Here is a 115,343-nt window from a genome sequence, read left to right as displayed (position 1 = left end):
TGAAGCTCGTTCGTGAGCGGTTCGCAAAGTTGGGATACACGAAGATGCCGGAGGTGAATGTCGGGCAGGCGATGGTGCCGGAGGGATTCCATGTCCTGTGTAACGATCGCGGCACCGCGCCGGGGCTGCTTTATCACAAAGGGAAGAAGACGTTCGTGATCCTTCCGGGCGTCCCGGTTGAAATGGAGTTTACGATGCAGACCGGCGTCGCGCCATTTTTGCGCCGTACATACCGCAAGCAGCTTTCAACGATCGTTCACCGCACGTTGCACACGAGTGGGATCGGTGAGTCGGTGCTGGCTGCGAAGATCGGCGATCCAAAGACATTTCTTGGAAAGGGCACGACGCTCGCGTTTCTTCCGCGCGCCGGCACAGTGCGGCTCCGCATCAGCACCACCGCGAAAACACGCGGCGCTGCCGAGCGCGAGATCGCCCGGGTTGAAGCCATTCTCCGCAAGCGGGCCGCTCAGCATATCGTCGGAGCGGAGGATGAATCGCTGGAATCCAACGTGGTGGCATTACTTACCGAGAAGCATAAGACCTTGTCGACAGCCGAGAGTTGCACCGGCGGCCTCATTGCGACACGCATCACAGATATCCCGGGCTCGAGCGCAGTCTTTACCGGGTCGGTCGTCGCCTATCACAATGAGGTAAAAGTGTCGATGCTCGGCGTTCGCAAAGCGACACTGGATTCGCACGGCGCCGTCAGCGAAGAGACGGCAATCCAATTAGCTGAAGGCGCGTGTAAAAAGCTCAAAACAGATTTCGCCCTCAGCGCCACCGGCATTGCCGGACCAGATGGCGGCACTCCCCAAAAGCCGGTCGGCACGATCTGGATCGCGCTTGCCGAGCGCGGCAAGAAGACCATTACGAAAAAGCTCTCTCTCGATTTTGGCCGAACGGTCAACCGCGATCGCACCACCAACGCCGCGCTCGAATTGCTCCGACGGCGGCTGCAAGAAGCGTAAGACTCAACTCGTTGCCTGGTACGGTACCCTTTGCTCGATACTCGTTACCCGTTACCCGTTACTTCCCTTATCCACAGGTTTAAAATTCAACCCTTTAAATCCCATTTCTGGTTTAAAAATGGACCCAAAGAGAGGAATAATTTAAATAGACTCTTGACATGGCTTTGAAAATGATGTATATTTGCATGTTACTGAAGTCAAGAATTGTGATACCCCTCACGATCGCTCGGCAAGAAAGACAAAATTGATTCGGCGTGCAGAGGCGAAGTGACTCCTGCCCAGAGTTATCCACTTCGCGCGATGAGCAGATGAGATCGTGACCAGAACCTCAATAAAAAAACGACTTAAGCGGATTCTCCGAAACCCGCGCATGCTGCTTATCACCGGCGTGCTCACCGTGCTCGGCATGACGTTGCTCTTCGCGAACAAGGGACTCTGGCGGCACATCTCGCTCCGCCACGAGATCAACGAGCGCAAAACCTATATGGCGAAACTTCAGACTGACGAAGAGACAGTCAGTCGCCACATTGCGCTACTCAAACTGGAAGATGCCGGCACCATCGAGCGCATTGCCCGCGAACGCTACAACATGAAACGCCCCGGCGAGATGATCTTCCGCGCTGGGAATTAATGCCGGGTGAAAGGTCTTTCATGTAGCGTCCACTCGAGATCCCGAGAAGCTCTCCCGAGACCACCCGTGGTTGTGTGATTCATATGTTGTATTCATCTAATTGCTTTTGTGACATGCAACTCTCAAAAAAAACAAAACCAACTGGTTCAGCACTCAGCACTCAGCACTCAGCACTCAGCACTCAGCACTCAGCATATTATGGGCTCTTGCTCCACTTCTCTTGCTCCTCGTTTCGTTGTCGAGTAGTGCACGGGCGCAATGTCCTGATAACACTGGCCCAGCACCAGATCCGGCAACGTGCCCTTGGCATAGCGCCTCGGCTTACAAGATCATTCCCGGCACATCATGCTATGTCACTGTCTATTATTGCTGGAGAAGTTGCGAGGGATATTCCACGGAGGTCTGGGTTTATGAGGTAGACCCCGATCCAACGAGTGCCTGCAATGCGATTGACCCAATCCAATTAATCTGGGATGCAGGGGATATCGCAATTTATGACGCCCTTATCAATTATGCGCCTCCGGCATACTGCGGGGGCCCGATAACTTCAACGGTGACATCCTACGTCCCTGGATGTTGGAAGTATCAATACAATCCGACAACTGGATCAAAGTACGCTGCCTGCACACCACAGGCTGGCTGTTACTGTCAACTGACTTGGGACGTATGCCACTATGACCATCCGGGGGAATTCTCACATACGAACTGCCGTTCCACTGGGCCAAGCGGCTGTGCATGCGTAAATGATCCAGCTCCACAGTATCCAATAGTCTGGCCCACGGACTATTGCGTCTCCGTGCCTTGCCAGCCTTGCCCATGAGGAATAGATTATTTGTACTCACGATGCTCGGAATCGTGTTCGCAGGCCTGACCATTTCGTCAGGCCTGCGGGCGCAGTATCGCTGGCACATTTCTCATTCAGGCCGCGATGCCCAGTCTATTTTTCACTTTAATATAGTCTCATGTGCCGGGGAGGTCTGCACCGCGACGGGAGTGAAACGCGACACGACCTTGAAGACTATTGACCGAAATCGGGTATTATTCTTTCGAAGCACGGATGCCGGACTCAATTGGATAGAGCAAGATCCTGGTCTGCCTCATTTTCAGAGCGACGACCCGAATCCCGTATATTCATTACAGCAGATAGACTCACTAACCGCAGTGGCTGTTGGCGATTCAGGTCTAATTCTAAGAACATCCGATTGTGGAAAGACATGGCAAACCCAGGACGCCCACTCTAAACACTTTATTGAGGATGTGAGTTTTTCTGACCCAATGAATGGGATCCTCGTAATGTCACACCCAGACACAGGCTTGGTTTCCCGCTCCGATATACTTATTACGCACGATGGTGGGCAAAATTGGCTGCTCGCACCATTTACGCCTTGGCGATCGCCTGGATTTTGTCACGCGGATGGCGGCAATTCATTTCGCATGACACCTTACAGCGGGCGAAATATCCCGATCTACAAGACTTCAGATAACTGGATAACTGTGGACTCGACACCACCCATTATTCCAGACGGAGACCGAATTCACTTACTCACTGGGTTCGGATTTAGAGGCTCGGATACGATCATTGCTTATGGAGTCGTCGATACGTTCTTAAGTCTGAGTATGCCTTCTTATATCCTACAGAGCGTCGATGGCGGCATGAGTTGGACAAAAGTTGACGTGCCTGACACTATTGTGACTAATGCTCACTGCATGTCTTCACCTGACCGGGGTATCGTTTTTGTCGGGGGGGCAAACTTTCACAAAATTATCGTGAGTTCGGATCATGGCATGAGTTGGAGGATCGATACACTGATGATGGATACCGCTTATGACCCGTCCTTCGTTTATAGCATTAGCGTTACGCCCTCGGGCCATGCGGTGGGTGCACTCTCCGACAATCCTTTCTCGTGGGGGCAAGCAGTTCTTGCTCGGGGCGATCCGATTCCTTTGGACATCAAATCAAACGCGCCACCGACTAGAGTCAGCGATTTCTATCCTAATCCCGCCATTTCGGCTATCACAATTATCTCCCCTGAGATGCGATGTGTCGTGCAGCTTCTCAATGTGGTTGGTGTCGAGGTGGTCCGTGACATCATTCCTGCCGATGGTACCCTTACCCTCGACGTCTCCTCGCTTCCACGCGGGATGTATGAGGTCGTGATCGAGCGCGACGGCCAGATGATCCCCGCCGGAAAAGTCGCGCTGATCGGGAAGTAACTGGCTACGAAATATTACTCTCAATCGCCTGCAAAATCTGCTCGGCGACTTCGAGGGCGCGGAGGCCGTCCTCGCCGCTGACGATGGGGCGGGTGTCCTTAGCGAGCACATTGCCCGTGAACGCTACAACATGAAGCGGCCCGGCGAGATGATCTTCCGCGCTGGGAATTAATGCCGGGTGAAAGGTCTTTCATGTAGCGTCCACTCGAGATCCCGAGACCGCCCGTGGTTGTGTAAATTAATCATCGTTCTCATTTAATGCTCTTACACCATGAGAAACTCTTTGAATGAAAAGTCGCTGACTCAGCACCCAGCGCTCAACAAGCTAAGCGCGCTGGCAGCTTTGTTCATGCTTCTCGTTTCATTCGCGACTAGCATGAGGGCACAGTGCCCTGATAGTACCGGACCTGCGCCGAACCCAGACTCTTGTGCGTGGATCCCTGGTGGATGGACCTACTTTCCCATTTCGGGCACAACATGTTTCGGAAGGTCTATTATTGCTCACGAGCGTGCTCAGGCATCTTACAGCTCTGGGTCTACGAGGTAGATGTGCCAAGCAGCAGTGATTGCGATGTTAATCCGGTACTAATGATCTGGGGAGCCGAGATTGTCGCACGCGAGTATCTCTTGGATGGTATGCAGATCAACCCATGCGGGCAGGGAGCAAGTCAGGTGGTAACATCCTGTGTGCCGGGATGCTGGAAGCGTAACCCGAATCCTGCTACAGGTCAGTCACAATATACAGCATGCACTTCCCTTGCCGGGTGCTATTGTCAGTCGACTTGTGACGTATGCCGCGATACTACTGGCGCTGATATAATTTCAAATTGCCGATGCACCGGCCCGACCGGCTGTGCGTGTGTTGATAGCCCTGCACCCACTGTCGCCACCGCTTGGGTAGCTGATTGGTGCTATTCCGTGCCATGCCGCGACGCCTGCAACTGATGAAAGGCCGAAGTCCATATTCGCCATATCTCTTTGCGCTACTCGCGTGTCTGATGATCTCGACAGGCACGCGAGCGCAATACCGCTGGCACATGACACTCCCTGGCGTTACCGCTGGCAAGTATCAATATGACTTCACATCACTCGATTGCGCCGGAGAAGTATGCACCGCCGCTGCTCTGAGGATGGATACTTCGCTTGGGCCGATAAAGCTAGACTCTTCCACTGGGAGCTTTATTGGACCGTATGCTATCATGTTCTATCGTAGCTTAGACGGAGGACTTACTTGGAGTGAGCAAGATCCGGGTCTTCCAACCGACATCCTTCCCAATCGGTTTGTCCAAAAGATTCAGCAAATTGATTCTCTAAATGCGGTCGTCATTGGCGACTCAGGACTAATCGTCAGAACATTCGATGGCGGACTAACTTGGCAGAAGCAAAATCTCCCGCTAACCAGCCAGCCTCCAAATTCTTCATATCGTGTTTTCGATGTCCATTTTTCAGATCCGGCGACAGGTATTGTAACTCAATCGAACGGTAAGATATTTACTACGCATGACGGAGGGAATCACTGGGATTTGGCCCCTTTTTCTCACTTATTTGCTTGGTCCTGCCATTCGGATCGGGGCGATAGATTCCGCGTCGTTTCCTACTGGACAGGTCCCGTATACAGTACGGCTGATAATTGGCAAACAGTGGATTCGACCCCACGCATAATTCCAATCGATGATACGATCCACTCACTATTCTCCGTTAACTTTAGAGGCGAAGATACAATTGTAGGCTTTGGAGCACAAAACAATGGCCCTGGAGAATTGAATGTCTTCGACAAGCCATCTTATATCACCAAAAGTGTGGACGGAGGATATCACTGGATGCCCATCACACTTCCTGATACTCTCGTCGAGGATCTTCACTGTATGTCCTCTCTTGACCGTGACGTTGTGTTCCTTGGTGGCTTAACCGGCAAGCGACGCATCTTAATAAGTGTCGATCATGGGATGGAATGGGAGGTTGATACGCTCCTTCAGGATACGATCAATCCACTGGCGATCCTGAGTCTGGCGGTAACCGGGGACGGACACTGCCTCGGCATATTTGCTGCCAGCCCGCCTGCGATTAGCGCACCATCATTTGTTGCTCGCTTGGAAAAGGTGAATTTAGGAGTCACAGGGTCCGCGCTGCCGACGCCAAAGGCGATCTTCTATCCGAACCCTGCCACCGCTTCTCTTAAGATTACTTTGGTGAGCGAGAGAAGCCAAATGCGACTGCTCGATGTCATGGGCCGAGAGGCTTTGAGCGGATTCATCCCTGCCGATGGCACGCTCACACTCGATGTATCCCAACTTCCGCGCGGAATCTACTCGGTGATGATCGAGCGCGACGGCCAGATGATCCCCGCCGGAAAAGTCGCGCTGATCGGGAAGTAACTGGCTACGAGATATTACTCTCAATCGCCAGCAAAATCTGCTCGGCGACTTCGAGGGCGCGGAGGCCGTCCTCGCCGCTGACGACAGGTCGCGTGTCCCGTGCGATGGCGTCGCGGAACAACTCGAGTTCGTATTTGAGCGGATTGATGTCGCGGACTTCCGGCTTTTCGTAAATGATGGAGCGGGGGACATCGCCTTTCTCGATCTCGCCGAGTTTCATGGTCAGACCCTTCGGCTTGCCATAGCTCTGGGTGTTCTCATCGATCAGCCGAAACACATCGACCGACTTTGCTCCAAAGTCGAGCGAGAGATAGGCATCTTTCTCGAATATCCGCAACTTGCGCATCGGGTTCTGAGAGATGCGGCTGGCCGTTACATTCGCCACTCCGCCATTCTCGAACTTAATGCGCGCGTTCGCAATGTCCAGCTCGGTGGAGACCACTGCAACGCCCGAAGCATCGATCGACTTCACCGGAGACTTCACGAGCGAGAGGATCACGTCGATGTCGTGGATCATCAGATCGAGGACGACGGCTACGTCCGTCCCGCGCGGCTTGAACTGCGCCATGCGGTGCGACTCGAAAAAGCGGGGATCGTTCAGGTATGGTTCGGCCGCCAGCAGCGCCGGATTGAACCGCTCGACATGCCCAACCTGAATCTTGACATTTTGTGTACGAGCTTGCTCGATGAGTGACTTGGCCTGCTCGGTCGTCGTCGTCATTGGCTTCTCGATAAGAACGTGCTTGCCGCGCGCGATCGCCGCCTCGGCGATCGCATAATGCGATTGCGTCGGCGTTACAATCGAAACGGCATCGACGTTGTCGAGCAATGCTTCGAGTGAGTCGAAATCCTGCGTCTTGTACTCGTTCGCGACCGCGCTGGCGATAGCCCGATTCTCATCGTACAGTCCGACGAGTTCAACAGCGTCGACTTCCTTCCAGAGTTTGGTGTGGACACGACCAAGATGTCCAACACCCGCAACACCAATTTTCAAATACTGCATCGATAATTGTTAGAGCGAATCACCTTTATCGCCGGGTCCGACCACATTACCAGGACCTTCCGCGTCTTTTGCCTTCTCGCTGGAAGCTGGCTCGGCCTGTCCATTGCCAGATTGTTTACTTTCGTCGGACGCCTTCTTAAGATTTTCGACGGCCTTGACTAAGTTGAACATCCGGTTCTCTTTATCGAACGGCGGCAGCTCGCCACCAGTCATCAGAACGTCAATCTCGCCAGAGTCCAGTGTCTCTCGCTCGAGCAGGGCAGTGGACATCCGATGCAGCACGTCGATCTTCTCGGAGAGAATCTTCACGGCACGATCGGCACCGGTTTCAACGATGTGTCGAATTTCTTCGTCGATGATGCGTGCGGTCGTATCCGAGAACGTCTTTTGATGTCCGTAATCGCGACCTAAGAAGACCTCTTGCTCGCCCTGGCCATACTTGAGTGGCCCAAGCTTATCCGACATACCCCACTCGCAGACCATCTTGCGGGCGATGTCTGTTGCGCGCTCGATGTCGTTGCCGGCGCCGGTCGTAATCTGGTTGAAGATGATTCTCTCTGCCGAGCGTCCGCCAAGAGCGTATGCGATCACCGCTTCCAGATACTCGCGGGAGTAAGTGTGCTTCTCATCGACCGGTAAATAGCTGGTGACGCCAAGTGCACGGCCACGCGGAATGATCGTGACTTTATGCACCGGATCGGCTTCCGGAATGGACTTCGCGACTATAACGTGTCCGCACTCGTGATATGCGGTCGTCTTTTTTTCTTCTTCACTGATGAGCACGCTCTTGCGCTCGACACCCATCATGACCTTGTCCTTCGCGTTCTCAAAGTCATACATGGCGAGTCGGTCCGCGCCGTGCCGGGCGGCAAGCAGCGCGGCTTCGTTCACCAGATTCGCAAGATCGGCACCGCTGAGGCCCGGAGTGCCACGCGCCAACGCCTGAAGATCGACATCGGGTCCGAGCGGCGTGTTGCGTGTATGCACTTTGAGGATGCCTTCGCGTCCGCGAACATCGGGGCGATCGACGACAACCTGCCGGTCGAATCGGCCCGGACGCAGCAATGCAGGATCGAGCACATCCGGACGGTTTGTCGCGGCGACAATAATAACTCCGAGGTTCTGCTCGAAGCCATCCATCTCGACGAGCAATTGGTTCAGTGTCTGCTCGCGCTCGTCGTGTCCGCCGCCGAGTCCCGCGCCACGGTGCCGGCCCACGGCGTCAATCTCATCAATAAAGACAATGCACGGCGCATGCTTCTTGGCTTGGTCGAAGAGATCCCGGACGCGGGATGCGCCGACGCCGACGAACATCTCGACGAAGTCCGCGCCTGAGATAGAAAGGAATGGCACACCGGCCTCGCCCGCGACTGCGCGTGCGAGCAATGTCTTTCCCGTACCGGGAGGTCCGAGCAGCAGCACGCCGCGCGGGATCTTGCCACCCAACTGTTGGAATTTCGCGGGTTCGCGTAAAAACTCGATGATCTCGACGAGTTCAACTTTCGCTTCGTCCGCGCCGGCCACATCGTTGAACGTGACCTTCGGCGCGCCTTCGGTGACGAGCTTGGCTCGTGAACGCCCGAAACTGAAGATACCCTTGGTGCCGCCTCCGAGACCTTGCCCGCCTTGCATTCGTCGCATGATGAAGATCCATGCGACGATCAGGACGATCCACGGCAGGAAGGAGAGCAGGCTATCGGTCAGGCCGTTACTGCTATCGGTCTTGGTGATGTTGACGCCTTTTTCGCGCCAGGTCTTGTACTGGTCCGAAAGCGTTTCCGGGATAAGGTTCGTGACGATATTCTTCGCCGAGCGCGTGGTACCCTCGACCGTATGCACGGACATATCCTTCGAAAGCTGACCTTTGAATCGGTATTGCGTCAGGCCATACTGCTCGACCTTACCGGAGGTGAAATCGCCTTCATCGAGCAGGCGCTGGTATTCCGAAGTCGAGATTTCAACCTCAGTGGGGTTGTTGCTCCGATTGAAGATAACGACGAGCACGACCACACCAAGCAGCATGGCTGCCCATAACAGGACCGTGCGCATGATGTGACCGAAGTCCATCTCGTCGCGGCGGTTGGGTCCGCCTTGCGGCTTCCGTTGCGGTGGCTTGCGCTGACCTTGAGGAGTCCCACCTTGTGGCGAACCTCCCGGTGTGCCCGGTGTTCCGCTCTGTGGAGCGGAAACAGGCCGGCGTTTGCCATTTTGAGTTGGCGGTGGCGCGCTGGGTGGTGCCCCGGCCGGTGGCTGGGCATCCCGTTCGGCTGAACTTGTTGGCTGATCTGACATTAAGAATTGGCTATGGGCCGAAAGCCCACGATAGATCCTCTACGATGGATCGTTGACGATGGATCGCAGACCATAAACTGCCCACGATGGGAAGGTAATCCATCTACGTGCCCATATCTGGACCGCTACACCGCGACCTCGCAAGAGCGGGGAATGCGGGGATTGGATGCTTTCCGACCCGTTTGTAAGTGAACACGCTGACCTCCGTAGCCGTGCCCTTTCTCGGGTGTCCAAGCTTCGGTGGCGATGCGTATACTCTGACGGCCATCCTCTGCTTTTATTTGTCTGGCAATCACGGCAACCGATCTTGATTTCCTATCATGAAACGGACTGTGCGGAGTGGCAGTTCGTTCGCCGTGCAACCCGCCCGATATTCAATTCGATGGCTGATCGTGTCCCTTTTGGCGATCCTCAGCATCGCGTTCTTTCCCTACCTGTTCGAAGGCAAGATCTTCCTGCCGGCGGACATGTTCGACACGATGACAGCGCCTCTGAATGCGCAGTACGGCCCGCCGCAGGCTCAGAATTTCTATGTTCTGGATGGAATCGTGCAGACCTATCCGTGGAAAATAGCGGCCCAGGACGGATTGCGGAGCGGGCATCTTGCATATTGGAATCCGCACATCCTCGGCGGCTATCCGCAATATGCCGAATCCGATGGTTTCGATGTGTTCAATGTCTTTGGCATTTGGCTCGATGCCTGGCATGCCATTCTTGCGGAGACGCTTGTCGAATTCCTGATCGCGGGCATTGGAATGTGCTTCTTGCTCCGTTTTTTCGGTGTCCGGGTGTGGGCTAATTTGATCTTCTCATCGGCCTATATGCTAAACAGCATGTTCGTTGCGAGTGCAATGTCTCGCTGGGCAGTTGCATCGTTTTGCTGGATGCCGTTCGTCGTGCTCATGCTCATTCGACATCTGAGTGTCGGGCGAAAGGAGGATATGCTCTATGCATCAATCTATCTAGCGCTTTCTTACCTTGCAGGCACGCTGCAATCAGCATTCTTTGTAACGTGTGTGGTTGCGTGTCTGATGTTGCTCTATCCTTCCGGTGAGAAGAGTTTGCGGTGGAGCGGCCGTGTTGTGAGGCTCGCGGTTGTGTTCGGTCTCGCATTCTCGCTTTCTGCTCCGATGTGGTCGCCGACGGTGCAGTTGTTCGCGCAAACGCTCTGGCGAGGCAGCCTGAATTCGACCAGTGTGTTCGCGCACTACGGAGTGCTCCAACGCGTGCTTTCCTTTCCGCTTCTACTGTTGCTTTCTTTTCCCGCTCTACTCGGAAGTCCGGAAGTGTTCAACCTGAAGAAGCTGGCCGGAGCGGACGTAACCGATTTCAACGGCGCAATCGCGTTCGTGCCGATGGTCTTTGCGGTCTGGGGTTGTTTCGCACTGAGGAAGCGGAAAGAGGTGCTACCATTTTGTCTGATGGCCGCCGCCGCGATTATTCTCCCAATCCTGACGCCGCTTTATGCCATCTTGTATCATCGTGTCTTTATCGTTGCCACGCTTTGCTTCTCCGTCGTCGGTGCGGTGATGTTTCAGGCGTTTCTCGATCGTAATGTTGATCGGGAAAGTGTTGTCCGGATATCTAAACGAATCATGGTGGCGAGTGGAATATTTGCCGGCGCAATCGCACTTCTGTGTGGATATACGACGCTTGAACACCCTGCACTCGCGGGCAAACTGACTGGAATGCTTGCCACCTCCAATTCCGCGTTTGGCCGCGAGAATTCAGCCTGGCTACTCGCTCGCGTTGGAAAGACGCTCGACTATTTCTCATTTACATCCATCGAGTTATGGCTGCCCATCGTGTTCGCGCTCATTGCGGCCATTGCCATTTACCGCTACGCGATGGGCAGACTTGAGCGAGCGGGTCTACTGACCATCGTTACCACTTCGACGTTAGTGACACTGCTGCTGTTCGTTCGAATGTGGCTGCCCTCTGTCGATCCGGCGAAGTTTCCCATCTACCCGCCGAGTGCTGTCACGACGTTCCTCCACGAGCATGCCTCGGAAGGCCGCTTTATCGTCTGGCCCGATCCGCAGAAGGATGCATATACGTTGCGGCCCAATAGCTCGGATGTGTATCACACGAATGACTTCGATGGGTATGAGAGCCTCATGCCCGGCACAATGAGCGTGCTGTATCATCACCATATTTTACCAGACTCGATCAATCTTCGCCTGCTAGGACTGGCGAACGTCAAGTATGTGGTGACGCGGAGCCGGGTGATTACAGATTCGGCTGTTCGGCGGGTTCTCGCTGCTGATGGGCTAACGATCTATGAGAATCTCCGAGTAAAGCCGCGGGCATACTTTGCGTCGTCGGTGAAGATATTGGATTCAGATGCCGCTGTTAGTCAAACGATGCTGCAAAGTGATTTCGATGGTTCCACGGCGCTTATCAGGCGCCCGGATGCATGGAATAAGTTTGCGGATCGCTATGATACAAGCGGAACGATGCAAGTTCGCGACGTAAGCAACGAAGAGATTGCGATCGATGCGAATACGAACGCAAAGTCCTTCCTCGTCATGACCGACACCTATTATCCGGGGTGGAAGTGCTATGTGAATGGTCTCCGGCGCCCGATTTATCGAGTCAACTTCGCGATGCGTGGTGTCGAAGTGCCGGCAGGGAAGTCCGTCATTGTGTTTCGATTCGAGCCTGATCTGTTTACCGCGAGCCTGGGGCTGAGTGGCCTCGCGGCTGTATCGACGCTCTTTGGAATTATATTCTTTATCGTCAAGTACAATCCGAAAAATCAATCCGCGCAATCCGCATCATCTGCGTAATCCCGGTTCTATCTGAGATACTGTTCTTCCCACAATACCAAATTCAGCAGGGACCAGAGGAGTTGTCCATTATTGCGCGCACCGGTAGTGTGCTCGGTGAAGAGTCGGCGGACGTATTCCATATTCATGTGCGTCTTCAGTAACTCGCTTTGGAAGAGCCGGTCTTCGGTGAAGGTGCGCAATTCGCTTTTCAGCCACTCATTGACCGGCGCGGCGAATCCCATCTTCTTGCGATAGATATGCTCCTTCGGAAGAATGCCCTCCGCGGCTTTCTTCAGAATATACTTCGGCACATAGTTCGGTCCCAGCTTGATGCGTCGCGGCAAGCGGAATGCAAATTCGACCATCCGGTGATCCAGGAACGGCACGCGAGCCTCGAGGCTGGTTGCCATCGAGACTTTGTCCACACGCATGAGTAATAGCTCTGGCAATCGCTGCTTGAATTCGAGATACATCATGCGGCGCGTATACTCGCTCTTAGGATATGCGGCGCGGACTTCCTTATGCCATGTGTTCGCAAACGCATTCGATGACATGGCGCTCGAATAATTCTGGAGCAACTGCCGCTTGTGTTCTTCGGTGAAAGCCAGCGCGCCTCCCCAGAAGAGTTCTTCACCACGCGAGAAGCGGCGCATGTATTCGCGCACCAGCGGATTCTTCACCAGCGGACTTGTGGCCAGCACCGCGGCGCGGCGCATGATCTTCGGCGAGACCTTGCCGAGTGGTCGCCAGAGGCGATCGTATAGTTTGATGTCCCGCACGAGCCACGGATAGCCGGCAAATTCCTCGTCCGAGCCTTCGCCGACCTGCACGACGATCGTACCGGACTCGCGCGCAAGCTTGCTCACGAAATAAAGCGGAATGCAGACCGGATCGCCGTTCGGTTCGTCCTCATGATAGGCAAGGCTTGCCATGACACCTTCGGCATCGCGCGAATCGATCAGGACTTCGTGGTGATCGGTGCCGTATCGCTCAGCGATGGAGCGCGCGTACTTCATCTCGTTGTACTTCTCCAGTTCTTTGAATCCGACGGAGAAAGTTTGGACGGGCCGATCCATGAGTTCGGCCATGAGCGCGACGTTCAGGCTCGAATCAATGCCGCCCGAAAGAAACACGCCGAACGGGACATCGGACATCATGCGGTCCTTGATGGACTGCCGCAGCAGCCGGCGAATTTCTTCGATAGCCTCTTCTTCGGAAATCTCTTCGAGTGGCGCGCCGGCATCGAGCAGCGACCACCACTCGCGCTTCGTGATCGTGCCATCGGACTTGACCCGCATTGCGTGTCCGGCTTCGAGTTTATGAACGCCCTTGAACATCGTGTCCGGTGCGGGCGGCATCATGAGCGAGAGATAGTGCGGTAGTGCGTTCTCGTTCAGTCGCGCACGCAGCGAGGGATGCTGCAGCATCGCCTTGATCTCACTGGCAAAGATAAAGCGCCCGCTTGGCGTAGCGTAATATAGCGGTTTGATGCCGATACGGTCCCTTGCAAGGAATAACTCTTGCTCGTTCTCGTCCCAGATCGCGATGGCGAACATGCCGTGGAATTTCTCGAGGCATGCCTCGCCCCATTCCTGATAGGCATAGAGAATCGTCTCGGTGTCGCTTCTGGATTTGTACTTGTAGCCCTTCGCCTCAAGCTCCGCGCGAATCGAAAGATGATTGTAGATCTCGCCGTTGAAGACCAGCGTGTAGCGCCCATCGGGTGTTGACATTGGCTGATGCCCGGCGGGGGAGAGATCGACAATCGCGAGGCGCCGAAACGTCAGGCCACAGAGGCCAGTCGGCGCAATGTAGAATCCGGCATCGTCCGGGCCGCGATGCACGATGGCATCCGACATACGCGTGAGCAACTCCGGCGTCACCTGAGGTTGAGCCTTATAGCCGTAATCGAAGACGCCGCCGATTCCACACATGGGGTGACACTACGAATTTGGAGCGATTATGATTCGCAGCCCATGGGGATGCGTAGCCCGCGTTCTTACGTTGCGATTGAACTTTCTTGACAACCTGCGTGCTATTCCGCGCTGTAGTTCGGGACGTATTGCGTCCGTTCTCAGGGGTTATGAAACATGAAACAGGACGTGTGCAGTACGTCCCTATAAGCATAGATGAAACGCAGAGTCTTTAGCGGTATCCAGCCTTCGGAAGTGATCCACATCGGTAATTACATTGGTGCAGTGAAGCGATGGGTTGCGCTCCAAGATGATCCGGCCAAGGATAATATCTATTGCGTCGTCGATCTGCACGCTCTCACCGTCAAGCAGGATCCGGAAGTTCTGCGTGAGCGGACGCTCGAACTTATGGCGCTCTTCCTTGCGGTAGGCCTCAACCCCGAGAAGAGCACACTCTTCGTGCAGAGCCACGTCAGCGTCCATGCCGAAGGTGGCTGGTTGCTCAATTGCATTACGCCTTTGGGATGGTTGAACAAGATGACGCAATTCAAGGATAAGTCTCAGAAGCAGGAGACGATCCTTGCGGGTCTGCTGGATTATCCCGTCCTGATGGCGTCGGACATTTTGTTTTACGACACACACGAGGTGCCGGTCGGGGAAGACCAGAAGCAGCACGTCGAACTGGCACGCAATATCGCCGAGCGGTTCAATTTTCATTATGGTGAGACGTTCATCGTGCCCGAGCCGGTGATCGCAAAGGCCGGTGCACGCATCATGGGATTGGACGATCCGACGATGAAGATGTCGAAGAGCATGGCGCACATTCAAGGACATGCGATCCGTCTACTCGATGAGCCGAAGCAAATCGAGCGGGCGATTATGCGGTCCAAAACCGATTCTGGTTCGGAGATTCGTTTCTCGAATGAACCCGAGAAGGCTGGCGTGAATAATCTGCTGACAATCTATCAGGTGCTTACAGCGAAGACGCGGGACGAAGTAGAGCAAGATTTCGCTTCGGCGCGCGGCTATGGTGATCTCAAAAAGCGCGTCGCGGAAGTTGTGATTGCGGAAGCCGAGCCAGTCCGCAAACGGTTCGCCGAAATTGCCACCGATCGCGGCGAACTTGAACGCATCATGCGCTCAGGCGCCGAAAAAGCCCGCGCCATCAGCGGGCCGCGGCTTGCAGACGTGAAGCGAAAGATGGGGTTGGTTGTATAGCTGTGCCAGCCACTATGGACCAAATCGAGCAGATACATCGAAAGTATCTGGCCGCCACGTTGATTGGCTCGCTGATTCTTCTCTCCTGTCAACTGCTGTTTCCACTCAGCATTGATAATGAGATCTTTCAGTCGATGGCAATGGATCTCTTTCGATTCCACCGGCTGCCGATTCTCGGTTCCTGGGCACATGATTTTCCCGGAACGGTCTACGTCCATTGGCTGGCGATTGTGCTTTTCGGAGATACCGCACTCGGATTTCGGGTGTTTGATCTGTTGGTCCACCTCGGCATGTCCTGGATGTTGTTTGTCGTCCTGCGAAGATGGCTACCGCCGCGTTCGGCATTTCTATCGGTGATCTTTTATAATCTTCACTACATCTCCAACTTCTGGTTTGCAGGTCAGCGAGATGCATTCGCTGTATGCTTCTTACTGTTGGGTACGCTGCTCCTGATGAGAGTTGACAGAGCGGAGGAGGCCCCAATCAGTCCGATTACTTTGGTGGCCGGATTCGGAGCCGGGTTCTGTATCGCCATGATGATGACTCTCCGTCTTACGTATGCCATCTTTATTCCGATTGGGATAGTCTATCTTTGGCGACAACCCGAACTTCGCGCAAAACGAGTCACTTCATATCTTGCCGGAGTCATGGCGCTTGTGATTGCGCTTGTGATGCCATATCTCTTCTATCCGGGAGGGCTGGAGCAAGCTTATCTGACAACCATTCGGTACAATCTCGAACTCTATGGTGTCGTCCGGATACCACGGATGCTACTCCTTCAGTTTCGATTACAGAAATTGTTTTTTGGCTCGGCTTTCATCGGACTCCTGTTTGCGTTTCTGCCGTCTCTTCGAGGACGAGGAAAGGTCAAAGCGTTCTGGGAGCGTTTTGTGGCGCCGGCGTCCCGCGATCGTCTGTTGATTGCAGGATACGCTCTTTGCGGCATCATTTCGATTTGGGTGATGGGAAAATTTTGGCCCTACCACTTCGAGCCGATTCTGATTATTATTGTGCCGTTCGGCGCGATTGCGCTTGAGACCCTCGTTGTTGCGATTCCTTCGCGCATTCTGCAGTGGGCGGCCGTTCTTTTGCTGATCGGCTACTCGGTCCTTCGCATTTTCCCAGACTATATCATACAGCCCTATCTCAGCAATGTGATGCATGGCGTGCCACATCCGCTGGAGTCATTGCAGGATACACTTCAGGCAGATTCGGGTTATCCGCGAAGTGCGGATTTTGGCGTCGCGGCCTATATCGATCGGATGTCGCCGCCTGGCGCCCGCTTTGAGACTGTGACGATCACTCCCGGTGTCAGATGGCATACCGGACGAATGAGTGCATCACGATTTACCACACTCTATCCGCTCATCGTCTCCACGCCGAGTGGAGGCCACCCTCCATTTCAACAAGCATGGCGTCGCGAATATATTGATTCTCTGCGTTCGGCGCGCCCCACTTTTATTGTCATTAGCGCACAGTCGGTCGAGATTTTCAATTGGATTCGGGAGACTCCATTACAGATGGTTCACGAAATCCCCGGATTTGATAGCGAGATCATGCCACATTATGCATATGATACCACAATCGGTGGTTATAGATTATTCAGGCGCCGCGACTGAGCTTTTGTGAACGTCTCACCATGAGTGGGAGTTGATGCAATTCTGATGGTAACACTCGGAAATTTGGAGCTCGGTGAAAACCTCCTCCTCCTTGCGCCCATGGAGGATGTGACGGATGTGGCATTCCGCCTGATTGCGCGCGAGCAGGGGGCGGATGCCGTCTATACCGAGTTTATCTCCAGTGAGGCGCTAATTCGGGCCGCCGCAAAGTCCATGAAGAAGCTTGTCACGCATGAGGCGGAGCGTCCGGTCGCCATTCAGATTTATGGCGGCGATCCCGATGTGATGCGCGAGGCGGCTCGAATTTCTGAAGAGGCCGGACCCGATTTCATTGATATCAATTGTGGCTGTTGGGTGCGCAATGTTGTTGGGCATGGAGCCGGGGCCGGATTGCTCAAAGATCCGCCGCGGATGGAGCGGATGGTCCGCGCTGTTGTCGATACGGTGAAGCTTCCTGTTACTGTCAAAACCCGCCTTGGTTGGGATCATAATGCGATCAACATATTGGAGATCGCGCCGATGCTCGAACAGGCCGGCGCACAAGCATTGACCATCCACTGCCGCACCCGTTCGCAGGGTCACACTGGTGATGCCGATTGGTCCTGGATTCCCAAAATTAAACAAGTCGTTTCGATTCCGGTTTTCCTCAATGGTGATGTGAAGACACCCGAAGATGCCGAGCGAGCATTTCACGAGACTGGCGCCGATGGAGTCATGATCGCGCGCGCGGCAATCAGCAATCCCTTTATCTTCCGACAGATCAAGGAGCTTCGCGAAACTGGCAGTTACGCGCAGCCGAGCCTGGACGAGCGGGTCCGGCTTTGCATCCGGCATCTTATTCATTCCTGCGAGGTTCGCACAGAGCGCCGTGGGATCTTTGCTTTCCGGAAGCACTATGCCGGATATTTCCGCGGCGTACCAGGTATCGGGCGATTGCGTTCGGACCTGATGCAAATTACTTCTGTCGAGGCTGTCGTCGAGCGATTGGAGCGGTTTGCCCAGAACGGAGAGGTCCCGCCTGACCTTGAATTGGAGCAAGAAAATCCGTCGGCGGACGCGCTCGCATTGGCCGCCTAAGCGCCTGCCCCGAGTTTTCTTTGTATTTTGCAGTTTTGGGACGAGGAGTTCCAATACATACGCCCTGTTGATTGCCGACAATGAGCCGACCGCTGTTGTTCTTTATCCATAATCCGCACTCCAATCAAGGGGAGCGGACGGATGATGTTCGTGGCCTGGAGCGGGTGTTGGGGGGACGATACCCGTGGCGGCAGACAACGGTGGCTGGTGAAGCATCGGTCATTGCCCGCGAAGCCGCTCTCGAAGGTGCCGAGGCAATTATCGCAGTGGGCGGTGATGGGACGGTCCACGAGATCGTCAATGCCTTGATGTCTCTTCCGCCATCGGCACGACCCAAGCTTGGGATTCTACCGGTCGGAGGAGGAAATGATTTTGCCTTTGCAGCGGGTATCCCTACCGATCTACAGCAGGCGCTAGATGTCATCCTTCGCGGCGAGACTATTGCCTCCGACATTGGGTCGATTGATATGGGCGAGGGAGTGGGCTTCTGGACAAATACCTTGGGGTTAGGGTTCGATGCCAAGGTTGTGGTACAAAGCCGCCGGTTTCGCTCACTTCGCGGCAGAGCGCTTTATCTTGTTTCAACCTTACTCACATTGATTCGCGACCACGAGGCATTCGAAATCGAACTGTCGGTCGATCATCATCGCTTCCGAGAACGCACCCTCATGCTAACGCTTGGCAATGGTCCGCGGGAAGGCGGAGGATTCTACACCACACCAAACTCTCGTATCGATGATGGGCAGTTGGAAATGTTACTCGCAAAGCCGGTTTCGCGGCTAATGATGCTCTCCCTGTTGCCGCGTGTTTTACGAGGGACTCACCTCTCCTCATCGGCATTTTTCACACGATCGTTTCATCGGCTGTCGCTGAGTTCGGATCGTCCGCTTGTGATTCACGCCGATGGCGAAATCCTGGCGATTCCTGCCGATGGCATACGACGGATTACTGTGGAGATTCAACCGGAAGCGATTCGGGTGATTCGGTAAGCGAGGCTCGCGAACCCTTGCGTCGCCAAGCAATCCAAGTGAGTAGCGCATAAAGCCACACCAACATCCCAAAGATCATCGACGGGATGGCAATGAAATCCCCCCAGCGAACATAGAGGGTCTTGCGCTCGATAAGCGGAATGCGCTCCGTAATCGAACCGCTTGTAAAGAGTGGCAAGGACTTGACGAATCGGCCACGGTCATCGATCACAGTCGATATGCCGGTGTTCGCGGAACGGACGATCCAGCGACGGCACTCGATGGCGCGCAGCATGGCGAATTGCTCGTGCTGATATGGACCTGAGGACCGGCCATACCAGCCATCGTTTGTAATGACTGCGAGCATATTCGCGCCGTGCTCGACGAAGTGCCGCACGAAGCTTGGATAGATCGACTCGTAACAGATCGTCGGAGTGATGCGAAGTGTGTCGTGTTGAAAGGGAAGCGGAAGTGCTAATGGAGTAAAGCCTTCGCCGTAGTTCCAACTTCCGATGCCCACATTCCATTGAAACCACTTTCCGAGGAAGGGAATGTACTGGATAAATGGAACATGCTCACCGAGCGGCACAAGTTTTTGTTTGTGATAGACTTCGCGGTGCATACGACCATTCGAGTCTTCATAGACTACCATCGCCGCGTTCCAGCTCCGGTAGTAGAATCCATCGACTCCAGAGTAGTTGGCGTCCGGCGGGATGGAGTCTCGTCCTGCCTGATAGTCTTGACGATCGGGAAATCCTGTCAGAACCGGACGGCCGATACTGGCGATGAAGTGGTATAATTCACCAAGCTCATAGCTCTTGGCCGGGCTAGTGATATAGAATGTGATCGCCGTCTCGGGCCACAGCACCAGATCGGTAGAATCGTGTGCCGCTTGGAGCGCCGTTCGTGTAGCGGAGAAGTTCGTGTCGAGTGTTCGCTGATAATCGGTGTACCACTTCGCCCACGGGTCGATGTTCGGCTGCACGACCGTCACGCGAAGCGACGACCGCGACTCCTCGTGTTGATCGACCGCGTGGAGACCATAAACAAGAGGAACAGCGATGAGAAGTCCAAGCGCAAGAATATGATCACGCATAGATACTCTTGTCGAGCGGCGAATCAACTGGAATATCTCGACATTGACGAGAACAATAAGTATCGACAAGAGGTAAGGTCCAGTCCACTCGATAAACTGAACGTAGACCAGATTATATGTCTGCGTATTATACAGGTTAAGCCACGGATAGGCGAGGTCACCGAAGGAATGAGCATATTCGAAACCGGCCTGGAGAATTGGCAAGCTGTAGAGTGCTGTAGTGCGACCAAATCGCCGGCGCACGACCTCGTAGAGCAAGAACGGAACAACAAGAAAAAACGGGTGGACGATAGAGAGAAGCACACCGCCCACCATCAGAAATTTATCGACTTCCCCTGTTGAGGCCCATCCGCCCACCCAGTAGTTCGAGACCAGACCGAGGACGAACATTGCGATGAACGACGTGTAGAACGTCTTGCCGAGAGACTCCGATGACTCCAGTGCAATGAGTAGCGGCACGAGTGCAACAAACGCCAACAGTCCGCCAGCGAGGCCTGTCGGAGGATATGCAACTCCGAGGAGGATCCCGGAGAGCACCGCAAGTGCGACTTGCATACGGCCGAGCGAAGATAGGGCTAAGACCGCACCTGCAACAATCGTGAGCGCCAGGAATGCGAGTGTGGGGTAAACTAAACCATCAATAGTTGCAAACAACGTGCAGCCAAGTAGCAGCCAAAAGGCAGTCGTCAGGAAATGGCGGGTGCGCGTTGAAAGAAATGTCACCTGGGGCTCGCGAAAATTAGATTTTACTCGAACCTCAACGCATCGATTGGGTGCATGTTCGCGGCCTTCATGGCGGGATAGAGTCCGAAGACGATACCAACGAGCGAACAGACCCCGAGACCGATCCCAATCCACATCGTAGGGACATAAACGCTTGCATGGATCAGCATCGCAATGATATTGCCGAGTCCGATGCCAATGGCAATACCAATCACGCCGCCAACTTCACAGAGGACAACAGCTTCCATGAGGAATTGACCGGTAATGTCGGATTTCGTTGCGCCCATGGCTTTCCGGATTCCGATTTCTTTTGTCCGTTCGGTGACGCTGACGAGCATAATGTTCATGATGCCGATGGAAGCTGCAAGCAACGCGATCGCGCTGATGCCAAAGCCGGCATAGGTCAGATATTTCGAAAAGGACTCGAACTGCGTCGTGAGGCTGGTGTTGTCTTCGACTTCGAAATCATTGTCCACGCCAGGCTTGACGCCCCGCGCGGCGCGCATGGCGCCAATGACTTCATCCTGCGTTTCATCGAACTTGTCCTTGGAGCGCGCCCGGACGGTCATCTGAAGCGAGGTGAACTCCGGCTGAATGAAGTACTTCAGCTCGTTCGTAATTGGAATGAGTGCAAAGCCGTCCTGACTTTGTCCCATGCCCCCGCCTTTTTTATCGAGGACACCGATGACGGTATAATTATGCCCGTTCAGCTTAATGGTCTTACCAATTGGGTCCTCGCTGTGCTTGAAGATACGATCGACGATATCCTGTCCAATGACAGCGACATCGCGGGCGTATTGCACATCATCTGCGGAGAGCATGCGGCCCGCGGAGACATCTCGATTGTGGTTGACAGAATAATTATCGTCGGAGCCCTCGAGATAGAACTGGGGATCGCTTTTTTCATCCGCGTAGGCAGCGGTGAGAGGCGCGAGTGTATGTTCCGCGCTGACGGCTAAGGCAAGCGCTGCATTCGATCGGACCAGACGAATTTCTTCATACGTGATCTGCTTGCGTTTCATGTATTTGACCCAATCGCCTCCGCCCATCTGAATGGATGGCCACTTTTTGATCGTAAACGTGTTCGCGCCGAGTTGGGATAGCGATTCATCCACGCTGTTCGTAAGCGCACCGAGTGCCGTCATGACGCCGATGATGGAGAAAACCCCGACGACGATTCCAAGCAATGTCAGGCTACTCCGCAGCTTGTTCGCGCGAATTGATTGGAAGGCTTGACGGACGTTTTCGGAAGTCTGCATTTATTCGTATCTCAACGCATCGACCGGATCGAGTTTACTGGCGCGCCAGGCTGGCAGGATACCACTTGCCACACCGATGGCCAGCGAAAGTCCAAGCCCGGACACGATAAGCGCCAGCGGGAAATGGAGTTGCACGGTCGAATCCTTCCCTAAAACATTATGATTGAGGAAGGTCGCTGCGCCGAAGGCAAGCAGCAATCCGATCGAGCCGGCAATAATGCATAGCATCGACGCCTCGGTAAGGAACTGCGCGAGCACCATGCGGCGGCGAGCTCCAATAGCCTTTCGAATTCCGATTTCGCGCGTCCGCTCTTTGACGCTCACGAACATGATATTCATAATGCCGATACCGCCCACCAGCAGCGACAGACCGGTAATGACAAGCCCGATCATTTGAAGCGTCGTCGTCAGTTTGTCGAACTCCGCGTTGAACTGGTCTTCGCTATTGACGCCGAAGTTGTCAGCTTCGCCGGGCTTCAGGCCACGGACGGCCCGCATCTGATAGATTGCTTCCGCCTTGGTATCTTCCTTGTCCAGGACGTTCTTGGCCTTGATCGCGATAGTCAGCGATCGGTTCGGATCGCCGAATGCGCTGAAGAATGTCTGGAGCGGCGTGATAATTTCGTGATCGACCGACCAGAACCCGAACATCCCACCGGCACGCTTGGCGACCCCAATGACCTCGAGTGGATAGCCATTGACGCGCATTGTCTTGCCAATGGGATCGCTCTTATGAAAGAGCTGGTCCCATACATCATATCCGATAATGCAGACTGGCCGCGCACTGGCAAGTTCTTGCTCGGCAAAAAAACGGCCCTGGTCCATATCGAGGGAGTTCGTTGCCTGATAATCGCGATCGACGCCACTTGCACGAATATTCTCAATCTCATTCGTTCCGTATTTGAGCTTCACGCTCCATTCGCTGGCGCTGACACTGACCGCCTGGGCTGTAGTCATGCGTTGTCGAAGTTCACGTGCATTCTCTGCGCTGATGTTTGGCCGATTGCGCTGCATCATCCAGTCGCCGCCTTGCCAGGAGTGTTTGTCAATGTAGTACACATCGGCGCCCATGAAGCTCATCGCATTGTGAAACGAATCATGCAGGCCGGTCACAAATGCGCTCATCAAGGTGACGGTGACGATGCCAATGATAATGCCAAGCATCGTAAGGGCCGAGCGTAACGGATTCGCGCGGAGTGCCGCGCGCGCCATGCGAAGTCCTTCGACCGTGTCTTGAATAATGCGAGCCATAGCGGTGTCAGCTCTGAGCGACGGCGAAAATGCGTTCGCTTGCCGGGATCATTTCGTCGCGCTCGACTAGTCCATCCTTGATCCGAACGATGCGTTCGGCGTGACGGGCAACATCTTCTTCGTGCGTGACAACGAGCATAGTATTGCCCTGGTCGTGCAGTTCGTGAAAAAGGCGCATGATGTCTTCGCCGGTTTTGGAATCGAGGTTACCGGTCGGTTCGTCCGCAAGAATGATTGATGGGCGCGTGACGAGCGCGCGGGCAATTGCGACGCGCTGCCGTTGTCCACCGGAGAGTTCGTTCGGCTTGTGTGAGGCGCGATCGGCAAGGCCAACGTGATCGAGTGCTTCGAGCGCGCGCTTGCGTCGTTCATCTTTGCCAACACCTGCATAGATCAGTGGTAGCTCCACATTGTGCAGCGAGTCCGAGCGGGGAAGGAGATTGAATGTCTGGAATACAAAGCCGATCTCGCGATTCCGAATTTCTGCGAGATCGTTATCGTCCAATCCCGCAACGTTTACCTTGTTGAAGTAGTAGTTGCCCGTGGTCGGTGTATCGAGACAGCCAATGATGTTCATCAAAGTTGATTTGCCGGAGCCGGATGGTCCCATAATCGCAACGTATTCGTTTCGTTGCACTCCGACGGTTACGCCACGCAAGGCATAGACGAACTCTTGCCCCATCTTGTAAATCTTCTGGATATTCTCCAGATAGATGACAGAGTTCTCCGCCGTATGTGCGATGCCGCCTTTGACCTGATCTGTTTCCATCGTGTCGTTATCTACTCCGCAACGGTCTTGCCTGAATTATCGACCTTCACCTTCTTGCCATCATCCAAGTCCTTGGAGACCGCTCGAAAATTTCCCTTGACGACTTCCTCGCCACCCTGCAAACCAGAAAGGATCTCGACGTAGGCATTGTCAGAGACACCAGTCTTTACGTGCACCTTTTTCGCGACGCCTTTATCCACAGTGAATACAATCGTTGGCGTTTCGTCGCCCTCGTGGAATTCACCTTTGTTTGCCTGGCGGACTTTCTTCATGGAGTCGGCAGCTTTGGCGTCCTCGTTATCGCGGCGCGTAACCGAGAGCATTGGCACAGCGAGTACATTCTCTTTGGTCAGCGTCTCGATGCGTGCTGTGCACGTCATTCCGGGACGAAGATCGGCGGCTCCGAAATCGTCCAGACGGACTTTGACCGTGAAGTTCGTTGATTGGTCCTGACTGCCGGCGCCAGTTAGCTTTGCGCTGTTTGCGATCTCGAGGACCTTGCCAGTAAAAATTCTGTTCGGAAATGCGTCGATCGAGATCTTCACAGCATCGCCAAGCTTAATGTTCACGACATCGTTTTCATCGACATCGACCATGGCGTTCATCACGGTCAGATCGCTTACAGTCATCATCTCGGTACCGGCGAACGAACTGGTGCCGACGACCTTCTCGCCAAGTTGGGAGATGAGCGAAGTGACCACGCCATTCATCGGCGAGAGGACGCTCGTCTTTCTTAATGCTTCTTTGTATTGCCGCATCTGACTTGCGGCGGCGGCGGCCTGGAAGTTAGCTGAGTTCATCCCTGCCTCAGCAGCATCGTGTTTGGCCTTGAGTGCATCGAAATCCTGCTCGGAAATCAAATGCTGCGCGAGCAATTTCTCTCCGCGGGTCATATCCTGATTCGCCTGAATCACCGCCGCGCGTTGTTGCTCGCTCTGAGCTTTGGCGGAGTTAAGCTGTGCTTCGGCGCCGGCGTATTGATCTTCGAAGGTGGTCGGCTTGATCTTCGCAAGCAGATCGCCCTTCTTCACGTGATCGCCTTCTTTGAACGGCAACTCGATAATTTCGCCGGGCACTTCCGGCGAGACTTTCACTTGTACTTCTGGCTGGATCTTTCCGGTTGCCTGCACAACCTCGGTGATCGTGTGTCTCGCGACCTTTTCGGTTTGAACTGCGATCGGCTTTTCTTTGCCGCCAGTTACCAGTGCAATAATGACCATGAGGAGCACAAGTCCTCCCGCGACGATCAGGATCGTGCGCGTGCGGCGGCGTTTCTTCCGGCGTGCTTCAAGTGTCTGATTGAGCACGGTTTGAGTGCTCGGTGCGGCTGCGCCATTTGGTCCCGCCGCTACAGTGGCCGGCATATCCATTCTTCCCTTTGTGCTGACTGCCATTGGTTACCGAATAAAACTTGATTCTAATATTTCCACTGCCCGAGTGTATACGCAAGCTGCCGCTGCGCAAGTACGTAATTGTACTTGGCATTGACACGGTTGGTTCTCGCGGTCACTGCGGCTGCCTCCGCGATGATAACATCGACCTGCGTGCCTGCGCCCACACGAAGTCGTTCATCCCCAAGACGAAGACTTTCGTTTGCTGCAGTCAGTCCGGTCTCCGTTGCATCGAGCGCTTTGCTGGCTGCCTGAAGATTGTTCACTGCTTTTGCCGCGTCGCTTCGAATTTGTTGCACATCCTGTTCAAGTTGAATGCGCTGGTTTTCGAGATCGACTTCTTGTTCCTCGATAAACAAGCGGTTCTGCATCTGATCGAAGAGAGGCACTTGGAGCGTGAGACCTGCGAACAGACGGTGATTAAGTTGTACGCGCATGAGGTCTGAGTTATCTCCAGAGCCACCGATTCCGGCGACAGCATCGAGCTTTGGCAGCAAGGCTCCGCGAGTGTTGTCGATGGCGTACTCGGTGGCCTGAATGCTTTGCCGCTGGGCAAGGATGTCCGGACGGTTATCGATGACCGTATTCAGCCGCGCATTCGCCACGTTCATATCAACTGCGGCTCGCGCAGCAGGCGCAATTGAGGTGTCGATTCCGGCGAGCGAAAAGGAATAGTTGTTGTACTCGTTCGGGGAAACGTTGAGAAGGAACAGCACGTCAGCCTTTGCGTTCTCATAGTCGTTCTGTGCCTGGATTAGCCCAAGAGAGTCCGACCCAACAAGAGCCTGTTGTGTATAGACCTGCCCGATTGGAACAACCCCTGCTTCATACTTCCCTCGGATCAGTCGAAGCTGAGCGAGACCTTCTGCGAGTGTTGTGTCAGCCGCGCCTACCAGTTCATTCGTCCGAAGCACGTTGATGAAGGCTTTTGTAACATTATACGCAATATCCTGGCGAGTCCATTGGAGCGTGTTCTGCGAGCCATCGAGTGAGGCCTCGGCCCCATTGATCCGCGCTACGTCGGAACCGCCATGATACAGATTAAAAGACGCGCTTCCCGTGTAACTCAGCGTGTGCGAACCTGCTGGCGCCGTAAAGGCTGTGGGCAATCCGGTCAGTTTGTCGAAGACGATCGAAGTGCGCGCATCTGTCGATTGAAGCGAATAATTATACTGCCACGATCCATTTGCGCTGGCGCTAGGCAGTAGATTATCCTTTGACCGGGTGACCTCGATTTGGTCGCGCCGGGCATTGTTTGCGATAGTGCGAACCGTATAGTTGCGTTCGATCGCAGCTTTAATTGCATCATCGAGGGTCAGCGTCTGCGGCACCGCAGATGGGTTGGGTGTCGATTGGCTCGGCGCGGTGCCCTGAGCCATTGCGAGAGAACTGACGACGGTCGAAAGGAGCGTAATAAATAGTGCTTTCATCGAACTGCAAATGAGGTCGGGATTTCGTGCATTTAGACGAAAAACGAACGAATAGTTACGCCGGTGGGCAGAAAAATGAATTCGAATCGAGTGCCCTCTAACGCCGGGTAAGCCGCTTAGGCTCCGGCCGCAAGCGGACTTTGGGCAGATCCGATCCGCGGCCTGAAACTATCCTGCCTGTCTCACTCATTATGGGGCGCATGAATAAACTCACCACATTCCTCGCAGCGGCCTCGATCCTTACACTCGCGGCATGCTCCAAAAATACCAGCCAATCCGGTACGACGGACTCCGCGGCCACTCCGACGGTGGCGGCAGCACCGGTCAAGCAAGGCACCGGACTTGGTAAAGTGCAAGGCATGGATACCGCGCTGCACACGATCACGCTCGCACACAACGACATTCCCGGAATCATGGACGCCATGACAATGGAATACACACTTGGCCGGCCCGAGTTGGCGCGGGGTCTTGCTAGTGGCGATAGCGTCCGGTTTACGCTGCAAGAGCCAACGACCGGGACATTTGTCGTCTCCTCGATCGAGAAACTGCCGAAATAGTGCGCACGCTTGGCGTCGATATTGGCGCGACGACCATAAAGCTCGCGGTCGTTTCGGATTCTGGCGCAACCGAAGTCGAGTCAGCATTCCAGACACCTCAAAGTTCAGCGCGGGAAGTAGCGTGCGCATTAGTCGCGCATGTCCACGATATTTTGAGTGCTTATCCCGAGATTAGGCGCATCGGCGTCGGTGTCCCCGGCGCGATGAACCGCGATCGTTCGCTGGTCCGGTATCCTCCGAACCTGATCGGGTGGAAGGAGGAGCCGCTGCAAGCGTACCTTCAAGAATTGCTGCCGACATTCGATCTCGTCGAAGTCGATAACGACGCAAAAGTTGCGGCACTCGCAGAATCTCGGTTTGGTGCGGGGATCGGCGTTTCGCATTTCCTGCTTGTCACGCTTGGCACCGGAGTCGGCGGGTGTGTTTGGTCTACGGAAGGAAGGTGGACTGGCATTTATCGTGGTGCATCCGGCGGGGCAGGGGAGTTCGGTCACATGTCAATCGATCTCAACGGCCCGCCCTGTAATTGTGGGTCGCGAGGATGTATCGAAGCGTATGTTGGACTGAATTATCTCTCCGAGCGAACGAAACGGAAACTTGAATCCAATCCGGCGATGTCGTCAAAGCTGTCCGCTCAGGATGAGTTGACACCAAAGATCATTGCCGATGCCATGAACAATGGCGATGCCTTCGCCCGAAGCGTCTTCGAAGAAGCAGGTTCGCTGATTGGTCGCGCATTGGCTAACGTTGCGAACCTGCTCGATATGCACGTTTTCATTCTCGGTGGCGGGGTTGCCGAAGCAGGGCCAGTCTTGTTCGATGCGGCACTCGCCTCACTCCGCGCAAATGTTCTGACGAATCTGCGGCCGGTGGTGGAAGTCCGGAAAGCGGCGCTCGGCAATCGCGCCGGCGTCATTGGTGCCGCGCTGTTGGTCAACGGCGAGTGATTACGTCGCCAACACTCGCGACATTTGAAAGAGACTTAGATCGAGCTCCTTCTTCATCGTTGCAACGTCGGCCAGTGGCGTAGTGATAACATCGCCTTTGCCGAGGCCGACAAGCACACCGCTCTCTTCGCGCGCCAGACATTCGACGGCCGCGACACCAAATCGCGCTGCCAGGATCCGGTCAAACGCGCTCGGCACACCGCCGCGCTGCACGTGACCTAAGATCGTGGTCCGAATCGTGAAGCCCAGCATCTCTTTGTGCTGCTCGATATATTTCGTCAACTCGGTGGCATTCATTTGCGCGCCTTCGGCAATAACGATGAGCGCATGGTTCTTTCCACGACGATAAGCGTCCACCATATCGCTCGTAATTTCCTCGGGCGTTGTCTCCGCTTCCGGAATCACGACGGCCTCTGCGCCGCCAGCGATTCCGCACATAAGCGCCAGGTACCCGCACTTGCGTCCCATGACTTCGACTAAGATCGCTCGTTTATGCGAGGATGCCGTTACCTTCAGGCGATCGATGGCTTCGAGAGCGATATTGAGTGCGGTGTCAACGCCGAGTGTTACTTCGCTGCCATAAAGGTCGTTGTCGATCGTTGATGCAATGCCGACGACGGGGAATCCCATCTTCGAAAGCTCCCACGCTCCACATTGCGATCCATTACCGCCGATCACCACCAGCCCATCAATATTGTACTCCCGGAGATTCCGCAGTGCTCGTTCACGGCCTTCAGGAGTTTTGAAGGCTTCCGATCGCGAACTGCCGAGAAAAGTCCCTCCATATTGGATCACTCCGCCTACATCCCTGGCGCGAAGCCGGACGACATTGCCAGCGATCAGGCCTTCAAAACCTTCCCGGACCCCGAACATCTTCATTTCTTTCTCGCTGCCGGCCCGGACCACAGCGCGGATCGCGGCATTCATTCCTGGGGCATCGCCCCCACTTGTCAGTACTGCTATTCGATTCATTCTTTGGTATAACGCGAACTTTGTAACACAAATCTAAGGAATATTGGAGGCTCCCGGCAAAATGCTTAATATCTGGGATTCGCCGGATCCATTACTCATGCTCGGTTTGAGTTGATCTTTAGCCTGTCAGAAAATGGTATTTATAATGATGTGCTACACTATAAAACATCCCAAATAGAACACCAAGACGTATTCTATGAGAAGTAAATCATAAATTAATTTTCAAGAAAGGGCTTTTTCCAGGCAAAGTTGTTGTTAAGAATACGATTGGTCTATGTTTTGAAGAGACTTATGGAAAGCCGAACCATGCAACCGGTCGCGTTCAGAGCGAGGCTGATTGCTGGGGCGGAAGAGAGGATGCATATGAATCATGACATAGACCGGACGACATTCGGGGCCGAAACCCCGATACGCGTAGCGCAACTCAACAACTCTACACCTGCAATGAACGCACAAGGAATGACCTCACCAACAACAGAAAGCCCAATTGCCGCCGATGGCCGCGATTATCGTGACGATCTTCGGGAATTACTCGACCGCGCGCATAACGAGCGTGGCCTGACGCGATACCGTCTCTGCAAACAAATGGGGATCGATAGCGGCACGCTGTCAAATGTCCTTGCCAAGCGCCGGCACTTTTCCCTGGAAAAGCTCGAGCAGATTCTGGGTTTGCTTGGTTTCAAATTGGCATTTGCACCTGCACCGGGCGGACCAAAAGAAATACCCGAGTAGTTTTTTGGTAGAGCCGAGACACGAAGCGCCCCGGGAATGTCTTTAAAAAAAATGACCCCGAGCTCTCATTTGGGGAGCGAGCCGGGGCCTGGTCCGTCAATATGTGGTAAGAGAACCGCGCTTTCACGCGGGCCAATTTCGACTGGTTTTGCCAATTCGTTACTGACGGTACAAAGATACCAAATACAACTACTGCTATGAAATCGGTGAATAGCGGTAAAATTGGTAGGATAACAGGCGGTGCAACGTAGGTGTTTGTCCTACAAGACTTCGCTAGGCTGCAATTTTGGGGAAATATGCGAGAGATGCTCGGCTTGCCAGGAGCCGAGAGGTTTGCTGTCAGGCGACTGTCGCGTCCAGGAGCTTATGTTGAATCGCGTATTGGGTGAATTCGGCATTGTTCCGCAGCCCCATTTTCTCAATAATGCGCGCGCGATTCGTAGAAATCGTTTTGGCTGAAAGAGAAAGCTCTTCCGCAATCTCCCCCACGGATTTGCCAGCAGCAATCATTCGGAAGACCTGGAATTCTCGATTCGACAACAATTCATGGGGCGCAAGCCCTTGATCCCTTACCATTCCAAATACGAGCTTTTCTGCCAACGGCATACTCATGTACTTTCCGCCGCTTGCAACCTTCCGGATTGCGTGGATGAGCTGTTCGGAAGCGCTCTCCTTGGTGACGTAACCGGCTGCACCAGCTTTGAGCATTCGGAGTGCGTACTGATCCTCTGGATGCAGACTTAGAATAAGAACCGGAAGATTCGGCAGATCTCGTTTGATTTCCACGAGGACATCGAGTCCGGAACGGCCAGGCATGGAAATGTCGAGCAGGAGGAGGTCAATCGGAAGTTTCCGAACCATTTCCAGAGTTTCGGCCGCGTTCGATGCCTCGCCAGCAACGACGATATCCATCGTTTGCTGGACGATCTGTTTCAAGCCCTCACGGACGATTGCATGATCGTCCGCTATTAGTATGCGGATCATGGCGAGCCGGGGCGACCATTAGCGAATCGTCCCGAATTGTTCATATTGACGTGTACAATCTGGGATGTCTATTCCCATTGTACGACTGTAAAAATACGAAAAAATCTGGGGGGTTACACAAAAACCGGCACAAAGCTCTTCATTTAATGGCGAAATATTTCGCGTTCGGGTGATGGGAAACGATCGCAGTCGTCGATTGCTCTGGCTCCAGATGATATTCCTCGCTCAGGGTCACGCCAATGCGCTCGGGGCGAATCAGATCAAACAATTTGGTCTGATCATCGAGGTTTGGGCATGCCGGATAGCCGAACGAGAACCGCGAGCCCTGATAACCCTGGCTGAACAGGCGCGCAATCTCGGGTGCATCCTGGCCGGAAATTCCAAGCTCGGTCCGTACGATTTTATGCCAGTACTCCGCGAGTGCTTCGGCGGTTTCGACCGAAAGGCCGTGCATGAAGAGATAGTCCGAATATTCGTTCGATGAAAAAAGCTTCGCGGTATACCGACTTGCCTCGCGGCCCACGGTCACGGCAGTGAAAGCCACGACATCCGTCTGGTTGCGCCGCTCGGATTCCTCTTTGGGCAAATAGAAGTCCGCGATGCAGAGCCTGCGAGCCGTGGGCTGCCGAGGGAAGGTAAAGCGGGTCCACTCTTCTAAATCGGCTGGGACGAACGGCTCCCATGATACGAAGAGGTCCTTCTGGTTCTTTGGTCTCAGCACAACGAGATCATCAGCTTCGGAGTAGCAGGGGAAGTACCCGTATGCAACCTTTGGCTCCAGCACTCGATCACGTTTTGCACGGAGCTTGAATTCAGCGAGCTTGGGTCGAGCAATTTCTTCGACCTGTTTTGCAAACTCTTCCGGAGTTTTTTTGCCGCGCTTCAGTTGCCATTGTCCGCGGAAGAGCGCGACTTCGTTCAGGTATTCCCAGACTTTTTCGAGCTTGATGTCATCGACAACGCGCGATCCCCAGAAGGGAGGCGTGGGCACCGGATTGTCGTGCGGTGTCGCGCTGGTACGCACCAGTCTCTCGGTGCCTTCCGCGGTTTCGATCTTGCGAACTGCGATCGGGAATTCCGCGATCTCCTCCTCCATCGCTTCGAGCTCAATGCTCTTCTCCGCACCCGAAGTTGTTTGCTTGGGATGTTGCAGCCAGGGCAACGTACGACTGGCCATTAGAATTTTGGAGTCGGCGCCCGTGGCGTTATCGAGTTCTTCCTCAAAATCTTCCGCGCCGTTAGTGGGCAGAGTGGACGGGATGGGCAAAGAAGAGGTGTCTCTAATCGCACTCGGATTTTTTAATTCTTCCATGAAGTGCAGTCCATCGAATGCATCCTGCGCGTAAGAGAGTGGGCCGGCATAGAGTGCGCGCAAATCCTTCTCGACAAACTTCCGCGTAAGCGCAGCGCCACCGAGCACAACCGGAATTCGGATGTTGCGCGACTCCATCACTTCCAGATTTTCCTTCATGATCGCCGTCGATTTCACCAGCAGGCCAGACATGCCAAGTGCATCCGCATGCTCGCGCGTGACGGCTTCGAGCATCGGTTCGAGTGCGACTTTGATGCCGAGATTGACTACGCGATAGCCATTGTTGGTGAGAATAATATCGACCAAATTCTTGCCGATGTCATGCACATCGCCTTTGACCGTCGCAAGCACCATCACACCTTTGGATTGCTCACCCTCGAGCTTCTCCATGTAGGGCTCGAGGAATTTCACGGCGGCCTTCATCGTCTCCGCCGATTGGAGCACGAAGGGAAGCTGCATCTCACCCGCGCCGAAGAGATCGCCGACGACCTTCATACCACCGAGCAGGATGTCGTTGATGATCTGAAGAGCGGAGTACGTCCCAAGTGCGGCACGAAGGTCGTCGTCTAATCCGAGCCGATCACCATCGATGATCCGCTGCTTCAGTTTCTCCTCGATCGTCATGTCCGCATACGACGATGTCTCGCTCTTTACCGATTTTGCATCGGCATAGTGCGCGAGAAATTCTTTCAGCGGATCGTAGGTACAGGTAAGCTCTTGTTCCGGCATACAATAAAAAAACTCGGAGTTACGACCTATCAGGCCGACGCTCCGAGTCTCCAAAACGGCAGGTACGTCGACGCTTTAGCACATTCTTTACTGTCGCACCCCAGGGTGCGCCTCGTGGCGGCAAGCTATCGGTCAAAGCACCACGCAGATCAATAACCAAGCGGTCAACGGCAAGGTTCGCCAGCCGGGGGAGCTGGCTCCTGCCTGCGGAGTCGGCGAGCGCAACCCGCCGATACACTTGCCGCGGTTATATCTTCGTGAGGTAAAGTGTCAGATCTTCACTGCGTTCGAGTTGTAGTTTCTTGCGGACCCGAAAGCGGTGCGTCTCCACGGAACGCTCCGAGAGACAGAACAGCCTCGCGATTTCGTCAGACTTCATTTGCATACGGACCAGTGAGCAAAGCCGAACATCGCCGGCGGAGAGCATCGGGTGCTTAGTGGTCAGGCTGTGCACGAAGTCGGGATGGACCGCTTTGAACTGCGTGTCGAACTTCTTCCAATCGACCGATTTGCAGGGCAGCGTCTTCAGCCGGTCATTCATCTTTTTGACCGTCTCGCGGGGCAGATTCGAGTCGCGCACGAGCTCCTGCAAGTCTTGGCGAACGCTCGTGAGTAGTTCTGCCTGGGAGGTCAGTTGCAGGGCCTGGGTCGTCAGTTCTCGTTCCAGCCGTTCCGCGCGCAAGAGTTGCCGTTCCTTCTCGATGCGCTCTCGTCCGATCGCAACGTGGCGGTTCAATGCCGAGAGCCGTTGCTCGAACCGTTGTGCATGTAACTTATGATCGAGATCTGCTTTCAGCTTGCCATAACGGAACGCTTGCTCCCACATCGCGAGCAGTTCAAATACCTGGGAAATGAGCGGGTACAGAGCAGCACGCTCCATTTCACCAGCCGTCGCAGCCTGGGACTCCACCGCCTGCACTTCTTCGAGTGCCTCAGATTTATTCCCTTCGAGAACCAAGACCTTTGCAAACAGTAGTCGCAAGACCAGTACGTTATGATATTGATTCTCAGTGCTAAGTGCTTTTTGAAGAATCTCCTTGGCAGCGGGGAGTCTCCCGACCGCCAAATATGCCATTCCCAACTCGCCCAAGGCAGAATTCGTATTCTTGCCACCGCCCAATCGGAGCACCTCTTCGAACTTATCGATCGCCGCGTCGAGCTGATCGAGACCCATCATCGCCTTGCCGGAGACCAGTAGGGAAGCACCGATCGAATTGACTTCGTCTGTGTCCTTCAAGAGCTCGTATGATTGCCTCGAAAGGGTCAGTGCCGAATGATAGTCCTCCTGCAGCAGGTGTATCTTTGACATTTCGGTAAGCGCACTTGCCCGTTGGGCGGGCGATGCAGCCTCATGCGACAAAACCTCCTGGTAGAAATCAAAGGCCGTGTCGATCGAATCGTGACAATACGCATCGGCGAGCGCTTGCAATATCCAGATCTGTAGCCGAGGAATGCTTGTCTGTTTCGCGAATTCGCGGGCGAGCAGCAACTCCTCGATGATTTGCTCCGGGCCGTTGCCAAGATTCCGTCGGATCGAAGCGTGGACGCCATGCGCCTTCGCGAGCATCTCCGGGTCGCCGAACTGACTGGCTCGTGGCAGAGCGGACTCGATGATGTCGAGTGCTTCTTGGGCACGCCCATTTAGGAGCCGGACCTCCGCCTGCGCGATCAAAAACGAAATGTGCCACCGCTGCTCACCGTGTTCCAAGGCAAGACTGACGCCCTCGCTCATGATGGCGAACGCCCGCTCCGGGTCGGAATACAGATAAACACGGAACTGCGCGCTGAGCTTCTGAAGACGCGACTCGAGTACCTCCATACTCCGAAGAACAGGGAAAGAAAAAGTGAATCTAAATGAGCGGGCAGCATAATGAATAAATTGAAAGTAGTTTCCGTTCCATCCCAAAAGGAGGAGTGCCCGCCCCAGCCGCGACCATGAGAATGGCGACAGGAGCGGGATCCTCTTTTGAACTCTCTACTCGACGCGTGTTTGAAAGATTTACTGTCTATTGCAGTGGCACGTGCGACCAGGTTGAACCATCCGTTACAAATTCGTAGGCGGCGCCATTGGGCACCACGGTCGTGGTCGTTGCAGATCCGGTCGCATTCCAGATCGTGATCACCTGCCCGGCCGCGATCGGCGTGGGCATGGTCACGCCGGTCGAACCCGCGTGCGTGAGCTTCACGATGTGGTCCGTCGCAAGGATGGTGACGCTTGCGCTATTGTCCGCGCGATATGCCGCCGCAAAGCCAGCAGTGGTCACGATCGAGCCGGAGGTATGGACCACCGTCACCGTCGAACTGCCAAGTTGCACTGTGTGGCTGGCAGTGACTGAAGCATTGGCCCCGATCGCGGTAGCGTCTGTAAGGCCATCGGTACTCACGTCAGCGCTTATGCCGATTGCAGTCAGATTGGTGCCAGCTAAGTTAGAAGATAGTGCCCCCCAGCCGCTGGCGGTGTTACCATTGCCGGTCGAGTTGTTGGCAAGCGAAGCCACGCCGGTGGCCGTGTTGTTGGTGCCGGACGTGTTGATTTCGAGCGCCGCAACGCCCGTTACCGTGTTGTCGTTGCCGGTCGTGTTGTCATAGAGCGCCTGAAAGCCCGTTGCCGTGTTGTTGACGCCGGTCGTGTTGCTATGAAGTGCCTCGAAGCCGATGCCGGTGTTCTTGAAGCCAGTCGTGTTTGAGAACAATGCGCTATCGCCGATAGCGGAATTGTCATGCCCCGTCGTATTCTGCCACATCGAACGGTAGCCGACGGCGGTGTTTCCGCTGGCGGTCGTATTTGAATAGAGCGCACTATCACCAAGGGCGACATTGGCAACGCCGGTGGTGTTCGCTTGCAGCGAGCCATACCCAAAGGCAGAATTGCCGCTGGCGGTCGTGTTGCTATAAAGCGCATACGTGCCGCTGGCCGTGTTGTTGCCGCCGGTCGTGTTGTCACCGAGAGCCTGCCTACCGCTGGCCGTATTTTCGATGCCGGTCGTGTTGGAAAAGAGCGCCTGGTAGCCGCTGGCGGTGTTGAAGCTTCCGGTCGTGTTGCTAAAAAGCGCCCACTTTCCGCTGGCCGCGTTACCGTCGCCGGTCGTGTTGCCATAGAGCGCACTGACGCCGCTGGCCGTATTTCCGATGCCGGTCGTGTTGTTAGCGAGCGCATCGTCTCCGCTGGCCGTATTTTCGTCACCGGTCGTGTTGCTAGAGAGCGCACTGATGCCGCTGGCCGTATTTAAGCTGCCGGTCGTGTTGCTTATGAGCGCATAGGCACCGCTGGCCGTGTTGTAGTCGCCGCTCGTGTTGTTCGCGAGCGCAGAGAAGCCGCTAGCAGTGTTTCCCCAGCCGGTCGTGTTGCTCGTGAGCGCAGAGAAGCCGCTGGCGGCGTTGTTGCCGCCGAATAAGTTGCTAAAGAGCGCATAAGCGCCGCTCGCCGTATTGTCGAAGCCGGTTGTGTTGCTATAGAGCGCCTGGACGCCACTGGCCGTGTTGTTGTAACCGGTCGTATTTGAGAACAATGCGCTATCGCCGATAGCGGAATTGTCATACCCCGTCGTGTTCTCCCACATCGATGCATAGCCGACGGCAGTATTTCCGCTGGCAGTTGTACTCGAATACAATGCGCTATCGCCAACACCGACGTTGGCAACACCAGTTGTGTTTGTTTGTAGCGAGCCATAACCAAAGGCAGAATTGCCGCTTGCGCTGTTGGCTTGGAGTGCGTAGTAACCGCTGGCAGTATTCCCGCTGCCGGTCGTGTTTTGTCGCAGCGCTGCGATTCCGCTGGCCGTGTTGCTGCTTCCGGTTGTGTTGCTGTTAAGTGCCAGAAAGCCGCTGGCGGTGTTGAAGTTGCCGGTCGTGTTGCCATAGAGCGCGCTGACGCCGCTGGCGGTGTTGCTGTGGCCGGTCGTGTTGTTATTGAGTGCATCGGTGCCGCTGGCGGTGTTGTCGTCGCCAGTTGTATTGCTATAGAGTGCATAGGCGCCGCTGGCCATGTTGCTGCTGCCTGTCGTGTTGTTTTGGAGCGTAATGTAGCCGATGGCTGTGTTGTAGTTGCCGGTCGTGTTGCTAAGGAGCGCCTGAGTGCCGCTGGCCGTGTTGTACGTGCCGGTTGTGTTGCTAAAGAGCGCCTGAGAACCGCTGGCCGTATTGCTGTTGCCAATCGTATTTGAGAATAATGCGCTATCGCCGATAGCGGAATTGTCAAACCCTGTCGTATTCTGCCAGATTGAACGGTAGCCGACGGCGGTGTTTCCGCTGGCGGTTGTATTTGAAAATAATGCGCTATCGCCAACGGCGACGTTGGCAACACCGGTGGTATTCGTATAGAGCGAGCCATAACCAAAGGCAGCATTGCCGCTGGCAGTCGTGTTGAATTTGAGCGCGTAGACGCCGCTGGCCGTGCTGCTGCTGCCCGTCGTGTTAGAGAACAATGCGCTATCACCGATAGCGGAATTGTCAAATCCTGTCGTATTCTGCCACATCGACCGGTAGCCGACGGCTGTATTTCCGCTGGCAGTTGTACTCCTAAAGAGCGCGCTATCACCTACGGCGACGTTGGCAACACCAGCGGTATTCGTAAAGAGCGAACCAAAACCAAAGGCAGCATTGCCGCTGGCGGTTGTGTTGTTCAGCAGCGCATAGACGCCGCTGGCGGTGTTGTAAGCGCCGGTCGTGTTGCTCAAGAGCGCCGTATAGCCGCTGGCCGTGTTGAAGTTGCCGGTTGTATTCAAGACGAGAGCCTGGGCACCGCTGGCCGTGTTGAAGTAGCCGGTCGTATTGCTATTGAGCGCCAAATAGCCGCTGGCCGTGTTGTAGTTGCCGGTTGTATTGAATTCGAGTGCCTCGAAACCGCTGGCTGTGTTCTCGGACCCGTCTGTGTTGCTAAAGAGGGCCTGGACGCCGCTGGCTGTGTTCTCGTACCCGTCTGTGTTGCTATAGAGCGCCTGAAGGCCACTGGCCATATTGTCGAATCCGGTCGTGTTGCTAAAGAGCGCCTGAGCGCCGCTGGCCGTGTTCTCGAAACCGATCGTGTTGCTATTGAGCGCCTGAGAGCCGATGGCCGTGTTGCTGCCGCCGGTCGTGTTGGAAGAGAGTGCCTGGTAACCATCGGCCGTATTGTTGTTGCCGTATCTGTTAAAGATTAATGCGCTATCGCCGAAAGCAGAATTACCAAATCCTGTCGCGTTCCGCCACATCGACCGATATCCGACTGCCGTATTTCCACTGGCAGTTGTATTTGAAAATAATGCGCTATCGCCAACGGCGACATTGGCAACACCTGAGGCGTTCGCTTGCAGCGAGCCGTACCCAAATGCAGAATTGCCGCTGGCGGTCGTGTTGCTATAAAGCGCATTGGGGCCGCTTGCGGTGTTGTTGTTGCCGGTCGTGTTGTTCAGCAGCGCATCGGCGCCGCTGGCCATGTTGTAGGTGCCGGTCGTGTTGTTCGCGAGCGCACCGCTGCCGCTGGCCATGTTGAAGTTGCCCGTCGTGTTGTTCGCGAGCGTACCGCTGCCGCTGGCCATGTTGAAGTTGCCCGTCGTGTTGCTATAGAGAGCCTGATCGCCGCTGGCCGTGTTGTAGGTGCCGGTCGTGTTGGAATAAAGCGCCTGATGGCCGCTGGCCGTGTTGTTGCTGCCGGTTGTGTTGCCCCGGAGCGCAGAGGCGCCGCTGGCCGTGTTGTAGGTGCCGGTCGTGTTGTTCGCGAGCGTATTGGCCCCGCTGGATGTGTTGTAGCCGCCAGTCGTGTTGGATTCGAGCGCACCGTAGCCGCTGGCGGTGTTGCTGCCGCCGGACGAGTTGCTAAAGAGCGCATAGGACCCGCTGGCTGTGTTGTTGCCGCCCGCCGTATTATATGCCAGCGCCTGAAAGCCAGTTGCCGTGTTGTCGCCGCCGGTCGTGTTGATCTCGAGCGCAGCGCCGCCAATGGCCGTGTTGTTGCTACCGGTCGTGTTCTCAAGGAGCGCAGCAGCACCACTGGCGGTGTTGCTGATGCCGGTCGTATTGCTAAAAAGCGCATAGGTGCCGCTGGCTGTATTTTGGATGCCGGTTGTGTTCCTAAAGAGCGACTGAAACCCGCTGGCGGTGTTGCTGAAACCGGTCGTGTTGGAATTCAACACTTGGTACCCAATGCCGGTATTTGTATTGCCATTATATTCAATCAGCCCCGCCTGCTGGTTATTCACGCGGATTTGCAGGTTCTGCCCATCGGTCGTGCCGATGAAGTTCGTGCGGTACGTCGTACCGGAGTTGCCGGTGAGATTCCAACCATTGCCGCCGGGGGCCGCCCATGTATTGTCACCGCGCAGGAATGTCGTGCTGCTTGCCGATCCCGTTGCCGAGAGGTCCGAGACCCCGACCTTGCCCGTCGTCAGATTGCTCGATCCATCCGTGCGCACCACACTGCTGGAGGCCAGGTCCGGAATCGTAAGGGTCTTGCCGGATGCCATGATGAGGCTACCTGAAAGATGTTCATCGCCATAGATTGTCGTAGGCGCGGAGCTTGAACCAAGATACGACGAGCCGGTCACCGTAAGCGAGCCGCTGATCGTCGTGTTGCCCTGTACCGCACCACCTTTGGCGCCTTCAAGCGAAGTCGGGCCGGACTTGAGCAGCAGCGTATTCGTTGCCGGATCGACCGCAGCAACGATACCATCGCCTGTTTGAATATTAATGTCAGCCCCGCGGCCGCTGACGGTCTGGCCATTAAGCGTGAGCGAACTTACGTAATCCGTCGCCATCTTTCCTTTTGTGACCGAATTATCGGCAATGCCAAGGGCGTATGGCGTTGCTGAAAGTGGCGTTAGCGGCTTCATCACTTCGCCATTGCCGATTTGGGTGCCAGCCCAGAGCGGGCGGTCCATCGGCGGAAGGGGAATGGTGGACCCAAGCGCGATATTGAATATCCCGTTGGATAGGGTTGTCGGAAGTGTTTCCTTCCAGACTTCTCGGTCGCCATTGGCATCGGAATACAAGTGAACAGTGATAGTGTACTGTCCATCTGCGACGATCTTGCTATCCGCGCCCTGAAGGACACCCTGATAGCTCAGAGTATGCGGGATGTCCTGCGAAAACGCGGTTGTTGAAAAAGACAGCGCGATGAGGCACACGGCCAGCCTCGCGCCCAGGAAGTAGTAGCGATACATAACTGATAAGGTTAAGACGTGAATTTACAGAGATAGGAACGGACGACAGACGGAACAGTCGAATCCAATACGTCACATTCGAACCCGGCGACATTGCTATCACCACAAAAATCCGGACTTACCGGGAATTGTCGTTACTACATTAGTACGTCATCGGAAAATTAAATTGCCGAATCGGTGTTGGGTTTATGAATGCGGACATTCCTTTGGCTCACTACTATACTTATTGCGGCGGCATTGGCTCCTGCGTATCGGCTGGACGCGCAGCCAGTGAACATTCGCATTAGCGATCCGAGCCTGCGCGACCCCGAGGAGGTTTCGATCGCGCTAAATCCCAAGAATCTGAATCAACTCGCCGCCGGCGCGAACATCAACTATCTCTTTACATCGTCCGATGCCGGCTTTACCTGGGATATGATGCGAATGAGCTCCCAATATGGGTTCTGGGGTGACCCATGCCTGATGTTCGACGATTCCGGTATTCTCTATTATGAGCATCTCTCGGGGCAGAACTGGAAAGATCCGCAATTCCTCTGGCGGATGGTCGTTCAACGATCAACGGATGCCGGCCGCACATTCGATGATGGGGAAGAGATTGGCCTGGCTCCCCCCACCATGCAGGATAAAGGCTGGCTCGGGCTGGACCGCTCCCAATCCAAATCACTCGGGACCATCTTCGAATCCTGGAATGAAGACGATAAATACGGCAGTACGTTGCCAGGCGATAGCTCGCGAATCTTTTTCGCGAAGAGCAGCGATCATGGCATGACCTGGTCCGACCGCATCCGGGTTGATGATACGGGCGGCGATTGTATCGACAGCAGTAACACAGTCGAGGGTGCAACGACGGCCGCGAGCCCCAATGGTGCTGTGAACATCGCGTGGTCCGCCCGCACGCACATTTATTACGATCGCTCAACCGATGGTGGGGAGACCTTCGGCAAGGATCGTATCATTGCCGAACAGCCCGGTGGATGGGACTTCAATGTTCCGGGTATTTCCCGCGCGAATGGTTTCCCGATGATGGCCTCGGACCTGAATCCACAATCGCCATATTACGGTAGGCTATATATCATGTGGTCCGATCAACGGCGTGGCGTGACCGATGTCTATTTCACGCGCTCCACAGATAACGGCGGGACGTGGAGCAAGGAGATTCGAGTAAATGATGACTCGTCCCTCAACCATCATTTTTTTCCGAGCATGTCGCTCGATCCGGTGACGGGTCGCATCTATCTGGTCTTTTACGATCGCCGCAATTATGTCGGCGGCGAACCATGGAGTGTGCCGATGACTGACGTGTATCTGGCACGCTCGACGGATGGTGGCGAGTCATTCACGAATGAGAAGGTCAGTGGCACAGCCTTCAATCCGGTGTCCAAAATATTCTTTGGGGATTACATCGGAATCACCGCATACAATCGCCACATTTACCCTGTGTGGGTGCGGATGGATGATTCGCTTCTCAGTGTGTGGACTGCGCAAATTGTCGACACCGCCGCGAGCGCAACAGTACACAGTACCGCGTCATCAACTCGTGATCGAATATGGATTGCTGGGGATGCGATTCGTCCTTCGTTGGCGTTCGCGCTGGCGGAGAACGAACACGTAGCGATCGATCTCTACGATATGCTTGGCCGGCATGTGGAGTCGCTGATAAGTGGGACCTATGGAGCAGGCGAGTATCGTATCCGATTTCCGGCATCGGTTAGTCCAGGCGGCTACCTCATTCGTATGACGACGATTTCACAAACGAATGATGCGAACGGAAGCTTCTCTACGCTCGTCACAAAAGTAATTCTCCCGTAGATCATGTCCCGGCCTGAATCGATCGAGTTACCCATCTATAGCGAACGCGCTCATTTCGAAGTGGATCGGGCACTGGGCGAAGTCCAATTCGCGTGCGATCTCGATGTCTGCAAAGGTGCATGTTGCACGATGCCTGCGGATGCGGGTGCGCCGATCTTACACGGTGAGATCGAGGAGATCGAGCGTGTTCTACCGGCAGTCCGTAAGTATTTGCCGCCCGAGGCACTCGAGATTATTGACCGAACCGGCGTGTACGAGAAGCAGTCGGACGGCACATTGACCATTCCGGCCATCCGTGGTCGCGATTGCGTTTTTGTGATGTATGACAATAATAGTGAGATCGCTTATTGCGCAATCGAAAGGGCATATCGTGCTGGAGAAATTACTGGCTTTCCCAAGCCGATCAGTTGCCACCTTTTTCCCATTCGAATTTATCCAACTGGCGAAAGCACGTTCGAGATCGTCTACGAAGAAATAAGCGAGTGCAAAGGTGGCCGCGCGCGCGGCAAACGCGAACGCATTCCTGTGCTCGATTTCCTCGATACGCCACTGGCTCGCGCACTGGGTGCCGAGCGGCTCGATAGACTCAGGAAGGCTCTCATTCCCGAGAACGGGTGACTGCAACTCATCCGCAGTGTGACTCTTCGGCTGTCCCTGTGTTTCACAGTCGTCGTCGTCTTACAACTTACCGCTACGCCTATGAAACGGATCGTCGCAGGACTGGTCGTCCTATTGGTTCTTGTTTCCGCATTCTTTGCCGCAGGGATTCGCGCGCAGCAACCATTTGTCGTGCATGAGTGGGGCACGTTCACTACCCTCGCAGGGAGCGATGGTCGGCTCTTGCCCGGACTCTATCACGAAGAGGAATCGCTGCCTTACTTCGTTGGCAGTTTCTCCGGATTTTCGCCACAAATCAGCAAAGGCCTTTACATGCCGTGTTCGGGAGCGACGCTAAAAATGGAGACGCCCGTCATCTATTTCTATTCGGATGTCGCAAGATCTGTTTCGGTGCGCGTCGATTGGCCCGCCGGGACCATCAGCCAATGGTATCCTCCGCGCGCGGATGGAGAGCCGTATCCTTCGAGATTCGATACGCTGCACCTCGAGGACACGGCCGAGCACGGATGGATCGCGTGGAATGCTCAGATCCGTGCAAAGGCGCCCGATGATACATTAGGCCTATGGAAGCCGGGCGAGACGCACACCTGGCAGGCGCCTCGCGCAACAGACGCCAATATCGTGACCGATTCGCTTGGCAATGTGGAGAAGTATCTCTTCTATCGCGGCGTCGGCAATGCAGAGCGGATGTCCATTGCAACCCAAGAGATTTGGACCCAGTATTTGCACGATACCTTGGTCGTTGCCAATGAAACGTACATGCCGGTTCCGTATGCATTTGTCTATCAACTTTCTGATGACAGCGCCACGCAAAGCGTATTATGGGCTGGAAGCCTCAATACTGGGTGGGCTGCGATGTGTCCACCAAACGCGCGGACGCTCAATTTCGACTCGGTGCTTGCCGGATTCCGAGATTCGTTAGTTGTATGTGGTTTGTACCGCAAGGAAGCCGATGCCATGATTGAGACTTGGAGACAGAGCTATTTCGGTAGACCGGGCGTGCGGGTGTTCTGGATTGTCCCGAGATGGGCGACAAACTACACGCTTAAGCTCGACATTACACCCACTCCGGATTCGATCGAGCGCGTCATCGTCGCTCGCTCGGAAATTCTGACACCGGCGTTCGAACACAAACTCGATACAGCGTTTGCGAACGGCAACAGTTGGATGTACTATGGTGACAGGTATTATCTTGCTTATCAGGCCCGCGTTGCAGCAATGGACGCGCAAGCAGCGAGAGCGGCAGTGCATCCCGTCAGCGCCCAGGGCAGTGACGCTGCAATCTATCCGAACCCGACGACGGGGATGCTCACGCTCGACTTCCCATACAATCCCATAAGTACGCAAGTCGCGATCATCGATGAGTTAGGACGCGCGCAAGATGTGAGCGCGCACGCTGCGGACAACACCATGTCGCTCGATCTCTCGCAGTTGCAGAGTGGCGTTTATTTGCTCCGCATCCAAAGCGCCACCGGAACGACGATGCAGCGAGTGGTGAAAGCGAGGCAATAACGCTGCCGGCTATTTCGCTCCGTTGGAGGCGTGGGCGGCGGAATGTGCACAGCAGACGTTTAGCTTCTGCGAGCTCGAGTGTGCACTCGAGCGGAACCTCTGAACTGTATCGCCATACGCTGAGATTCGCTCAAGCTAAAGCATGCGCCACCGCCTAGCACATATCTGGGCAGTGATCGGAGTCTTAGCTCGCTTCAGTTGCGAATTCCGGAGAGGTCTGTTCGCTCACATCCGGTAACGGTACCGCATGGGACTTTTCTTCGATCGATCGATTGATGAAGTACATCAGCGCGACCGAGACGAGCATAATTGCAGCCACGAGATACCCTAAGAGATCGTAGTGTACGAGCTTTCCTGCAGGTGATTGGGTTACAACAAGTCCGGCAATCACTGTCGAAATGCCACCGGAAATTTGCATGATCGCGGAGTTCAAACTCATATACGCACCGCGGTCCTCTTTCTCAGGTATTGCTGTCACCAACGCCCCAGCCGGGATCATACGGGCAGTGCTCGTGACCCAGATCGCAACACTAATTGCACAGGCAATCCAGAATGGGGTCGTTCCCATATTTGTATAGATTGCGACAACAATCAAGTTCGCCAGCGTTGCGAAAATAAACAATCGGTTCTTGCCGATTGCATCGCTGATCTTGCCAGCAATTGGTCCAACCACAATGGTCGAGAGACCAGTAATGAGAAACAGCAGCGGGAGCTGGTCCATCGTCAGACCCAAATTCTGTGTGGCGAACGCCGTTCCGAACGGCATGAGCATAAATCCAGAGGCCAGAGTGGACATGGTCAGAAATCCAAACAGATACCGAGGTTTGGAGAGCGTTGCAACCAGATGGTGCAATGCATTGCGATCGATATTCAGTGTGAGATGCTCGCGAACGGGTCGCATCTTGATTGCGATCACGATTCCTGCCACTGTTCCAATCGCAGCGATCATCCAAAAGCAGGCGTGCCAGCCGTATGCATTTGCGAGCCAGAGCCCAACGGGAATTCCGAGCACCTGGCTTGCCGAGAACGACATTTGAACGTACCCCATCACACGGCCACGAACTTGCATCGGAAATAGATCGGTGATAATCGCGAAGCTAACCGAACCGATCACACCGCCGAAGATGCCAGTCACAATACGAGCGACTAACAATAGCTCGAATGTTGGAGCTATCGCGCAGAGCACCGTGCCGAGCAAGAACCCGCTGAAGAAGAAGAGCAGGAGCCGCTTTCGGTCGAATTTATCTGCGAATCCGGCCGCCAGCAATCCGGAAGCACCGGCACTAAACGCATAGGCCGATACGGCAAGGCTGAATTTCGATGGAGTGATCGAAAGCGTCTTCATCAGGATTACACCGAGTGGCGAAATCACCATGAAATCCAAAATGACCGCGAACTGCATGAATGAGAGTACCGCGATCACAAAGATCTGATACCCGGTAAAGACTTTTTCTTTGGATTTAAGCGGCATAGAGCCCGACTATAGGCAACTTCAATCAAAAGCGTTTCCGGGCAATCAACTCAGCTGAACGACTAATTCTGAAAGAGCCATGGCTGCACCACTTGCGCTTTCGTAATAGCCCGTTGAAATTCTTCCCACGAGAGGTCCAGCCGCTCCTGGACGCGGCCAAAGATGAGCGCCATTGGAATCATGCGATCGCCGTATTCCTTGCGGGCTTCGTGCAGGACGAGCAGCACCGTTCGCTCGACTTCGGTCAGACCATCGCGAACGTCCGGAATGTTATAGTATCGGCTGGACATTGAGGAAGTAGTGAAGAATCACAAAAAATATAGTCTATCGGTTTTGCTGATTGCGATCGCCGCCATAGTATGGTACGCGAATTCCGTCAAGAAGATTTCGCACGCGCCAGCGGTGTCGGAGTCAGCCGTGCGGGAGTCGGCAGTTGCGCCGGAGGAAATCGGCGGCGTTGGCTTGGAAGGCAAGGGCGGCGACCCTCAGCTAAATCGCGAGAAGAACCGCTACACGATGCCGCTCGATGTCGCGGACCTGACGGTGGCCAGCATCATCCAGATTCCCTCTGGTCTATTGGCCGAAACGGGTCGCGAGAAGCGCGAGCGATGGTCTGGCGCCGCACGTGACTATGCGCGGCAGCAAGAATCGCGCGGTGTGCGGATCGTTGGGTATCTCGTTCGCGCAAAGGAGGAAGGCCGCGAAAGCTGCAACGGCTATTCGGACTCGCTGCACGATTACCACATTTGGGTGAGCGATGTGCCGACGAACGACAAAGCGAACGGCCTCGTCGTGGAGATTACCCCGCGCTGGGAATCCGTGCGGGCGAATTGGCGTATCGATCAGCTTGAGCGCCTCGCGCAGCATCACGAGCGCGTCCGCGTGACCGGCTGGCTGATGTGGGACGAGGAACATCCCGACGAAGTTGGCAAGTCGAGGGCATCGCAATGGGAGGTCCATCCGGTGACGAATTTCGAAATCTTCGAGGGCGGCGCGTGGAAACCGCTGTGAGCATGCAAACTTTTTCGTGCGCGATGCAATTTGTAGTGCCGCGAGCATCGGATACGATGCGTCGCGTCCATCAATGTTCAACTGACACATGAAGTATCTTCTAAGTATCGTTCTCGTCTTACTCCTTGCTTCGAGCGCCATGGCGCAGAAGCCGAAAGCGCCAAAAGAAAAACTCGCCCCCGGCCGGACGGCGGCGACCGAGGAGAAGGCCCCGCCCCAATCCGATAGCGTCAAGTTCAAAGCTGCCTTCAAGGAGCTGTATCCGCTCATTCGCGTAACGCCGACCATCAAGGAACGCGCCGAGGCCCAGCTTCAGCGGATGTCTCGTATGTTCAAGATGCAGGGCATCGATTCCGCCCATGCCGTCGATAGCGTCATGCTCGCGCTGAACCCGAATGAAGATGAGACCATCCTCTTCAACGCGTATCGCGAGAATTTTACCGCCGACGAACTGAAGTCGCTTGTCGCGTTCTTCAAAACGCCATCGGGCAAGCACTATCTTGAAATCGAGCCGCGACTCGTTGGCGCGCGCTCCGGACAGATCGAGCAGTACATTCAGCGCACGATCAACACAGTCATCATGCCGATGCGCAAGCCCATGCAGCGCCCACCGGGTATGGGACCAGGCGGCCCCGGAGGAATGCGTGGCCCCGGTATGCGCCCGCGTCCGGGAATGCGGCCCGGCCAGCCCGGAATGCCGCCCGAGGGAATGCCACCGCCGCCCGAACCTCCTGTGATGGACTCGGGACACGTACACTAATGGACGTAAAGCCGATCGGAGTCTTCGATTCCGGTATTGGTGGGATGACGGTCGTGAAGGAGCTCTTCACGACCGTTCCGCATGAGTCCATCGTATATTTTGGTGATACCGCTCGCGTGCCCTATGGCGCGAAATCGCGCGATACCGTTCGGCGGTATGCGCGTGAGGATACCGAGCTGATGCTCGCGCATGGAGTGAAGATGATCGTCGTGGCGTGTAACACGGTGAGCGCCGTGGCGCTCGATGAGGTCGAGCGCATGGCGGGTACGATTCCGGTGATCGGCATGATCGCGCCGACAGCAAAAGAAGCGGTCCGAGCAACGCGTACGGGACGCATCGGTATCATCGGCACCGAGGCGACCATAGCGAGTCAGGCGTATGAGGACGCCATCGCGATCGAAGCGGATCGGCAAAGCAAACCGTGCGAGACGTTCTCCGTCGCGTGCCCGCTCTTCGTGCCACTCGCCGAAGAAGGATGGACCGACCACCCCGCGACCGAACTCGTCGCCGAAGAATATCTCCGTCCGCTCCGAGAGCAGCATATCGATACACTTGTACTGGGCTGCACGCACTATCCCGTCTTGCTTGATATTATTCAAAAGACGATAGGGAAGAACGTGACGCTCGTCAACTCCGGCGCCGAAGCTGCCAAAGTGGTGGCAGCGAAGCTGCCGAATCCTTCAACCCTCATCCCTCTGCCTTCATCCATTCTGGTCAGCGACATGCCCCGAAAATTCCAGCAGATCGGCGAGCGTTTCTTGGGACGCCCCATGCCCGAAGCAAAGCTCGTGACCTGGAAGGAATCCTGGGTGGTAAGCTAGGAGAGACGGGAACGCGAAATAGAGCGTCTTGTTGATGTTATCGATGCAGAAGACAGCGAAAATAATCACGCCGTTGAATCGCAGTCGTAAGGCGAGCGCTCCTCAGAAGCGCACGCCATCCGACCGCGAACTCATTGCGCTCGCCGCCGCATCGAAAGCGCATAAGTGGCTTGAAGATCCTTCCGAAGACATTTACTCCCTTAACGACGGCCACACGGCCTCATGGCCCAAGAAACCTATCAACGGGGCAGCGTAGTATTAGTACGCTTTCCTTTCACTGACTTGACGGACTCGAAAGTTCGGCCAGCGGTGATCGTCACTCCGAACAAGTATCTCGCCAGCGCGGACGATGTGCTGTGCGCATTCATCTCATCCTCGTTGCCGGATCCGGTGTTGCCATCGGACATTATCCTGAGTTCTGCCGATTCCGATTTTCAAAAGACCGGGCTCAAACGCACGTCCGTTCTGCGTGCACACAAACTTGTGCTGCTCAATCGCGCACTCGTCTATTCAAAATTAGGAGACCTGGCAGCGCGAATCGAACTCAAGCTGAATAAAGCTCTCCTCGAAGCGCTCGGCCTGACCCACTGAGCTTGAATGCCCGTGAAACGTTTGCTGATTCTTTGCCTGACCTGCCTCCCGCTTCTCGCGCCCGCATCATCGTTCGCGTGGGGAAGGGAAGGACATGAGGTCGTTGTGCGGATGGCGCTCCGGCTGATGAAGCGGTCGGAGCAGGTCAAGGTCTACGAGCTGTTGGGGACGCACGATTGGGGCGAGATCGGTCGCTGGGCCGACAGCATTCGTCCGCACAGGCCGGAGAGCGAGGATCGATGGCACTACGTCGATATTCCAGCGACCGCCGATGCCTACGATGCCGCGCGCGACTGCGAACCCACCTGCATCATCAAGGAGCTGGAACACGCGCGGGCCACCGTGCAAAACAAAAACGCTCTGCGCGCGGAGCGCAAGGAGGCGCTGCTCTTCTGGCTCCATCTCGTTGGCGATCTCTATCAGCCGTTTCACTGCTACAACAATAACGATCGCGGCGCGAACACGCTCGTCGTGATCTATCACGGACACAAGCGCAAGATGCACCAGTTGTGGGACGCGACGATCATCAAGGACAAGAACCCATCCGCCCGGAGTCTCGCCTCGAAGATTTATCGGACGCATCACTATCCCGCTTCTCTACCAAGCCTCGTTGAAGCGGCAAACGTAAGCCACGCCCGCGCGCTGGAAGCGCTCCTCAAACCCGGCGAGAAGATGAACTCCAAATACCTGCGCCACGAGTGGACCGTCATCACCCGAAGCCTCTGGGAAGCCGCCTGCTTGGCGGCGGAGATAGGGGCGGATATTTGATCATCGGGTCGGTTCAAAAGTGTTCTGTTCCGCCAACTGAATAATAAAGCGTATTTTTGTGATAGGATGAGATTCTTCACCGGCGTCACTGATCGAGATTGGTTCTTCCAGCTGCAAGCTGAACATGCCGATGAGGTCAATTTTTGGAAGCCCAGTGCGAAGGAAGATTGGCACTTACTACAACCGGGCGAACCGTTTCTCTTTAAGCTTAAAGGCAGCCCGCATTACATCGTAGGAGGAGCCTTTTTCGTCCGTTACTCGGTAATGCCTGCTTCAGTAGCTTGGGCGGCATTTGGCAGCAAGAACGGAACAAGGTCGTTAGAGGGCTTGAAGGCTAAGATCATTGGCCATACTCATCGTTCGTCACCAGATCCTCAAGTAGGATGCATCATTCTCACACAGCCATTTTTCTTTGAACAGGAGGCGTGGGTTCCGGTACCGGCTTGGGGAAATGCAATCGTTCAAGGTAAGCGCTATCTTACTGAGAATGCCGATGGTGCTGCAATTTGGGCGGCCGTAACGGAGCACCTCAACTATGCCAATTGGCTCGACTTCAGCGAGTACGAACGCTACCAGGAACAGACGATCATGCAGCGCGTCGGGCAAGGCGGTTTTCGCGTGCTCGTCATGGATGCTTACAACCGAAGGTGTGCCGTCACAGGTGAACGAACACTTCCAGTCCTTCAGGCCTCTCACATTATTCCTTATAGCGAACACGGTAAGCACATTGTCTCTAACGGCCTCTTCCTTCGATCGGACATTCATACTCTTTTTGACGCTGGCTATCTGACAGTGACGCCTGATCTTCACGTGGAGGTGAGTAGCCGAATCAAATCAGAATTTGAGAATGGAAAGGACTACTATGCTTTACAGGGTCGAGAGCTTATTTCGCTTCCTGGACCAGACATCCTGCGCCCTTCACGTGAATCGCTGGTTTGGCACAATGAGCATAGATTTGCGGCTTGACGACTTGGAGGGCTTTATGATTACTGCTTCGTGGAAATGAAAGTACCAGCAAAAAGTTGTATATTAGTACTATAGGTGATGGAGACCATAACAGCGACTACCAACGAAACGCTATTACGTTGACGAATTGCCGGCGGAGATGCGAAGAAGCTTCTGCGATGCTGAATACACTGTCTTTGATAACGACCAGCTTAAAGAGGCTGCGCGGCTTATCATGCCGCTCGGCAAGAACGATATTATCTTAATCACGGGAGGTAATAGTCAAAGGTGCTCAACCTTCGGTGATGCACTAAAAGCAATTGATCCCGAATTGTGGGACTTTGATCTCCCGGATACCTTGTTTGAGCTTATCCAGCAAAACGGTTAAGGGACTTCATTCAAAATACTCGAATGGCGCGAGACAATTGGCAAAGAGATGAACTCCTCATAGCATTCAATCTGTACTGCGAAATCCCATTTCCTCAAATTTCGGCACGGAATCCGAAAATTATTCATGTGGCCGAGATCATTGGCCGCAGTGCGAATGCTCTTTCGATGAAGCTCGGCAACTTCGCCCGTTTAGATCCAGCGCTACAAAGCCGCGGTGTTGGAGGGCTTTCGCACGGAGGCAAAGGGGAAGTTGAAATTTGGGAGGAGTTTAGCGAAAGACCTGAACCGCTGGCAATTGAAAGTGAGGAAGCGCGAAAGAAGATTCTTTCAATTGAAGAGCCGACGATTCCCGAATTACCTGAAGGTCCAACGGACACCTTGCGTAGCGTGCATGTAAGGATGGTGCAAGCCTTCTTTCGAAGGACAGTTCTTTCAGGCTACAATTTCAGTTGTTGCTTCTGCGGCTTAGGAATGAGTGATATGCTGGTTGCTAGTCATATTATTCCATGGAGCGTGAGCGTGGAGCTTCGCGCTGATCCCCGCAATGGAATTGCGCTTTGCGCATTTCACGATAGAGCCTTTGATCGGGGTATTCTCGGAGTCGATGAGACGCGGCATATTATCGTCAGCAGTATAGTGGCAATTCCTTCCGATAACCAATTGGCCCAAGTCGGCTTGCTTGCTTTAGCCGATCAGCCAATCAAGCCCGCGGACCGATTTCAAGCAGACCCTGAGTCGTTCGCATTTCACCGTAATAACATTTTTAAGCAATGAGTGAATTCGTAATTATCAAAATTGAACCTGTGGATGACGATTACAATACCATCCCTCAGTTCCAGATCCATAATCGATCGGATGCTGATGAGCGCGGTATTCGCGAAGGCGCGAATATCGTTGCTACTATTTTTCGCAACGGTGACGAATGGGAGTTGTTGCTCGGCAACAAAGAGCCGACCTATCATGAGCCGGACGCTGTATTTCCTGTCTTAGCCGGCGATGAACTGTCTGATGTCAAGCAGTTTGCGCAACAATTCCTTGATCCGTCCGCTGTCTTCTTCCAACATCAGTTGGTGCTTGAAGTGATTTAGGCCGCGACAAGAAGCCTGAGCTTCTTGTTCGCTCCGTAGTGCATCGCCTGGGGTTGTTGTGCCTCTTAGATTACGCGGCGGGGCTTCATTACCAAACTCCAAATGCGTAAATCGGAGTGCCCTTGAGTCCATTGTTGCACACTTGCCATGTCGTGCCGTTATCACTCGATCGATAGACATATCCCGCGGCTGCGAAGACATAACCATGGTTAGCGGCGAAGGCATAGGTCGTGCTCGATGGCAATCCTGTTGCGTACGTCCAGGTGGACCCCGTGTCTGAGGATACAAATACGCCATAGACAGTCCCGACGTATGCGTGAGCGCCATCGAAGAATGCGCTGAACTGCGCGTCCGAGGGCGCCACAGAAGAAACCGGTTCCCAGACGCGGGCGCCATTGAGCGAACGCCACAGCCCGTTCGTGCTTGTCGCCGCCAGTACTCGCGATCCTTCGGCAGCGAGTCCGTTTACGATGGACCCATCCATGCCGCTCCCACTGTGGCCCCAGGAACCGCCAGAATCTGTTGACCACCAGACGCCATTATCGGAGGTACCCATGAAGAGCCCCGCGCTACTCGAAGCAAGCGAGTGTACCTCGAACCCTCCGCTGCCAGCGTATTGCCATGAGTTACCAGCATCGGTCGTTGCGTATAAACCCCAGGGCGGCACCGCTGCATAGAGGCGCTTGCCATACTGCAGCATAGCAACGGCAATCCTGGTGGCAGGACCTTGCGCGTTGGTGGTGTCCCAGGAAACGCCGTTGTTGGACGATCGGAACATGCCGTAGCCTTCCGAGCCGGCGAAGATGTAATTACCTTGCGTCCCAAAACAGCGAAAGTCTTTGGGCCCGGCGCCGCTATCCATTTCGGTCCATGACGCGCCATCGTCGCTCGAGCGGAAGATGCCATCACCCGTCGCAGCAAAGAGGTATTTGCCTGCATGTTGCTCGGTGTTGGGGTTCGATCCGCCATTGGGACCGTTCACCGGGTCCGAGCCATTGCACCCGACAAGAAGGAAACTCGAGAGTAGTAAGGTTAAGGAACAGCAATATTGAATCATTGTCATAGTGAACTTGCGTTCATCGCGAAATGAATCCCCCAAAACGCGAGTGCACTGAGTTGTTCGAGAAGCAGGCGCAGGTACGCATCGAGATGCCGCCCCGCTGGGGCTTCGAATCCAATAGGCGAACTTGTTACGGGGGCTTACGCCACCCCGGCTACAAATATTTCGCCCCACCGGGGCTGGTGCGATCCTCTCACTCCGAGGCGAAAAAAACTTCGTGAATTCTTTGATGGGCACCTTGCGCGAGGGGTGGGGAATGTTGTATGTTAGAGGATGGATTATGGGCACCTGTTTTCGGGGAAGATATGAAATATGAAGTATGAAATATGAAATGGGGATCAAGGGACGAATTTAGGCATCGGCGGAGAGGGCGTTCATTAAATGACAATTCAAAAGAGAGAGTTAAAGTATTACTTTAACTTTGGGCACCCGTTTTCAATAAGGATGAGGGATGACGAATTGGGGAGCGAGTAAGGATGAGGGATGAAGGATGAGGGATGAAGGGGGAGCGAGGAAATTAGGAATGAGCAATTAGGAATGGAGGGTGGGAATAAGTCGTAAGTTTGTACTGAGCACTTTAGCACTAAAGCACCTTAGCACTTCTTATGAATGCAATCGGACCAGCCGCGATACTCATCGTAGTAGCGGCGCTGTTTTTTCTGATCCTGTTTCTCTACTTTATCCCGCTTGGGTTGTGGGTATCGGCGCTTTCGGCGGGCGTGCACGTCCGGATCTTCAGCGATCTGGTCGGCATGCGACTCCGGAAAGTGCCGCCGGACGTGATCGTACGATCGAAGATCACGGCGTTCAAGGCGGGTATCCCGGTGGATATTCCGAAGCTGGAAGCGCATTATCTGGCCGGCGGTAACGTGCCGAAAGTTGTTGCGGCGCTGATCAGCGCCTCGAAAGCGAACATCGAGCTGAACTTCGATCGCGCCGCAGCGATCGATCTCGCCGGACGCGATGTGCTCGAAGCCGTGAAGCTTTCGGTTACACCGAAAGTGATCGAGACGCCGCAAGTGCCGGGCGTTGCGAAGAACGGCATTCAGGTCCGCGTGGTAGCGCGCGTGACGATCCGCGCGAACCTCGAGCGCCTCGTCGGTGGTGCGGGTGAGGCGACAATCCTGGCTCGCGTGGGCGAGGGAATCGTGACGACGATCGGCACGAGCGAATCGCACAAGGAAGTGCTGGAGCGCCCGGACCGCATCTCGAAAGTGGTGCTCGATAAAGGGTTGGATGCCGGAACGGCGTTCGAGATTTTATCCATCGATATTGCCGACGTCTTCATCGGTGATAACATCGGCGCGAAGCTTCAGAGCGATCAGGCCGAAGCCGAGCTGAAGATTGCGCGGGCCCGTGCCGAGGAGCGAAGAGCGGCCGCCGTCGCGACCGAGCAGGAGATGAAAGCGCGGGTGCAGGAGATGCGTGCGAAGCTGGTCGAGGCGGAAGCGCAGATTCCGATGTCGATCGCGGAGGCGTTCCGCGCCGGACACCTTGGCGTGTTGGACTACTACAACATGCAGAATATCCAGGCGGATACGAACATGCGGAAGTCGATCGCCGATACCGGCGCGACGGACACGGGCAATGCCCCGGCACCGGGTGCGACGCAATCGACGTCGTAGTTGTTCTGTGTAGATGCAAGCTCCAGCTTGCATCATGGGGCAAGCATGAGCTTGCCCCAACACTACATGAAACATGCTACTACGAAGTATTTCCGGCCTTCGCGGCACCGTTGGCGAGGGCCTTACGGCAGAAGTCGTCGCGCGGTACGCGGCGAGTTTCGCGGCGTTCAATGACAATAAGGGTACCGTCGCGGTCGGGTACGATGGCCGTCTTGGTGGCGCGGCGTATTACGATATCTGCTGCCAGACGTTGGTAAGCTGCGGCTGCGATGTTTTGTCGATCGGCATGGCGCCGACGCCAACGGTCATGATGGCCGTCGAAACCAAGCCGGAAGTTGCTGGTGGGATCATCATCACGGCAAGCCACAATCCACAAGAGTGGAACGGGATGAAGTTCATCGCGCAGACGGGGCTGTTCCTCGATGCGGGTGAGAATGCGAGGCTTTGGGAAATCGTCGATGATGAGTCTCCGCAATCGGTAGCACCTGATGAAGTTGGTCAGATCATTGATGGTCGAGATTTTATCGAGGAGCATATTCAGGCGGTGCTGGATATTCCGTATGTCGATCGGGAGAAGATCGCTCGACGAAATTTCAAAGTTGTGCTCGATTGTGTGAATGCTTCGGGGTCGTTTATCCAGCCAAGATTATTGCATGCACTTGGCGTCGCGGACATCGTCGAGTTCGCCTGTGATGGCTCCGGAGTCTTTCCCCATCGGCCCGAGCCGGTGCCGGAAAATCTTACGACGCTGAAGGAAGCGATCCTTCGCGAGCAGGCGGATTTAGGAATCGTGGTGGATCCCGATGCGGACAGGCTTGTACTCATCATGGAAAATGGCGAGCCGTTCATAGAGGAGAATACGATCGTGCTGGCAGCAGAGCAAGTGCTGAAGCACTCACCGCGAGGACAGTCGGTCGTGGTGAATCTTTCGACGACAAGGGCCGTCGAGGACATCGCCGCGAAGTACGATGCGAAAGTCTTTCGCACTCCAGTCGGGGAGATCAACGTGGCGCGCAAGATGCAATCGGAGCATGCGATCGTTGGCGGCGAGGGAAGCGGGGGAGTGATCCTGCCGAGTGTTCACATCGGGCGCGATTCGCTGGTCGGGGTTGCGTTGGCGCTTTCGGCGCTTTCGGAGTTTGGTGGGCCAATCTCCGAAAAGAGCAAAACATTGCCGCAATACGAGATTGTGAAATCGAAGATTGAACTTACCAGCGTGGAGCAAGTTCAATCGGTACTATCTGACCTATCCGTCAAATTTGCCAGCCGCGCCAGAAAGGTAAATCGAGAAGACGGCATCCGCTTCGATTTCGTGCGATCGTGGCTGCATGCGCGAGCCAGCAACACCGAGCCTATCATTCGGATCATTGCCGAGGCGCCGACACAAGCTGAGGCAGAGGGGCTGTTAGCCGAGGCGAGAGCATGAAGACTATTGGTGTCTTCGCTGCCATCTTCGACGACGAGCATCGCATCCTTCTTGTCCGCTTAGCCTATGGCAACCAGAGTTGGACGACGCGGGGCGGAGCGTTCGAACACGGCGAAACTATCGAAGAGGTACTGAAGCGCGAAGTAATCGAAGAGTCGGGTTATTGAGTTGAGCTTGGACATGTGATAGGGGTGTATTCGAAGTCCGGAGAAGATGAGATCATAGTCTTTGTCGAAGCGTCGATCATAATACAAGAAGAGTGGCATCCAGACGAAGAGATTTCAGAGATTGGATTTTTCGCGGCGGATGATTTGCCAAGCCCGATGAACCCAAGACATGCGATACGAATCGCAGATGCATTCACTGTCGAGCGCGGAATTCTTCGAACGTTCTAAGCCTTCTTGACCCATAATGCGCCGATTCCTAAGCTCCGAGCCATATCAGCAGACCCAGGACGACAAACGCGTCCAGCAGGAGCTTCGCGCGCGCGGCAAGCTGCCGCAGCATGTTGCGGTCATTATGGATGGCAACGGTCGCTGGGCCGAGGAACGAGGCTTGCCGCGCGCCGCAGGGCATCAGGCTGGCATTGCGAGCCTCCGTGACGTGACCCGAGCCTCGCGTGAGTTGGGACTCGGTTTCCTCACGGTCTATGCCTTCTCGACAGAGAACTGGAAGCGCCCGAAGCGCGAGGTTTCGATGCTGTTCAGGTTGCTCGTCAAGATGCTGCGGGAAGAACTTCGTGAAATGCTCCAAAACGGCGTGCGACTCAACGCCATCGGCCAGCTTAATTCCTTGCCCAAACTGGTACAGCAAGAGTTGTTCGATTCCATCGATCGTACATCGCAAAACAAAGGACTGACGCTGACTCTGGCGCTTAGCTATTCTGGCCGTTGGGATTTGGTGCGTTCCATGCAGTCCATCGCGCTCGATGTTCGCAGTGGTAAAATCTCGCCGGAGGATATTTCCGAGGAGACCATCCGCGCGGCGCTCACGACCTCGACCATTCCCGAGCCCGACTTGCTGGTCCGTACCAGTGGCGAGATGCGGCTCTCGAATTTCTTGCTCTGGGAGTTAGCATATTCAGAAATTCATGTAACGAAGACCTTCTGGCCTGATTTTCGGCGCGAACACTTGTATGAAGCCATTCGCGATTACCAAACGCGGGAGCGACGCTTTGGGCTGACCGGCGAGCAACTCCGCGGTTCCTCGACTGAGGCGGGCGATGAGCGCACCTTCATCGAGAAGTTTATTTCATCGAAGTAACAGCTTGGCATTAGAACCTTAGCGGCGACTCCCGTGTCCTAAAGATGTCAACTTGTCGTCACGCTCCAGTCTTTACTGTGTGCGATTATCCAATCACGATTTACTAATTCCTTGCTTCGCTATCGCGCCGATCGGCGCACCCTTCTTTACATGGTCGCGACCACTGGCCTCTTTGCAATTCAGTGGGTGTACGGGTTCAATCCGTTCGCGTATTTTGTTTACCTATTTCTTTCGATTGCCGTTACGGTGATCGCCCATAACCATAACCACGTACCGATTTGGCGTAACAAAACGCTGAATGCTCTGACCGATTACTGGCTCACGATCTTCTACGGCTTCCCTGCATTCGCCTGGATCCCAACGCATAACATGAATCATCATGCGCTCAACAACCGTGAAGGCGATTACACAATCACCTACCGTCTAACCGAGCATAATCATCTGATGATGCTGCTCGCGTATCCGAGCGTTTCGAGCTACTATCAGCAGAAGCCAATTCGAGATTATATCAAGCGGCAGTGGGTCGAAGACCGGTCTTATGCGCTCTTTTGCCTTTCGCAATATCTTCTGCTAGTGCTGTGGATTGCAGTCTTCGCCATAATCGATTGGCGCAAAGCGTTGCTTTATGTCGTTGTGCCTCAGCAGGTCGGTCTGTTCAGCGTTCTGATTTTCAATTACGTGCAGCACGTCCACGCCGATGAGCAGTCAAAGTGGAATCACTCGCGAAATTTTGTCGGATTCCTGAACACCTTGTTGTTCAACAACGGACTTCACACCGTCCATCACGAGCGTGCAGGCATGCATTGGAGCCAGTCGCGCGAAGCCCACGCCAAGGTCGAAGAAAAAATTTCCCCGGCCTTGATCGAGCGAAGCTTCTGGGGCTATATCGGCAGAAATTATTTCCTCGGTGCGCTAATCCCAAAGTATCGTACACACTCGATGCGTCTCGAGCGGATGCAAAATCGTTATCCTCTCGGTTCCCAGGCATCACCACCGCAAGGCGTGTAATCCCGCCGGACATGCTCGTCGGTTACCTTGCATAGCGCCTCGCGGGATGCGAGATGCCGGCAGGTAGCGCATAACGCATTCTGATTCGCTCGGCGGATGACCCGCATGTGCTTACGCCATGCGATCTGGGCTGGATAAATCACTACGACAGCGACCGCCACGAAGAACAAGGTCCACCAATCGCCATAAATTGGTACGTAGGCATAGAGCAGCCACGATGTAACCAGCACCACGGAAAACCGGATCAGACCCCAATAAATAATTGCGCCCACGATTGGATAAGTTGTTCATCGCGTAAATAATTCGAAACGGATTATGTTTTCGAACTCATTAGTACCGCGATTGGCTTCGTGGCTGGCACCGATTCCAGCGCGATCTTGATCATCGAGGTAATCGGCACCGATAGGATCATGCCCCACGGTCCCCAAACCCATCCCCAGAAGATCAACGAGATCAGCACTAGCAGAGGGCTGAGATCCAGCCGTGCGCCCATCAAACGTGGTGTTACGACGCTGCCCCAGATGAATTGCACGATGATTAATGTGATCGCCATGGCGAGCGGTGTGCCCGGATTCGCAAACTGCAGAAATGCAACTGTAACCGGCAAGACCAGCGCGAAGATCGAACCGATCGTCGGGATGAAGTTGACGAGGAACGTGATGAGGCCCCACAGTAGTGCAAGATCGACGCCGAAGATCGCAAGGATCACGAATGTAAGCAGCCCGCTGATGAAGTTCATCAGCGTCACCGTGATGAAGTAACGCTCCGTTTTTGCATCGATGCGCTTGATAACCTCTGCAAGATTCGTCGCGTGCTCAGGATAGGCGACTCGAATCTTCCGCTCGAAGAGGCCATAGCCACCCAGGATAAACAGCATGAACAGCAGGATCAGCCCGACGCCGCTGAGCACCGAGACGAAGCCTCCTGCCCCGGCATAGAGCACTCCCAGGATCGCCGAAACCTGCACGATTTTCGACCACTCCAGCGTCCGTACCTGATCCTGCAGGGCCGCAGGCGCATCGTCCAGCAGTCGCATCAGGCTGGGAAGGATGTCGTGGTCCCAGCGGACGGCATAGCGCGGCATGGCAGCGATGAGCGATTGAAGGCTCGAGATAGCCACGAGCCCAACCGCCATCAATATTCCGCCGACCACGATCATCACCGCGATCAGTGCCAGAGCCATCGGCACCCGATGGCTTAGAAGGAACTTCACCATGGGCCGAAACAGATTCGCCAGAAACAACGCCACCACAAGTGGCAGCAGCACTGGCTGCATGATATGCAGCGAAGCACCGGTCGCCACCAGCGCCAGGATCGTCAGCGGAATCGTGATCGAGCGGGGAGCACTCCGAATCGAGTCATTCATTGTCTACAAAGATACCTCATTCGCAAGCGACCCAATTATGCTTTCAAAATTCCTAATTGAAAACAGGTGCCCAAAGTTAAAGTAATACTTTAATTCTCTCTTTTGAATTGTCATTTAATGAACGACAGGTCCCAGCCAAGCGGGCGCGAACCGATTTTTCAATGAGCAATAGGTGCACATCACAAGGCGAACCAATATAGCACATGCAAATAAGATTGGTACTCCGATCTCAATCTTTTTCTAAATAATTCTCGAAAATTGTTCGTATATTAGCGGCGGTTGCTTCGGACGACGCTTGTCCCGATGCCCGCTCTGGCCCCATTTTGCGTTCCCGCCAGCCCTGACACCGGCTCCCTACGCCCGTTCCGATTCGTTCATATCCTAATGCTAATTGTGTTATGAGAAAAGTCAATAGTTATCGGGAGATGGACTGCCTCCGCAGAGTACTTGAATCCGTTCGCGTGATGATCGTCGCATGCGCAACACTAATACTATCCCTGCAGGCGCCGCAAGCACAGACGTTGATACCGGTCCGGCACAACTTCCAACCGCCTACTTCTGAGAAAAAGGGGAATCTTCCTCTCTCCATGCTTGGCGAAGTCGATACCTGCACCTATTTGAACAATCTTTCGGGTGCCCTACTCCATGACGGTTATTACCAGCAATGCTACGATACCACCAAACTCTACCTGAAAAACTGCTATGAACTTCCGGGCGCGGAAGGCAACTTCTGTACCACCGACGCCGCGAACCAGAATAGGAGTAAAGATCCAAACCGCTTCGTCGAATACCGGGAATGGCTGAAATCGGTGTTGTACCTACGGCCAGATTCCGATTGGTATTGTTCGGATGTTGGGTCCATACTTCATACCTTCATATACTACCCGGGAAAGGGACTTTACATTAACGGTCAGATAGCCATTGCCCGGTATGTTTTGGAGCATTCTCATTGCGACACGGGGGTGATGGCAGACTTTCGTCTCGCGGATTCAACTGGCATCCCCATGATCTATTCTATCTGGCGCGACACAGTCAAGGATAGTTTGCGCGAACCGCGTCCCGACACGACAATCCCCTCAATCGATTCCATTGGCCTCTCTATTCTTCGCGGGCCGGAATATGCGGAAGTAACCACGCGCCCTAAAGGCACCGATCTGCGCGTGACTTCTATTCGGGCTACGGAGAATCCGTTTACAAAGGCAACGGAGATCGTGGTAGAGCTTGCGGACTATGGACTTGTCAAGTTCGAGCTCTTCGATGCTCTGGGCAATCTCGTCGCGAGCAATGGCGGCCTGGGCCAAGTGCTCGAACCCGGTGAGCACACCTTCGAAGTCGATGGCTCAAAGCTGCCATCGGGCACGTACTTCGCCCGCATTGCCTATCATAATGGGGATGTGAAGACGATTATGCTAAACAAGGAATAACATGAAACACGCACTATTTATCGTGGCCTTGCTGCTCGCGCTTCCGCTTTCGGAAACGCGAGCGCAGGCTGTACCAGACACTTGCGCCTATCTTATTGACCGTGCACATTTCATCCTGTTGAATCCTACTTCTCAGGACAGTAAGACCTACGCCTACGATACAACCCGTTTGTATCTCGAACATTGTTACGACACCCTTGGCTCTGAAGCTGCTTTCAATGACCTCATTGGTGAGAATCAAGAACGGAGCACGGATCCAAACAATTTTGTCGAGTTTCGCGCGTGGCTGAAATCCGTCTTATACTTGCGACTGGATTCTGCCTGGTACTGCGCGGATGTCTGGGATATCCTCACGTCGATGGACTACTACCCTGGTAAGGGCTTGTACATGAACGGTGTGGTTGCGATTGCTCGCTATGTCGTAGAACATGGGCACTGCGATTCCGTAGTTACAGCAAACTTTCATTATAAGGATACCAATGGTATCCGCTATATCTATACTCATTGGCGGGACACGGTAAAGGATAGCCTCCACGAGCCGGGACCCGACACGACAATCCCTTCGATTGATTCGCTCGGCCTGTCTATTCTTCGCGGGCCGGAATTCTCCGAAGTAACCACGCGCGCGAAAGGCACCGATCTGCGCGTAACATCTATTCGTGCCACGGAGAATCCCTTTACAAAGGCAACGGAGATCGTTGCCCAACTTGCGGACTATGGTCTCGTCAAGTTCGAGCTCTTCGATGCGCTTGGCAATCTCGTCGCGGGCAATGGCGGCCTGGGACAAGTGCTCGAGCCGGGTCAGCATACGTTTGAGATCGACGGCGCAAAGCTGCCCGCCGGCGCATACTTCGCGCGCGTGGCGTTCCACAACGGGGATGTGAAATCGGTGATGCTTGTAAAAGAATGATCGCATTACTCATCGCGCTGCTTGTGTGCCCGGAAGTGGTACTTCCGGGCCATGTGCCGCTTGCGAAATCGGCGAAGTACCACTTCGTGGCACATGGCACGAAACCGGATTCCACATTTGATACGTCCGAATGCAGGCGCCTCATGAATAAAGCGGAGGCTTACAGCAATGTGGGTCAATATCAAACAGCTTATGACACGGTGCGGTACTACTTAACTCTTTGTCACGATGACTGGATGGCGCTTGGCGAATTTGACGCTGCTGATGGCGATAACGATGGCCGAGGCAATCCAGCCCGTGCATACCCTGAGTTTCGAGAGTGGCTTAAGTCCGTGCTATACCTACGAACGGATTCCATGTGGTATTGCAGGGACGTCCAAGGTATTATCAAGTGCTTCAATTACTTTGAAGGACATGGCATCTATCCCAATGGTGCCATTGCGGTCATACGGTATCTCGTGTCGCATAACAAATGCGGCGCCAGGTTCCTCTATGATGGCGAATCTGGTGCGGTTGCCTTTCGAAATAAAATCTGGCGTGACACCGTGAAGGACAGCCTGACTGAAGCGCGGCCTGACACGAACATTCCGTCGATCGATTCGATCGGTCTCTCGATCCTTCGCGGCCCGCAATATGCCTCTGCCGTTGGGCCTCAAAAGTATGGTGAGCCACGCATCTCAACACTTCGCGCCACGGAGAATCCATTCACCCGTGCGACGGAGATTGTCTTCGATCTTGCGGATTATGGGCTGGTAGAGTTCAAGCTGTTCGATGCGTTGGGCAATGTGGTGACGAGCAACGGCATTGGCCAGGTGCTCGAACCGGGACAGCATACGTTTGAGATCGATGGCTCGAAGCTGCCCGCCGGCGCGTACTTCGCACGCATTGCCTATCATAATCGGGATGTGAAATCGGTGATGCTTGTAAAAGAATAGCATCCCGCGTCATCGGCGCCGGACGCGGTTCGGCGCCAGCCTGTAATTGCCCCTTCCGGCTCACGTGAGGGGCATTTCTTTGTGCTATCGGCTGAATAAGGAATCATTCATCCGTAATATGGAATGACATGGTTCCAGGCACAAGTTGCATACTATCCGTGAACAAATCGCTCGCCCGCGTGGCTGTTATCTCGTCCTTCTGCCTTTCGTGGGCCGGCTGTTCTTCGAGTGACATCACGAGCCCAACCGACATCATCTTTCCGGCTTCGGGCGTGAGCTATCACGCGCAGGTCGCGCCGTACCTCACGCTTGCGTGCAATACGTCGCACTGCCACGATGGCTCGGCCATCGATAAAGGCGCAAAGGATATGACATCCTGGGTCGGCGTTCGCGATGTGGTCGGCCAGCCGGGGGACACGCTGACTTCTCCGATCGTCAGCGTGATGTACGCCAGGGAAAATCATGCGGGCGCGTTCCTTGCGAACGACAACCAGCGAAATGGGATCAAAGTCTGGGTGCTCGAAGGCGCGAAGAACAATTAGGAATGAAGAATTTGGAATTAAGATTTTAGGATCGCCGATTGTTAGTATCCCAGGAGGAACTGTAGGATGATGAAGTTAGGAAACGCTCTGTTATTGGCCAGTCTGGCCGCTCTGCCCGCACTGGCACTCGCTCCGCACGCGCTCGCGCAGTCCGGCGGCCATGGTTATGGCTCGCACTCGCGGATGCACGCGCATGACTCGCGTCAGTATTTCGATTACGGCAATCCGCTCATGTCGAGCGTGCTTCAGTCAGCCGATGGCCGCGCGCTCGATGTCCGACTGGCCACGGCCAGCTCGATGTTCTCGTTCCTCCGCTCAGGCGATGCCGCGCGGGGCGCGTACTACGCCATTCGCGATGTCACGGTCCTGGTGACCGAGGAAGGCAACGCACAACCGGTCATCTCGCGCGATCGAATCGATACGATCTACGTCCGCACGTTCGAGCAATCGACGGCGAAGAACGATTGGCACACCGCCGATCTTCACATGGATATTCCCAATCTCAATCCGAAAATGCGCTATGCCGTGCGCATTGAAGTCCGCGATGACATTGACCATTTGATGATGGCGCCAATTACGACACCGCTCCTCGCGCGGGCCTATACGAATACGCCGGACTCCAACGGTATCGGCATCGGCGATCTCATGTTGATCGACAACATGAGCGGTTCCGAGGCAACGGCGTCGGCGCATGGCAATACGTATATGTTCAGCCGGGACGTGATCGCCTCCGTGCCGATCCAGATTGCCGATACGCTGCATGGTGCGCCATCCGTGGATGTCCGCGTCCGGCAGATCGCGAATGCGATCAATCCATCCGATACCGGCGATCGCGGACATGTGATGTTAACGGCCGCGGATCTCCGTAAGGACCAGACGTTCGAATTCAAAAGCGCCGGAAGCACACTGACGTACGCTCTCGTGCCACAAGCAGGGAAGGGGACATGGACTGCGCTGATGACGATTCCCGGACAGAAATTCGATCAGGGCAAGTACGAAATCACAGTACGTGTCCAGGCGGGTGCCGCGGAACGTGAACGGACCAGCACGGCGATGATCGTGTGGCAGGGGATGCCGCTCTCGCTCGAAGATCCGGCAGATGCGATCGAACCGCTCACACATATCCTGAGCAAGGAACAGGCAACCGAAATTGCGAGTGGCAGCAAGCAGGAACAAGTCCAAAAGCTCTACGCGTACTGGAAAACACAGGACCCAACACCCGGCACGGCCTACAACGAGCGAATGGCCGCGTTTTATCAGCGGGTCGATTATGCAGACTTTAATTTCGCCACATCGCGCCTGCTCAATGGCGTGATGACCGATCGAGGGAAGATTTATCTCCTCTATGGGGCGCCCAGCAACGTGGACCGCACGTTCGTTCCGGGTGAGTCGCCGGTCGAGACGTGGACCTACTCGAACAATGTCGGAAGGATATTCCGGTTCGAAGACCCCGGACATCGCGGCGAGTACCGCCTGACTAACATCGAGAATTTAGCCCTAAAACAATAGTCTCAGGATTTCCAGCGGATTTCCTTCACGACATCATCGCCGCAGGCATCCGCGATCTTTCGCAGGATCTCACGGGAGCGCATGGTCAACTCGTAGCGCCACGCGGCATTCACGACGCGAACGGTGAGCACGCCACGCTCCAGTTTTTCGGCGTGTGTCGATTGGGCGATTGTCTCGCCAACGATTTCGGCCCAATTCGTCAGCACGTGGTAGTTGCGCGCTTTGGCATCGAGGCCAAAGTGCTTGAGCGCTTCCGCGATCGCCTCGCCGAGCAATTGGGGCGGTCTCATGATCGTGCAAAAATAATCAAACGGTTCGTGCCTTCAGTGGTATAAAGTTCTCGTTCAAACCGTGCCACTTCGGTTGTGGTAATGAACGTCTGTCCGAGAGCGCCCGACGCTGCCAGTGCCAGCACGGCGCGCGCGCGCTCATCATCCAATTCGCTGAACACATCATCGAAGAGAAGCATTGGCGTTTCGCGCGTTGCATCGCGGAGATATTGGAACTCCGCAAGTTTCATCGCGACGAGCAGCGTTTTGTGCTGACCTTGCGAGGCATAATCCTTCGCTTCCTGTCCCGGATTGATCGAAAGCCGGATGTCATCGCGGTGCGGACCGAATAGCGTCGTGCCGCGGCGAAGCTCCTCGGCGGCGCACTGTTCGGATGCGCGTTCTAAGAAGGCGCGGAAGTCGGGCGCTTCCGAACTGTTGCCCATTGGCAGATAATCGAGCGAAGGCGATTCATTCGTGCTGGCGAGCGTGCGATACGAATCAAGCAACGGTCCGCGAAATTCCCGAACGAATTCGGCTCTGCGCCGCATAATGCGCTCGCCACGTTCGAGCGCGATCGCTGTCCATGGCAGCAGAGCGGCCTGTACCATCTGCGCCGGACGTCGCTGGAGTTTTGCGTCAGTCAGGACCGCATTGCGTTGTTTAAGCGCGCGCCGATACTCAATTTCATCTTCCAGGTATGCATGGCTCGCTTGCGAGAGCACCATGTTCAGAAATCGGCGGCGCTCTGCCGGCGGGCCACTGGTAATAATCTTCTCGTCCGGGGTCAGCACAACGACCGGGGCTCGCCCGATCAAGTCCGATGATGCTCGTATCCGCTCGGCGTTGGCCAGGATTGTCTTTCGCACCGGCGGACCAAATTCGATCTTGACCTCAACCGTGTAGTTAACGCCAAGATCAGTAATAAAATGGGCCTCGACCTCCAGCTTTTGTTCGCCATCACGGATGAGTAACGTATCGCTGTGCGTCACAAAGCTTTTTGTGAGCGTCGCGAGCGCCAGGGCTTCGAGCACGGAGGTCTTTCCGATGCCATTCGGTCCCGCAAATACGTTGATGCCCGGCGCCAGGCCGTCGATTGATTTCGAGGTATGATTGCGGACGTTATGAAGAATCAGTGAATCGGCGCGCACGATATCTGAACCTTGATGATATGGGAATAGATTGATATAGAATCAATTCAATCTACATCATCCATTTTCATTCTGGCTCAGGAAATCACCCATTCAATCGCACTGGCATCACCAGCATGAGCAAGTCTTCGCCGTTCTGCTCCGAGGGTTCGACAATGGCTGCACGTGTTGGTGTCGAGAACTTCAACGAGATCTCGTCGGTATCCAGGTGGGCAAGCGCATCTTCGATAAAGCGGCCATTGAAGCCGATTGTCAGAGCATCATTGGCATAATCACAGGGAATATGCTCGTGGGCTTCGTTGCCGGCATCGAAATTCTCAGCAAGAATTTCCATCTTGTCTTTGCCTAACTGGAATCGGAGTTGACGCGTGTTCGCATTCGCGAAGATCGAAACGCGCTTAACCGAACGAAGCATCGCGTCTTTGGAAATCACGAGCAGCTTGTCGTTTTCGCGCGGAATCACGGCTTCGTAATTCGGATACCGTTCATCGATGAGCCGCGAGAGTACCGTGGTATCTCCGGACTGAAACTGCACGTGGGATGGACTGAAGCTCAGCGAGAGCTCTCCGTTATCATCGAAGGATTTCGCAACTAAATTCAGTGCTTTCGCGGGGATAATAATATCGAGCTCCGATTCGGTCTTGAGTGCCGGATTGAAGAACCGCACCAACCGGTGGCCATCGGTTGCAACGGCGCGTGTGCCATCCGGAGAAAACTGGAAGAGCACACCCATCATGCTCGGACGCAACTCGTCGGTGCTGACGGCAAACAGTGTTTTGGAAATCAGGCGGCGTATCGTTGCGGCATCGACGGTCATCGATCCTTCGGCCTTGAACTCGGCGAGCGCATTAGGCAACTGCGCTGTTTCGTCGACCGATAGCTGGTAGTTGCCCTGCGCCGTTTCCAGTTGGGCGCGTTTCGTCGTCTTATCGAGCGTGAACGTCAGTTCGCCCTCCGGCAACGCACGGACGATCTCATTTAAGAGCTTCGCCGGGATGTTTGCTGTGCCATCTTTCACGCCGGTCACCTCGATCGATGCGACGACAGTAATTTCGAGATCGGTCCCCGTAAAGGAAAGCTGATTGCCTTTGAGTTCAACGGCAACCGTTTCGAGCTGTGGCAGCGTCGATTTTGCCGGAATGACGGCGATGACTTTGGAAAGAGTCTCCTGGAGCGGTTTAATCTGCGCGATGAACTTCATGGTCTAAAGAAACAGAAACGGTGGGCTTTCATTGGCCGGGTGGCCGGAGTAATAGAATCCAAAAATACGGAATCCGGCTCCGCACGAAGCCGAATGTTATCAACAAAATCCGAAACAGAAAATTAACTACTGAATTCCCTATCTTCTGATTCGCAATCGCCTCGCCATGGCACGCGCTCCGATCCGCGTCCGTTGAAGGAGCCAACGGAGCAAAAGTCCCCAATTTCGGCCAATCGCGGCTCCGGCTTCGAGCAAGAAACGGAGGTCCTGCTCGTCTTCTTCGGACATGGGGAGCGCTGCCGCCTGGGATTGCACGGCTCCATTAGCCGCTTCACCTTCTACTTGCTCCGAAGCATCTCCAAGCACGTGGGCCAGGAGCTTCCGTAACCGCTCGTCGATTGCCTTCAGCCGCGCCGCAAGTTCCGGATCCGTTTCATAGCGTTCCAGGAATTGCAGATGGTCATAGAGTACAGCGACTTTCTTGGTCAATTCCGGAGTCAGAAATTCCTCGGCTTCTGCGGCGAGCGCGCGCGCGAGCTCTTCGAGATCGCCAATGGTCTCCGGGGTGGCAAGGAATAATCCGGTCTCAACCAGATCGTCGATATTCACGTAGACTGTCGAAAGCTGCTCGAGTTCATGGCCGAACGCCACCTTATGAAGCCCGATCTGCCGGCGAACACCGGCGAGCATCTGTTCGAGTTGATGGCGTCGCGCAGCACCTTCGGTTACCCGAAGCTGGTGTTCGATTTCCGATTTTTGCTTTTGCAAGTCTACCAGTGCTCGGTCCTTGATTTGTCCCCGCACGATCATATCATCGATCTGTGCTTCGCTGGCGTATGTCTCGACATGCCCGATCTTGACCGCATGGATCAGTGTATGCTCGTCCATCCGGGAGCGGAGCAGTTCCATATCGAGTTGCACCGCGCCATCCGTAATGATCAGGATTTCCGCGCCCGAGAGATGTTCCATCTGCTGGATATCCTCCAGAGCAGTCATCAGTGCTTTCTGCAGCACGGTCCCTTCGCCCAGGTGCGTTACGCGCAGGACATATCGCATCAGCGCCTGATAACTCAACTCATCCACGGCGGTATGGACGTCGCCGACCTCCTCATCGAACGTCCGCAGACTAATGTGTCCAAGTTCTGCTTTATTGCGCTTCAGGAATACATAGAGGACCGCTTTCGCAAGGTGAATCCGATGGTGCGCGGACATCGATTGCGATGTATCGAACAGGATATAAACTTTCTGTTTGCGGCTATCGAACGTAAACCCTTCACTCGTGTCATCGACAGGCAGGATCACCCCTGTGCGGGCGACTGGCATCCAGAGTTCGCGCAAGGCGAGCCGCTGCATGAACACTTCATCCGGAAGCAGAAATTGGTTCGGATAGATGCGAGCCACATCATGATAGCTCGTGATCAAATCGGCAGAGTATCGATCGCCCGCGGGTGTATACCGGTGGAAGTCCTCGGCCTTGTCTCGCTTTTGCGAATCACCGGCGGCCGGTAGCCGGACAACCTCCCGAATTTGTTTCGAGAGCGCGCTCATCTCATCTTCGAGCACACGTGCAATTTCGAAGATAGCCGTGAAGTCTTCCGGCAGCCTCTCGTAAATATGCGAGAAGAAGCCGAACTCCTCCATGACGGGAAATAATGCGCGCTCGGAAAACATATTATGATTCGTTGCGGATCAGTCGGGGAAAGAAGCCTTGAACGCACCTGTCAAGGCCTGTGCCCGCTTCACAAGTTCGTCGTAGCCAATGATTTGAACTCCAGCGAGTGAATTCCGATAAAGTTCAAAACTCCGCCTCTTTTGTGAATCACTGAGTTCGTCGGAAACGTTGCCTGCGACGACAATGCAAGGGGGATTGAAGGCCTCATATTGCTCCGCATCAGCTTCCCCGTTGTTCATTGTGATGCTAGAATATTCAAGAATCAATTGATTCCGATAAGTTAATACCTGGTTGACAGCGCCGGAAACTTCCGCGTGTATGCTATAGACCCCGTTGCGATATTCGCTCCCGAGTAGGGGGGTGTTTGGTCTTTTAATCTCGATTAATGCTGAACCGCCCGTTAACGCGTTCTTGACGAGATAATCCACGATCATCCCATCTCGATTCTCTACGGTCTTTCCGCCGACGTATGCCTTTTGTGCCACAACGACAACGGGATGAGCAAAGAGCAGTGTGAGCAGAAAGGGATTGTCTGTTAACTTCTTCTGCCAGTGTTCTTCGCTGTGACCGGCAGTCAAATCGCGCCTAAGATCTGACAAGAACCTCTCTGAATAGCCGAATGAATATCCCTGCCAAATAGGTCGATGCAGTTTTTCAATGAATATTATCATTGCCCTGGCGGCCATCGCATGTGCCATGTGGAATGCTGCCAGCGATGCGTCTTGCTCTGCAATCGCTCGCTTTACTCCCTCACTTTGGAGGTAAAGTGTCAACACGTAGGATTTGCGATTCTTCTCATTCAGGACGACCTGTATTGCCTCCTTTATTGTGTCTTCACCAGCATCCTCTGAAGGCAGCTCGGAGTGTATTGCCTCGATCTCTGGGATCAATCGCTCTAACGCCTGATCGAGAATTGTGGCGATGTCATCCTTGCCTTTCTCGTGGAGGATACGATAAATGATAATTTCATAAAGCCACTTCAGACCATGGTAAAAGAAACCGCCAGAGGGTCCTGGAGCTTCGAAGTCGTCCGTGAAGCTTATTTCCTGCGAGAATGTGCGTCCTTTGCCTCCACAATCGGGGCATGGTTGCCTGGGCTGAACATCAGGATCGTCATTGAAGATATGCTCGCATCCTGCAGTTGAACACTTTGTTTCTGATACCATGTTGTCATTCGAAATAGTACCTGACTACAATCCCCGTCCCGGTGGCTAGATTGAAACTCCAGGATGAAGGGGAATAATCACTCGGCGATTCTTTCGCCCAACCGCGGATGGAGCCACCGAGCGAGAGAAAGCCGGCGATGCTCATATGCTGCTGCCACTTATCGATCTCGTACTCCGGTCCAAGCAGGAAGGAGAGCGATGTTGTAAGATATTGTGATGAAAAGTCGCCGCTCGAAGTCGAGCGATTCCCCGTCACACTCACTCGCGGTCCCATCTGAAAATAGAGATCGTCGAACGGCGCGCGAACGCGCCAGCGAAGATACGCTCCCAGACCCAGCGTGAGTGAAGACGAGATGGAGTAATAGCTGGATAGGTTATCTGAATAACCTCCACCAATCATCGGCTCGATACGCCACGAGCGGCCATAGTGGTTCTGATCGGGACTTTGCCAGGACAACAGAAACAGGTTAGAGCCGGAGAGTTGATATCCAAGCCCGAACATCCATCGAGAGTCTCTCTGCATGAAATCACTGGATTGACCGAATGAGGAGACCGCTGGTAACAGAAACAACACGGAGAGCACGACAACTTTCTTCATAAGCGATTAAACTATTCGACCGAAGCGTCATTGCGAGGAGGGCGAAGCCCGACGAAGCAATCCCTTGCCGCGAAGCCAAAGGTTTTTCCTGAACGGGATCGCTTCGCTCCACTTCGTTCCGCTCGCAATGACAGCTATTCAGACATTTGTTTAGAAGAGAACTCCATCGTGATCGCCATAATTTCCGGTCGATTCCCAATCCGAATGGGCGGGCCCCATGTTCCCGAGCCGCATGAGACATAGACGTGTGTTGCGCCCTTTCGTTTATATCCCCAGCTCACCTCGTACACTGCTTTTGTGATAAAATTGAAGGGCCAGATCTGCGCATGGTGCGTGTGGCCGGAAAGCTGAAGATCGATTCCATGTTGCTCGGCCTCTTCGAGATGGAATGGTGTATGGTCCATCAGAATGATTGGCTTCGACTTATCGAGTGGCTCAACAAGCTCGGCCAGCGGCTTCCGCTCGTAGTGCGCGAACTGCTTCGCAGCCCGGTCCTCGCGCCCTACGAGGTAGATTCCTGCAACATCAGCGCATTCATCGCGCAGCATCCGTATGCCGTGGGCTTCCAGGTATGCGCATGCCGTTTCGACATTCCCGATATACTCATGATTGCCGGTGATCGCATAGACTCCATACTTGCTTTCGATCTTCTTCAACTCGCTTCCCAGATCAAGCTGCATGACCGGATGCACATTGCCATCGACCTGATCGCCAATCATCAGAACGAGATCGGGTTTGAGCGCATTGATCTTCGCAACAAACTGGCGGACCATGCCACGTCCAACCAGCGTGCCCATGTGCATATCGCTGATCGCTGCAATCTTCATAGGCGTCCCGGCCTTGTCGATGGAAATTGTAAGTGGGCGGACTCGTGTGCGTCGCGCATTGATGAAGCCCAGAATCATCGAAGCGAAAATCACAACGCTCGCGATGCCTGCTACCCACTCCTTTGTCTCCGCAGCATGGACGTACCACGCAGCGGGCAGAAAGCCAAGGCCATAATCCAGGAGCCTAACCAGATCGATCAGAACCGCCGCCAAAAAGTACCAACTCATGATTCCGAGCCAGAACGATCCGATCCAGGTCAGAGAATCGCTCAGCAGGGAAGAGTGCGTGGTCTCAAGATATTGCCCGACGAGTGTGCTGATTGCAACCAGCAAGAAGAGCGGCAAAAAGACGAAATGGAACCATGAGTCCGAAGGAATGCACTGCTCGAGCCGGACGCAAAGATAATAATTGATCGATCCATAAACGGCCAGGACGATCGAGAAGAATATGAGGAAAGACCGGCGGCGTTCGCGGCGGCGTTCGCGAACCTCGAGTTCTGCGTTAGAAATGCTCAACGTGATCGACAAAAACAGCTTTGATTTCCTTTTCCAGGTGGGCCTTTAGCGACTTAAGATCCTCGGTGGCGGGATGAATACTGGCGAGAAATCCCTCGGCGAGACGCCGTTTGTGGCCGGCCGTAGCGTCGGCAACGCCCAGTGTCTCCTTCGCCCATGCAACTATGGAGCGCTTCGTCGGTACGCCTTCGAGTTCGTCGAGCGGCCGGGCCATGAGTTTGGGATTGTGCTTCAGGCGCCGCAAGACATCTTCTAGCGTGAGCATTGCGGAAAGCTGATCGAATGCGCCGGAAACTTGATACAACTGCATTAAAGTATCATACGACCGTTGGAACAGCGTCTTTTCCTCGGCGACCCCTGCCGTGCAGAGTAGCAATGAGAGCTTCTGAATATCGGCGCGCTCGGTATAGCGTCGGCCATGCAGAAATGCAATCGCTCTTAAGACATCCAACGTCTTGGCCTGTGTCCGCGGCGAAATGTAGAAATCCTTTGTGCGCAAGTGTGATTCATGCGGCCGTTCCTGCAACAGCCGGTTGCGTTGGATCTCGTAATGCCGAATCACAAGATTCATAAAATAGACAAGATCCGGACTAATCGTTATCGGGTATTCCGGGACCTCACCACGTACTACATGCGTCGCATACGCAAGGTCGGCATACCGGATTTTGTTCGGCGGCTCGATGGTATTGCCAAGATTCCGCAGATATTGCTGAGATATTTTGTATTGGTAGAACGCATCTTTATCCGGATGGACGAGCGCTTTAAACAAGAAGCGGTCCATGAGCGCTTCGGTGATTTCCGAGAGCCGCAGGTAGTTTGTCGCGGCGATCACCGTGTGAATATTCGCGTGTCTGCGCTGGACACCGCGAACCAGTTCGCGCTCGTTCAGCAGCGAAAGCAGAGCGCGAAGCGTGTAATCATTGGCGTCGAAGATCTCGTCGATAAATCCGAACTCACTTTCGACCAACGAGCCTTCGGTGTTATGGATGATGCGGCCTTGCTTTAACTCCTCGAGCAGGAGGCCTCCGAAATACGTATCGGGCTGCTGCTCCTTACTGGCCTGGACCTTGAAAGTCCTGGCTCCTTCGAACATCCGGAAGACCTGTTCGGCGAGCAGTGTCTTGCCAACACCAGTCCGGCTTTCGATCAGTACGTGCTCGCCAATGAGGAGCGCGACAAAAATCTGCTCGATTACCTCTTCGCGGTTGACCACTCGCTCCTGCACAAAATCAATCGCTGCTTTCAGCGATTCGATCAGGACCCCGGTATCGGGCGCCACGCCATTAGAATGAATCGCGGTGGACACGCTGGTGGCAGTCGGGATTTGGACTTCAGTCATGGACGGTGATGCAGGGGCGAAATAGCTCGCCTCGTGTAACACCTGAAATGCACAACGCAGGGCAGAAAGTTGCTTTGGGCGGCCCCCAAAAAAGCAGAAGTGCTAACGTGCCAGTATGTCATAGCAGGTTAGCACTTCAAAACGCGCAGGCAAACTACTCTGCCTTGAAATTCTCGAGAAGTTTTTTCTCGCCGGATTTATCGAAGTGCACCAGGATGGCATTCCGGCCACTGGCGGTCACTTCCTTGGACATGACGGTGCCGACATCGTCCCAATCCTTATGATAAATTGCTTCTCCGATCGCGAAAATGCGAGAGGGAGTGTACGGTGTGCATTCGGCCGCCATGAGATTCGTGTGGGCTTTTGGCTTTTCCGCCATGAGCGCGGTCAGGTTTACGAGCATCGTGTTGTGACACTTCGTGCATCGGACCCACAAATTCTCGTTCTGCGGTTCGGTCGAGTCCTTATCAATCGGCTGCGGACCTTCGCCGGCCATTCGCGTCCGTGCTTCCCCAACGATTTCCTTCCGGGCCGTGCGCGTGCACTCACTACAGAGCATGAGCCCGGTAATATACTTGGAGCGTCGCCGCGTGCGTGTCGTCTTGGGTGCCTTGGTTGCCGTCGCTTTCGCCTTCGTCGCCATGTCGTCGTAATATACCGCAGTTGTGCAGGGGCGCGTTCTACTCCGCTCGTTCAATCGACGAATCACTCAGGGGAAATGCCCAGGGCGAGCGCCATGCGGAAAACCGAACACGAAGCAAAAACACCATTCGATCCGGAGAAACTTACCGGTTCCTCGTTATGCTTCGAAAAGCTTTTTGTTCTTGACCTGCAAATAGACAAAATTCCAGAAAGAGAGTAACGTATTTCAGCCCAATCTTCGTTCCCAAAGGAGCAATAATGTCATATTGTGGCTATTAGAAAAATTCGCCGTGAATTTTTCGCAAAACGCCTTGGGCGGCATCGGAATCCACCAAAAAATTGATCGATCTGTCCGATCCGCCATAAGAAATCATTTCGCAGTTCGTACGTCCCAATGAGCGGAAAATGCGGGCAGCAATTCCCGCATGTTCCCTCAGACCGGGCCCGACCAGTGTGATCAGGGACCGGCCGGACTCGACCTCGATCTTCGTTCGACCCTCCATCGCCGCGCGCAATGCCGTTATGGGGCTTGCATCGCGGAAAACATACAGCGCGCTGCCAACGGAGAACGCTACAGCGACCGGAGTGGCACCAGTTTCCCCAAGTGTATCCCAAATCGCCTGTTGCACCCCGGCTTCCTGTACGATAGAACTTAACCCCAGGCGCACCGCGATCACATCTCGAAGAAGCGCAATGCCAGTGATTGGATGACTATTACTTGCCTTAGTAGTAATCGTCGTACCTGGCTTTTTCGGTTCTTTTGAAGAGAGCACGCGGACCGGGATACCTTTCTCAACGGCAGGCCAAATCGTCTCGGGATGCAGGACCTTCGCGCCGAAATACGCCAGTTCGCTTGCGTCCTGAAACGAAATGCGCTCGATCGATCTGGTGCCTCGGACCAAACGAGGATCGCAAGTCAAGATGCCGGCAACGTCCGTCCAAATTTGTATTTCCGGGACTTTGGCATGTGCCGCAAGCGCGACACCCATGATCGCGGCGGAGAAATCCGAGCCGCCGCGGCCAATCGTCGTCGTTTCGCCTTCGATCGTAGCGCCGATAAATCCTTGCGTGACACCGATGGCGCCTGAGGCCAGCTCCTGCGCGACCTTTTTTATGTGCCGGGTGGTCTCGCTGAGCAACGGACGAGCGGCGGTGAACTCGCCGGAGGTTACGAAGAACTCTCTGGCATCGAACAAGTGGACTGGAATCGACTTATCCCGCATTGCCACGGAAAGCGCCGCCTGAAAGATCAAGGTCGAGGCACGCTCGCCGACGGACTCGAATTGATCCCGGTTGCGCGGCGTGAGTTCACCCAGCAGGTGGACGCCGCGGGCCAGCAGGCGCACGCTCTCCCACAATGAATGCAGCGAACCATGGACAGCATCGAACACTTCGCCTTCCGGCAGCAATTCTCGCGCAATACGAGCGTGACGCGCTTCGAGTCGGTCGATCGTTGCTTGTGCCGGATGCAAATCACTCTTGATCGAGAGCTCGCTTAGTCGGATCAACTCGTTCGTCACCCCGGAACATGCCGAGAGCACCACCAGCGCCCGTGTCCGCGGACCGACGCCGTAATCGCGTACGATCTTGATCGAACGCGACATCGCACGGGCATCCTCCACGGAAGTTCCGCCAAATTTCTGTACAATGAGTTTGTATGCTGCCACAGGCGACAGCTAACACACCGCGCGTCCGAATCGCGCCACAATATCTGGCGCTTATTGCTTGCTCTCGACTACTTCGCGAAGCGAAGCCTCGGCCCCAAGGTGTCTGGCAGCTGGAAGGACGGCAACCTGATAGCCCTTCACTTTGAGTAGACGGGAATAGTATGAGTCTTCGCCAGAGAGTTCACTGATGCCTTCGGCGATCGGAGGATAACCTAACTCGTGAAAGAAGTCGGCGTTGAGGAAATTGAATTGGCCGTTGAACGACGCGCGAATCTTGATCTCTTCCATCCCACGACTGAGTCTGACAGGGATACGCTTGATCGTCGGATGATTATACTCTTCCTCAGCGTCGTCGGTCATGTTCACGACTTTGACGTGCTCGCTCGCCAGTTCTTCAAGGAGGGTTGTTGCATCCAAAATGAAGGGCCGGGTGACATCGACATCATCATCGAGAAAGACCAGATAGCGAAGCCGCTCCAGCGAAAGTACCTTCAGTGCCTGGACCAGCGCGAAGCTCTTCTGCCATTGCGGCACTTGCTCGTGAGTGTTAAGCAGAAGCTTTTGGATGACGCCGTGCTCGAGCATTTCGAGCAGTCGTTCGCGTGTCCCGTCGGTACTGCCATTATCGACGACCAGAATCGGAAGGTCTGGCTCGTGTTTGCGAAGGCTCTCGATCGTGCGCCGGCCAGTATCGCCGCGATTGAATGAGACCATGATAGCCCAGACTCCAGCGCCGTCAGCGGCGGGCTCGAACTCCGGTGCCGCCCGTGCCATGCGCGATTCAATGCGCCCGAAGCTATCCAAGATCAGCTTCCGTTGCTTATGAAACAGCCGGTGCGTGCGCTTCTGATAGAGCCAAAAGGCTCCAACGTTCAGAAGCAGGATTGCGAAAAACAGGATGATGACGATTGTCATGGAGTTCAGCTAACAACGGCGGCTACCGAATCCCGCCTTTCATTTCGCAACAGACGCTTGGTGTGTTTGTACTTTCATATTCATAATTGCTGCCATTTTTGAGCCATTTTCGCTGTGTGAGTCAATATTATTCATTAATAGATTCTCTCTTTTGAATTGTAATTTAATGAACTGCCGCTCCCTTCTCGCAATTTCTCGATAATCGATTTTCAATTAGCAATGTGGTGCCCGTGACCCACGCTTCTAGTATAAGGCAAGAATAACCGGGATGCAGGCACTTACGAAAATAAATCGAGAATTGCGGATAGCCCCTTGTTCCCCAGGCGCAACCGGTTGTTGGGAACAGGAGGGATCTTGCAGGAACATATTATGGGTTCCGATTCTTTTCTCACAGTCGTCATTTTTTTCAAAACTTAGTCGCCATGAATAACCAGCAAGGCTCTGCGCCCAAATCTTGGGCCGATTTCCCAATCATGTCACCGATTGACCCTCGGGCAATCATTCAAACATCGTCGTTTCAAGACAATGTCAATGCACGATTGATGGACTCAAGAATCTATACGTGGCAAATGGCGGTTGCCTACCGGCTGCATGCGCTACTCAATTAATGAACCTTGATGGCACATCCGTAACAAACATTTGTTCGGATGGCCCCGGAGGCACCGATACAGGAGATCCTGTTCAAGGTATCTCAGCCGTCGGCGTTCGCGGCGGGTCGAATTCTTTTATTCCTATTTCAACATTAGCGGTTCCCGCTCTATCGATCTCTGGCAAAAACAAGACCCCTGCGGCAAGTCCATTGGTGAACCAACTCGCACACTTGTCCAAATCAACTAACAAAATATGATTGGCCGATCCTACATGACGTTTATTTGTGCGGCTGTTATTGGCGTGCAGTGTGCATCGCAAATAAATGCGCCGGAAAATTCCTGGTCGCATTTGCAGATAGGAATTTCATTCGATTCTGCCAAGCGATTGACAGAAGAAGCCGGATGGGTCTCCGGTCCGCCCATTACGGCGGCCGGAATGACTCAAATTTGCTTCACGAATATTCGGATTCCACCGATATCGAATTCCTTCATTGCAAATTTAGCATTTATGAAGGGACACCTTGTTACGGTTAGTTTAGACGAACAACCTTTATATTTGTCAAAAACTTCACAACCAGCCCACACCATACGGGACTACAAACAACTCGTAGCTGTCATGGGGTCGATCTATGGGACTCCGCATGATTCAGGAACAACTTTCACTCCATCAAAGGGTCGCATAGACACGGCTTGCCGGACGCGGTGGATTGATACGACGAAGAGCGGAGTAAGATACCGTATCGTTCAATTCAACACTTTAAACGGTTTGTTGGGTTTTCTCTCGTTGTGATTCTCGATCTGCAACTTTATCTCATTTCTGACATCTGTTATTTTCACTTTGAATGATAGCTACCGGTATTGATGTTTACGATGATCTTATTGATGAATCGTTAATTGTTGAGGCGCTCAATGTTATCCGGCGTTATGGCTTCCGGTACGGCTGGAAATCGAACAACCAGGTATCATTCAGCCATTGGAACCTGCCGCTCTCTCGGACTGGGACGAACTCAGCAAACCGGAAGGATATTCGTGGCGAATTGCCGCCGCCCGTTCTAAAGCTATGGGAATCATTTCAGCCATCGCGTCTGCCGAATACGCCGGTGCTCATTCGAACCTGTTCCAACGGATATACTTACGGCAACGATGGCTACATTCATCAGGATTCGCAGGCTCCCGAGGACATGTCTGCTATCATCTACCTGAATAAAGAATGGAATGCGAACTGGGCTGGCGAGACCGCACTGTTCGATTCGACGGGGGAGATCATCAGGTCTGTTCTGCCCAAATGGCGGCGGCTGCTAATTTTTCCAGCAAACGTGTATCACGTGGGGCGCGGCGTGTCTCGGATATGCCCTCACCTTCGGAATGTGCTCGTTTTCAAAGTGCGGCCGGTTGAGCCAGAGCCTATCGACCAATCGAGAGTAGCATTGGAATGAACGCTCCTTGAAGCAGGTATCGATAATGCGTCCGAACCGAAATCCTTAGATCAACTTCTGAAGACGTACGATAATCTCAAGAATTGGAATTGCCCTGCTCCGGTTTGCTTCGCCGGTGCGTTGTACATGCTCTACGCTCATAATGCTCCTCTCAAAGTATCGTTCGCTGATTTAGTGCGTCCAGGCGTTTTGAGTCTCTTCGGAATCGAGGCGGACCGGCTTGCACAACTCTTTGCTACTGTCGATATTCAAAAGCTCGTTGCGGATGGTAATGCCATTAGCAAGTTTGATGGATCGACAGTGACACTTCAAGATAACGATAAGCAATATCTCATGCTATTCCAGACTGCGGTGATCGATCCCAAGAAGTTAATATCGGACACACCGAACGAAGCGAAAGATGCCGGTAACGCAGCAGGCTAAACCGTTTAGACAATCCCCAACACAATTCCCGCATAACGAAAAGGGACGTGCTCGGCACGTCCCTACATGGCTATTATCTGTTTGCGATCATCTTAGCTTGACATCGAGCGGAGGAATTCCTTGTTGTTCTTGGTGCCGCGCATGCGGTCGAGCAGGAACTCCATGGCTTCAATGGGCCGCATCTCGGCAAGCAGCTTGCGAAGAATCCAGGCGCGGTTCAGGTCTTCTGCCGAAAGCAGTAATTCTTCGTGCCGGGTGCCAGACGCATTGACATCGAGAGCCGGGAAGATGCGGCGGTTGGAAAGCTCGCGCGAGAGCACGACTTCCATGTTGCCCGTGCCTTTGAACTCTTCGAAGATGACTTCGTCCATGCGGCTGCCCGTTTCGACAAGCGCGGTGGAGATGATCGTGAGCGATCCGCCTTCCTCGATATTTCTCGCCGCACCAAAGAACCGCTTTGGGCGATGCAGAGCATTGACATCGACACCACCCGACAGAATTTTTCCGGATGGAGGGATGACGGTGTTGTGCGCGCGTGCCAGTCGCGTAATCGAGTCGAGAAGAATGATTACGTCTTGCTTGGCCTCTACCAAGCGTTGCGCCTTTTCGATCGCCATATCGGCAACCTGCACGTGACGCTCCGGCGGCTCATCGAATGTGGATGCAACGACTTCGGCCTTGACCGAGCGTTCCATGTCCGTTACCTCTTCGGGCCGCTCATCAATGAGCAACACGATAAGTTTGGCGTCCGGATAATTTCTGGCGATAGAGTTCGCAATCTTTTGCAGAATGACTGTTTTACCAGCCTTCGGCGGCGAGACGATGAGTCCACGCTGCCCGAGACCGATCGGACAAATAATGTCCATGATCCGCATGGTGTATTCACCCGGCGAGGTCTCGAGAATGAGTTGCTTGTTCGGGTAGAGCGGCGTGAGATTCGCGAAGAGCGGACGGTCCTTGCCGAAATCCGCCGGCATGTAGTTCAGCTTATCGACTTTGACCAGCGCGAAAAACCGCTCGCCGGTCTTCGGAGGCCGGACGGTACCTTCGATGGTATCACCCGTCCTCAGATTGAATTTCTTGACCTGGCTTGGGGAGACGTAAATATCGTCGGGAGAGGGGAGGTAGTTGTAGTCGGGGGAACGGAGAAATCCGTAATTCTCCGGCGGAATAAGCTCGAGAACTCCGGTTGCGGGAGTGCCTGCTTCTTCGACGGCTATGCCGACCGCTCCGATTCCGACTCCGTCGGTCTGTCGCTTCAGGGCATCGGCTTCGAGGATCCGAAAGATCAACTCCTGCTTGCGCATGTCGGCGTAGCCTTCGATGCCAAGATGTTTGGCAAGATCGTTGAGCTCGACGATCTTCCGGGTTTTTAATTCAGTTGCGTTCAATGCTGCCATGAGAAAGGGTATGGTAATGAAAGTCGTGCGATTTTCTCGCAGAGGCGCTCGACCATCAAAGGCCGTTGCGCTCGAATTCGGATGACCGGTCGCCTGATGCACGAGGGGCGGTGCTTATCACCGCACAAATGCTAAGGCGCTCAAGAAAATCGAATGATTGGAATAATGGTAAAACGCTCGGGTTGATGAGCCTTTGACCGGCGTGGATGATCGATCAGTTGGATGAACAATCATCCGTGGTCGAGCGATCATTCTAATGATCGATTAACCACCAAGTTCACTCTTGAAATTAGCTACCGAGTCGTGCCGTTGGAAATCATGCCGCCTGGCGCACTGCCATTCGGCATCATGCCGAACCAATACCGTTCTGTAATTGGGGTTCCGGTGGATCGTTCTTCCGGCGAGTCACTCGAGGTGCTGGAGCGCAACTGCGCGCCGCCTTACGAGTGAGGAGCACAAATGGACTCGGAAACTGCCTGTTTCAAGCGAATTCTGCGGACTGGGCTTTGTGCTCGGATTGGTTAAACGCCGTTGGAGCCACCAAAGTTCTATACGAGATCGCCTGCGCGAAGAAATTCCCCACAGACATAATGCGATCCCGATACCAGAATAGTATCTCCCCGAACTGCCAGACTCATAGCAAGTCTTACGCCATTCGGCACCGTGCCGCCATCGATCGAGTCAAGTCCCGCCTCGATTGCCGCCTGATGCAGATCCGAACTTGGCAGTGCCCTCGGAGTTTCAGCCTGAAGCGCCACAAATCGCGAGGCAAACCCGTGAAGAATATTCAAGGCCCCCGCAACATCTTTGTCCCGCATGATCCCAAAGGCGACAATGGGCCGAATCCCTTGCGAAGTGAAGAAATCCTTCACGCGAAGTAAGGCATCCACATTGTGCCCGACATCGAGGAATAGTCGCACTCCGCGTTCCGACAGGCCGGTCGTTTTTACCTCTTCAAGCCGCGCCCGAAGACCGGTCAGCTTCGCAGTATCTTCGATTCCGCGATGAAAGTTGTGCTGGCCACGGGTGCGGGGAAGAATTGCCAGGGTAGCGATCACGGTCTGAACATTCTCAACTTGATGTTCTCCGATGAATGGCGCGTTTCCCTTGACAGGACGGATCGACGCACTGCGAACGAACGTGATTGGAGTTCGAGTCTCCCGTGCCCGCTGCTTGAACGTCGATTCCAGTTGTGGCGAGCAGTTCACAACCGCTGGCGATCCGAACTTAAAAATGCCGGCCTTTTCCGAGGCAATCGATTCCAGCGTGGGACCCAGGATCTGCATATGATCATAGCCGATCGAAGTAATGACAGTCGCAAGCGGCTTTTCCAAAACGTTTGTCGCATCCAACCGTCCGCCGAGACCCGTTTCGATGATGGCAATGTCGACATGATGCCGCGCAAAATGATCGAACGCCATCGCGGTCGTGACTTCGAAAAACGTCGCTCGCAATGCTTCGACGTTCGGCCAGATGCGTGCGAGAAAATTCGTGACTTCCTCTTCGGAGATCATTTCACCATCGATCCGGATGCGCTCGCGAAAATCGACAAGGTGAGGGGAGGTATAGAGTCCCGTCCGCTTGCCAGCCGATTGCTGGACAGCCGCAAGCATCGCAGCCACACTGCCTTTGCCGTTTGTGCCAGCGATGTGAATCGATGGAAACATGCGCTCGGGATGCCCAAGCAGATCGAGCAGTGCGCGAATATTCTCCAACCCGAGCTTCATGCCGAAGAACTCGAGTTGAAAGAGGGCATCGAGACGCTGGGAATAATCAGACATACTATCAGGCTTCGATTGTCTGCCGCTTACGGGCAGTCGTCTTCTTTGAGCCAGGCTGTCCGAGAGTGAGAGCTTCCACGATCAACGCGCGCGCATTCTCGATGGCACTTGCGCTAAGTGCATCGCCGGAAATCAGCCGGGCAACCTCCTGCACGTGCTCCGTCTCATTAAGCTGCCTCAATCGAGAAGTCGTAAGTCCATTTGCTGTCTGTTTCTCGGCAACGTAATGCGTATCACCAAACGCTGCAATTTGTGCGAGATGGGTAATGGCCAGCACTTGATGGCTCGCCGCAAGTGCTTTCATCGCACGCCCCACGTGCTGTGCGACACGACCTGAGACACCGATGTCAATCTCGTCGAAAATCAGCAGGCCGACCGGATCGTTCTTCGCCAGGACCGATTTGATCGCAAGCATCACGCGTGAAATCTCGCCGCCGCTAGCCACGCGCGCCAGTGGTTTCGGTTCTTCGCCGGCATTCGTTGAAATGAAGAATTCGACATCATCGATGCCGTGCTGATTCGCTTCAGCCACATTGCCATCCAGTTGCAGTGTGACCAAACTATCCTTCGTAGCCTGTCGGAAATCAATGGCGACCCTGAACTGTGCATGCTCGATGCCCAGATCGGCCAGCTCGCTTACAATACCGGACTCGAGTTTCTTCGCCGAAGCCTTACGAGCCTTCGAGAGCTTCACAGCGAGCCGCGCAAGTTCTTCCCGCCGGCCCACAAGCTCCCGTTGCTTCTCCTCGATAATCTCCTCGAACTCACTCTCGAATGAGAGCTTGCTTTCGAGCTCAGCTTTCTTCTGCAGGACGGCATCCAACGTGCCGCCGAATTTCTTTTTGATGCGTTGCAGGAGTACTGCTCGCTCGCGGAGCGATTCCAGCCGCTCGGGATCGAGCCCGACACGTTCCGAATATCGCGATGACCACTGGATCACTTCATCGACGCTCGCCAAGGCCGAAGAGAGTTCGGCAAGTGGCTCGGCGAGGGATGGATCGATTGACACGAGGCGTGTGAGGTGCTCTTTGGCGCGGCTCAGTGTTTCATGCGATGCGCTGTCAGCTTCATAGAGGATGTTGTGGATTTTCGACGCGGCAGTCGAGAGCGCCTCGGCATGTTCGAGCAACAGAAGGTCGGACTCGATACGCGAGTCCTCGTTTGGCTCGGGGCTTACCGCGAGTATCTCCTGAAGCTGGAAGTCGAATAAGTCATGCTCCTGGCGCAAGCGTGCCTCGCGCGAGCGAAGCTCCTCGATCTCTTGCGCGAGTGCCCTCAGATGATCGCGCTTCTCGCGGTACTGTGTGCGTTCATGTGCGAGCTCGGCAAAATCATCGAGCATCTCGATGTGGTTCGCAACACGGAGCAGTGATTGATGCTCGTGTTGACCGTGGAGATCGACTAATTGCTCGCCAAGCGCTTTCAGTATTTGCGCATTCGCAGGAGAATCGTTGAGGAATGCCCGGCTCGTGCCGCGACGCATGACTTCCCGGCGAATGATGAGCGCGTTCGACTCACAATCAATGGGCTCTGATTCAAGATACCTCTTGAGTGCAGAATCGCTGGCCATATCGAATTCCGCTTCGACGATCGCCTTCTCCGCTCCGGAGCGAATCACATCCGCCGAAGCTCGATTACCAAGCAGCAGACCGAACGCACCGAGCACAATCGACTTGCCCGCGCCAGTCTCGCCCGTGATGATGCTAAGGCCCCGCGCAAACTCGACGCGGAATTCCTCGATCAGCGCGTAGTCTTTGATGTAGAGCGAGCGTAACAATTACGAATGACGAATTACGAATGTGCTTGAATTGTGATTACAACGCATTTGCCTTCAAGGTTCATAACAAAAATGGGGACTCGGCGAGCCCCCATTCGTAATTCGTAATTTGAAACTCGTAATTATGTCGTCTTGCGGCGCACGTCCTTCGAGCCGAGGGCACGGAGGTGGTACAGCTTGGCGCGGCGGACAACGCCGGCCTTCACGAACTGGATGCTGGCGATGCGCGGTGAGTGGAGCGGGAATACACGCTCGACACCGACGCCGTTCGAAACTTTACGGATGGTGAACGTCTCGTTCAGGCCAGAACCGCGGCGGGCAATGACGATTCCCTCAAAATGCTGGACCCGCTCCTTGTCCCCTTCGAGGACGCGGACGGAGACGTTAAGCGTGTCGCCAGCGCGAAATTGAGGAATATCCTGACGGAGTTGGGCGCTGGTTACGGCGCGAAGTATCTGTTCCATAGCTATTATTAGTCGTTTTCAGGGTCAGGATTTCTATTGGTGGGCCGATAACCGCAGGGAGGGCCGAGAAGTTCGCTAAAATAGAGAGGACTGGCATCCATAGGGCCAGAAGTTCGTATTTTTGACAAAGATTCGATTATGGAAGAAAATCCTGCCATCAATTTGGATTCAAAGTGCACGTACCCACGTGGATGCCATCAGACGATAAACAAAGACCACAGTGACTCACTATGCGTCTTTCACTGCACGCGCGAGGATAAGGGCGTAACGGAAGCGCAGTATCAGGCACTCTTAGAGAGTCGAATCAGCGAAGGTGATCTGGATTTTCGTGGGTATGTCTTCCCTTGGACCGTTCACTTTGGACTCTATCCCGAAATCGCAAATGAGGCAAAGCCTACGAATTTGAATTTCGCCGTTTTCGAAGGTAATGCGATATTCGATGGTATACAATTCCGTAGCGTTCTCTTCAACGCTACGGAATTTCACGGTTTCGCTTCGTTTCAGCGAACCACATTCGAAAAGGAAATAGAATTTAATGCAACGAGGTTTCTTGGCGGAGCCACATTTGATGATGCAGAGTTTCGAGGCAAGCGAACAACGTTCAATAGAGCAACAATTAGAGGCGACATTTGCTCGTTCTTAAGAACACGTTTTGTAGGTACGGTTAGATTTGCAAGTATGCAATTTAGATTGCAGAATCGGCTAACGTTCAGCGAGGCGACTTTTGAGAATGATGTCGTTTTTGCAGTAGTACTGATTGCAGCACGCAGTACTGAATTTTCCAAGGCTAATTTCAAGAAACGTATCACATTTTCAGAAGTAAATTTCGTGCTTAGCCCTCCTAGGTTCAGCTTCGTTCAGTTTGAGGCCGATACGAATTTCTTCTTGGTTGCATTTCGGCGCGGTGCCTACTTTGCGAACTGCCGGTTCCTGGGCCAAAATGTCGATTTCAATTCTGTAAGCGTTAGGGAAACTGTTCAGCTGCTAAATACTCGATTTGCGGGCAAAATCGCGTTTGATAAAACATTTGTGCTTGGTAGCCTCGATATCGGAGCGACGTATTTTGAGAAGGATGCTTCATTTAGTTTTAGGAGACCAGTTGAACTCAAGTTGCCTGACCATCGCCTTCCGATTCAGTTCACTCGAACGATTCGTTTTTCGGAGACTATCTTTAATGCGACGGTAACGAAGTTCTTGGTTATCACTTGGGATCCGATGTCAAAACTTCGTGTCAGCTTCGATCAGTGCGTAATGTCGGGTGTGCGATTTATCGGCTGTTCAATGCGTGCTGTCTATTTCCGTGGGACACCGATTCAGGATGTTAATTTTATCAATTCAGCTTGGGGCTTGGATCCAAGGCAATTCATGAGAATACCATTCACTAGAAAAGGTCTACTCGGAGCTGAACTTGATCTTAACGATGACCAGAAGAAAAATCATGCCGTCTATGGTCCTTTGGCCGATCAGTATCGGCAACTAAAGGTGGCACTCGACCATGATCATGATTATGAGAACGCCGGACACGCGTATTACAACATGTGTGAGATGAAGCGATTGGAAGCAAAATTTGTCGGGAAAAACCAAATCTTCCGGCGGTTAGGCGGGAATTTGACGCGACGCAAGATGCAAGGCTATCGGATGTCATCAATCGATTTCTTCTTTAAAGAACTTCCTTCGTGGTTTAACGGAAAGATTCAATCTGGGGCTTACCAATTTTATAAGTTGTTGGCCGGCTATGGTGAGAAGCCACATTGGAGCATAATGTGGCTATTGTTCTTTGTAATTGCCATTTCCGGGCTCAATCTTAGATTGGGTATTATTGAGAGGCTAGATGCTAAGCATCAACGAATCATTGGGTATAATTTTGGGACATCACTGCCTGATTGGGGCGATTTTATCAGAGCTGTCGCTTTCACAGGAGAGCACATGAATCCAGTTAAACTTTTTGGTGATAAAGAAAGTGTATTTGTCGGGACTTCTGACGTTACCGCCATATTGATTCGTTTTGTTGCCAATACTTTGCTTTATGTTGTCCTTACATTTTCGTTGATTGGCCTACAGCGGCGGTTCAAGCGATTCTAGTCATTCCAGTGTCCCCACCTCATCTCGAGAGATAGAGCCTTGCTGCCAGCGGACAATCGAATCGCCGAGCATCCCCGAAATCCGGCGCGCGCCGATGGGGGTGAGGGCGTCAAGCTGCCACTCAAGTACGCTCGTCAGCGCGCTATGCGGATCGGATACTTTTCAAACTGCGAATCGGTAGTGATGACGGTCAGCTCTTCAACGATGCTCTGCGCAATGATGATGCGGTCGAAAGGGTCACGGTGATGATGTGGTAGCCGCCGCAGTTCCAAAAGATGATCAACGCTGATCGGCAAAATCGTGAGCCCGCTTCCAAGAACGTACTGATCGACGAGTTCATGGAACGACACATCCAACCGCAGCTTACCAGAGCCATCCTTGATGGCGAGCTCCCAGAGACTTGCAACACTAATCTGATAGGGGTTGGAGGGATCCTCGATATATGAGCGGGCAATTTGCGGCAGTCGCGCGTCACCCATCACGTACCAGAGAAACGATTGGGTGTCGAGAAGGAGATTCACAGCCTAAATGTACTGACCGAATTCTTCGGGAGTATCATTGAAATCGTCAGACATGAAGATTTTTCCCTTCAAACTTCCGAACTTCAGCCGACTCTTTTGCTGGAGAGCAATCGGTGTCATCTTCATGACTGGAGTATCATGGTCGGTGAGGACGATCTCCTCGCCACGAAGCACGTCGCTGAACACGCTCGAAATGCGAGAGGCGGCTTCTTGAATGGTAATCTGATGCATGGTGTCGTCCTTTCGCTTAGCAGGCCTGGCAACCCTGCCATGCTTGAAAAACCGCGAAAGAGAGTATCGGGTTCGATTGCTCGGAAGTAATCCTGTGGACACACTATTCCAGCGTCTCCACCTCATCTCGAGAGATAGAGCCTTGCCGCCATCTGACAATCGAATCACCGAGCATCACCGAAATCCGGCGGGCGCCGATGGGGGTAAGATGGTAGTTGTCCTGGAATTCGTCTCGCGTGAAGAAGCCTTTGTGATCGAAATTCCAGAGCGGGATATTCATCTCACGCGCAAGCGCGAGCGCAGCACCATAGCTCTCGGCGCGATGCTCGTAGGGAATGTCCACTTCACCCGGTGCGCGCTGGCGGAGCGGCGCGTTGTAGAGAGCAACCTGAATGCCGTGCTCCTTACATAGCCGGACGATCTCGCGCAGGTCCTGATAATACACCGAAGAGAACTGGTAGTCGCTATCGAGTGGCGGATGATTTTCGCCGAACATCATGCGATCGAAGAGGTTCAGATTCGGTACATCGCGGAAGGCGTTGTTCGCCGCGAAGAGATACTGATGCAGGTGATCCGCGGCGAGGAGTGGCGCGAGCGCTGTCGGTCCATAGCGGAGGATATTCCATAGCGTCTTCGACTTGAGTTTGATCGTTGCGGTGTCTTTCGTTTCAAAGAAGGCGTGGACCGTTGAGACGCGGTTGAACTCCTGTATACAAACACCATAGACGACGCATGTGGGCTTGAGTCCCTGATCGAGCATGGCGCGGAACATCGGCAGGTTTGCCTCGGCGGAAAATCCGCCCGTCCCGGCGTTCATCGTTTCGAATGGAGTATGATCTTTGGCGAAGACGGAATCCATCGCGCGCTCCGAGACTCCACGCTCGACGACAGAGCTGCCCAAGAACAGTACCATCTCTCGCTTTTGTGCTGGTAGCTTTGCCGAAAGATCGACGGCCATCTGGGCGCGGAGGAGTCCGTAGAACGTCCGCTTGTTTGCGAGCGGCAGGTGCGGTACGGAAATCGTCGCCACATAGATCAGCGCATACGCCACGATGCCAATGCCAGCAGCACTCAGAACGAGGTACTGAAATTCAGCGCGATACTTCTTGATAAAAGATTCTCGCATCAGAATTGAAAATAGACAAATGGCAGGCTATTATCCGATCCCGCGATGAGGACAAGCGCTAGGAGCGTGCCGAGTACGACAGCGCGCGTCACGACGTTCATGCGGCCCAACAACTCTACGCCGAAGTGCGTATACTGCAGCGAATCCATCGCCAGCGTTAGCAGCACAAACGGAAGAACAAAGAGCGTCTCGCCAAACCGCATTCCTGGCCGGAACATGAAGATGTTGGCGATGTAATTTGCCGCTGCGCCAAAGCTCGGACTCCGAAAGAGGACAAGCGAGAACGCGAAGAGATTGAATGTTACGAATACTTTGAATGGCGTCCAAAAGGTCCACGGGTTCGTGCCGTAATGCTTTGGTATCGTCTCGCCGCGCCACGAGGCCCAGGCTTTGTGTACTGAGAGTGAGATGCCGTGCACCGCGCCGAACGCGACGAAGGTCCAGTTCGCGCCGTGCCACAGGCCGCTCACGAACATCGTGATGAGCAGATTCAGGTAGGCTCGCGCGTGGCCTTTTCGGTTTCCGCCGAGTGGAATATAGACGTAATCGCGCAGCCAACTCGAAAGTGAGATATGCCAGCGCCGCCAGAACTCAGTAATGTTTTGCGAGAGAAGCGGAGTGGCGAAGTTCAGATGCAACTCGATACCAAAGAGCTTGCTCACGCCGCGCGCGATGTCGCTATAGCCGGCGAAATCGCCATAGATCTGGATCGCGCACAGCCACAGTCGCACAACGAGATCGGTACTCGACATACCCGCCGGGTTTAGGAACGCCCGATCGACAATGGAGGCGAGGGTGTCCGCGATCAGCACTTTGCGCAAATAGCCAACGAGCATCAGCGCCAGTCCGTCACGGATCTGCTCCTTGCTGACGCGCCGCTCGTGCGTAAGCTGCGGGATGAGTTGGTGCGCCCTCAGGATCGGCCCCGCGACGAGATGCGGGAAGTACGAGACGAACAGCGCGAAGTCGAAGAAGTCATCGACCGGATCGAACTTGTCCCAGTACACATCGATGACATAGGCCATCGACATGAACGTGTAAAAGCTGATACCGATCGGCAGCGCGAGTTGAATGGTGATCGGGTTCACATGGAATCCAATCCCGCGCAGCATCGCTTCGAACGATGTGATGCCAAAGTTCGCATACTTGAATACACCGAGCACCAGCAGGTTCGTCCCGATCGAAAGCCGCAGCCATAGTTTTTTGCGCTGTGGCGTGGGTGCCTTCTTAATCGCATGCGAAGCGTAATAATCGACGACGACCGTCAGGCCAAGCAGTCCGAGGAAGCGCCAGTCCCACCACGCATAGAACACGAGACTCGCCAGCAGCAAGAACCTGTTTTGTCCTATGAAGGGCAACAGGTAGTAGCCGATGAGAACAATCGGCAAGAATATGGCGAAAGCGAGACTGTTAAAAACCATTCAGGTGCCTCTTAACTTTCTGGTACGCGAAGTTGTGCCGCAAGGCTATGGGCAAAACGGAATCCCTGAAAGGGATTCCTGAAAGGCCGCCGGGAACATTCGTAGTTTTGAAGTATGAAGCTGCCGAATGGAGAGCGGGCCATTATCGCGGATGAGAAGCTCGATCAGTATTGCTTGAGTCCAGATCACGACGAGGGGCATCATAAAGCCTATCTCTTTTCGAAACTGCTTGGGTTCGATCGAAGCAATCAGGATCAGCTCCGGTCCTTGCTGCGGGAGATCATTGAGACCGAGGAAGTGGCCTTCACCCGTCCGAATGAGTACGGAATGCTCTATTATGTCGACACCACGATTGTTCGCCCTGAGCGGACATTCCGATTTCGCAGCATTTGGATCATCCGGCAAAACGAGGATTTTCCTCGCTTGGTGAGCTGTTACCTAAAACGGCGAAAGGCGCCAGAACGGAGACGAACATGAACGCTTCAATCAACGAGTTAGACGTGGTTGCACTTCTGGAAGATATTCCGGCAGAAGGGCTTTCGCGAGGGGATGTTGGGACCATTGTGGACGATTCCGGCTCGGGGTATTACCTTGTCGAATTCTCAGATCGCTTCGGCCAGACTTATGCGCTTCCTGCTCTTCGTGCCGAGCAGTTTCTCGTGTTACATCATATCGATAACGAGAAGGTCGTTGCATAATGGTCGAAATCAAAGTGTTTTGCAGACTACTATGTATGGCGTTACTCTTTGCAGGGTGTAACACCTCCACGTCGTCGACCGAAGCGCCGCTTTCCATAATCAATGGGACTTGGAAATCGGATGACTACAAGCATGGCGTTCAAACCCTATTAAGCATTGATAGCCCATCGGCGAGCATATCATGGGCCGGGGCGCAATCTGAACCTGCTATTGCTTTCAATTCGGTCGCCGATACAATAATCCACATCACCTCGAACCACCAGCAGATCGCTACGATTTCCTTCAATCTCAGTTTGATTTTCCCGCATGATTCGCTTACTTTGGGAGTCGAACCTTCGTGGGCGAGTGATACACTCTCCAAACTTGGTTTCGTTACATACTATAGGCGGGATACTATTTTGGGTCCTTATGGTAGCTATTTTTTTCATCGGTAGCATTGAGTTATGCTCGCGATGCTTCAATGCGTTGACCCAAACGATCTGCAGGAAATCGCTCTACAATACCTTGTCGATGCTCGTGATTGGTTTGCCAGTTCGAGCTATTTCGTGCGCACTGCGAGTCGTCGCCGCGGACAAACGAATCGCCATTCATTTTTAAGGCAAGTATTTTCCTTCAGTTTTGCATCGAGTGTTCCCTAAAGTCAATAATCGCCGCATCCAAGATCGATAATGATTCCATGGAGGGAGCGGAACTGCGAGTCTTGTTGAGAAGGAAGAGAAGCCATGACATCAAAGCACTCTATGAAGACGCTCTGCTAATTATCGGTGAGAGGGATGAGCTGTCAACCCTTTCTCGTCTACGATTTGATGTCAGTGATCGCTATTCAATCGAAACTCTCCAAGAACAAATCAAGACAGGTTCAATCAGATCTCTTCAGTGGAACAACTATTACTTTCCAGCCGAAGCATTATTGCGAATAGCGGAAGAACAGTACGCTCCTTTCGCAATCCGTCGGCATGTCCAAGATGGCTGCAAAGCTTAGGCTGATTGAACGCCTCGTTCGGTCGTCAAACTTTTCGCCACCCCATTCTTCCGTCCCTCAAGCCCGCGCATTTCCTTATGCACCAAACTAGCCTTCACAAACTCTCGGAAGATCGGGTGTGCTTTCGTCGCGCGGGATTTCAGTTCGGGATGGAACTGCACGCCGACGAAGAAGGGATGCGCCGCATGCGGCAACTCGACGATCTCGACCAACTTGCTGTCCGGCGAGACGCCGCTCATGACCATGCCGGCTTCTTCGAGCATCGGACGATACGCGTTGTTCAACTCGTAGCGGTGGCGGTGCCGCTCGGTGATAAACTGATCGTGGTATGCCTTGTTGACAATCGAGCCGCGCTTTAAAATGCACGGATAGCTGCCCAAACGCATCGTCGCGCCTTTGGTCTGCACTTGCTTTTGCTCGGGCATGAGATCGATGACCGAGTCGCGCGTTTCTTTGAACTCGCTAGAGTTTGCCTCCTTGCGTCCACAAACATTGCGCGCATACTCGATTACAGCGCACTGCATCCCAAGGCAAATACCGAAGAACGGAATCTTCTTCTTGCGAACATACTCGATCGCTTTGATCTTGCCTTCAACGCCGCGCGAGCCAAATCCCGGTGCAATTAGAACACCATCGATGTCTTTGAAGTAGGAGTCGATGGAGCGCTTCGTCTCTAACTCTTCCGAGTTGATCCAGACAAGCTCGACCTTGGCGTCGTTCTCCGCGCCGGCATGGACGAACGCCTCCGAGATCGACTTGTAGGCATCCTGAAGTTGGATGTACTTGCCGACGATTCCGATGCGGACGGATTTCTTCGGATTCTTTACTTTATCGACGTACTTGCGCCATTTTGTAAGATCGCGCTTGCTGCTCGTCGGCAGGCCAAGCTTCTCGAGGACGATTGCGTCGACATTCTCCTCCGCGAACGTGAGCGGGACTTCGTAGATGGTTGGAGCATCACGCGACTCGACGACCGCCTTTGTCTCGACATTGCAGAATAACCCGATCTTCTCGCGCAGAGCTTTCGAGAGCGGCCGCTCGCTGCGGCAGACGAGCACATCTGGCTGAATTCCGATTTCTAACAGCGTCTTGACCGAGTGCTGGGTCGGCTTGGTCTTGAGCTCGCCCGCGCTTGCGATGTACGGCACATACGAAAGATGGATCGAAAGGCAGTTTTTCTTGCCGACTTTCATCATGAGTTGCCGGATGGCTTCCAGGAACGGCAGCGATTCGATATCGCCGACGGTCCCGCCGATCTCACTGATGATCACATCGAACTCGCCGGTGCGCGCAAGCTGCGTCATCCGGCGCCGGATTTCGTCCGTGATGTGCGGGACGACCTGGACGGTCGCGCCCAGATAATCGCCGCGCCGCTCGCGCTGGATGACTTCGTTATAGACCTGTCCCGTCGTCGTGTTGTTCGCGCGGGTCATGTTCACGTCTAAAAACCGCTCGTAGTGGCCGAGATCGAGATCGGACTCCGCGCCATCCTCCGTCACATAGACTTCGCCGTGCTGATATGGCGACATCGTGCCCGGATCGACATTGATGTAGGGGTCGAATTTCTGGATGGTGACGCGCAGGCCGCGGGACTTCAGCAGCAGGCCGAGAGAAGAGGAGACGATCCCTTTTCCGAGCGAGGAGACAACCCCGCCTGTGATAAATATGAACTTGGTCTGGTGCTTCGCTCTGGTTTTCGCCACGCTCCGGTATTACTCCGCTCTGGATTACAAAAATACGAACTGCCGCCGCGCTAACCAAGAAAACCGGAAGTCCGTGCGGCGAAGGGAAAAATTACCGTTGCTTCAGAATTGTAAACGTAACATCTTGAAGTTCTTTGAACTCCTTGATGTCTTTCAGCCCAAATGAGAAGTCCTCGCCGCCGGCGATACGCTTGGTTCGCTTGTTTTCAGTAGGGCCCAGAGCATTCGCAAATACCCGCAGGTGGAGTCCGACATCATCGGGTAAACAATCGAGCAGAAGTCCCACCATCTCAAGAGAATCCGACGAGGAAAGATGACGGCTATGGTAGGACAACACAAGACTATTTGGCGTATTCGTGACACTTAGCGTCATCTTGCTGGAGACTTGCGCCTTGCCTAGGAGCGCATAATCGTGTCGATCAGCCAGCAGGGAGAACGCTGCTGGAAGCGAGTCCGCATTCGATACTTCAATCGCCGTTGTGAAGAAGATCATCGAGTCCACGGTTGTATCGTACATTCGCAGCGATGTTATCCCATGGGTTCCAACCATGCGGTGGACACTTGTGAGAGAATCCATCTCGACCTGGTGTACCAAATGAAGAGCGAGGTGGCAGCTATCGAGAAACGCTCGCTTATTGAGACTGATGCTGTCATGTCTCAGCGTACGTGCAAAATCATAGATCATGGCGAAGTAGCTATCGCCAAATCCCGTCGTCTGCCTCAGCGTGAATGTTCCATTGGGATGAACAACCACATCGTAGTAGATTTCGAGACAGCCCGAAAAACCGAAGCTCGCGAGAAAAATTAGAATCGAAATTGTGCGGCGCATCACGCTTCCTTTAGCCGAATAACATTTGACTCCTCCACTAAGTGCATGGGGGTAAACGTAACTTTTGGCGCGCTCATGTGTTCGATTGTTAATAGATCCGTTTCTCCAAGTGATGCGACATCGACTCGTTCTGGCACTCCTCCTTCTCTCAAGCATATCCGCAGCGCAGACGCCGGATGCGCCCCGGCTGCTCTGGAAGACGGAACGCATTTCGGGTGTGACAGCCCATGCCTTTTCGCACTCGGGCAAAACACTCGCGATTGCAAGCGACAGTGCCCTGCAATTCTGGGATGTGCGTGGCCACCATTTCACTCGAACGCAACAGATTCCTGCGGGCCGGCACTCCGAGATGCGTTTCGCGCCGGGTGATACAGCGCTCGTCCTTCTTTCGAGCGAAATCGTCTATCGGTATTCTGGCGGGCTTGCTGACGTGCCGATGCGTGGTAGCGACCTGTTCTCTGTTGTTCGACTGAGTCTGAGGAATGGTCACGCTGTGAGGCTTGACTCCGATATACGTTTATGCAAGTGCATGCTTGCCCCCGATGGAATCCACATTGCAACGCTTGGGACAAATGGCATCCTGACACTTCGAGTCATTGGCAGCACCGACACAATTGCATCCGCCGTGATGCCCGCCCGTCGAGAGTGGCCGAACACCTATACGATCTCCTTCAGTCAGGACGGATCGAAGCTCGTGGTGTATTGGTACGGGCAGTTATTGATCTATGACGCACGAACGCTGGGTAATAGACGGTTCATCGAGGACAGCTTTGAGTACGGGACACCTAAAGTTATTGGCAACACCGTGTTCCTTACGCGAGGAAGACGGGGAGAAGTGGCATCATTGATTGATACTCGCAACGGTCAATTGACTGCTCTGCAACCATCGTCTCGAAGTGTACCCCCTCGGACCGTACTCGAACAACCGGCATCCGCAGCGCTGCTTGCGGATGGAGACTACCTGATTGCCCGATATGAAGTGCAAACCTGGGGGATGGCGATCGAAGGTGGACCAGGCGATGGATTGGATAGCCTCTTTGTCTATCCACGCGATCATTCCGAGCGGCCGTGGGGCATCGGATTAAGCCGAGTCATGGAAATTCTGGATGTTCTGCCCGGCGATGGTACGACCCTGCTCATTGGCAGTTATGATGGATTGCTGATGACCGTGAACGTTCGGACGCACGAGATAGAGTACATCAACCGCCCGGCAGAACAACTTCTTGGGTTCAGTTCGGATGGGAAGACCTTATTTACTGGTAATCTCTATGCGCTCGATGCTCAGGACGGTCATGTCCGGTGGGCGAAGCATGGCTTGCCATCCGAGCGATTTCTCTCACCCGATGGCCGGACGATTGTTCAGCCGTTCGGGCATGATGGCTCGGTGTTACTCCTGGATTGTGATGGCAATAGCCAGATGCTTCCGAATACGCTCGGTGAGTGGCGGTTCGTGGTCGGGCTTCTTGGGAATGACACCATGCTTGTGAGAAGCTCGAAGGATACGTTCACGATCCATCGCCTTCCGTCACTGGAGGTCCTGAGAACAGCTCCGGACCTAAGGAGCATCCCACGTTTCATATCTGCTGGAGCGAACAAGATTGTTGCATTTGGCAGTGATTGGCAAGGCAATGACACCGCCAACCTTTATGATTTCGCGAGTCGAAGAATTCTCGCGCGATTTAGTGCTGGGCCAGGCACAGGCGTCCGTTCTGCCGCTGTTTCTTCTGATAGTAAGTTCGTTGCGATCGCTTCGTGGAATGATTCGGCCAAAGTCTGGAATACTTTCGACGGCTCTTTGATAGCGACCTTCAGCGCTCGACGGGCGGATCAAATCGGATTTTCGCGTAATGGATCCTGGATTTTCTATTGTGCTACTCAGTCTGGCGATACAGCCATGTACGCATCCGAACGCTCGTCTGGACAAACGATTGAATTTGGTGGAGGCGATAGGGTCACCAGCTTTGCACTTAGCCACGACGGAAGAAGACTCGCACTCTCGCGGAGCGGCGGAATCGAGATGTATGAGACTCCTGTGAAATGGTAGGGCGGGTGCCTTGATGCCCAGTACGCGATTCAGCATCGAGTCAATCTAATAGATGGACTCCTATGCCGAAAATCCGCCGCGGCGAATGCCACTGATTCTGATCCTTTTCTAAAAAGAAATAGGTGCCCGTACGATTAATTCTTCGCTTGCCTCTTGACTTCCGTGTTTCGGCGCCCTATATTCGATTGGGTGATGAAGGGCACCCATTGTTCATTGACAACTAAGCTGCTTGCCGTTTGGCAACATGGCGATTTTCGCGCAAACGGAGAGGGCATTCATTAAATGACAATTCAAAAGAGAGTAACTAAAGTATTACTTTAACTTTGGGCACCTGTTTCAGGAGGCAACATGGCGAAATTGGTGTTCCGAAACTGGAACCTTGCCAGCCCTCGGGTTGTCCTCGTCTTCCGGTACTTCCAATTTTGAACTACACGTTCTCCCAACGTCATGAAAATACTTGCAGCTGCATTCGCTTTGGTTCTCAGCGTGAGCCTCCTTATCGGTACGACGATGCTCCGTGCATCCGGCTCCGGCAAGTCCATCTTCCTCGATAACAAATGCTCAAGCTGCCACTCGATCGAGTCGCAGGGCATTGCGCGCACCGGCTCGGGACCTGTGGGCGGCAAGGAACCGCCGGACCTATCGACCGTCGGGTTGCGGCACAGTGCTTCGTGGATGACGCAGTGGCTCCAGAAGGAAGTCGAGATGAATGGCAAAAAGCATTTGAAGAAGTTTGCTGGATCGGATGACGACCTGGCGAGTCTTACGTCGTGGCTCGCATCGCTGAAGTCAGCGAAGAGCAGCGCAGCGCCCGCGCCGAAGCCCAAGCCTCCGCAGCCGCACGTCGAAGCGCCGAAAGCAATTGACACCACGCCGAAGGTGCAGGTTCCTCCCGCGACCGATACAACACACGTCGCGCTAACACCTGCGAAGTCATCGCGCTCCGCGTTTTCCGATGTGATTGCGCAGCATCCAATTCTGTTCGCCGTTCGCAAGACTACTCCGCAATCCGATTCAGCACTTCGCTACGCGACGGATTTGCTTTTAAAGAACAAGACGATGAAGGTCGAGATCCAGGGGCATTGCGATTCGGTGGAGAGTCCGAAGCATGCCACACAGCTATCGAAGAACCGAGCGTTGGCAGTGCGGCGCTATCTGGTCAGTCACGGGATTTCCGCCAAGCGGATTACGGTGGTCGCTCTTGGTGCGACGAAGCCCGAGGCATCGAATGCCACCGAAGAAGGCCGACAGGCGAATCGGCGGGTAGACTTGCGACAGATTAAGTAGGGGAGGACAGCTGCGAGCAACGGACGCCGACCAGTCGTGTTCTCAGAATTAGAGTAGAGGTCATCATGGTTGCTCAGTTTGGTCGGTCCGTGAGGTTCGTAGGTCTGTTGGCGATGATGCTGTTGTCGCGTGAGCTATGCGCGCAACCCGCCGCGCCTCATCTGCTCTGGAAAAGCGAGAGCATGACCGGCATGACGGCCCATGCGTTTTCGCATTCGGGGAAGATTCTGGCGCTGGCGAACGACCATGAGATCATGCTTTGGGATTTGCAGGCCGAGCAGTTCGTTCGGACAATCGCAGTCCCTTCAGCCCATTATGAGCAAATAGCATTTACGCCCACCGATAGCGAAATCGTATTGCTCTCTCGACTAGGCTTTGGTGATGGAGCTGTCTTTTGCGGCAATGGCCGGCCTGAACCACCAGTAGGCAAGGAAATTCGCGTTGCAACCTCTTCTGGTCAAGTCTCGGGTGTACCAAGGTCGCATCGAACGGATGGAATCTGGGCGCTTTCGGCGGATGCACGCTATGTAGCGGTGCTCAATGACTCGGGTGAGCTCTCTGTGCGTGAGAGTCGAGCCTTCAATACCCTGGAAACGGTGCAACTTCGCGAGGCAACGAATGGATATTATCCGAGGAATATTGCCTACTCCGGCAAAAGGTTGGTCGTGCTTTGGAGGGGCGAACTTACGCTTCGCGATCCAATATCGCTTGAAGTAAAGACGACTCCTGCGGGTAGTGCTAATGTCTATTCGTTCACCCTGACCAATGAGAGCATATTTCTGAGTCATGACCCACGCTCCAAGATGCTTCCGGTTATCGACGGGGTGACAGGTCAGCCCAGTTCGCTTCAGCCACCCGGAGCGGAACGGCGAAGTGCTGAGTGGATCGGTGGGAGAATGTTTCAAGTTCTCAATGACGGGCTGCTTTTTGCTAGAGGACGATACCTCGCAACGACATATCATTCTGAAATGTGGTCGAGCACGACGCGAACCAGCACGAGAACGGATACTTTAATCATCAGCAGCCAAGAGCACCCGGAAGGTGAATGGAATGTGGAAGTCGCCCCAAAAATGCATCTGATAGACGTATTACCGGATGAGCGGACGCTCTTACTCAGCGATGGAAATTCGCTCGAAACGATTGATGTGCGGACGCATGAGATCAAGTACCTCACAAGAGGAATTCGGAGTCTTGTTGGATTCGCAAGCAATGGACTACTCGTCACCCGCAACTCGACCGGCCTTGTGGCACTTGATCCTGCAACTGGCAATCGCGTATGGGCTGTTGAATCGATACCGAGGGAGGAAGTCCTGCTCTCGTCTGACGGCGCACTGATAGCTCAAGCAATTTGGCATGGTGACATGCGGTTCTACGATTCAACCGGCGGTCTTCGCCTGGTGCCGCAATCCTTCGGCGATTTCCCGAAGATTATTTCGTATCTCGATGACGCGTTGCTGATACGAAGTCAAAACGATGTCGCGCGACTGTACTCGGTACCCGATCTATCCGGCGCGAAGGCCGAACCGTATCTCGGGCAGTTCTCGGGCTTCATCCCGCTGGGTCGTAGTCGGGTACTCGCGTATGGCGGCTCCGGGCCGAGCAGAGATACCGCAGTGGTTTATGATTATGCGAACGAGCGAACCGACATGGCATTTGTTGCTGGCCTGAACAATGGCATACAAAACGCCGTGCTGTCTCATGACCACCAATGGCTAGCGACGGCGACGGGACCAGATGTCAAACTGTGGCGTGTCTCGGACGGTCAGCTCAAGATTTGTTTCCGCATGGATGGGCGCTATATATCGAATGATGCCGTTGCGTTCAGCCCGAATGATTGCTACTTGCTCTATAGCAACGACACGTCTGTTATGTCATACGATCTCATGAGTGGTGAAAGCAAGTCGGTACTACAAACTCATGGAGAGAAGACCATCACGCTGAGCCGGGATGGATCGAAGATGGCTGTCACCGGCTGGAACGAAGGCGTTGCGATGTATGAGGTTCCTTCAACTTTGCGAGATCCTGCGCCGCCGATTAATCCCAAGTCTGTTTACCTTCCGCTACGCTGGTACCTCCCAAAGGATGCTCGCGAAGCGCTGGACTCGAACGGACAGCCTTACTTGCCACCACGGACCGATGTGGTAGTCGAACTCCGATACGCGGATGGTCGAGTTCTGAAACGAATCGTGAATGGCACACTGCACAAAGGCAAGTGGCACCGATGGGACTTTGACATGACCTCATATCCGAAGGGTACTTACATTCTGCATACCGAGATCGGCGGCGTCGCGCACGATGAGCCGATGAAGATTGGAGAATAATCGATAGCGAATAACGGATAGGTTATACCTATCCGTTATCCACTATCAACTATCCACTACAAGGGGATTACATCCGCTTGATGATCTCGTCGGCGAAGCCGCTGCACTTGACTTCATGCGCGCCTTCCATCTGGCGGGCGAAGTCATACGTCACGTTCTTGGATTTGATTGCCGCTTCGAGTCCGGTCATGATGCTGTCCGCCGCTTCATTCCAGCCCATGTAACGCAACATCATCTCGCCCGAAAGCACGACCGATCCAGGATTGACCTTGTCGAGATTCGTATACTTTGGCGCAGTGCCGTGCGTCGCTTCGAAGATAGCAGCGCCAGTGACGTAGTTGATGTTGGCGCCCGGTGCAATGCCAATTCCGCCGACCTGCGCGGCGAGTGCGTCTGAGAGATAATCGCCATTCAAGTTTAGCGTTGCAATCACATCGAACTCTTCAGGACGTGTGAGTACTTGCTGAAGCGTGATGTCTGCGATCGCATCCTTAACAAGCAGCGCGCCTTCGGCCAAACGCTTCTTCTGCAGCTCGTTTGCCTGCGACTCACCAAATGCCTTCTTTTGCTCTTCCCACTCAGCCCACGTGAAGACCTTACTACCGAATCGCTCACGCGCCATGGCATAGCCCCAATCGCGGAACGCGCCTTCGGTGTACTTCATGATGTTACCCTTGTGCACGATCGTGACGGACTTGCGATGATGTGCCAGTGCATAGTCGATCGCCGCGGCGATGAGCCGCTCGGAGCCTTCCTGGCTCACGGCCTTGATCCCGACCCCGACGTGCGGCGCATTCTCGCTCATTTCGATCTTCGCCTCGTGCGCCCATTCGTGGACCTTGCTCTCGGTTCCAAAGCGAATCTTCTTGAACGCTTTTGGGAATTCCTTCTCGATGAAGGCCAGCACTTTGTTGGCTTCTTCGCTTCCGGCTGGCCACTCGATGCCAGCGTAAATATCCTCGGTGTTTTCGCGGAAGATGACCATATCAACAGCCTCGGGACGCTTGACTGGCGAAGGGACGCCAGTGAACCAACGCACAGGGCGCAGGCAGACATAGAGATCGAGCTGCTGACGGAGCGCGACGTTCAGGCTCGTGATGCCACCACCAATTGGTGTAGTGAGCGGGCCTTTGATCGCGACCAAATGCTCGCGGATGACATCGAGCGTCTCATTCGGAAGCCAGGTGTTTGCGCCGTAGATTTCGTTGGCCTTCTCGCCGGCGTAGACTTCGTGCCAGGCGATCTTGCGCTTGCCACCGTAAGCCTTTGCGACCGCCGCATCGAACACGCGGACCGATGCGCGCCAGATATCCGGGCCGGTGCCATCGCCTTCGATAAACGGAATAATCGGCTCGTTCGGCACTTGGAGGCCGGTGCTCGTCATCGTGATCTTCTCGCCGCGCGCCGGCGCTTTCAATTTCTTTGCGTCTATGCTCATTGGTTGGAGGTCGTATGGATAATGTTGTGAGGATGACCGATCATCCGCTGAAGAATGCAAAAATACGAAAAGCGCGGCATGTTCATCCAGACACGGCCTAAAACGGGCGCCACGCATGGAATCGCCCTCAATGGCACGTTAGCCAGCGATGAACGTTAGACCTGACTCGAATCAGACTCACCACGTCGCATTGAAGGCGACATGCCTATTACCACCCTCATTATTCGAACACAAATATTGATCTTCGTTGAGATCAATAATCATATTATCTCCGAACCGCACATAGAGGAACTCGGAGGTTTGGAAAATTTAAGGAATAAATATGAATACTACGACAAGCGAACACAACGAGCACGGAAGACCGGCGAGCGACACAACGAACGAGGCGCATCATCCATATTGGACCCGCGCACATCATGATTGGCGCTTCTGGGTCGCGCTTATCCTCATGATAGCAGGCATCGCCGTGTATATCGTGAGTCAGGACCTTTCGATGGGACCAAGCGGGCAGCAGCACCAGCCCGTTCCCGAGAACACTGCGCCATAACTTCGCCTTGAACTACGGCCCTTCTTAATACGCATTAATTTACGATGCACTCCATCCATAGCGTGTAAAGTTTCACTGTGGGTGTGAGATTGACCTCCTTGCAGTGGTCAACAAACTGGTCATACGAGGCGACAAGAGTATCTGCCCACTTCCGTTGGTTCTCTGCCTTGGCTGCTTCTGTCGTAAACGGCTTCGTAGATAATAATTTTGTGAACATACCATAGAACATGGTAAGAAGTGTGCCGGTGGGGAAGCAGGTATTGTGGTGGGTGAGTGGATATTCAGCGAAGTGGATAAACAATCACCCCGCGCATTCGCAAGCTCATCCGTAGCCTCAAACCATAAAGCATGAGCGTATGCTGCGCCATACAACCAGTCGCCGTAACATCCGGCATAGCTCGCGTGTCATGTTAGTGGAGATTTCACAATGAAGAAGGTCTTATTCATACTCGTGTCCCTGCTTGCTATCTCCTCGGAGAGCGAAGCCCAATTGCTGCATGACATCCAGGCCGATTCGATTCTTGCGCCTCGTGGCAAGACCCCCATCGGTTTTCCAGCCGCCTTCAAAGCTCGTCTCACAAACGCGGGAACAAGCACTGAATCAAATGTGCAGGTTGAGTACATTGTATGGGACCCAACCGGAAGTGTGGTCTTTCGCGATACTTTCTATGTCGGCACTTGGAACAGCAGGCAAACGCTCGATTTGACATTCAACAATATTACACCCCTGCTAAATGGGCATTACCAGTTCTGCGCAATCGCGATACTTCCGGGCGATCAGAACCGAAGCAACGACTCGACCTGCGCACAAACTGTTGTCGCATACTCAGACGACGCTCAGGCCATCGCGATCCAATATCCAAAGCAAGACGATTCCTTACCGGCCGGCGTGGGTTTTCAACCAGTTGCCTCCTTCCGCAATGTTGGGGTGAATGATATTAGGAATGGACCCTCAAAGATTGTGATAAGACGGTGCGCGGACCAAATGCTGGTCGCTATGTTTCAGCAAACGAATCTGAATATACCGGTTGATTCGTTTGCGTCTGACACATTCCCGAATCAGCAAGGGTCGTTCGATACCAGACTCTTGCCGCCCGGCTGCTATCAGATCGCGGCGGTTGCTCGTATCCCCAACGATGGAGACCATTCGAACGACACCGCCTATTCCACCTTCTCGATCTATGCGACGCACGACATCAGCGCCGACTCCATCCTAACTTTTCTACCACAGGGGCGCATACCGATTGCTGTCCCGAACCCGATCAGGGCGCGGTTCACGAACCAGGGCGCGAGTAATGAGACAAACGTGATGGTGGCGTGTACCATCTTTCAGGGTGGGCAATTGGTCTATTCCGACACCGGCATCGTCCCATTCTGGGGACATGGGCAAATGCTCGATCTTCCTTTCAAGGATTGGACGCCGCAGATGAATGGTGGATTCGAAGTTTGCGCGATCGCGCTGCTCGCGGGCGATCAGGATGCCACGAACGACCGGCTGTGCCGGATTTTCAAGATCGCGTATCTGAATGATGCGGAGGCGGTCGAGATTACGAAACCATTGCCGATCAATTATATCCTGTATGGCCAGCCGTTCCGTCCCGTTGCAGTGTTCCGCAATGTGGGTGTGGCCGACCTGTATCAAGTGCCTGCCCGCATCGAATTCCGGCGGTGTTCCGATCTCATGTTGGTGTTTCGAGTCGATACCTTGATCGATGCACTGTATGCAGATTCATCGCTCGTCACTATGGCATTCCCGAGCCAACAAGGTCCTTACGATACGAAAGTGCTCCCCGCCGGTTGCTATCAGGTGGCCGCGATCGCGCGCTATCAGACCGATGGTGACCACACCAACGATACTGCCTTCTCCAGTTTTACAATCGGTGCGCATTCAAATGTGGATGGTGTCGACAATCCGTCTCGCGGTCTTTCTATCACAGGTATGTTCCCGAACCCGGCGAGCACGACCACGACCCTCGCATATTCATTATTAGAATCCGGCGATGTCACGCTTCACCTCATCGACGTGACGGGAAGAGAGATACTGATCGCAAACAACCGCGAAGACGCGGGCGAGCACACGATACCGATCGAAATACAATCGCTGATGTCCGGCGTGTACCTTTGTCAACTTAGCGTCGTGAATGCTCGGTGGGAGCTCTCGCGGGTCTACTGCACGTTGGTGGCGAGCGGGACGCGATAATGGATCGAGCGTCCAATAATCGCACCGTCTTCATAAATATTTTCACTGGGCGATTGTTGAGGAAACTTATGGCGCGATAATTGCACGCGACCTCGTGATGATAAGTGGAGCTGATCTGCCAGAACCCGTAAAGCAATTCATACGGGATCACATCAGCTCCGTGGAACAACTGGAGATTCTATTGCATCTGCTCGGGATTGCTCCATCGGAGGCGTCCGCCGATGAAATCGCCAAATCACTCTATATTGCTTCGGCATCAGCGTCAGCGCGGCTTGAAACCTTCAAGGCGAGCGGGCTGGTACTGGCTACCTCGGGCGCAACGCCGCGCTACCGACTCCCACCACCGGGGACAGCCGCTCACGAGCGGATCATGGAGTTGTCGCGCATCTATCGCGAGCGGCGCGTCTCAGTAATCAATTTTATCTTTTCCAATCCGATCGCCACGATTCAAAGTTTTGCGGACGCATTTATCGTGCGAAAGAAAGAGGAATAACGCTTCGAGACACTTGCTTGACGACTAAGTCATGAAAAACGTCATATATGTGCTCTGCGCGCTCACGAGTTTGAGTTGCGCTGTCTTACTACTGCGTGGTTATGGCCGTTCCAAAGTCCGACTGTTGCTTTGGAGCGGTCTGTGTTTCGCCTTTCTGGCGCTCAATAACCTTCTTCTGGTAATTGATCTGACGATATTAACGCAGGTCGATCTTTCGGTGATCCGAAGCATTCCGACAATGATCGGCCTCTCGCTATTGATCTTTGGATTTATCTGGGACGAACGAACACAGCTATGATTTTGCCAATCGCACTTCTAACAGGCATCATTTCGATGGGTTACGGAGTCTCCGGACTGTTCTTTCTTCGATTTTGGAGACAGACTCGTGATCGGCTATTCTTTGTTTTTGCCATTGCGTTCTGGTTGCTCAGCATTCAGCAACTTGCTTTTGCTCTTTCATCGGAAAGTGCGGAGGATCTCACGTATTTGTTTGTGATTCGCCTGGTGGCATTTATTCTCATTCTCGGTGCGATCGTGGATAAGAATCTGGCCTCAAAGCGAAATTCGAGTAGTTAACGAATTTGCCCGTGGTATCCTTGAATCCTTCATTGTGTCATGCCTCGCGCTGGCCGCTCATCCCCAGAACGACGTCACGTCCGGCTTCGGGAAGGACGACAAGGACTTGGTCCCCCGGCTGCAGGACCAATTCTGGTGTGGCGATAAGCTCGTGATGGCCGCGTCGCACCGTCACAAGCATGCATCCCTCAGGTAATTGCAGGGATCCGATAATCGAACCATCCATAATGGAATGGGATGCTATCGTGACGTGCATCGCACGAGCCTCCATCGACACGGGTTTGGTCGCGCTATGATCTTTCTCAAGATCAAAATCGAGAAGCGCATCGTAGATCGGAGGGGATCCCGCGTGCTCCGAAACGAGATAGGCGATCAAGCAAGTTAGAATGAGTGCGAATAGCTGTTCTTCATTGCCTGTCATTTCCAGGATCAGAACGACGCCAGTAAGCGGTGCACGAACGATCGAAGTGAACATGGCTCCCATGCAAACTACCGCGTATGCAGCGGGTGTCGCACCAGAATGGGGAAACATCACTCCGCTCAGGTGACCAAAGAGTTGCCCGATGATTGCGCCCATCACAAGCAGTGGTGCGAATATCCCGCCGGGAAGGCCCGAGGCATACGCGATCATTGTGAGCAAGAATTTGCCGACGAGAAGAACCAGCAAGAATGTCGTGAATTCCGAGCCGACATAATCTCCGCGCAGAATGCTTTCGGCGATGCGATGTCCGCCACCGAGCGCATCGGGCAGCCACCAGCCAGTAAGTCCGGTGATAAGTGCCGCAACAACGCCCTTCTGCCACATCGGCATGGTGAGCTTGCGCGACGACTTCACGGAGTACAGGAGGGTTCGATTGAACAGCACTCCGGCATACCCGGCTACAAACCCCATCGCCGCGAATAGCGGCAATGCCTGAAGTGAGGGAAGCGGATAGCCGTGAATATGGAAGGAGGGAAGCTGCCCAGTAAAGATGCGACTGATTGCAACAGCCAATACCGAAGCAATCAGTGCCGAGACGAAGGTGAGCGGCGAAAGCTCGCGCTGTAATTCTTCGATGACAAAAATAAACCCGGCCAGAGGTGCATTGAAGGCGGCTCCAAGACCCGCACCTGCGGCTGAAGCGATAATGTTGCGCTCCGAGCGTTCATCCAGCTTCAACTTCTCTGAGAGCATTTTGCCGACTCCGGCGCCAAGTTGGACAGTCGGGCCCTCGCGGCCCATCGAAAGTCCTGCACCGAGGCCGAGCACTCCCGCAATAAATTTCACAGGGATCAACCGCCGCCAGTCGATCTCGCGCAAACGGGCGAGAACCGCGCGCGTATGTGGAATTCCACTACCCGACGCAGCTGGTGCGTAGCGTTCGGTAATGTACCCAGCTATTCCGGCAAGAACAGCCGCCGCAATTGGGGGAATCACCCAACCAAGTGTCAAATGATGAGCGAATTCCAGGAGCGCGATTCGGCTTTCGTCGGCCAGTTCAAGTGCGACCTGGAACGCGACCGCTAAAGCTCCTGCCGCAACTCCTGCGAGGGCTGCGCGAGCAAAATGTGCTTTTCGATTGACGTGGAGCAGATAGTTGCCGACTCCGGGCTCGTGCGGATTCTTGTTTGATGTGGAAAATGCGTCTGCGGGGTTTTCAGGCATTCGATATTCCTAGGCAACATGCCGGAAGGCGTTTCACGTGCCGGGGTTTTTACCTGCTGTCCCACCAATTTATCGAGATAGGAAGCCGCCTCCGCGCATAGAAGTATTCGTTTTGGCCGGATATCATCCCTGAGGGACTACAATATCAAGGAACATTCCTTCGTGGTCGAGACTTACATTATCATGGTCAGGCCCTTTGCTTTTTTTCTTGTCATGACGGTGCTTTTGGGTGCCACCATCTTTGGGGGTGCCCCCGAGCTATATGCTCAGGGTGTCGGCTCATTTCCGACATCAATTAACAAATCTGGCTCGCAGTTTCGTATTGCACGACTGAAGTACGCTGGCGGCAGTGATTGGTACAACGATCCCTCCAGCGAGCCAAACCTGCTGAACTTCATCCGCCAGAACAGCAATATCGACGTGGCACCGGACTATGTGTGGGTCGATCTGGCGAGCGATGAAATATTCAATTATCCGTTCTTGTTTATGACTGGGCATGGTAACGTCGATTTTTCGGACGTGGAGGCCAAGCGTCTCAGGGCCTATTGCGATGCCGGTGGATTCCTGTATATTGACGATGACTACGGGCTCGACAAACCGATCCGTCGCGAAATGAAGAAAGTATTTCCCGATCAAGATTTTGTCGAGTTACCATTTTCGCACGGTATTTATCACGACCACTTCGATTTTCCAAACGGTCTGCCGAAGACACACGAACACGACGGCAAGCCCCCGCAGGGCTTTGGGCTTTTCTCTGACAAGCGACTTTCTGTCTTCTACACGTTCGAAACCAACCCGAGCGATGGTTGGGCCGACCCCGAAGTACATAACGACCCGGAATCCAAACGCCTCGAAGCCATGCGAATCGGGACAAACATTGTGGTCTGGGCGCTGGAACATTAAGGAATCAATTGACGGGATGAATTCCTAGATGCTCCTATGTTCTAATGGCAAGCCACACTTACTGCTTTGCTTAAACGAACACTTAGTATTCTTTACCTTCTTAGTAGACTTGCTATAAGTTGGGTACGCCATATCCTCGGACTCAGTAAGGCGAAACACATCCGATTAGGTGAAGAGATTGAGCCTCAGATCGGAGAACTTCGTTCGATACTTCTATTCGGGTACATGGGAATGGGGGATGCCGTCATGTTCGAGCCGGCGCTTAGGGCATTCCTCCACCGGTTTCCCAAAGCTCAGTTTGACCTTGTGGTCGGTCGTGGAAGCCAGAGTCTTGCGATTTTGAAACATATCATGTGGGAGCATGGACGAGAATTTCGCTCGATCATCATGGCAGATTTCAAAGCCATGAGTCGAAGGGAGTTAAAGAGTCTCAACTCGACACTGGCCGACAATTCATATGAAGCGTGCATTGCAGTATACACAACTCCCATTCAATATTATGTCTCTGCAATTGAATCGATACCGATCCGGATCGGCCATGCGATTCGCGCGCAAGCATGGTACAAACCCCGCCCCAATTACCTTTTTAACATCGCCCGAACCGTCGATCAAAATATCGATGAGCGCGAGCCTTATCGACATTATCGATTGGCACAAGCAGTGGGGATCCAATCGCAAGGCGAATTGCCGGTTCCACGCATTACTATTTCTGATCAGAATCAGGCCTGGGCCCGGGATTTCCTTCAGCGAGAAGGACTCCATAATAAAGAACTGATTGCCGTCCATCTTGGGGTGAGTAAGGCAATGAATTGGAAGAAGTGGTCGGATGAGCGTTATGCGGCGGTGTTTGAGCGATTGAGAAAACCGAATCGCCACTTTCTTTTCTTTGGAGGTGTCGATGAGCGCGAAGAAATTGAGATTGCGCGCGCCCACATTATTGAGGTGTCATCCGTCTTTGCCGGGAGTCTCGATGTTATACAAGTCGGTGCTCTTTTGACCCAATGCAAGATGACAATTGGCAACGATAGCGGCATCGGCCACCTCAGTATTGCGATTGGGACCCCAACATTTCGTATTTTTGGACCGTCAGATCATTATGGCTGCGAGCCATATAGTGAAGAACACGTTACGTTATACAAGGATCTTAGCTGTTCTCCGTGCATGAATCTCGGGCTTATCAAGGCGGGATATAATGTGTTGAATTGTGGTCATCGTAATTGCCTTGGCTACATTAGCGTCGACGAGGTTACGGATTCGATTTCAAACCTTCTAACTCGAAAGTGAGGTTTTCATGCGAAAGCCGTTCGCGGCTCTACTACTCTCGATTCCTTCGTTTCAGGCAGTTGCACAATCTTGGCAGTGGATCGCACCAATGAACCAGGCACGCGCTGAATCCGAGGCCGCGATGATGCACAACGGCAAAATTCTCGTGGCTGGTGGTTACGATCAGAATTCTGTCTTGTCGAGTTGTGAAATTTACGATCCGCTGACGAATTCCTGGCAGCGGACAGGGAATATGATCACAAAATCGAGGTGAGCGGGCAAATCTGCTGCAGCGATAATCTGCGTCACACGTGAAGACTATTCTTGTGCGAGCGGATGCTTCGGTTCGATTCCTTCGGTGGCCCGATGGAATACGTAAATCAATAAAGCCAGCGCCGGCAACGATCCGCCAAGCATCAAAAGAGCATCGATCATTGGCATATCTGCGGTCCCGATAAGGCTCGATGCCGATGCACCAGTATCCAGCCCCGGTGCAAGATAGAGCGCAATGACGATGATGCCGTTGTTTGCGGCGTGGCCAAGCGAGCCGACGAAGAGATTGTTGGTCCGGGACGCCATATAACCGAGTGCGAGACCGAGCGAAAGAAGTCCTGGGAATTTAAAGACGCTAAGGTGAATTGCGGCAAATAGGGCCGAGCTGAGAAAGAGTGCATAAATGGGCCGCGTACGAGAACGTCCGCTATGTTCGATGTTTGTCATCGCAAAGCCGCGAAACAAAGTCTCTTCAGCAAAGGCGGGAATCACTGCGACGAAAAGGAATATGAGAACGAACTCTCCGAGACCATGCGCGGTCACGAGCGCTTCCATCTGTTTATCGTTCGCAGATTCGAGTTTGTTCAGCAAAGGATATATCGCTGGAAAGAGACGCCAGCCTTTTGCCCAAATCGAGGAAACGGCTTCACCTGCAAACTGCGCCGCAAACATGATCGGGATTGAAAGGATGTAAGCGATCCAGGGAGTCCGATGGAATCCTTCAAGACGAAAGACAACGTAGGAATTCTGGCGCAGAGCCAGCGAGACCACGACGGTCCCGACCAGCATGATCAGAAGCTGGGCCGCACCATTCATTGCGAGCATGGTGACATTGGACTCGTCCAGCGTGAAGCCACCGATAGCCACGACCAACATTGAACCCAGAGACTGGAAGGCGATGAAGATACCGAGCACGACAAGGATTGTAGCCGAACTCGTAAAATAGCCATTGCGCATCCATCCACGACGGGACGCGATGAAGACCAACGTGCCAATCAGAGCAAGTCCTATTATGACACCGACTGCAACCGTTGTTAAGACTGATGAACTCATGTGGAGGAGTTGGATACCTTCTCTTCCGCGATTGCCAACTTCAACATTCCTGCCCACAGCGGAATCATGATCTCGTGATGTCCGGTAAAGTTAAAGAACTTGCCGCCGGGTTGGGTCGGTCGCTCCAGAATATTCATCTGCGGACGATAATGCTGGATCATGTCGAAATTCGCGGTGATGAAATTCCGTCCGCCGAGACCAAGATTGCGCGCGATCGTAACGGCCTTCAGAAATACTTCGGGCATGATGACGGATGATCCGATATTGATCGCAGCACCACCATCGAGTTCGGAGCATACTCTTGCGAACAGGCGGAAATCCCGAAAACTCATCTCGCCAGTCACATCGCCGCGCATTGTCGGCTGCTGGTGGACGATATCGGTCCCAATTGCCGCGTGCACACTCACCGGGACATCCAGCGCGACGCATTGTGCCAGCACCGACTGCTCGGCATAGGGCGCCTTTCGCTCGAGTAATTCCAGCCCCAGTGCTTCGCCATATCCAATGTCGTCCTGTTCAAAGTACTTTGCGAGGGTGCCATTGATGAAATCTCCGGTTTCCTTTGACATTCCAAAGGAGCCATCGAGTACATTTGAACCGACGTCCTCGCTGGTGCGGCCAAAAAGTGCACTTTCCGAATCATGGATAGCGGCCGCGGAATTCATGGCCAGCGAGGTCACGATACCGCGCTGCATGAGCTCGACCAGGATCGGAGCCAGGCCCGTCTTAATTACGTGTCCTCCGATCATGAGCGCAATGCTCTTGTGATTTCGGTGGATCGCTCCGAGTTCTCGTGTGAAGTGGTCAAGATCTCCAGCCTTGAGCACAGCGGGCAACGAATGGATAAAGCGGGCGAACTCGCCAGTTGCCGAAGGGTCGAACGCCGTGGCGAGATTTTCCTCGCTGACCTTTCTAGGACGGTCCGAAATCGAGACGGTCCTGATATTCGTGAAGGTGAGTTTTGGGAAGCGTGTCATGTTTCGGCTGCAATTTACGAGTTTTTGGAGAGCAAGGCTAAGATACGAACGCAGGAGCACCCGGAATTAAACGAAATTCATAGTAGGTCGGATAAAAAGTCGTATATTTGGGGAAAGATCGTGAGCACCAGTCTCACTAGCATGTTCGTAAACTCTCGAGACCTCGAGCCAGTACGATCTGCACTCTTCCGCCCACCATGGAAGAAAATTTAGTTGGATGCGAATACCGACGGCATTGACCGCGCTGTCTATCGATGCTTGCCACTGCCTGCAAGCAGCTCTCTTCGAAAGGGTCAATATGCGCATCGGGGTATGCTGCGCCCTGATGCTTGAATAGCAGCGATGCCAGACTTATGGCAAAGATGCTATGCGTTTCGCAGCAGGTTTCGCAACCACAGTCATTCCGAGAGTCGTGAACAATCGCTCGAATTTTGCAGAAAAGGACGCGGACTTTAGCGGCCTTTCGTCATGGTTTCTACCCAATCGCGATAGCCTTTCCAAGCGCCCGCGCGGTCGGCGCTACCTGGAATGGGAAGAAGTGGAGCGGGCATCGAATGGACACCTTGCGCTCTATCGCCAGCGAATTGCGGAGCGATATCCTTGCCTCACGCCGACGGAGCTGCGGGTCTGCACGCTCGTCAAAGCATCGTTGCCGAGCTGGAAAATTGCCGAGATCCTTGGAGTGTGCGAGGAAACGGTCGAAAATCACCGCTCGCACGCCCGAAGGAAAATGTGTCTCAATGGCGAAAGCCTGGCGAGTCATCTGGCCACGCTCTAATAGAGCATGACGCTGGACCTTGGAATCTTAGAAGGTTCTATGCAACAAGAAATCTATTTTTGACCAAAACCGTGTGTTTTGCATGAGGTCGATTTAGCTAAGGATGAGTTAACTTTGCAGTGTTGTCTCGCCGAGTTGTGCGGGCGGGCGTGGCCGAAAACCCGGGAAGAGAGTAGGTGAGGAAGGGAACAGAAGTATGTCAACAAGAATAGGATCAATCTGTCTCGCTATTGTTCTAGCGGCATCAAGTGCCAATGCTCAGGTCACGGTCGATATTACCAAACTAAATTCTAGTGCCTATGGCATCGTGTTACTTTGGGGGAACAATTCCATGCAGACAGACAACATGCCTTACAGTGAACAGATAAAAAGGTTCGGCATTGGAATAAAGTATGGTGATTCGCTGAAATTGAAAGGTCCTGTCCATTTTACGTTCGACGTCGGCTATGAGGTTCTAGCAGATCTTCGGATTCCTGACACGAATATCGCGAGTAGTTACACCTTGGGAGAATTTATGGCTGAGGTTATGCTTCTTTATTCTCCAGTTCGTAGGGAGGATTTCGATCTTTCGATCTACATTGGAGGCAAATTGGGTTTCCCTGCTATGAAGGATGCTCAGGGTTTGTATTCTGGCGAGATGTTTGTCAATGATACGACGGCGCGCCAAATCACCGTTCACCCTGTGCCAATTACGATGTCATATTCAATGCCCCTGACTTACGAAGCATTCTTTGGGGCCTCCTTCGGACTCCCGATAATTTCGGAGGTTTACCATCCAGAAGTGTTCATAGGCGGCACATATCTTTGCTTACCGTTTTCGAACGTCTCTTACACGCCTCAGGATGGGCGGCATGCCGCGGACATCGTTGACAGACTTCCGAACCAGTTTACCTCTCGATCTAGCAAATTGGGACTTGAATTTGGGGTTTCCTTCAGCTTCCCCAAATAGAAACCGGATGAGGATAGACTCACTGAATGAATCCAAAGTTGGCGTTGCCCTAAGAGGGTGGTCTTTAGATCAACCTTCAACGGCGTGTCGGCGGCCTATCGGACTTGCAAGAATCTGGATCGGTTCAGTTGCTTAATTATTCGCGTCACTGTCCGTTTTGGGATTGAGCAAGAGGACTCACAGAAAGCAATCTTAGCTATCTTTGAGAATTATTGAACACTTCGGAACGCCGCTGACCGACTTCCGGTTATACGCCCCGCAATTGAAAAAGCGGCGAGTGCGAAACTCCGAGCACTCAGAAAGAAATCGAGAAAATAATGCGATTTCGAGTGCTGCTTCGGAACCCTGAGTGTGCGACCGGGGTTATTCGCTTCCCCGACGAACGGGGTTTTTCAAACCAGGAATAGCACGGTGCTCGTCACCAAAGCCTCTCCAAAATGAAGAGGAATAACGGTGACGATCCGGTTCGAGTCCGGTGTATTCTGCAAGCCGATGAAGTTCATGCCGCGAGGCAGTAGGCTTTACGAGGCGAAAAGTTCTTTGACAACTGAGCGGTGATGTTCGACGGTGGCTCCAGTAGGCTTCGGCCCAGGGGGAAATCGAAGAGCACACAAGAAGATCAAAATGCGAAAAAATGGGTAGAACGATCATCCGCAAGGATGAAAGTTATACACACAAGTATCGAGCTAAGGTTTTGCGAGAGACACGAGCAATCGTGTAGATCGCATGACATATTTGCAGTTGGATCTGACGCGTTGCGAAACGCGATCAGAAAGTAGATGAGCGCATCGGCAACGATGCACGTCATCTCTGTTCGTGGAGCGTCGCGAGACGTTGCACGATCATCAAACACTGTAGTGATGCACCAAAAGTAGTAAGTTCTGATGTGAATCAGGACAGCCTGCTAACTGTATCATAGGTTTATGATGAAGTTACCAAGAGCGCATGGTGGATGCCTTGGCACTAGAAGGCGATGAAGGACGTGGTTACCTGCGATAAGCCGGGAGTAGGCGGAAGCTGCCTGTGATCCCCGGATCTCCGAATGGGACAACCCACACAGAGTAATGTCTGTGTACGTTACGGTGAATACATAGCCGTATCGAGCTAACCCGCTGAACTGAAACATCTAAGTAGGCGGAGGAAGAGAAAACAATCGTGATTCCCTGAGTAGTGGCGAGCGAAACGGGAACAGCCCAAACCTTGCGGTTTTACCGCGAGGGGTTGTAGGGCCTTCGTATAGGAGTTACCAATCATTAGCATAGCGGAAGTCTCTGGAACGAGACACCATAGAGGGCGATCGTCCCGTACGCGAAATGCTCAATGACTCCTGGAGGTACCCTGAGTACGACGGAATAAGTGAAAGTCTGTCGGAATCTGCGAGAACCATCTCGTAAGGCTAAATACTCTCTAGTGACCGATAGTGAACAAGTACCGTGAGGGAAAGGCGAAAAGAACCCTTAAGAAGGGAGTGAAATAGATCCTGAAACCGCGCGCTTACAAACGGTGGGAGCGAGTCCATCTTCGGATGGAGGAGTGACCGCGTGCCTTTTGTTTAATGAGCCTACGAGTTACTGATCTCATGCAAGGATAAGGTTCTCAGAACCGAATCCGTAGCGAAAGCGAGTCTGAATAGGGCGAACATAGTATGGGGTCGTAGACGCGAAACCTTGTGATCTATGGATGGTCAGGATGAAGGTTGGGTAAAACCAACTGGAGGTCCGAACGGGTGTGGGTTGAAAACTACTCCGATGAACTGTGGTTAGGGGCGAAAGACTAATCAAACTGGGAGATAGCTCGTACTCCCCGAAATAGCTTTAGGGCTAGCGTCGGATGAGAGTCTTGCGGAGGTAGAGCACTGATTGGGCTAGGGCCGTCACAACGGTACCAACCCCAGCCAAACTCCGAATACCGTTAAGATGTTTTCCGGCAGTCAGGCTATGAGTGATAAGATCCATGGCCGAGAGGCAAACAAGCCAGATC

The 115,343-nt window shown here is 53.9% G+C and carries 100 protein-coding genes, 1 rRNA gene and 1 pseudogene (1 of these 102 running past the window's edge); 57 read left to right on the top strand and 45 right to left on the bottom strand.

What is annotated here, in order from left to right; genetic code table 11:
• The 4 genes from Q8902_11885 to Q8902_11870 all read left to right on the top strand — a co-directional run.
• Positions 1-968, top strand: the 3' portion of a protein-coding gene (locus Q8902_11885) for a competence/damage-inducible protein A (GenBank protein ID MDP4200257.1). Its footprint begins 286 nt before the window's first position; only the last 968 of its 1,254 coding nucleotides appear in the window; its start codon lies beyond the left edge, outside the window; the stop codon is at positions 966-968.
• A 370-nt stretch (positions 969-1,338) separates the two neighbouring features.
• Positions 1,339-1,599, top strand: coding sequence for a septum formation initiator family protein (locus Q8902_11880; GenBank protein ID MDP4200256.1), 261 nt, complete (start codon positions 1,339-1,341; stop codon positions 1,597-1,599).
• Positions 1,600-2,415: 816 nt separating this feature from the next.
• The gene (locus Q8902_11875; protein MDP4200255.1) at positions 2,416-3,813 is read left to right on the top strand and encodes a T9SS type A sorting domain-containing protein; all 1,398 of its coding nucleotides are present in this window, start codon (positions 2,416-2,418) and stop codon (positions 3,811-3,813) included.
• A 923-nt stretch (positions 3,814-4,736) separates the two neighbouring features.
• Positions 4,737-6,188 carry a YCF48-related protein gene (locus Q8902_11870; GenBank protein ID MDP4200254.1) on the top strand — a complete coding sequence of 484 codons (1,452 nt, stop codon included), beginning with the start codon at positions 4,737-4,739 and terminating at the stop codon, positions 6,186-6,188.
• A gap of 4 nt (positions 6,189-6,192) precedes the next feature.
• Here the strand turns inward: Q8902_11870 and Q8902_11865 are convergent, their stop codons facing one another.
• Entirely contained in the window at positions 6,193-7,191 is a 999-nt protein-coding gene (locus Q8902_11865; protein ID MDP4200253.1) for a Gfo/Idh/MocA family oxidoreductase, read from the bottom strand.
• A 9-nt stretch (positions 7,192-7,200) separates the two neighbouring features.
• On the bottom strand, positions 7,201-9,483 hold the full coding sequence (ftsH, locus tag Q8902_11860; protein ID MDP4200252.1) for an ATP-dependent zinc metalloprotease FtsH: 2,283 nt from the start codon (positions 9,481-9,483) through the stop codon (positions 7,201-7,203).
• 320 nt (positions 9,484-9,803) lie between these two features.
• Between ftsH and Q8902_11855 the strand changes: the two genes are divergently transcribed.
• On the top strand, positions 9,804-12,272 hold the full coding sequence (locus tag Q8902_11855; protein ID MDP4200251.1) for a YfhO family protein: 2,469 nt from the start codon (positions 9,804-9,806) through the stop codon (positions 12,270-12,272).
• A gap of 8 nt (positions 12,273-12,280) precedes the next feature.
• On the opposite strand, the gene asnB is transcribed toward Q8902_11855, so the two are convergent.
• Positions 12,281-14,188, bottom strand: coding sequence for an asparagine synthase (glutamine-hydrolyzing) (gene asnB, locus Q8902_11850; protein ID MDP4200250.1), 1,908 nt, complete (start codon positions 14,186-14,188; stop codon positions 12,281-12,283).
• A 195-nt stretch (positions 14,189-14,383) separates the two neighbouring features.
• Here asnB and trpS point away from each other — a divergent pair, with 195 nt between their 5' ends.
• The 4 genes from trpS (at position 14,384) to Q8902_11830 (ending at position 19,070) form a co-directional block, all read left to right on the top strand.
• Entirely contained in the window at positions 14,384-15,385 is a 1,002-nt protein-coding gene (gene trpS / locus Q8902_11845; GenBank protein ID MDP4200249.1) for a tryptophan--tRNA ligase, read from the top strand.
• 2 nt (positions 15,386-15,387) lie between these two features.
• Positions 15,388-17,004 carry a glycosyltransferase family 39 protein gene (locus tag Q8902_11840; protein MDP4200248.1) on the top strand — a complete coding sequence of 539 codons (1,617 nt, stop codon included), beginning with the start codon at positions 15,388-15,390 and terminating at the stop codon, positions 17,002-17,004.
• A gap of 45 nt (positions 17,005-17,049) precedes the next feature.
• Complete coding sequence (dusB, locus tag Q8902_11835) at positions 17,050-18,081, top strand: tRNA dihydrouridine synthase DusB (protein MDP4200247.1); 1,032 nt, start codon at positions 17,050-17,052, stop codon at positions 18,079-18,081.
• 80 nt (positions 18,082-18,161) lie between these two features.
• Positions 18,162-19,070 carry a diacylglycerol kinase family lipid kinase gene (locus tag Q8902_11830; protein ID MDP4200246.1) on the top strand — a complete coding sequence of 303 codons (909 nt, stop codon included), beginning with the start codon at positions 18,162-18,164 and terminating at the stop codon, positions 19,068-19,070.
• On the opposite strand, the gene lnt is transcribed toward Q8902_11830, so the two are convergent.
• From lnt to Q8902_11800, 6 genes are read right to left on the bottom strand one after another with little or no spacing between them, the layout of a single operon-like run.
• Positions 19,027-20,868, bottom strand: coding sequence for an apolipoprotein N-acyltransferase (gene lnt / locus Q8902_11825; protein MDP4200245.1), 1,842 nt, complete (start codon positions 20,866-20,868; stop codon positions 19,027-19,029). The two genes, Q8902_11830 and lnt, sit on opposite strands and share 44 nt — an antisense overlap.
• Before the next feature lie 23 nt (positions 20,869-20,891).
• Positions 20,892-22,127 carry an ABC transporter permease gene (locus Q8902_11820; protein MDP4200244.1) on the bottom strand — a complete coding sequence of 412 codons (1,236 nt, stop codon included), beginning with the start codon at positions 22,125-22,127 and terminating at the stop codon, positions 20,892-20,894.
• The gene (locus tag Q8902_11815) at positions 22,128-23,378 is read right to left on the bottom strand and encodes an ABC transporter permease (GenBank protein MDP4200243.1); all 1,251 of its coding nucleotides are present in this window, start codon (positions 23,376-23,378) and stop codon (positions 22,128-22,130) included.
• Between the two features lie 7 nt (positions 23,379-23,385).
• Complete coding sequence (locus Q8902_11810; GenBank protein MDP4200242.1) at positions 23,386-24,147, bottom strand: ABC transporter ATP-binding protein; 762 nt, start codon at positions 24,145-24,147, stop codon at positions 23,386-23,388.
• Between the two features lie 11 nt (positions 24,148-24,158).
• Positions 24,159-25,541: an efflux RND transporter periplasmic adaptor subunit gene (locus Q8902_11805; GenBank protein MDP4200241.1), complete on the bottom strand. Its 1,383-nt coding sequence runs from the start codon at positions 25,539-25,541 to the stop codon at positions 24,159-24,161.
• 23 nt (positions 25,542-25,564) lie between these two features.
• Complete coding sequence (locus Q8902_11800; GenBank protein MDP4200240.1) at positions 25,565-26,968, bottom strand: TolC family protein; 1,404 nt, start codon at positions 26,966-26,968, stop codon at positions 25,565-25,567.
• Positions 26,969-27,168: 200 nt separating this feature from the next.
• On the opposite strand from Q8902_11800, the gene Q8902_11795 reads away from it, so the two are divergent.
• Positions 27,169-27,525 (top strand): copper-binding protein, encoded by a 357-nt coding sequence (locus Q8902_11795; protein MDP4200239.1) that lies wholly within the window; start codon positions 27,169-27,171, stop codon positions 27,523-27,525.
• Positions 27,525-28,472 (top strand): ROK family protein, encoded by a 948-nt coding sequence (locus Q8902_11790; GenBank protein MDP4200238.1) that lies wholly within the window; start codon positions 27,525-27,527, stop codon positions 28,470-28,472. Before Q8902_11795 ends, Q8902_11790 begins: the two co-directional genes overlap by 1 nt.
• On the opposite strand, the gene pfkA is transcribed toward Q8902_11790, so the two are convergent.
• Positions 28,473-29,444: a 6-phosphofructokinase gene (gene pfkA / locus Q8902_11785; protein MDP4200237.1), complete on the bottom strand. Its 972-nt coding sequence runs from the start codon at positions 29,442-29,444 to the stop codon at positions 28,473-28,475.
• A 444-nt stretch (positions 29,445-29,888) separates the two neighbouring features.
• Here pfkA and Q8902_11780 point away from each other — a divergent pair, with 444 nt between their 5' ends.
• Complete coding sequence (locus Q8902_11780; GenBank protein ID MDP4200236.1) at positions 29,889-30,176, top strand: helix-turn-helix transcriptional regulator; 288 nt, start codon at positions 29,889-29,891, stop codon at positions 30,174-30,176.
• A 339-nt stretch (positions 30,177-30,515) separates the two neighbouring features.
• Here the strand turns inward: Q8902_11780 and Q8902_11775 are convergent, their stop codons facing one another.
• From Q8902_11775 to Q8902_11755, 5 genes and pseudogenes are all read right to left on the bottom strand, one after another.
• Positions 30,516-31,160, bottom strand: coding sequence for a response regulator transcription factor (locus Q8902_11775; GenBank protein ID MDP4200235.1), 645 nt, complete (start codon positions 31,158-31,160; stop codon positions 30,516-30,518).
• A gap of 139 nt (positions 31,161-31,299) precedes the next feature.
• Positions 31,300-32,256 (bottom strand): vitamin B12 dependent-methionine synthase activation domain-containing protein, encoded by a 957-nt coding sequence (locus Q8902_11770; GenBank protein ID MDP4200234.1) that lies wholly within the window; start codon positions 32,254-32,256, stop codon positions 31,300-31,302.
• Between the two features lie 204 nt (positions 32,257-32,460).
• Positions 32,461-33,174, bottom strand: a pseudogene (locus Q8902_11765) (B12-binding domain-containing protein).
• 274 nt (positions 33,175-33,448) lie between these two features.
• Positions 33,449-35,020: a hypothetical protein gene (locus Q8902_11760; protein ID MDP4200233.1), complete on the bottom strand. Its 1,572-nt coding sequence runs from the start codon at positions 35,018-35,020 to the stop codon at positions 33,449-33,451.
• 187 nt (positions 35,021-35,207) lie between these two features.
• On the bottom strand, positions 35,208-40,337 hold the full coding sequence (locus Q8902_11755; protein ID MDP4200232.1) for a hypothetical protein: 5,130 nt from the start codon (positions 40,335-40,337) through the stop codon (positions 35,208-35,210).
• A 192-nt stretch (positions 40,338-40,529) separates the two neighbouring features.
• On the opposite strand from Q8902_11755, the gene Q8902_11750 reads away from it, so the two are divergent.
• The 3 genes from Q8902_11750 to Q8902_11740 all read left to right on the top strand — a co-directional run bounded on the left by Q8902_11750 (position 40,530) and on the right by Q8902_11740 (position 44,276).
• Positions 40,530-42,146 carry a sialidase family protein gene (locus Q8902_11750; GenBank protein ID MDP4200231.1) on the top strand — a complete coding sequence of 539 codons (1,617 nt, stop codon included), beginning with the start codon at positions 40,530-40,532 and terminating at the stop codon, positions 42,144-42,146.
• A 3-nt stretch (positions 42,147-42,149) separates the two neighbouring features.
• A complete protein-coding gene (locus Q8902_11745) occupies positions 42,150-42,764 on the top strand; it encodes a DUF3109 family protein (GenBank protein ID MDP4200230.1) in 615 nt (204 codons plus the stop codon).
• 81 nt (positions 42,765-42,845) lie between these two features.
• Positions 42,846-44,276: a T9SS type A sorting domain-containing protein gene (locus Q8902_11740; GenBank protein MDP4200229.1), complete on the top strand. Its 1,431-nt coding sequence runs from the start codon at positions 42,846-42,848 to the stop codon at positions 44,274-44,276.
• 184 nt (positions 44,277-44,460) lie between these two features.
• Here Q8902_11740 and Q8902_11735 read toward each other — a convergent pair whose 3' ends face one another.
• Both Q8902_11735 and Q8902_11730 read right to left on the bottom strand, forming a co-directional pair.
• Positions 44,461-45,747, bottom strand: coding sequence for an MFS transporter (locus Q8902_11735; GenBank protein ID MDP4200228.1), 1,287 nt, complete (start codon positions 45,745-45,747; stop codon positions 44,461-44,463).
• Between the two features lie 62 nt (positions 45,748-45,809).
• A complete protein-coding gene (locus tag Q8902_11730; GenBank protein MDP4200227.1) occupies positions 45,810-46,037 on the bottom strand; it encodes a hypothetical protein in 228 nt (75 codons plus the stop codon).
• 10 nt (positions 46,038-46,047) lie between these two features.
• On the opposite strand from Q8902_11730, the gene Q8902_11725 reads away from it, so the two are divergent.
• The 10 genes from Q8902_11725 (at position 46,048) to Q8902_11680 (ending at position 52,121) form a co-directional block, all read left to right on the top strand.
• Entirely contained in the window at positions 46,048-46,758 is a 711-nt protein-coding gene (locus Q8902_11725) for a hypothetical protein (GenBank protein ID MDP4200226.1), read from the top strand.
• A gap of 88 nt (positions 46,759-46,846) precedes the next feature.
• Positions 46,847-47,518 (top strand): DUF2059 domain-containing protein, encoded by a 672-nt coding sequence (locus Q8902_11720; GenBank protein MDP4200225.1) that lies wholly within the window; start codon positions 46,847-46,849, stop codon positions 47,516-47,518.
• Positions 47,518-48,339, top strand: coding sequence for a glutamate racemase (gene murI / locus Q8902_11715; GenBank protein ID MDP4200224.1), 822 nt, complete (start codon positions 47,518-47,520; stop codon positions 48,337-48,339). The genes Q8902_11720 and murI overlap by 1 nt, the downstream gene beginning before the upstream one ends.
• Positions 48,340-48,412: 73 nt before the next feature.
• Entirely contained in the window at positions 48,413-48,595 is a 183-nt protein-coding gene (locus tag Q8902_11710; protein ID MDP4200223.1) for a hypothetical protein, read from the top strand.
• 26 nt (positions 48,596-48,621) lie between these two features.
• On the top strand, positions 48,622-48,930 hold the full coding sequence (locus Q8902_11705; GenBank protein MDP4200222.1) for a type II toxin-antitoxin system PemK/MazF family toxin: 309 nt from the start codon (positions 48,622-48,624) through the stop codon (positions 48,928-48,930).
• Between the two features lie 12 nt (positions 48,931-48,942).
• Complete coding sequence (locus Q8902_11700; GenBank protein MDP4200221.1) at positions 48,943-49,698, top strand: S1/P1 nuclease; 756 nt, start codon at positions 48,943-48,945, stop codon at positions 49,696-49,698.
• A gap of 66 nt (positions 49,699-49,764) precedes the next feature.
• Positions 49,765-50,664: an HNH endonuclease gene (locus Q8902_11695; GenBank protein MDP4200220.1), complete on the top strand. Its 900-nt coding sequence runs from the start codon at positions 49,765-49,767 to the stop codon at positions 50,662-50,664.
• Between the two features lie 139 nt (positions 50,665-50,803).
• The gene (locus Q8902_11690; GenBank protein MDP4200219.1) at positions 50,804-51,031 is read left to right on the top strand and encodes a hypothetical protein; all 228 of its coding nucleotides are present in this window, start codon (positions 50,804-50,806) and stop codon (positions 51,029-51,031) included.
• A gap of 167 nt (positions 51,032-51,198) precedes the next feature.
• Positions 51,199-51,807, top strand: coding sequence for an HNH endonuclease (locus tag Q8902_11685; protein MDP4200218.1), 609 nt, complete (start codon positions 51,199-51,201; stop codon positions 51,805-51,807).
• Positions 51,804-52,121, top strand: a complete 318-nt coding sequence (locus Q8902_11680) for a hypothetical protein (GenBank protein ID MDP4200217.1) — start codon at positions 51,804-51,806, stop codon at positions 52,119-52,121. The genes Q8902_11685 and Q8902_11680 overlap by 4 nt, the downstream gene beginning before the upstream one ends.
• Positions 52,122-52,209: 88 nt before the next feature.
• Here Q8902_11680 and Q8902_11675 read toward each other — a convergent pair whose 3' ends face one another.
• On the bottom strand, positions 52,210-53,184 hold the full coding sequence (locus Q8902_11675) for a hypothetical protein (GenBank protein ID MDP4200216.1): 975 nt from the start codon (positions 53,182-53,184) through the stop codon (positions 52,210-52,212).
• 602 nt (positions 53,185-53,786) lie between these two features.
• On the opposite strand from Q8902_11675, the gene floA reads away from it, so the two are divergent.
• From floA to Q8902_11645, 6 genes are all read left to right on the top strand, one after another.
• Positions 53,787-54,806 carry a flotillin-like protein FloA gene (floA, locus tag Q8902_11670; GenBank protein MDP4200215.1) on the top strand — a complete coding sequence of 340 codons (1,020 nt, stop codon included), beginning with the start codon at positions 53,787-53,789 and terminating at the stop codon, positions 54,804-54,806.
• Between the two features lie 73 nt (positions 54,807-54,879).
• Positions 54,880-56,232, top strand: a complete 1,353-nt coding sequence (glmM, locus tag Q8902_11665) for a phosphoglucosamine mutase (GenBank protein MDP4200214.1) — start codon at positions 54,880-54,882, stop codon at positions 56,230-56,232.
• A complete protein-coding gene (locus tag Q8902_11660) occupies positions 56,229-56,399 on the top strand; it encodes an NUDIX domain-containing protein (GenBank protein ID MDP4200213.1) in 171 nt (56 codons plus the stop codon). The genes glmM and Q8902_11660 overlap by 4 nt, the downstream gene beginning before the upstream one ends.
• 24 nt (positions 56,400-56,423) lie before the next feature.
• Positions 56,424-56,627 (top strand): hypothetical protein, encoded by a 204-nt coding sequence (locus Q8902_11655; protein MDP4200212.1) that lies wholly within the window; start codon positions 56,424-56,426, stop codon positions 56,625-56,627.
• Positions 56,628-56,643: 16 nt separating this feature from the next.
• Positions 56,644-57,495 carry an isoprenyl transferase gene (locus Q8902_11650; GenBank protein MDP4200211.1) on the top strand — a complete coding sequence of 284 codons (852 nt, stop codon included), beginning with the start codon at positions 56,644-56,646 and terminating at the stop codon, positions 57,493-57,495.
• A 111-nt stretch (positions 57,496-57,606) separates the two neighbouring features.
• Positions 57,607-58,503 (top strand): fatty acid desaturase, encoded by an 897-nt coding sequence (locus Q8902_11645; GenBank protein ID MDP4200210.1) that lies wholly within the window; start codon positions 57,607-57,609, stop codon positions 58,501-58,503.
• On the opposite strand, the gene Q8902_11640 is transcribed toward Q8902_11645, so the two are convergent.
• Both Q8902_11640 and Q8902_11635 read right to left on the bottom strand, forming a co-directional pair.
• Positions 58,461-58,775: a hypothetical protein gene (locus Q8902_11640; GenBank protein ID MDP4200209.1), complete on the bottom strand. Its 315-nt coding sequence runs from the start codon at positions 58,773-58,775 to the stop codon at positions 58,461-58,463. The two genes, Q8902_11645 and Q8902_11640, sit on opposite strands and share 43 nt — an antisense overlap.
• Positions 58,776-58,816: 41 nt before the next feature.
• A complete protein-coding gene (locus Q8902_11635; protein ID MDP4200208.1) occupies positions 58,817-59,869 on the bottom strand; it encodes an AI-2E family transporter in 1,053 nt (350 codons plus the stop codon).
• Between the two features lie 398 nt (positions 59,870-60,267).
• Between Q8902_11635 and Q8902_11630 the strand changes: the two genes are divergently transcribed.
• From Q8902_11630 to Q8902_11610, 5 genes are all read left to right on the top strand, one after another.
• Complete coding sequence (locus Q8902_11630; protein MDP4200207.1) at positions 60,268-61,293, top strand: T9SS type A sorting domain-containing protein; 1,026 nt, start codon at positions 60,268-60,270, stop codon at positions 61,291-61,293.
• Between the two features lies 1 nt (position 61,294).
• Entirely contained in the window at positions 61,295-62,203 is a 909-nt protein-coding gene (locus Q8902_11625) for a T9SS type A sorting domain-containing protein (protein ID MDP4200206.1), read from the top strand.
• On the top strand, positions 62,200-63,138 hold the full coding sequence (locus Q8902_11620) for a hypothetical protein (GenBank protein MDP4200205.1): 939 nt from the start codon (positions 62,200-62,202) through the stop codon (positions 63,136-63,138). Before Q8902_11625 ends, Q8902_11620 begins: the two co-directional genes overlap by 4 nt.
• Positions 63,139-63,296: 158 nt before the next feature.
• Complete coding sequence (locus Q8902_11615) at positions 63,297-63,680, top strand: hypothetical protein (GenBank protein MDP4200204.1); 384 nt, start codon at positions 63,297-63,299, stop codon at positions 63,678-63,680.
• 66 nt (positions 63,681-63,746) lie between these two features.
• Positions 63,747-65,189 carry a GWxTD domain-containing protein gene (locus Q8902_11610; GenBank protein ID MDP4200203.1) on the top strand — a complete coding sequence of 481 codons (1,443 nt, stop codon included), beginning with the start codon at positions 63,747-63,749 and terminating at the stop codon, positions 65,187-65,189.
• A 2-nt stretch (positions 65,190-65,191) separates the two neighbouring features.
• On the opposite strand, the gene Q8902_11605 is transcribed toward Q8902_11610, so the two are convergent.
• From Q8902_11605 to Q8902_11555, 11 genes are all read right to left on the bottom strand, one after another.
• Positions 65,192-65,479, bottom strand: a complete 288-nt coding sequence (locus Q8902_11605; protein ID MDP4200202.1) for a DUF721 domain-containing protein — start codon at positions 65,477-65,479, stop codon at positions 65,192-65,194.
• Positions 65,476-66,609, bottom strand: a complete 1,134-nt coding sequence (gene recF, locus Q8902_11600; GenBank protein MDP4200201.1) for a DNA replication and repair protein RecF — start codon at positions 66,607-66,609, stop codon at positions 65,476-65,478. The genes Q8902_11605 and recF overlap by 4 nt, the downstream gene beginning before the upstream one ends.
• A gap of 85 nt (positions 66,610-66,694) precedes the next feature.
• Positions 66,695-67,810, bottom strand: coding sequence for a DNA polymerase III subunit beta (dnaN, locus tag Q8902_11595; GenBank protein ID MDP4200200.1), 1,116 nt, complete (start codon positions 67,808-67,810; stop codon positions 66,695-66,697).
• A gap of 138 nt (positions 67,811-67,948) precedes the next feature.
• Entirely contained in the window at positions 67,949-69,481 is a 1,533-nt protein-coding gene (locus Q8902_11590) for a VWA domain-containing protein (GenBank protein ID MDP4200199.1), read from the bottom strand.
• Positions 69,482-69,499: 18 nt separating this feature from the next.
• Positions 69,500-70,372, bottom strand: coding sequence for a DUF4263 domain-containing protein (locus Q8902_11585; GenBank protein MDP4200198.1), 873 nt, complete (start codon positions 70,370-70,372; stop codon positions 69,500-69,502).
• A gap of 280 nt (positions 70,373-70,652) precedes the next feature.
• Entirely contained in the window at positions 70,653-71,246 is a 594-nt protein-coding gene (locus tag Q8902_11580; protein MDP4200197.1) for a hypothetical protein, read from the bottom strand.
• A gap of 134 nt (positions 71,247-71,380) precedes the next feature.
• The gene (locus Q8902_11575; protein MDP4200196.1) at positions 71,381-72,589 is read right to left on the bottom strand and encodes a metallophosphoesterase; all 1,209 of its coding nucleotides are present in this window, start codon (positions 72,587-72,589) and stop codon (positions 71,381-71,383) included.
• The gene (locus Q8902_11570; GenBank protein ID MDP4200195.1) at positions 72,576-73,928 is read right to left on the bottom strand and encodes an AAA family ATPase; all 1,353 of its coding nucleotides are present in this window, start codon (positions 73,926-73,928) and stop codon (positions 72,576-72,578) included. Before Q8902_11570 ends, Q8902_11575 begins: the two co-directional genes overlap by 14 nt.
• A 154-nt stretch (positions 73,929-74,082) precedes the next feature.
• Positions 74,083-74,571, bottom strand: coding sequence for a hypothetical protein (locus Q8902_11565; GenBank protein MDP4200194.1), 489 nt, complete (start codon positions 74,569-74,571; stop codon positions 74,083-74,085).
• A gap of 274 nt (positions 74,572-74,845) precedes the next feature.
• Positions 74,846-76,237 (bottom strand): aspartate kinase, encoded by a 1,392-nt coding sequence (locus tag Q8902_11560; GenBank protein MDP4200193.1) that lies wholly within the window; start codon positions 76,235-76,237, stop codon positions 74,846-74,848.
• 51 nt (positions 76,238-76,288) lie between these two features.
• Positions 76,289-77,152, bottom strand: coding sequence for a glycosyltransferase (locus tag Q8902_11555; GenBank protein ID MDP4200192.1), 864 nt, complete (start codon positions 77,150-77,152; stop codon positions 76,289-76,291).
• 422 nt (positions 77,153-77,574) lie between these two features.
• On the opposite strand from Q8902_11555, the gene Q8902_11550 reads away from it, so the two are divergent.
• The 3 genes from Q8902_11550 to Q8902_11540 all read left to right on the top strand — a co-directional run bounded on the left by Q8902_11550 (position 77,575) and on the right by Q8902_11540 (position 79,601).
• Positions 77,575-77,760, top strand: coding sequence for a hypothetical protein (locus Q8902_11550; protein MDP4200191.1), 186 nt, complete (start codon positions 77,575-77,577; stop codon positions 77,758-77,760).
• 824 nt (positions 77,761-78,584) lie between these two features.
• Positions 78,585-79,178 carry a 2OG-Fe(II) oxygenase family protein gene (locus Q8902_11545; GenBank protein ID MDP4200190.1) on the top strand — a complete coding sequence of 198 codons (594 nt, stop codon included), beginning with the start codon at positions 78,585-78,587 and terminating at the stop codon, positions 79,176-79,178.
• 126 nt (positions 79,179-79,304) lie between these two features.
• Positions 79,305-79,601, top strand: a complete 297-nt coding sequence (locus Q8902_11540) for a hypothetical protein (protein MDP4200189.1) — start codon at positions 79,305-79,307, stop codon at positions 79,599-79,601.
• A gap of 92 nt (positions 79,602-79,693) precedes the next feature.
• On the opposite strand, the gene rho is transcribed toward Q8902_11540, so the two are convergent.
• The 4 genes from rho to rplS form a co-directional block, all read right to left on the bottom strand.
• A complete protein-coding gene (gene rho / locus Q8902_11535; GenBank protein MDP4200188.1) occupies positions 79,694-81,001 on the bottom strand; it encodes a transcription termination factor Rho in 1,308 nt (435 codons plus the stop codon).
• Positions 81,002-81,549: 548 nt separating this feature from the next.
• Positions 81,550-82,782: a folylpolyglutamate synthase/dihydrofolate synthase family protein gene (locus tag Q8902_11530; GenBank protein MDP4200187.1), complete on the bottom strand. Its 1,233-nt coding sequence runs from the start codon at positions 82,780-82,782 to the stop codon at positions 81,550-81,552.
• A gap of 4 nt (positions 82,783-82,786) precedes the next feature.
• Positions 82,787-84,559 carry a DNA repair protein RecN gene (recN, locus tag Q8902_11525; protein MDP4200186.1) on the bottom strand — a complete coding sequence of 591 codons (1,773 nt, stop codon included), beginning with the start codon at positions 84,557-84,559 and terminating at the stop codon, positions 82,787-82,789.
• Between the two features lie 122 nt (positions 84,560-84,681).
• A complete protein-coding gene (gene rplS, locus Q8902_11520; protein ID MDP4200185.1) occupies positions 84,682-85,023 on the bottom strand; it encodes a 50S ribosomal protein L19 in 342 nt (113 codons plus the stop codon).
• A 138-nt stretch (positions 85,024-85,161) separates the two neighbouring features.
• Between rplS and Q8902_11515 the strand changes: the two genes are divergently transcribed.
• The gene (locus Q8902_11515; GenBank protein ID MDP4200184.1) at positions 85,162-87,105 is read left to right on the top strand and encodes a pentapeptide repeat-containing protein; all 1,944 of its coding nucleotides are present in this window, start codon (positions 85,162-85,164) and stop codon (positions 87,103-87,105) included.
• A gap of 134 nt (positions 87,106-87,239) precedes the next feature.
• Here the strand turns inward: Q8902_11515 and Q8902_11510 are convergent, their stop codons facing one another.
• The 4 genes from Q8902_11510 to Q8902_11495 form a co-directional block, all read right to left on the bottom strand.
• Entirely contained in the window at positions 87,240-87,626 is a 387-nt protein-coding gene (locus Q8902_11510) for a type II toxin-antitoxin system VapC family toxin (protein MDP4200183.1), read from the bottom strand.
• A 3-nt stretch (positions 87,627-87,629) separates the two neighbouring features.
• The gene (locus Q8902_11505) at positions 87,630-87,857 is read right to left on the bottom strand and encodes a type II toxin-antitoxin system prevent-host-death family antitoxin (protein MDP4200182.1); all 228 of its coding nucleotides are present in this window, start codon (positions 87,855-87,857) and stop codon (positions 87,630-87,632) included.
• Positions 87,858-87,960: 103 nt separating this feature from the next.
• Positions 87,961-88,983 (bottom strand): hypothetical protein, encoded by a 1,023-nt coding sequence (locus Q8902_11500; protein MDP4200181.1) that lies wholly within the window; start codon positions 88,981-88,983, stop codon positions 87,961-87,963.
• Positions 88,983-90,404 (bottom strand): MBOAT family O-acyltransferase, encoded by a 1,422-nt coding sequence (locus Q8902_11495; protein MDP4200180.1) that lies wholly within the window; start codon positions 90,402-90,404, stop codon positions 88,983-88,985. The genes Q8902_11500 and Q8902_11495 overlap by 1 nt, the downstream gene beginning before the upstream one ends.
• Positions 90,405-90,518: 114 nt before the next feature.
• On the opposite strand from Q8902_11495, the gene Q8902_11490 reads away from it, so the two are divergent.
• From Q8902_11490 to Q8902_11480, 3 genes are read left to right on the top strand one after another with little or no spacing between them, the layout of a single operon-like run.
• Complete coding sequence (locus Q8902_11490) at positions 90,519-90,881, top strand: hypothetical protein (protein ID MDP4200179.1); 363 nt, start codon at positions 90,519-90,521, stop codon at positions 90,879-90,881.
• Positions 90,878-91,102, top strand: a complete 225-nt coding sequence (locus Q8902_11485; protein ID MDP4200178.1) for a DUF4926 domain-containing protein — start codon at positions 90,878-90,880, stop codon at positions 91,100-91,102. The genes Q8902_11490 and Q8902_11485 overlap by 4 nt, the downstream gene beginning before the upstream one ends.
• 35 nt (positions 91,103-91,137) lie before the next feature.
• Positions 91,138-91,536, top strand: coding sequence for a hypothetical protein (locus Q8902_11480; GenBank protein MDP4200177.1), 399 nt, complete (start codon positions 91,138-91,140; stop codon positions 91,534-91,536).
• A 544-nt stretch (positions 91,537-92,080) separates the two neighbouring features.
• Here the strand turns inward: Q8902_11480 and Q8902_11475 are convergent.
• Both Q8902_11475 and Q8902_11470 read right to left on the bottom strand, forming a co-directional pair.
• Positions 92,081-93,787, bottom strand: a complete 1,707-nt coding sequence (locus Q8902_11475; protein MDP4200176.1) for a CTP synthase — start codon at positions 93,785-93,787, stop codon at positions 92,081-92,083.
• Positions 93,788-93,878: 91 nt separating this feature from the next.
• Positions 93,879-94,616: a hypothetical protein gene (locus Q8902_11470; protein ID MDP4200175.1), complete on the bottom strand. Its 738-nt coding sequence runs from the start codon at positions 94,614-94,616 to the stop codon at positions 93,879-93,881.
• A gap of 112 nt (positions 94,617-94,728) precedes the next feature.
• Between Q8902_11470 and Q8902_11465 the strand changes: the two genes are divergently transcribed.
• From Q8902_11465 to Q8902_11455, 3 genes are all read left to right on the top strand, one after another.
• Entirely contained in the window at positions 94,729-96,660 is a 1,932-nt protein-coding gene (locus Q8902_11465) for a hypothetical protein (GenBank protein MDP4200174.1), read from the top strand.
• A gap of 447 nt (positions 96,661-97,107) precedes the next feature.
• Positions 97,108-97,947 (top strand): OmpA family protein, encoded by an 840-nt coding sequence (locus Q8902_11460; protein ID MDP4200173.1) that lies wholly within the window; start codon positions 97,108-97,110, stop codon positions 97,945-97,947.
• Between the two features lie 113 nt (positions 97,948-98,060).
• Positions 98,061-100,268 carry a WD40 repeat domain-containing protein gene (locus tag Q8902_11455; protein MDP4200172.1) on the top strand — a complete coding sequence of 736 codons (2,208 nt, stop codon included), beginning with the start codon at positions 98,061-98,063 and terminating at the stop codon, positions 100,266-100,268.
• A 67-nt stretch (positions 100,269-100,335) separates the two neighbouring features.
• On the opposite strand, the gene icd is transcribed toward Q8902_11455, so the two are convergent.
• Entirely contained in the window at positions 100,336-101,706 is a 1,371-nt protein-coding gene (gene icd, locus Q8902_11450; protein ID MDP4200171.1) for an NADP-dependent isocitrate dehydrogenase, read from the bottom strand.
• A 322-nt stretch (positions 101,707-102,028) separates the two neighbouring features.
• On the opposite strand from icd, the gene Q8902_11445 reads away from it, so the two are divergent.
• The 5 genes from Q8902_11445 to Q8902_11425 all read left to right on the top strand — a co-directional run bounded on the left by Q8902_11445 (position 102,029) and on the right by Q8902_11425 (position 105,522).
• Positions 102,029-102,253, top strand: coding sequence for a hypothetical protein (locus Q8902_11445; GenBank protein ID MDP4200170.1), 225 nt, complete (start codon positions 102,029-102,031; stop codon positions 102,251-102,253).
• A gap of 427 nt (positions 102,254-102,680) precedes the next feature.
• Positions 102,681-104,453 (top strand): T9SS type A sorting domain-containing protein, encoded by a 1,773-nt coding sequence (locus tag Q8902_11440; GenBank protein MDP4200169.1) that lies wholly within the window; start codon positions 102,681-102,683, stop codon positions 104,451-104,453.
• Positions 104,454-104,613: 160 nt separating this feature from the next.
• Complete coding sequence (locus Q8902_11435; GenBank protein MDP4200168.1) at positions 104,614-104,946, top strand: hypothetical protein; 333 nt, start codon at positions 104,614-104,616, stop codon at positions 104,944-104,946.
• A gap of 31 nt (positions 104,947-104,977) precedes the next feature.
• Entirely contained in the window at positions 104,978-105,244 is a 267-nt protein-coding gene (locus Q8902_11430) for a DUF5985 family protein (protein MDP4200167.1), read from the top strand.
• Positions 105,241-105,522, top strand: coding sequence for a DUF5985 family protein (locus Q8902_11425; GenBank protein ID MDP4200166.1), 282 nt, complete (start codon positions 105,241-105,243; stop codon positions 105,520-105,522). Before Q8902_11430 ends, Q8902_11425 begins: the two co-directional genes overlap by 4 nt.
• 37 nt (positions 105,523-105,559) lie before the next feature.
• Here the strand turns inward: Q8902_11425 and clcA are convergent, their stop codons facing one another.
• Positions 105,560-107,167 carry a H(+)/Cl(-) exchange transporter ClcA gene (clcA, locus tag Q8902_11420; GenBank protein MDP4200165.1) on the bottom strand — a complete coding sequence of 536 codons (1,608 nt, stop codon included), beginning with the start codon at positions 107,165-107,167 and terminating at the stop codon, positions 105,560-105,562.
• 183 nt (positions 107,168-107,350) lie between these two features.
• Here clcA and Q8902_11415 point away from each other — a divergent pair, with 183 nt between their 5' ends.
• From Q8902_11415 to Q8902_11405, 3 genes are all read left to right on the top strand, one after another.
• The gene (locus tag Q8902_11415; protein MDP4200164.1) at positions 107,351-108,070 is read left to right on the top strand and encodes a DUF4159 domain-containing protein; all 720 of its coding nucleotides are present in this window, start codon (positions 107,351-107,353) and stop codon (positions 108,068-108,070) included.
• 66 nt (positions 108,071-108,136) lie between these two features.
• Positions 108,137-109,354, top strand: a complete 1,218-nt coding sequence (locus Q8902_11410; protein ID MDP4200163.1) for a glycosyltransferase family 9 protein — start codon at positions 108,137-108,139, stop codon at positions 109,352-109,354.
• Between the two features lie 7 nt (positions 109,355-109,361).
• On the top strand, positions 109,362-109,607 hold the full coding sequence (locus tag Q8902_11405) for a kelch repeat-containing protein (GenBank protein MDP4200162.1): 246 nt from the start codon (positions 109,362-109,364) through the stop codon (positions 109,605-109,607).
• Positions 109,608-109,651: 44 nt separating this feature from the next.
• Here Q8902_11405 and Q8902_11400 read toward each other — a convergent pair whose 3' ends face one another.
• Both Q8902_11400 and Q8902_11395 read right to left on the bottom strand, forming a co-directional pair.
• Positions 109,652-110,659, bottom strand: a complete 1,008-nt coding sequence (locus Q8902_11400; GenBank protein ID MDP4200161.1) for a CPBP family intramembrane metalloprotease — start codon at positions 110,657-110,659, stop codon at positions 109,652-109,654.
• Entirely contained in the window at positions 110,656-111,636 is a 981-nt protein-coding gene (locus tag Q8902_11395; GenBank protein MDP4200160.1) for a hypothetical protein, read from the bottom strand. Before Q8902_11395 ends, Q8902_11400 begins: the two co-directional genes overlap by 4 nt.
• A gap of 367 nt (positions 111,637-112,003) precedes the next feature.
• Between Q8902_11395 and Q8902_11390 the strand changes: the two genes are divergently transcribed.
• The 3 genes from Q8902_11390 to Q8902_11380 form a co-directional block, all read left to right on the top strand.
• A complete protein-coding gene (locus tag Q8902_11390) occupies positions 112,004-112,414 on the top strand; it encodes a helix-turn-helix transcriptional regulator (protein MDP4200159.1) in 411 nt (136 codons plus the stop codon).
• A 196-nt stretch (positions 112,415-112,610) separates the two neighbouring features.
• Positions 112,611-113,363, top strand: coding sequence for a hypothetical protein (locus Q8902_11385; GenBank protein MDP4200158.1), 753 nt, complete (start codon positions 112,611-112,613; stop codon positions 113,361-113,363).
• 925 nt (positions 113,364-114,288) lie between these two features.
• Positions 114,289-115,343, top strand: a 23S ribosomal RNA gene (locus tag Q8902_11380); the annotation flags it as partial.

Source organism: Bacteroidota bacterium (assembly GCA_030706745.1).
In the GTDB taxonomy this organism is placed as follows: Bacteria; Bacteroidota; Ignavibacteria; order Palsa-1295; family Palsa-1295; genus PALSA-1295.
The sequence above is the reverse complement of the archived record's forward strand: the minus strand, read 5'-3'. Positions and strand labels throughout refer to the sequence as shown.

Coding starts and splice junctions, on each gene's coding strand:
- icd (MDP4200171.1), bottom strand. CDS start 101,706: ATGAGCATAGACGCAAAGAAATTGAAAGCGCCGGCGCGCGGCGAGAAG.
- Q8902_11460 (MDP4200173.1), top strand. CDS start 97,108: ATGAAAATACTTGCAGCTGCATTCGCTTTGGTTCTCAGCGTGAGCCTC.
- Q8902_11505 (MDP4200182.1), bottom strand. CDS start 87,857: ATGCATCAGATTACCATTCAAGAAGCCGCCTCTCGCATTTCGAGCGTG.
- Q8902_11830 (MDP4200246.1), top strand. CDS start 18,162: ATGAGCCGACCGCTGTTGTTCTTTATCCATAATCCGCACTCCAATCAA.
- Q8902_11690 (MDP4200219.1), top strand. CDS start 50,804: ATGCGAAGAAGCTTCTGCGATGCTGAATACACTGTCTTTGATAACGAC.
- Q8902_11675 (MDP4200216.1), bottom strand. CDS start 53,184: ATGACAATGATTCAATATTGCTGTTCCTTAACCTTACTACTCTCGAGT.
- Q8902_11635 (MDP4200208.1), bottom strand. CDS start 59,869: ATGAATGACTCGATTCGGAGTGCTCCCCGCTCGATCACGATTCCGCTG.
- Q8902_11870 (MDP4200254.1), top strand. CDS start 4,737: ATGCCGCGACGCCTGCAACTGATGAAAGGCCGAAGTCCATATTCGCCA.
- Q8902_11385 (MDP4200158.1), top strand. CDS start 112,611: ATGTCAACAAGAATAGGATCAATCTGTCTCGCTATTGTTCTAGCGGCA.
- Q8902_11820 (MDP4200244.1), bottom strand. CDS start 22,127: ATGCAGACTTCCGAAAACGTCCGTCAAGCCTTCCAATCAATTCGCGCG.
- Q8902_11445 (MDP4200170.1), top strand. CDS start 102,029: ATGAATACTACGACAAGCGAACACAACGAGCACGGAAGACCGGCGAGC.
- Q8902_11610 (MDP4200203.1), top strand. CDS start 63,747: ATGATGAAGTTAGGAAACGCTCTGTTATTGGCCAGTCTGGCCGCTCTG.
- Q8902_11770 (MDP4200234.1), bottom strand. CDS start 32,256: ATGGAGGAGGAGATCGCGGAATTCCCGATCGCAGTTCGCAAGATCGAA.
- asnB (MDP4200250.1), bottom strand. CDS start 14,188: ATGTGTGGAATCGGCGGCGTCTTCGATTACGGCTATAAGGCTCAACCT.
- Q8902_11425 (MDP4200166.1), top strand. CDS start 105,241: ATGATTTTGCCAATCGCACTTCTAACAGGCATCATTTCGATGGGTTAC.
- Q8902_11540 (MDP4200189.1), top strand. CDS start 79,305: ATGCTCTACGCTCATAATGCTCCTCTCAAAGTATCGTTCGCTGATTTA.
- Q8902_11740 (MDP4200229.1), top strand. CDS start 42,846: ATGAAACGGATCGTCGCAGGACTGGTCGTCCTATTGGTTCTTGTTTCC.
- Q8902_11750 (MDP4200231.1), top strand. CDS start 40,530: ATGCGGACATTCCTTTGGCTCACTACTATACTTATTGCGGCGGCATTG.
- dnaN (MDP4200200.1), bottom strand. CDS start 67,810: ATGAAGTTCATCGCGCAGATTAAACCGCTCCAGGAGACTCTTTCCAAA.
- Q8902_11800 (MDP4200240.1), bottom strand. CDS start 26,968: ATGAAAGCACTATTTATTACGCTCCTTTCGACCGTCGTCAGTTCTCTC.
- Q8902_11695 (MDP4200220.1), top strand. CDS start 49,765: ATGAGATTCTTCACCGGCGTCACTGATCGAGATTGGTTCTTCCAGCTG.
- Q8902_11390 (MDP4200159.1), top strand. CDS start 112,004: ATGCGTTTCGCAGCAGGTTTCGCAACCACAGTCATTCCGAGAGTCGTG.
- Q8902_11735 (MDP4200228.1), bottom strand. CDS start 45,747: ATGCCGCTTAAATCCAAAGAAAAAGTCTTTACCGGGTATCAGATCTTT.
- Q8902_11605 (MDP4200202.1), bottom strand. CDS start 65,479: ATGAGACCGCCCCAATTGCTCGGCGAGGCGATCGCGGAAGCGCTCAAG.
- Q8902_11455 (MDP4200172.1), top strand. CDS start 98,061: ATGATGCTGTTGTCGCGTGAGCTATGCGCGCAACCCGCCGCGCCTCAT.
- Q8902_11630 (MDP4200207.1), top strand. CDS start 60,268: ATGAGAAAAGTCAATAGTTATCGGGAGATGGACTGCCTCCGCAGAGTA.
- Q8902_11515 (MDP4200184.1), top strand. CDS start 85,162: ATGGAAGAAAATCCTGCCATCAATTTGGATTCAAAGTGCACGTACCCA.
- Q8902_11805 (MDP4200241.1), bottom strand. CDS start 25,541: ATGGCAGTCAGCACAAAGGGAAGAATGGATATGCCGGCCACTGTAGCG.
- Q8902_11530 (MDP4200187.1), bottom strand. CDS start 82,782: ATGTCTGATTATTCCCAGCGTCTCGATGCCCTCTTTCAACTCGAGTTC.
- Q8902_11415 (MDP4200164.1), top strand. CDS start 107,351: ATGGTCAGGCCCTTTGCTTTTTTTCTTGTCATGACGGTGCTTTTGGGT.
- Q8902_11775 (MDP4200235.1), bottom strand. CDS start 31,160: ATGATCCGCATACTAATAGCGGACGATCATGCAATCGTCCGTGAGGGC.
- Q8902_11755 (MDP4200232.1), bottom strand. CDS start 40,337: ATGTATCGCTACTACTTCCTGGGCGCGAGGCTGGCCGTGTGCCTCATC.
- Q8902_11500 (MDP4200181.1), bottom strand. CDS start 88,983: ATGCGAGAATCTTTTATCAAGAAGTATCGCGCTGAATTTCAGTACCTC.
- dusB (MDP4200247.1), top strand. CDS start 17,050: ATGGTAACACTCGGAAATTTGGAGCTCGGTGAAAACCTCCTCCTCCTT.
- glmM (MDP4200214.1), top strand. CDS start 54,880: ATGCTACTACGAAGTATTTCCGGCCTTCGCGGCACCGTTGGCGAGGGC.
- Q8902_11685 (MDP4200218.1), top strand. CDS start 51,199: ATGAAGCTCGGCAACTTCGCCCGTTTAGATCCAGCGCTACAAAGCCGC.
- Q8902_11480 (MDP4200177.1), top strand. CDS start 91,138: ATGGCGTTACTCTTTGCAGGGTGTAACACCTCCACGTCGTCGACCGAA.
- murI (MDP4200224.1), top strand. CDS start 47,518: ATGGACGTAAAGCCGATCGGAGTCTTCGATTCCGGTATTGGTGGGATG.
- clcA (MDP4200165.1), bottom strand. CDS start 107,167: ATGCCTGAAAACCCCGCAGACGCATTTTCCACATCAAACAAGAATCCG.
- Q8902_11495 (MDP4200180.1), bottom strand. CDS start 90,404: ATGGTTTTTAACAGTCTCGCTTTCGCCATATTCTTGCCGATTGTTCTC.
- Q8902_11550 (MDP4200191.1), top strand. CDS start 77,575: ATGAATAACCAGCAAGGCTCTGCGCCCAAATCTTGGGCCGATTTCCCA.
- Q8902_11590 (MDP4200199.1), bottom strand. CDS start 69,481: ATGTTTTCCGAGCGCGCATTATTTCCCGTCATGGAGGAGTTCGGCTTC.
- rplS (MDP4200185.1), bottom strand. CDS start 85,023: ATGGAACAGATACTTCGCGCCGTAACCAGCGCCCAACTCCGTCAGGAT.
- Q8902_11720 (MDP4200225.1), top strand. CDS start 46,847: ATGAAGTATCTTCTAAGTATCGTTCTCGTCTTACTCCTTGCTTCGAGC.
- Q8902_11795 (MDP4200239.1), top strand. CDS start 27,169: ATGAATAAACTCACCACATTCCTCGCAGCGGCCTCGATCCTTACACTC.
- Q8902_11400 (MDP4200161.1), bottom strand. CDS start 110,659: ATGAGTTCATCAGTCTTAACAACGGTTGCAGTCGGTGTCATAATAGGA.
- trpS (MDP4200249.1), top strand. CDS start 14,384: ATGAAACGCAGAGTCTTTAGCGGTATCCAGCCTTCGGAAGTGATCCAC.
- Q8902_11580 (MDP4200197.1), bottom strand. CDS start 71,246: ATGAAGAAAGTTGTCGTGCTCTCCGTGTTGTTTCTGTTACCAGCGGTC.
- Q8902_11430 (MDP4200167.1), top strand. CDS start 104,978: ATGAAAAACGTCATATATGTGCTCTGCGCGCTCACGAGTTTGAGTTGC.
- Q8902_11650 (MDP4200211.1), top strand. CDS start 56,644: ATGCGCCGATTCCTAAGCTCCGAGCCATATCAGCAGACCCAGGACGAC.
- Q8902_11760 (MDP4200233.1), bottom strand. CDS start 35,020: ATGGAGGTACTCGAGTCGCGTCTTCAGAAGCTCAGCGCGCAGTTCCGT.
- Q8902_11865 (MDP4200253.1), bottom strand. CDS start 7,191: ATGCAGTATTTGAAAATTGGTGTTGCGGGTGTTGGACATCTTGGTCGT.
- Q8902_11745 (MDP4200230.1), top strand. CDS start 42,150: ATGTCCCGGCCTGAATCGATCGAGTTACCCATCTATAGCGAACGCGCT.
- Q8902_11440 (MDP4200169.1), top strand. CDS start 102,681: ATGAAGAAGGTCTTATTCATACTCGTGTCCCTGCTTGCTATCTCCTCG.
- pfkA (MDP4200237.1), bottom strand. CDS start 29,444: ATGAATCGAATAGCAGTACTGACAAGTGGGGGCGATGCCCCAGGAATG.
- Q8902_11490 (MDP4200179.1), top strand. CDS start 90,519: ATGAAGCTGCCGAATGGAGAGCGGGCCATTATCGCGGATGAGAAGCTC.
- Q8902_11815 (MDP4200243.1), bottom strand. CDS start 23,378: ATGGCTCGCATTATTCAAGACACGGTCGAAGGACTTCGCATGGCGCGC.
- Q8902_11555 (MDP4200192.1), bottom strand. CDS start 77,152: ATGACAATCGTCATCATCCTGTTTTTCGCAATCCTGCTTCTGAACGTT.
- Q8902_11780 (MDP4200236.1), top strand. CDS start 29,889: ATGAACGCACAAGGAATGACCTCACCAACAACAGAAAGCCCAATTGCC.
- floA (MDP4200215.1), top strand. CDS start 53,787: ATGAATGCAATCGGACCAGCCGCGATACTCATCGTAGTAGCGGCGCTG.
- Q8902_11465 (MDP4200174.1), top strand. CDS start 94,729: ATGCGACATCGACTCGTTCTGGCACTCCTCCTTCTCTCAAGCATATCC.
- Q8902_11470 (MDP4200175.1), bottom strand. CDS start 94,616: ATGCGCCGCACAATTTCGATTCTAATTTTTCTCGCGAGCTTCGGTTTT.
- Q8902_11880 (MDP4200256.1), top strand. CDS start 1,339: ATGCTGCTTATCACCGGCGTGCTCACCGTGCTCGGCATGACGTTGCTC.
- rho (MDP4200188.1), bottom strand. CDS start 81,001: ATGGCAGCATTGAACGCAACTGAATTAAAAACCCGGAAGATCGTCGAG.
- Q8902_11730 (MDP4200227.1), bottom strand. CDS start 46,037: ATGTCCAGCCGATACTATAACATTCCGGACGTTCGCGATGGTCTGACC.
- Q8902_11405 (MDP4200162.1), top strand. CDS start 109,362: ATGCGAAAGCCGTTCGCGGCTCTACTACTCTCGATTCCTTCGTTTCAG.
- Q8902_11660 (MDP4200213.1), top strand. CDS start 56,229: ATGAAGACTATTGGTGTCTTCGCTGCCATCTTCGACGACGAGCATCGC.
- ftsH (MDP4200252.1), bottom strand. CDS start 9,483: ATGTCAGATCAGCCAACAAGTTCAGCCGAACGGGATGCCCAGCCACCG.
- Q8902_11680 (MDP4200217.1), top strand. CDS start 51,804: ATGAGTGAATTCGTAATTATCAAAATTGAACCTGTGGATGACGATTAC.
- Q8902_11875 (MDP4200255.1), top strand. CDS start 2,416: ATGAGGAATAGATTATTTGTACTCACGATGCTCGGAATCGTGTTCGCA.
- Q8902_11395 (MDP4200160.1), bottom strand. CDS start 111,636: ATGACACGCTTCCCAAAACTCACCTTCACGAATATCAGGACCGTCTCG.
- Q8902_11620 (MDP4200205.1), top strand. CDS start 62,200: ATGATCGCATTACTCATCGCGCTGCTTGTGTGCCCGGAAGTGGTACTT.
- Q8902_11855 (MDP4200251.1), top strand. CDS start 9,804: ATGAAACGGACTGTGCGGAGTGGCAGTTCGTTCGCCGTGCAACCCGCC.
- Q8902_11625 (MDP4200206.1), top strand. CDS start 61,295: ATGAAACACGCACTATTTATCGTGGCCTTGCTGCTCGCGCTTCCGCTT.
- Q8902_11565 (MDP4200194.1), bottom strand. CDS start 74,571: ATGGCGACGAAGGCGAAAGCGACGGCAACCAAGGCACCCAAGACGACA.
- Q8902_11810 (MDP4200242.1), bottom strand. CDS start 24,147: ATGGAAACAGATCAGGTCAAAGGCGGCATCGCACATACGGCGGAGAAC.
- Q8902_11485 (MDP4200178.1), top strand. CDS start 90,878: ATGAACGCTTCAATCAACGAGTTAGACGTGGTTGCACTTCTGGAAGAT.
- Q8902_11570 (MDP4200195.1), bottom strand. CDS start 73,928: ATGACTGAAGTCCAAATCCCGACTGCCACCAGCGTGTCCACCGCGATT.
- Q8902_11545 (MDP4200190.1), top strand. CDS start 78,585: ATGATAGCTACCGGTATTGATGTTTACGATGATCTTATTGATGAATCG.